The sequence below is a fragment of the Brevinema andersonii genome (assembly GCF_900112165.1).
Taxonomy (GTDB): domain Bacteria; phylum Spirochaetota; class Brevinematia; order Brevinematales; family Brevinemataceae; genus Brevinema; species Brevinema andersonii.
In genome coordinates this window covers 57672-165449 of the sequence record NZ_FOKY01000002.1, presented here as the reverse complement: position 1 = coordinate 165449, position 107778 = coordinate 57672, and the positions used below count along the sequence as shown (strand labels likewise).

119 protein-coding genes, 2 tRNA genes and 1 pseudogene (1 of these 122 cut by a window edge) are annotated in these 107778 nt (G+C 34.6%); 43 read left to right on the top strand and 79 right to left on the bottom strand.

What is annotated here, in order from left to right; all coding sequences use genetic code 11:
- Positions 1–297: 297 nt before the first annotated feature.
- From BM018_RS03310 to BM018_RS03285, 6 genes are all read right to left on the bottom strand, one after another.
- Positions 298–627 carry a rod-binding protein gene (locus tag BM018_RS03310; protein ID WP_092318595.1) on the bottom strand — a complete coding sequence of 110 codons (330 nt, stop codon included), beginning with the start codon at positions 625–627 and terminating at the stop codon, positions 298–300.
- 61 nt (positions 628–688) lie between these two features.
- Positions 689–1030 (bottom strand): hypothetical protein, encoded by a 342-nt coding sequence (locus tag BM018_RS03305; protein ID WP_092318593.1) that lies wholly within the window; start codon positions 1028–1030, stop codon positions 689–691.
- A gap of 5 nt (positions 1031–1035) precedes the next feature.
- Entirely contained in the window at positions 1036–1389 is a 354-nt protein-coding gene (locus BM018_RS03300) for a hypothetical protein (RefSeq protein ID WP_092318591.1), read from the bottom strand.
- A gap of 8 nt (positions 1390–1397) precedes the next feature.
- Positions 1398–1763 carry a hypothetical protein gene (locus BM018_RS03295; RefSeq protein ID WP_092318589.1) on the bottom strand — a complete coding sequence of 122 codons (366 nt, stop codon included), beginning with the start codon at positions 1761–1763 and terminating at the stop codon, positions 1398–1400.
- A 47-nt stretch (positions 1764–1810) separates the two neighbouring features.
- Positions 1811–2203 carry a hypothetical protein gene (locus tag BM018_RS03290; RefSeq protein WP_092318587.1) on the bottom strand — a complete coding sequence of 131 codons (393 nt, stop codon included), beginning with the start codon at positions 2201–2203 and terminating at the stop codon, positions 1811–1813.
- A 38-nt stretch (positions 2204–2241) separates the two neighbouring features.
- Complete coding sequence (locus tag BM018_RS03285; RefSeq protein WP_092318585.1) at positions 2242–2637, bottom strand: hypothetical protein; 396 nt, start codon at positions 2635–2637, stop codon at positions 2242–2244.
- Positions 2638–2871: 234 nt separating this feature from the next.
- Between BM018_RS03285 and BM018_RS03280 the strand changes: the two genes are divergently transcribed.
- The 4 genes from BM018_RS03280 (at position 2872) to BM018_RS03265 (ending at position 7031) form a co-directional block, all read left to right on the top strand.
- Positions 2872–3603: a HisA/HisF-related TIM barrel protein gene (locus BM018_RS03280; protein ID WP_092318583.1), complete on the top strand. Its 732-nt coding sequence runs from the start codon at positions 2872–2874 to the stop codon at positions 3601–3603.
- Between the two features lie 50 nt (positions 3604–3653).
- Positions 3654–4721 carry a flavodoxin-dependent (E)-4-hydroxy-3-methylbut-2-enyl-diphosphate synthase gene (gene ispG / locus BM018_RS03275; RefSeq protein ID WP_092318581.1) on the top strand — a complete coding sequence of 356 codons (1068 nt, stop codon included), beginning with the start codon at positions 3654–3656 and terminating at the stop codon, positions 4719–4721.
- A gap of 529 nt (positions 4722–5250) precedes the next feature.
- Positions 5251–5562, top strand: coding sequence for a restriction endonuclease (locus BM018_RS08270; RefSeq protein WP_092318579.1), 312 nt, complete (start codon positions 5251–5253; stop codon positions 5560–5562).
- Between the two features lie 119 nt (positions 5563–5681).
- Complete coding sequence (locus tag BM018_RS03265; protein WP_092318577.1) at positions 5682–7031, top strand: phosphoglucosamine mutase; 1350 nt, start codon at positions 5682–5684, stop codon at positions 7029–7031.
- Here BM018_RS03265 and recO read toward each other — a convergent pair.
- Both recO and BM018_RS03255 read right to left on the bottom strand, forming a co-directional pair.
- Entirely contained in the window at positions 7024–7659 is a 636-nt protein-coding gene (gene recO / locus BM018_RS03260) for a DNA repair protein RecO (protein WP_092318575.1), read from the bottom strand. The two genes, BM018_RS03265 and recO, sit on opposite strands and share 8 nt — an antisense overlap.
- Positions 7660–8283: a hypothetical protein gene (locus BM018_RS03255; protein ID WP_092318573.1), complete on the bottom strand. Its 624-nt coding sequence runs from the start codon at positions 8281–8283 to the stop codon at positions 7660–7662.
- A gap of 122 nt (positions 8284–8405) precedes the next feature.
- Between BM018_RS03255 and BM018_RS03250 the strand changes: the two genes are divergently transcribed.
- From BM018_RS03250 to BM018_RS03230, 5 genes are read left to right on the top strand one after another with little or no spacing between them, the layout of a single operon-like run.
- Complete coding sequence (locus BM018_RS03250; protein WP_092318571.1) at positions 8406–9653, top strand: 4Fe-4S dicluster domain-containing protein; 1248 nt, start codon at positions 8406–8408, stop codon at positions 9651–9653.
- On the top strand, positions 9640–10755 hold the full coding sequence (locus BM018_RS03245; protein WP_092318569.1) for an RnfABCDGE type electron transport complex subunit D: 1116 nt from the start codon (positions 9640–9642) through the stop codon (positions 10753–10755). Before BM018_RS03250 ends, BM018_RS03245 begins: the two co-directional genes overlap by 14 nt.
- A 17-nt stretch (positions 10756–10772) precedes the next feature.
- On the top strand, positions 10773–11348 hold the full coding sequence (locus tag BM018_RS03240) for a hypothetical protein (protein WP_143280392.1): 576 nt from the start codon (positions 10773–10775) through the stop codon (positions 11346–11348).
- Positions 11345–11881: a hypothetical protein gene (locus tag BM018_RS03235; RefSeq protein ID WP_092318565.1), complete on the top strand. Its 537-nt coding sequence runs from the start codon at positions 11345–11347 to the stop codon at positions 11879–11881. The genes BM018_RS03240 and BM018_RS03235 overlap by 4 nt, the downstream gene beginning before the upstream one ends.
- Before the next feature lie 55 nt (positions 11882–11936).
- Positions 11937–12920, top strand: coding sequence for an AAA family ATPase (locus BM018_RS03230; protein WP_092318563.1), 984 nt, complete (start codon positions 11937–11939; stop codon positions 12918–12920).
- Position 12921: 1 nt separating this feature from the next.
- Here BM018_RS03230 and BM018_RS03225 read toward each other — a convergent pair whose 3' ends face one another.
- Complete coding sequence (locus BM018_RS03225) at positions 12922–14580, bottom strand: aryl-sulfate sulfotransferase (protein ID WP_092318561.1); 1659 nt, start codon at positions 14578–14580, stop codon at positions 12922–12924.
- 118 nt (positions 14581–14698) lie between these two features.
- Positions 14699–15175 (bottom strand): ferritin-like domain-containing protein, encoded by a 477-nt coding sequence (locus BM018_RS03220; RefSeq protein WP_092318559.1) that lies wholly within the window; start codon positions 15173–15175, stop codon positions 14699–14701.
- A 113-nt stretch (positions 15176–15288) separates the two neighbouring features.
- On the opposite strand from BM018_RS03220, the gene glgB reads away from it, so the two are divergent.
- Positions 15289–17433 (top strand): 1,4-alpha-glucan branching protein GlgB, encoded by a 2145-nt coding sequence (gene glgB, locus BM018_RS03215; RefSeq protein WP_092318557.1) that lies wholly within the window; start codon positions 15289–15291, stop codon positions 17431–17433.
- Positions 17434–17466: 33 nt separating this feature from the next.
- Here glgB and BM018_RS03210 read toward each other — a convergent pair whose 3' ends face one another.
- The 26 genes and pseudogenes from BM018_RS03210 to BM018_RS03085 all read right to left on the bottom strand — a co-directional run bounded on the left by BM018_RS03210 (position 17467) and on the right by BM018_RS03085 (position 31753).
- Complete coding sequence (locus BM018_RS03210; RefSeq protein ID WP_092318555.1) at positions 17467–18276, bottom strand: hypothetical protein; 810 nt, start codon at positions 18274–18276, stop codon at positions 17467–17469.
- Positions 18277–18502: 226 nt separating this feature from the next.
- Positions 18503–18961: a peptidoglycan recognition protein family protein gene (locus BM018_RS03205; RefSeq protein WP_092318553.1), complete on the bottom strand. Its 459-nt coding sequence runs from the start codon at positions 18959–18961 to the stop codon at positions 18503–18505.
- The gene (locus BM018_RS03200; protein ID WP_092318551.1) at positions 18961–19152 is read right to left on the bottom strand and encodes a hypothetical protein; all 192 of its coding nucleotides are present in this window, start codon (positions 19150–19152) and stop codon (positions 18961–18963) included. Before BM018_RS03200 ends, BM018_RS03205 begins: the two co-directional genes overlap by 1 nt.
- Positions 19153–19180: 28 nt before the next feature.
- Positions 19181–19726: a hypothetical protein gene (locus BM018_RS03195; protein ID WP_092318549.1), complete on the bottom strand. Its 546-nt coding sequence runs from the start codon at positions 19724–19726 to the stop codon at positions 19181–19183.
- Complete coding sequence (locus BM018_RS03190) at positions 19710–20777, bottom strand: baseplate J/gp47 family protein (protein WP_092318547.1); 1068 nt, start codon at positions 20775–20777, stop codon at positions 19710–19712. Before BM018_RS03190 ends, BM018_RS03195 begins: the two co-directional genes overlap by 17 nt.
- Positions 20774–21133, bottom strand: a complete 360-nt coding sequence (locus BM018_RS03185; RefSeq protein ID WP_092318545.1) for a GPW/gp25 family protein — start codon at positions 21131–21133, stop codon at positions 20774–20776. Before BM018_RS03185 ends, BM018_RS03190 begins: the two co-directional genes overlap by 4 nt.
- Before the next feature lie 13 nt (positions 21134–21146).
- Positions 21147–21395 (bottom strand): hypothetical protein, encoded by a 249-nt coding sequence (locus BM018_RS03180; RefSeq protein WP_092318543.1) that lies wholly within the window; start codon positions 21393–21395, stop codon positions 21147–21149.
- A 288-nt stretch (positions 21396–21683) separates the two neighbouring features.
- Positions 21684–22130 carry a hypothetical protein gene (locus tag BM018_RS03175; protein ID WP_092318542.1) on the bottom strand — a complete coding sequence of 149 codons (447 nt, stop codon included), beginning with the start codon at positions 22128–22130 and terminating at the stop codon, positions 21684–21686.
- The gene (locus tag BM018_RS07580; protein WP_143280391.1) at positions 22045–22380 is read right to left on the bottom strand and encodes a hypothetical protein; all 336 of its coding nucleotides are present in this window, start codon (positions 22378–22380) and stop codon (positions 22045–22047) included. The genes BM018_RS03175 and BM018_RS07580 overlap by 86 nt, the downstream gene beginning before the upstream one ends.
- A complete protein-coding gene (locus BM018_RS03170) occupies positions 22373–22780 on the bottom strand; it encodes a hypothetical protein (RefSeq protein ID WP_092318540.1) in 408 nt (135 codons plus the stop codon). Before BM018_RS03170 ends, BM018_RS07580 begins: the two co-directional genes overlap by 8 nt.
- A gap of 108 nt (positions 22781–22888) precedes the next feature.
- Positions 22889–23386, bottom strand: coding sequence for a hypothetical protein (locus tag BM018_RS03165; RefSeq protein WP_092318538.1), 498 nt, complete (start codon positions 23384–23386; stop codon positions 22889–22891).
- A 186-nt stretch (positions 23387–23572) separates the two neighbouring features.
- Positions 23573–23872: a hypothetical protein gene (locus tag BM018_RS03160; RefSeq protein WP_092318536.1), complete on the bottom strand. Its 300-nt coding sequence runs from the start codon at positions 23870–23872 to the stop codon at positions 23573–23575.
- Between the two features lie 9 nt (positions 23873–23881).
- Entirely contained in the window at positions 23882–24319 is a 438-nt protein-coding gene (locus tag BM018_RS03155; RefSeq protein ID WP_092318534.1) for a hypothetical protein, read from the bottom strand.
- 12 nt (positions 24320–24331) lie between these two features.
- On the bottom strand, positions 24332–25645 hold the full coding sequence (locus BM018_RS03150; RefSeq protein WP_092318532.1) for a DUF2586 family protein: 1314 nt from the start codon (positions 25643–25645) through the stop codon (positions 24332–24334).
- Entirely contained in the window at positions 25645–26106 is a 462-nt protein-coding gene (locus tag BM018_RS03145) for a hypothetical protein (RefSeq protein ID WP_092318530.1), read from the bottom strand. The genes BM018_RS03150 and BM018_RS03145 overlap by 1 nt, the downstream gene beginning before the upstream one ends.
- Complete coding sequence (locus BM018_RS03140) at positions 26100–26525, bottom strand: DUF1320 domain-containing protein (RefSeq protein WP_092318528.1); 426 nt, start codon at positions 26523–26525, stop codon at positions 26100–26102. The genes BM018_RS03145 and BM018_RS03140 overlap by 7 nt, the downstream gene beginning before the upstream one ends.
- 5 nt (positions 26526–26530) lie before the next feature.
- Positions 26531–27463 carry a hypothetical protein gene (locus BM018_RS03135; RefSeq protein ID WP_092318526.1) on the bottom strand — a complete coding sequence of 311 codons (933 nt, stop codon included), beginning with the start codon at positions 27461–27463 and terminating at the stop codon, positions 26531–26533.
- 26 nt (positions 27464–27489) lie between these two features.
- Positions 27490–27672 carry a hypothetical protein gene (locus tag BM018_RS03130; protein ID WP_143280390.1) on the bottom strand — a complete coding sequence of 61 codons (183 nt, stop codon included), beginning with the start codon at positions 27670–27672 and terminating at the stop codon, positions 27490–27492.
- Positions 27662–28051 (bottom strand): phage portal protein family protein, encoded by a 390-nt coding sequence (locus BM018_RS03125; protein ID WP_092318522.1) that lies wholly within the window; start codon positions 28049–28051, stop codon positions 27662–27664. Before BM018_RS03125 ends, BM018_RS03130 begins: the two co-directional genes overlap by 11 nt.
- Positions 28048–28751, bottom strand: a pseudogene (locus tag BM018_RS08365) (phage portal protein family protein). Before BM018_RS08365 ends, BM018_RS03125 begins: the two are co-directional and overlap by 4 nt.
- Positions 28752–28924: 173 nt before the next feature.
- On the bottom strand, positions 28925–29248 hold the full coding sequence (locus BM018_RS03110; RefSeq protein WP_092318516.1) for a hypothetical protein: 324 nt from the start codon (positions 29246–29248) through the stop codon (positions 28925–28927).
- A gap of 15 nt (positions 29249–29263) precedes the next feature.
- Complete coding sequence (locus BM018_RS03105; RefSeq protein ID WP_092318514.1) at positions 29264–29818, bottom strand: hypothetical protein; 555 nt, start codon at positions 29816–29818, stop codon at positions 29264–29266.
- Complete coding sequence (locus BM018_RS03100) at positions 29782–30414, bottom strand: hypothetical protein (RefSeq protein ID WP_092318512.1); 633 nt, start codon at positions 30412–30414, stop codon at positions 29782–29784. Before BM018_RS03100 ends, BM018_RS03105 begins: the two co-directional genes overlap by 37 nt.
- Before the next feature lie 2 nt (positions 30415–30416).
- On the bottom strand, positions 30417–30638 hold the full coding sequence (locus BM018_RS03095) for a hypothetical protein (protein ID WP_234945094.1): 222 nt from the start codon (positions 30636–30638) through the stop codon (positions 30417–30419).
- 61 nt (positions 30639–30699) lie between these two features.
- A complete protein-coding gene (locus BM018_RS03090; protein WP_092318508.1) occupies positions 30700–30972 on the bottom strand; it encodes a hypothetical protein in 273 nt (90 codons plus the stop codon).
- Positions 30973–31114: 142 nt separating this feature from the next.
- Complete coding sequence (locus BM018_RS03085; protein WP_092318506.1) at positions 31115–31753, bottom strand: XRE family transcriptional regulator; 639 nt, start codon at positions 31751–31753, stop codon at positions 31115–31117.
- 137 nt (positions 31754–31890) lie between these two features.
- Here BM018_RS03085 and BM018_RS03080 point away from each other — a divergent pair, with 137 nt between their 5' ends.
- A complete protein-coding gene (locus BM018_RS03080) occupies positions 31891–32448 on the top strand; it encodes a hypothetical protein (RefSeq protein WP_092318504.1) in 558 nt (185 codons plus the stop codon).
- The gene (locus BM018_RS03075; RefSeq protein ID WP_092318502.1) at positions 32439–32696 is read left to right on the top strand and encodes a hypothetical protein; all 258 of its coding nucleotides are present in this window, start codon (positions 32439–32441) and stop codon (positions 32694–32696) included. The genes BM018_RS03080 and BM018_RS03075 overlap by 10 nt, the downstream gene beginning before the upstream one ends.
- Before the next feature lie 2 nt (positions 32697–32698).
- On the opposite strand, the gene BM018_RS03070 is transcribed toward BM018_RS03075, so the two are convergent.
- Entirely contained in the window at positions 32699–33193 is a 495-nt protein-coding gene (locus BM018_RS03070; RefSeq protein ID WP_092318500.1) for a hypothetical protein, read from the bottom strand.
- A 179-nt stretch (positions 33194–33372) separates the two neighbouring features.
- Between BM018_RS03070 and BM018_RS03065 the strand changes: the two genes are divergently transcribed.
- Positions 33373–33804, top strand: a complete 432-nt coding sequence (locus tag BM018_RS03065) for a hypothetical protein (RefSeq protein ID WP_092318498.1) — start codon at positions 33373–33375, stop codon at positions 33802–33804.
- A 56-nt stretch (positions 33805–33860) separates the two neighbouring features.
- Positions 33861–35933 (top strand): tetratricopeptide repeat protein, encoded by a 2073-nt coding sequence (locus BM018_RS03060; RefSeq protein ID WP_092318496.1) that lies wholly within the window; start codon positions 33861–33863, stop codon positions 35931–35933.
- A 4-nt stretch (positions 35934–35937) separates the two neighbouring features.
- Here the strand turns inward: BM018_RS03060 and BM018_RS03055 are convergent, their stop codons facing one another.
- Positions 35938–37059 carry a SpoIID/LytB domain-containing protein gene (locus BM018_RS03055; RefSeq protein WP_092318495.1) on the bottom strand — a complete coding sequence of 374 codons (1122 nt, stop codon included), beginning with the start codon at positions 37057–37059 and terminating at the stop codon, positions 35938–35940.
- Between the two features lie 123 nt (positions 37060–37182).
- Between BM018_RS03055 and BM018_RS03050 the strand changes: the two genes are divergently transcribed.
- Positions 37183–37719, top strand: coding sequence for a transcription antitermination factor NusB (locus BM018_RS03050; protein WP_092318494.1), 537 nt, complete (start codon positions 37183–37185; stop codon positions 37717–37719).
- 7 nt (positions 37720–37726) lie between these two features.
- Complete coding sequence (locus BM018_RS03045) at positions 37727–38335, top strand: MazG nucleotide pyrophosphohydrolase domain-containing protein (protein WP_092318492.1); 609 nt, start codon at positions 37727–37729, stop codon at positions 38333–38335.
- 3 nt (positions 38336–38338) lie between these two features.
- On the opposite strand, the gene coaE is transcribed toward BM018_RS03045, so the two are convergent.
- From coaE to ileS, 3 genes are read right to left on the bottom strand one after another with little or no spacing between them, the layout of a single operon-like run.
- Positions 38339–38926 carry a dephospho-CoA kinase gene (gene coaE / locus BM018_RS03040; protein WP_092318490.1) on the bottom strand — a complete coding sequence of 196 codons (588 nt, stop codon included), beginning with the start codon at positions 38924–38926 and terminating at the stop codon, positions 38339–38341.
- 21 nt (positions 38927–38947) lie between these two features.
- Positions 38948–39469, bottom strand: coding sequence for a signal peptidase II (gene lspA / locus BM018_RS03035; protein WP_092318488.1), 522 nt, complete (start codon positions 39467–39469; stop codon positions 38948–38950).
- Between the two features lie 13 nt (positions 39470–39482).
- On the bottom strand, positions 39483–42248 hold the full coding sequence (gene ileS, locus BM018_RS03030; RefSeq protein WP_092318486.1) for an isoleucine--tRNA ligase: 2766 nt from the start codon (positions 42246–42248) through the stop codon (positions 39483–39485).
- A 268-nt stretch (positions 42249–42516) separates the two neighbouring features.
- Between ileS and BM018_RS03025 the strand changes: the two genes are divergently transcribed.
- Both BM018_RS03025 and BM018_RS03020 read left to right on the top strand, forming a co-directional pair.
- Positions 42517–43377 carry a flagellin N-terminal helical domain-containing protein gene (locus tag BM018_RS03025; RefSeq protein WP_092318484.1) on the top strand — a complete coding sequence of 287 codons (861 nt, stop codon included), beginning with the start codon at positions 42517–42519 and terminating at the stop codon, positions 43375–43377.
- A gap of 152 nt (positions 43378–43529) precedes the next feature.
- Entirely contained in the window at positions 43530–44414 is an 885-nt protein-coding gene (locus BM018_RS03020) for a flagellin N-terminal helical domain-containing protein (protein WP_092318482.1), read from the top strand.
- A 50-nt stretch (positions 44415–44464) separates the two neighbouring features.
- Here BM018_RS03020 and recG read toward each other — a convergent pair whose 3' ends face one another.
- Both recG and BM018_RS03010 read right to left on the bottom strand, forming a co-directional pair.
- Positions 44465–46486: an ATP-dependent DNA helicase RecG gene (recG, locus tag BM018_RS03015; RefSeq protein WP_159428149.1), complete on the bottom strand. Its 2022-nt coding sequence runs from the start codon at positions 46484–46486 to the stop codon at positions 44465–44467.
- A 25-nt stretch (positions 46487–46511) separates the two neighbouring features.
- Positions 46512–46985, bottom strand: a complete 474-nt coding sequence (locus BM018_RS03010) for a PTS sugar transporter subunit IIA (RefSeq protein ID WP_159428148.1) — start codon at positions 46983–46985, stop codon at positions 46512–46514.
- Positions 46986–47133: 148 nt separating this feature from the next.
- Here BM018_RS03010 and nagB point away from each other — a divergent pair, with 148 nt between their 5' ends.
- From nagB to BM018_RS02985, 5 genes are read left to right on the top strand one after another with little or no spacing between them, the layout of a single operon-like run.
- Entirely contained in the window at positions 47134–47904 is a 771-nt protein-coding gene (nagB, locus tag BM018_RS03005; RefSeq protein ID WP_092318476.1) for a glucosamine-6-phosphate deaminase, read from the top strand.
- Positions 47905–47959: 55 nt separating this feature from the next.
- On the top strand, positions 47960–49921 hold the full coding sequence (gene nagA, locus BM018_RS03000) for an N-acetylglucosamine-6-phosphate deacetylase (protein WP_092318474.1): 1962 nt from the start codon (positions 47960–47962) through the stop codon (positions 49919–49921).
- Positions 49922–49951: 30 nt separating this feature from the next.
- Entirely contained in the window at positions 49952–51679 is a 1728-nt protein-coding gene (ptsP, locus tag BM018_RS02995) for a phosphoenolpyruvate--protein phosphotransferase (protein ID WP_092318472.1), read from the top strand.
- 18 nt (positions 51680–51697) lie between these two features.
- Entirely contained in the window at positions 51698–51970 is a 273-nt protein-coding gene (locus BM018_RS02990) for an HPr family phosphocarrier protein (protein ID WP_092318470.1), read from the top strand.
- 37 nt (positions 51971–52007) lie between these two features.
- On the top strand, positions 52008–52322 hold the full coding sequence (locus tag BM018_RS02985) for a PTS lactose/cellobiose transporter subunit IIA (RefSeq protein WP_092318469.1): 315 nt from the start codon (positions 52008–52010) through the stop codon (positions 52320–52322).
- Positions 52323–52324: 2 nt separating this feature from the next.
- Here BM018_RS02985 and BM018_RS02980 read toward each other — a convergent pair whose 3' ends face one another.
- Together BM018_RS02980 and murI are read right to left on the bottom strand one after the other, a co-directional pair.
- Entirely contained in the window at positions 52325–53368 is a 1044-nt protein-coding gene (locus BM018_RS02980; protein ID WP_092318467.1) for a hypothetical protein, read from the bottom strand.
- Positions 53369–53384: 16 nt separating this feature from the next.
- The gene (gene murI / locus BM018_RS02975; protein WP_092318465.1) at positions 53385–54152 is read right to left on the bottom strand and encodes a glutamate racemase; all 768 of its coding nucleotides are present in this window, start codon (positions 54150–54152) and stop codon (positions 53385–53387) included.
- 128 nt (positions 54153–54280) lie between these two features.
- Between murI and BM018_RS02970 the strand changes: the two genes are divergently transcribed.
- Positions 54281–55747: a hypothetical protein gene (locus BM018_RS02970; RefSeq protein ID WP_092318463.1), complete on the top strand. Its 1467-nt coding sequence runs from the start codon at positions 54281–54283 to the stop codon at positions 55745–55747.
- Positions 55748–55750: 3 nt separating this feature from the next.
- On the opposite strand, the gene BM018_RS02965 is transcribed toward BM018_RS02970, so the two are convergent.
- Both BM018_RS02965 and BM018_RS02960 read right to left on the bottom strand, forming a co-directional pair.
- Positions 55751–57106, bottom strand: a complete 1356-nt coding sequence (locus tag BM018_RS02965) for an MATE family efflux transporter (RefSeq protein ID WP_092318461.1) — start codon at positions 57104–57106, stop codon at positions 55751–55753.
- A 113-nt stretch (positions 57107–57219) separates the two neighbouring features.
- Positions 57220–58560 (bottom strand): FAD-dependent oxidoreductase, encoded by a 1341-nt coding sequence (locus BM018_RS02960; protein WP_092318459.1) that lies wholly within the window; start codon positions 58558–58560, stop codon positions 57220–57222.
- A gap of 202 nt (positions 58561–58762) precedes the next feature.
- Here BM018_RS02960 and BM018_RS02955 point away from each other — a divergent pair, with 202 nt between their 5' ends.
- The 6 genes from BM018_RS02955 (at position 58763) to BM018_RS02930 (ending at position 63441) form a co-directional block, all read left to right on the top strand.
- The gene (locus BM018_RS02955; RefSeq protein ID WP_092318457.1) at positions 58763–59203 is read left to right on the top strand and encodes a DUF302 domain-containing protein; all 441 of its coding nucleotides are present in this window, start codon (positions 58763–58765) and stop codon (positions 59201–59203) included.
- 69 nt (positions 59204–59272) lie between these two features.
- Positions 59273–60226 carry an NAD-dependent epimerase/dehydratase family protein gene (locus BM018_RS02950; protein WP_092318455.1) on the top strand — a complete coding sequence of 318 codons (954 nt, stop codon included), beginning with the start codon at positions 59273–59275 and terminating at the stop codon, positions 60224–60226.
- 2 nt (positions 60227–60228) lie between these two features.
- The gene (locus tag BM018_RS02945; RefSeq protein WP_092318453.1) at positions 60229–61398 is read left to right on the top strand and encodes a glycine C-acetyltransferase; all 1170 of its coding nucleotides are present in this window, start codon (positions 60229–60231) and stop codon (positions 61396–61398) included.
- Positions 61399–61413: 15 nt separating this feature from the next.
- Positions 61414–62535: a glycoside hydrolase family 3 protein gene (locus BM018_RS02940; protein WP_092318451.1), complete on the top strand. Its 1122-nt coding sequence runs from the start codon at positions 61414–61416 to the stop codon at positions 62533–62535.
- Positions 62536–62605: 70 nt separating this feature from the next.
- Positions 62606–63286, top strand: coding sequence for a deoxyribose-phosphate aldolase (deoC, locus tag BM018_RS02935; RefSeq protein ID WP_234945093.1), 681 nt, complete (start codon positions 62606–62608; stop codon positions 63284–63286).
- Positions 63287–63367: 81 nt separating this feature from the next.
- A tRNA-Arg gene (locus BM018_RS02930) sits at positions 63368–63441 on the top strand.
- A gap of 29 nt (positions 63442–63470) precedes the next feature.
- Here BM018_RS02930 and BM018_RS02925 read toward each other — a convergent pair.
- From BM018_RS02925 to BM018_RS02910, 4 genes are read right to left on the bottom strand one after another with little or no spacing between them, the layout of a single operon-like run.
- Entirely contained in the window at positions 63471–64466 is a 996-nt protein-coding gene (locus BM018_RS02925) for an NAD(P)-dependent oxidoreductase (protein WP_092318449.1), read from the bottom strand.
- Between the two features lies 1 nt (position 64467).
- Positions 64468–64767: a PTS sugar transporter subunit IIB gene (locus tag BM018_RS02920; RefSeq protein WP_092318447.1), complete on the bottom strand. Its 300-nt coding sequence runs from the start codon at positions 64765–64767 to the stop codon at positions 64468–64470.
- Between the two features lie 3 nt (positions 64768–64770).
- Positions 64771–66063, bottom strand: a complete 1293-nt coding sequence (locus tag BM018_RS02915; RefSeq protein ID WP_092318445.1) for a PTS sugar transporter subunit IIC — start codon at positions 66061–66063, stop codon at positions 64771–64773.
- A gap of 14 nt (positions 66064–66077) precedes the next feature.
- A complete protein-coding gene (locus BM018_RS02910) occupies positions 66078–67028 on the bottom strand; it encodes a glycosylasparaginase (RefSeq protein ID WP_092318443.1) in 951 nt (316 codons plus the stop codon).
- Between the two features lie 194 nt (positions 67029–67222).
- Here BM018_RS02910 and BM018_RS02905 point away from each other — a divergent pair, with 194 nt between their 5' ends.
- The gene (locus tag BM018_RS02905) at positions 67223–68209 is read left to right on the top strand and encodes a hypothetical protein (RefSeq protein WP_092318441.1); all 987 of its coding nucleotides are present in this window, start codon (positions 67223–67225) and stop codon (positions 68207–68209) included.
- A gap of 46 nt (positions 68210–68255) precedes the next feature.
- Here the strand turns inward: BM018_RS02905 and BM018_RS02900 are convergent, their stop codons facing one another.
- From BM018_RS02900 to BM018_RS08135, 7 genes are all read right to left on the bottom strand, one after another.
- Positions 68256–68768, bottom strand: coding sequence for a superoxide dismutase family protein (locus BM018_RS02900; protein ID WP_092318439.1), 513 nt, complete (start codon positions 68766–68768; stop codon positions 68256–68258).
- A gap of 1563 nt (positions 68769–70331) precedes the next feature.
- Positions 70332–70415, bottom strand: a tRNA-Leu gene (locus tag BM018_RS02895).
- 374 nt (positions 70416–70789) lie between these two features.
- On the bottom strand, positions 70790–71806 hold the full coding sequence (locus tag BM018_RS02890) for an ABC transporter substrate-binding protein (RefSeq protein WP_092318437.1): 1017 nt from the start codon (positions 71804–71806) through the stop codon (positions 70790–70792).
- A gap of 10 nt (positions 71807–71816) precedes the next feature.
- A complete protein-coding gene (locus BM018_RS02885; protein ID WP_092318435.1) occupies positions 71817–72590 on the bottom strand; it encodes an ABC transporter permease in 774 nt (257 codons plus the stop codon).
- Positions 72580–73497 carry an ABC transporter permease gene (locus BM018_RS02880; protein WP_092318433.1) on the bottom strand — a complete coding sequence of 306 codons (918 nt, stop codon included), beginning with the start codon at positions 73495–73497 and terminating at the stop codon, positions 72580–72582. Before BM018_RS02880 ends, BM018_RS02885 begins: the two co-directional genes overlap by 11 nt.
- Positions 73497–74609: an ABC transporter ATP-binding protein gene (locus BM018_RS02875; protein ID WP_092318431.1), complete on the bottom strand. Its 1113-nt coding sequence runs from the start codon at positions 74607–74609 to the stop codon at positions 73497–73499. The genes BM018_RS02880 and BM018_RS02875 overlap by 1 nt, the downstream gene beginning before the upstream one ends.
- 67 nt (positions 74610–74676) lie before the next feature.
- Positions 74677–74799 carry a hypothetical protein gene (locus tag BM018_RS08135; protein ID WP_268751004.1) on the bottom strand — a complete coding sequence of 41 codons (123 nt, stop codon included), beginning with the start codon at positions 74797–74799 and terminating at the stop codon, positions 74677–74679.
- Positions 74800–75017: 218 nt separating this feature from the next.
- On the opposite strand from BM018_RS08135, the gene BM018_RS02870 reads away from it, so the two are divergent.
- The 5 genes from BM018_RS02870 to BM018_RS02850 all read left to right on the top strand — a co-directional run bounded on the left by BM018_RS02870 (position 75018) and on the right by BM018_RS02850 (position 79411).
- Complete coding sequence (locus BM018_RS02870; protein ID WP_092318429.1) at positions 75018–76511, top strand: carbon starvation CstA family protein; 1494 nt, start codon at positions 75018–75020, stop codon at positions 76509–76511.
- Between the two features lie 126 nt (positions 76512–76637).
- A complete protein-coding gene (locus BM018_RS02865; RefSeq protein ID WP_143280388.1) occupies positions 76638–77285 on the top strand; it encodes a hypothetical protein in 648 nt (215 codons plus the stop codon).
- A gap of 9 nt (positions 77286–77294) precedes the next feature.
- Positions 77295–78221: a hypothetical protein gene (locus tag BM018_RS02860; protein ID WP_092318425.1), complete on the top strand. Its 927-nt coding sequence runs from the start codon at positions 77295–77297 to the stop codon at positions 78219–78221.
- Positions 78222–78262: 41 nt separating this feature from the next.
- Positions 78263–78919, top strand: a complete 657-nt coding sequence (locus tag BM018_RS02855; RefSeq protein WP_092318423.1) for an acylneuraminate cytidylyltransferase family protein — start codon at positions 78263–78265, stop codon at positions 78917–78919.
- A 63-nt stretch (positions 78920–78982) separates the two neighbouring features.
- Positions 78983–79411: a hypothetical protein gene (locus tag BM018_RS02850; RefSeq protein ID WP_092318421.1), complete on the top strand. Its 429-nt coding sequence runs from the start codon at positions 78983–78985 to the stop codon at positions 79409–79411.
- Positions 79412–79417: 6 nt separating this feature from the next.
- Here BM018_RS02850 and BM018_RS02845 read toward each other — a convergent pair whose 3' ends face one another.
- Positions 79418–80176 carry a PTS sugar transporter subunit IIB gene (locus BM018_RS02845; protein WP_092318419.1) on the bottom strand — a complete coding sequence of 253 codons (759 nt, stop codon included), beginning with the start codon at positions 80174–80176 and terminating at the stop codon, positions 79418–79420.
- A gap of 260 nt (positions 80177–80436) precedes the next feature.
- Between BM018_RS02845 and BM018_RS02840 the strand changes: the two genes are divergently transcribed.
- The 4 genes from BM018_RS02840 (at position 80437) to BM018_RS07780 (ending at position 85949) form a co-directional block, all read left to right on the top strand.
- A complete protein-coding gene (locus BM018_RS02840; RefSeq protein ID WP_143280387.1) occupies positions 80437–82554 on the top strand; it encodes a fibronectin type III domain-containing protein in 2118 nt (705 codons plus the stop codon).
- An 8-nt stretch (positions 82555–82562) separates the two neighbouring features.
- Entirely contained in the window at positions 82563–84878 is a 2316-nt protein-coding gene (locus tag BM018_RS02835; protein ID WP_092318415.1) for a fibronectin type III domain-containing protein, read from the top strand.
- Between the two features lie 22 nt (positions 84879–84900).
- Positions 84901–85443, top strand: a complete 543-nt coding sequence (locus tag BM018_RS02830; RefSeq protein WP_092318413.1) for an isochorismatase family protein — start codon at positions 84901–84903, stop codon at positions 85441–85443.
- A gap of 290 nt (positions 85444–85733) precedes the next feature.
- Entirely contained in the window at positions 85734–85949 is a 216-nt protein-coding gene (locus tag BM018_RS07780) for a hypothetical protein (protein ID WP_092318411.1), read from the top strand.
- Between the two features lie 278 nt (positions 85950–86227).
- Here the strand turns inward: BM018_RS07780 and BM018_RS08130 are convergent, their stop codons facing one another.
- The 15 genes from BM018_RS08130 to BM018_RS02760 form a co-directional block, all read right to left on the bottom strand.
- Positions 86228–86359, bottom strand: a complete 132-nt coding sequence (locus BM018_RS08130) for a hypothetical protein (RefSeq protein WP_268751003.1) — start codon at positions 86357–86359, stop codon at positions 86228–86230.
- An 11-nt stretch (positions 86360–86370) separates the two neighbouring features.
- The gene (locus BM018_RS07575; RefSeq protein WP_159428147.1) at positions 86371–86682 is read right to left on the bottom strand and encodes a hypothetical protein; all 312 of its coding nucleotides are present in this window, start codon (positions 86680–86682) and stop codon (positions 86371–86373) included.
- 9 nt (positions 86683–86691) lie between these two features.
- Positions 86692–86985 carry a hypothetical protein gene (locus BM018_RS02815; protein ID WP_092318407.1) on the bottom strand — a complete coding sequence of 98 codons (294 nt, stop codon included), beginning with the start codon at positions 86983–86985 and terminating at the stop codon, positions 86692–86694.
- A gap of 114 nt (positions 86986–87099) precedes the next feature.
- The gene (locus BM018_RS02810) at positions 87100–87591 is read right to left on the bottom strand and encodes a hypothetical protein (RefSeq protein WP_092318405.1); all 492 of its coding nucleotides are present in this window, start codon (positions 87589–87591) and stop codon (positions 87100–87102) included.
- A gap of 128 nt (positions 87592–87719) precedes the next feature.
- Complete coding sequence (locus BM018_RS02805) at positions 87720–88193, bottom strand: hypothetical protein (protein ID WP_092318403.1); 474 nt, start codon at positions 88191–88193, stop codon at positions 87720–87722.
- A gap of 168 nt (positions 88194–88361) precedes the next feature.
- Positions 88362–88640 (bottom strand): hypothetical protein, encoded by a 279-nt coding sequence (locus tag BM018_RS02800; RefSeq protein ID WP_092318401.1) that lies wholly within the window; start codon positions 88638–88640, stop codon positions 88362–88364.
- Between the two features lie 100 nt (positions 88641–88740).
- Positions 88741–89001, bottom strand: coding sequence for a hypothetical protein (locus BM018_RS02795; RefSeq protein ID WP_159428146.1), 261 nt, complete (start codon positions 88999–89001; stop codon positions 88741–88743).
- Between the two features lie 34 nt (positions 89002–89035).
- Positions 89036–89281 carry a hypothetical protein gene (locus tag BM018_RS02790; RefSeq protein WP_143280384.1) on the bottom strand — a complete coding sequence of 82 codons (246 nt, stop codon included), beginning with the start codon at positions 89279–89281 and terminating at the stop codon, positions 89036–89038.
- A gap of 30 nt (positions 89282–89311) precedes the next feature.
- Entirely contained in the window at positions 89312–90304 is a 993-nt protein-coding gene (locus BM018_RS02785; RefSeq protein ID WP_092318395.1) for a hypothetical protein, read from the bottom strand.
- Between the two features lie 355 nt (positions 90305–90659).
- On the bottom strand, positions 90660–90794 hold the full coding sequence (locus BM018_RS08125; RefSeq protein ID WP_268751001.1) for a hypothetical protein: 135 nt from the start codon (positions 90792–90794) through the stop codon (positions 90660–90662).
- Positions 90795–90806: 12 nt separating this feature from the next.
- On the bottom strand, positions 90807–91166 hold the full coding sequence (locus BM018_RS02780; protein WP_092318393.1) for a hypothetical protein: 360 nt from the start codon (positions 91164–91166) through the stop codon (positions 90807–90809).
- Between the two features lie 498 nt (positions 91167–91664).
- Positions 91665–92141, bottom strand: a complete 477-nt coding sequence (locus tag BM018_RS02775; RefSeq protein WP_143280383.1) for a hypothetical protein — start codon at positions 92139–92141, stop codon at positions 91665–91667.
- Positions 92142–92297: 156 nt separating this feature from the next.
- A complete protein-coding gene (locus tag BM018_RS02770; RefSeq protein ID WP_092318390.1) occupies positions 92298–92786 on the bottom strand; it encodes a hypothetical protein in 489 nt (162 codons plus the stop codon).
- A 182-nt stretch (positions 92787–92968) separates the two neighbouring features.
- A complete protein-coding gene (locus BM018_RS02765; protein ID WP_092318389.1) occupies positions 92969–93802 on the bottom strand; it encodes a hypothetical protein in 834 nt (277 codons plus the stop codon).
- Between the two features lie 49 nt (positions 93803–93851).
- The gene (locus BM018_RS02760; protein ID WP_092318387.1) at positions 93852–94040 is read right to left on the bottom strand and encodes a hypothetical protein; all 189 of its coding nucleotides are present in this window, start codon (positions 94038–94040) and stop codon (positions 93852–93854) included.
- A 204-nt stretch (positions 94041–94244) separates the two neighbouring features.
- Here BM018_RS02760 and BM018_RS02755 point away from each other — a divergent pair, with 204 nt between their 5' ends.
- Positions 94245–94862 (top strand): tetratricopeptide repeat protein, encoded by a 618-nt coding sequence (locus BM018_RS02755; protein ID WP_092318385.1) that lies wholly within the window; start codon positions 94245–94247, stop codon positions 94860–94862.
- Here the strand turns inward: BM018_RS02755 and murB are convergent.
- Positions 94859–95806, bottom strand: coding sequence for a UDP-N-acetylmuramate dehydrogenase (gene murB, locus BM018_RS02750; RefSeq protein WP_159428145.1), 948 nt, complete (start codon positions 95804–95806; stop codon positions 94859–94861). The genes BM018_RS02755 and murB overlap by 4 nt on opposite strands.
- Positions 95807–95964: 158 nt before the next feature.
- Here murB and BM018_RS02745 point away from each other — a divergent pair, with 158 nt between their 5' ends.
- Positions 95965–99462 (top strand): hypothetical protein, encoded by a 3498-nt coding sequence (locus BM018_RS02745; protein ID WP_092318381.1) that lies wholly within the window; start codon positions 95965–95967, stop codon positions 99460–99462.
- An 18-nt stretch (positions 99463–99480) separates the two neighbouring features.
- Here BM018_RS02745 and ligA read toward each other — a convergent pair whose 3' ends face one another.
- Positions 99481–101721 (bottom strand): NAD-dependent DNA ligase LigA, encoded by a 2241-nt coding sequence (ligA, locus tag BM018_RS02740; RefSeq protein WP_159428144.1) that lies wholly within the window; start codon positions 101719–101721, stop codon positions 99481–99483.
- A gap of 105 nt (positions 101722–101826) precedes the next feature.
- Between ligA and BM018_RS02735 the strand changes: the two genes are divergently transcribed.
- The gene (locus BM018_RS02735) at positions 101827–104601 is read left to right on the top strand and encodes a tetratricopeptide repeat protein (protein WP_092318376.1); all 2775 of its coding nucleotides are present in this window, start codon (positions 101827–101829) and stop codon (positions 104599–104601) included.
- Here the strand turns inward: BM018_RS02735 and BM018_RS02730 are convergent.
- The 3 genes in view from BM018_RS02730 to ychF are tightly spaced (at most 9 nt apart) and all read right to left on the bottom strand, a layout consistent with a single transcriptional unit that may run on beyond the window.
- Positions 104570–105664 (bottom strand): UDP-N-acetylglucosamine--N-acetylmuramyl-(pentapeptide) pyrophosphoryl-undecaprenol N-acetylglucosamine transferase, encoded by a 1095-nt coding sequence (locus BM018_RS02730; protein WP_092318373.1) that lies wholly within the window; start codon positions 105662–105664, stop codon positions 104570–104572. The two genes, BM018_RS02735 and BM018_RS02730, sit on opposite strands and share 32 nt — an antisense overlap.
- A gap of 9 nt (positions 105665–105673) precedes the next feature.
- On the bottom strand, positions 105674–106996 hold the full coding sequence (locus tag BM018_RS02725; protein WP_092318370.1) for a CDC27 family protein: 1323 nt from the start codon (positions 106994–106996) through the stop codon (positions 105674–105676).
- Between the two features lie 8 nt (positions 106997–107004).
- A protein-coding gene (ychF, locus tag BM018_RS02720; protein ID WP_092318367.1) for a redox-regulated ATPase YchF crosses the window boundary here: on the bottom strand, positions 107005–107778 show its 3' portion. 327 nt of this gene lie beyond the right edge of the window; 774 of the gene's 1101 nt are visible here — the last part of the coding sequence; the start codon falls outside the window, past its right edge; it ends in the stop codon at positions 107005–107007.

Below are 107778 nucleotides of genomic sequence, written 5' to 3'. Positions count from 1 at the left end.
ATCATGAAAGATGCTTTCAACCGTGACTAAAACAGTTTCGGAACTCTCCACAATGAAACTCATTGATATTTATTGTTTATATAAATATGAGAAGAATACCAATAAGAACAAACAGACTTTCCATTCCAACAAAGTCTTCCAGATACTTTAATACAAAAAACTTGATTGCGGAGAAATTTTTTCTAAAACGGATAATATATTCATACCCCCCCCCCCCCCTTCTCTCTTATATAGATATATCATCCGACTTTTTCAACAAAACGTGAGCTTATTTTTCCAGTTTGTGAGAGGAATTTGTTAATAAAAACGCACAGGAATTTTAGGAGTTAAGGAATCTTCTATCATTTTTGCAAGTCCGAAACTACCTGTTTTTGAAGCATTTTTAGCGTATTCTGTGATAAGCATATCATCGAAAATTTCATTTTTAGAACTGTTATCATTAAATAGATCAGTTTTTTTGATTGTTTTTTTCATTTCCTTAAACATCTGCTCTACAAATAAGGATTCAAATTCTTGGGCTACTTCTTTTATTTTCTGCGAATTTTGAGCTTTGTTTTTCAATTGTGAAAATTCATGGTTTTGTAAATGGCTTACTGCAATTTGAGATTGTAAATTATTAATTTGCATGAAATCCCTCCAAATTTTTTACTCTTTTATTATCGGAAGAATTCTGAAAATAATAAGTTTTTTATCCAATTCTGATAGCATAAGCATTTAGCTGTATTTGGTGGGTTTGATTAATGTCCGTGAAAATATCACTCACATAAAGGATATTGTTTTGAAAGCTCACCATTACGTATCCACTACCTAAACTTGTATCAGAAACCATATATAAAGCCGATATGCTTGTAAAAGTCAAATATAAACTATAAAGAACAGTTTTGTTTTCGCTGATAGTTCCTGCGCTGGATATATTAAGTTGCCCTGCAGAATTTAGTAAATTGTAAGTGCCATACACATTTCTGATAAATTCTTCTTTTGGAGTGACAGAACATGCAGCAAAAATAAATAGCAGTAATACTTTTTTCATCGCTGTTACCTTATCCTTACGGCGTATAATTTTAATGTTTTGAAGTCAATATTTTGTGGTTTGGATGCTAAGTCTCCTTTATATAGTTGATCTCCGTCAATTCGGACTGGAAGATAATAGCTTTTAAAATCAATCCTTTGAACGTAAATAGCGTCATGGTCCGATAACGCTTGATAAAAAATAAGCATGACATTAGGTGAGCCGGCAATATCTCCGGAATCGTCGATCGAAAAAGTTGTTTCTTCGCCGACAATTTTATAAGTTCCTACAGAATTTTTCCTGAATATAATGGCATTTGATGCGCATGAATTAAGTCCGTTGATCATAATGATCATTGTTAAATATATCAGTATATGCATAGTGTCTCCTATCGGTGCAGAAATGTTGCAAATAATGTAACATTTTCAAAATTCACGTTTTGCAGTGTATCGACGCACTTATGTGAGTATAAATTGTTGTTTTTAATAGCTATAGGCAAATATAAATTACCAGAATCTGATGATTTGTAATAGATAGCGCATTGTGAATTCTTTACTACATAAATATTTAAAAAGGGTTGGAAATCACTGTAGATAATTTGACCGTCTGGTGTAGCAACAATTGTTTGATTGTTGCTGACAAGTTTATAGGTACCATTGACCGCCGCTAAAAATTCGTTTTGGTTCATATTGGAGCAGTAGCTAACAGAAAAAAGAAACCCTAACGTCAATAATAACGAATGAAATGTTTTCATATTTCCCCCTGTGTTTGTGGAAAATATAAGCATATAAAAAACAAACGTCAAGAATTTTTTGAAGCTATAGGAACAAATAATTCAAACCGGACATCACCGACTGATCGAACGTTATTTGTATTAGCGATGAGCCGTGTGGTAGGCTTTAAGCCCATGGCAAGATAAGTATTATTGTGAAGATAACGGAAAATTGCGGTACTTTCGCTTTTGATTTCAACAAGGCTAAATAAAACAGTTCCGCTGCTGATGATATCACCTGAAGCAGTAATTTCTATAGCGGAGTTGAGTTTGATAGTGCATGCACTGTTTTCACGCGTCAAGAATTCTACTCCTGCTCGTGTGATTATGTACGAACCTTGAGCATCACGAAGAAATTTTGTTTTGTCGAAGCTGGTAGAACACGTGCTGAGCAAAAGAAGGGATAATAATTTTTTTATCATTTTTTCCTTTGTTTTATTATAATATAATTCTTGCAGAATTAAAAATTTCTGACAGCGATAATTTGATAATCAGAGTCGCTGAAGCTTTTTCCTGATAGAGAGTAGGAAGGATTTACTTTGATATAGTAAGAAGTACCGTTAGTGATGCGATATAAGGCTTCCGTAGATGATAAAATCTGCTCTAAAACAGCAAACTCTTGTTCACAGTATAGGATGTCACCCTGCCCGCTGACCGTAAAAAATTTATTTTTAGGGCTTTTGACGGCAATAAATTGGTTGATAAAAGGTCGAATTTGTATGTAGCGTCCATGGATGTTATTTAAGAATCGCTCATTATAGTTTTCAGGAGCTGAATTTTTAGGGATATAGCTGCAGGTTGCTAATGTTAAAAGGAGTAAAATAGTTCCTGATAATGTAAAAATTTTTTTGTTCATAAGGACCTCCTATTGTTCAAAATAGTTAATAAGGCTGGGAAAGTCAATGTTATGAACGGCAATTTTTTCTCAGATTTTTTAAAAAATATCTTGACCAGAATCGAATAACATATTATAATTGTGCATAGTTTGTGCGTTTCTTGTGCGGAATGAGGATTTTTTAAGAAATGTTATAAACTATGCAGATAAAATTTATATAAAATCTTATATCATGATAAGTGAGGGAGGCGGAACATGAAATTTGTTCCGATTATAGACATTCAAAATGGTATTACATCATTCGGGTTACCTGAAAAAGACGGAATGTCCGCACGGATAAAAAATCCAGTTTTGCATTTTCGATATTGGGTTGATAAAGGCGCTGATAGGGTATTTTTCAAAGATAAAGATGGTGCTATTATCGGTAAACCGCAACACACTAACTTTCTCGAATATTTAGATAGTACGACTAATGCTCATTTGTATTACTGTGGAGGTATTCGAGATCTCAGAAGTGTCCGCATCTTTGAACATAGAAAGTATACGAAAATAGTGTCTGCAACATCGCTAGTAGAAAATAAAAAGTTTTTACGTAATATTTTAATGAATAATATAGGACCGATTGCGTTGTGGATTGATTCGTTAGATGGGTTTGTTCATACGCGAGGAGCTCGTTATTCTGTTGGCAAAAGGACTGTTGATTTTTTAAGATCTCTGCCTGAATCTGGAATTGATGAAATTTTTTATTGTGGTTGGTCACAGCAAGGGCCTCTAGAACATCCTGATTTTGATACTTTAGAGAATTTTCTTGATATGGAAATTCCGGCACTTTATGTTGCTGGAAATGTAACTACAAAAGATGATATAGAGCAGTTATTACAGTATCAAGAATTAACAGGAATTGCATTATCTAAGCCTTTATACGATGGGACATTATCGATATCAGAAGTTTCGGAAATGTTTCGAGTTCAAAATGTAAAATTATGATCAGCACCAAGGGATTTGCTTTGCAAGTCCCTTTTATATAAGGAGTTGGCATGCGTCGTTTAACGCGTAGTTTTTATATAGGTTCGACAGGGATAGGCAAAAATCACCCTATTTCTATTCAATCAATGATTTCCATACCTACTATAAATATTGAAGCAGTAATCGAACAATTATTTCGTTTATCATCGGCAGGATGTGATCTTGTACGTTTAGGAGTACCCGATGAAGCTTCAGCTAAGGCATTGAAAATAATTAGAGATCGTAGCCCGTTGCCTTTAATTGCTGATATTCATTTTGCTTATAAATTAGCCTTGATTGCTTTGGAGTCTGGTGTAGATGCTTTGCGCCTGAATCCAGGTAATATCCGTAATCCTGAACATGTAAAGGCTATTGTGCGGGCAGCTAAAGAACGTTCCATACCTATTCGTATAGGAGTTAATGCTGGTTCGCTGGATCCTAATAAATATCCTCATCCTACGCCTGAAGCTATGGTTTCGTCAGCATGGGAACATATAAAATTATTAGAAGATCTTGATTTTCAAGATATTAAAGTGTCCTTTAAGTCGCATCATGTGCCTACAATGATAGAAGCCAATCGTTTATTTGCAGCGCAGTGTGATTATCCGATTCACTTGGGGGTGACCGAGGCGGGTGATGGCATGCAGGCTGTTGTTAAAAATGCAATTGGCATGGGTACGTTGCTACAAGAAGGGATCGGTGATACATTAAGAGTTTCTATCACAGGTGATGTTGTACCGGAAGTCGAAGCTGGACGTTTTATTTTGCGTTCACTGGGATTGCGTCAGGAGGGGGTTGAAATAGTTTCCTGTCCCACTTGCGCACGTGTAGAATATGACGTACTAGAAGCTGTTAATCTTTTCAAAGAAAAAACCTCGCATATAAAATCATACATTCGCGTTGCTATTATGGGATGCGTTGTGAACGGCCCTGGCGAAGCAAAAGAAGCTGATCTTGGTATTGCTGTGGGCAAGAATGGAGCTGTCCTCTTTCGAAAAGGTAAAGTATTGGGGCAGTTTTCTAAAGACGAAATGCTTGAAGCTTTATTGCAAGAAACCTTAAAAATCAATGCAGAACGAATATTAGAAGAATCAAATTAATAGATTGAGCCAAAATATTAAGTAAAACAAAAGTTAAGTTAAAAATAGCTTCATCGTGAGGAATAGTTTTGGCAATGCTGAGTATTATAAATTTTTTTTGCTTATCTTGCAGAAACTAAATGAAGCTTTAGAGCCTATTTCCTATCGAGGATTCTTTAGGCGAAAATGTGTGATTTTAAATCGTCTGAGGAAGATCTTCAGCAAACTCTGTGAAGAGAGGTAGTAACTCCAAGTTTTATAATAACCTAAGGTGAGGATTAGCAGATTTGAAAATAGTAGGCTTAATTGAGAGATCTAGCATAGGATTGTTGGAAATGACTGATTTGGACAGAGATTTCTCTGGGAAATACAAGAATGAAAAAATAATTACATGTAAACTCTTGAAAGAAAATACACCCTGCTCAAACCATTTTTCATCAAAACATGAATCTTTATATGATTCCAAATATTAAGACGCTCAGCAAGTTATGTTGGAAATTGACGAGTATTATCGATTAATTGAAAGTACTGCTCTGAATGCTTAAAAAATATGAACAGCAACAATGTACAGCAAAAGGACAAGGTTTTTGAATTGCTGTGTTTGGAATTGCTCAGAAAAATGGGATATGGAGAGCCTTTCCATAACGGAAAAGGCAGCGATAAAGGAATCTGCAGTAGTCTTACCAGTAATAATCTTGGTTTGAAACAAATAGGATTTCAATGCAAATGTTATAAAACTAGAAATATAAATGTCTCTGAAGTTACGCATTTTGCTTTTGGTCTGAAAAGTCAAAGGTTAAAAGGTGGAGTATTTATTACAACTACAGATTTCACAAGTGATGTTGAAAGAAGCAGTCCATAAAAATATTTCCATTGTACTCATTCGGGTTGTAAATTAGCTCGTTATATGCGTGAGTGCAAAGTTGGGGGTACAAGTAGTAGAAACACGTTATATTTATGATATTACAATAGGAGAATAAAATGAGTCTTAAAGTCAGTGTTTCAGGGGTGCGAGGAATTTGGGCTGACAGCTTGGATATAGAAACAATATTTCGTTACAGTTTAGCGTTTGCATGTTATGTGCGGGATCGAGGAGGCAAAAAAGTTCTTCTAGCACGTGACGGAAGGCCTACAGGTGATGTTATGGGAAGATTTGTAGCTAGTGTGCTGAATATGATGGGACTGGATGTTGTTGATGCTGGTATCGTGCCAACGCCGACTGTTTTGTTTGGTGTCCGCGAATGCGGATTTGATGCCGGATTAATGTTGTCTGCTTCTCATAATCCGCTTGAATGGAATGCTTTCAAGTTTGTAAAAAAAGGGGGCATTTTTACGGATGATTCTGATTTAATAGTTATTAAAAAGTTTCTTTCCGATCCGATGGAAATGCCCAAGTGGCAAAATATCGGCCAATATACAGAAGATGATGCGGTAATGTATCATCATATCCAAGGAGTACTTAGTGCGGTTGATGTTGAATTAATAAAAAATTCTCATTTAAAAGTATTATTGGATCCTGTTAATAGTTCAGGATGCGTTATTACAAAGATGCTCTTTGAAGAATTAAATATATCAGCTGTATATGTGAATGATGAACCTCATGGTCATTTTGCGCGACCTGCTGAGCCAACACGTGATCATTTGAAGCATTTTCATGATTTGATTATTGCTCATCAAGCAGATGTTGGATTTGCACAAGATCCGGATGCAGATCGTTTAGTAGTGGCAGATGAGCGAGGTCGAGTGTTAAGTGAAGAAATGACACCTGTATTAGCTTTGAAGACGCTTTTGGATCGGGGTGAATATGGAGATATTGTTTTGAATATGAGCACATCCAGCATTTCTGAAAAAATGATCAAGCCTTATGCCCAGTCATTTCGATCGAAAGTCGGTGAAGCCAATGTCGTACGGAAAATCAAAGAAATTCATGCATTTTATGGCCTTGAAGGTAATGGTGGTGTTATTTATCCAAAAGTCAATGCAGGACGTGATTCTCTAGTGGGTATAGCCTTAATTTTAGAATTGCTTGCACGGGAGCAAAAACCGTTGTCTAAGATTATTGCTCTTTTACCTCAAACGGTTATGAAAAAAGAAAAGTATGATTTTGGTGGAGATTTTGATGTTTTGCTCCAGAAAATAAAACAAAGGTTTCCTGATGTTAAAGTGAATGAAGAAGATGGATTACGTCTGGAAATGGAAGATTTATGGATTCATATACGCACTTCAAATACTGAACCTGTAATTCGTGTCATAGCTGAAGGGACTTCTGAACCTATTTTGAGTGAAATATTAAAAACAGTTCAAAATTTTATTAAAGAGAGTATTAATTGAATTTTAATAATTCCAATGAACGTGGCATGTGTCCCCGTGCATATTTAATAGCATGAGCAAAAAAATAAGATAATTCGTGTTTACGTTGGCTGGAGATATTTTTTCCTTGCAAAAAGGAAGAAGAATAATTATTGCTGTCGTTGATAAATCGTTTTGTTTGAGGTGAAAGTTTTTGTTTTTGTGGGATTTCCAACCATGAACCAGAACTGAGAAATTTTGATAGGAAGAAAAGGATATATTTTTCGTCTTGATTCTCATCAAACAATCGGAATGTTTCAAATAATTCATCAAAATATTCGAACAGTTCTTCTTCCATCAACATTTTATCTAGAATTTCTAAAGTGAATAATAAAAATCCCATTAATCTAAGGTCTGACCTTAGATTTTCAGCAGAAAAAAGTAATTGTGTTTCATTTAATACCTCAAATTGAGGTGTTTTTGAGGGAGAAATTAATCCTCGAATGAAAGAGCCTGATAATAAAGCTGCTCTGCGTAAACCAGTTTCTAATGCAGCTCCAAAAGCACTATATTTTGTTTTACCGCGGTCAGCATCTAAGACTGTTAATAGTAAATGCCCTTCTCCAAAACCTCTTTTTGAAAGAATTAATGCTGTACACTGTCTGGTCATTTATATTTCTTCATCTCCGTGAACCTCTGCACCTCCATGAAGTAATTCTTCTACCGGTGCTCCCGGATAAATTTTCTCTATGAGAATAGATTTAGAATGTTTGTTATTTTTCGGTTCCATAATTCCAAAAGAACCACTGCCCAAATATGCTAAATAACGTCCATTTATTAGTTTATCTTTAATAGAAATACTGACTTTCTTGAATACACAGTCAAAATGAGCTAGTTGATTATGATCATAGTCATGTAATGCATACATGATTTCACGGATTGTTTTATTGCAAATAGGGCAAGTTTGACTAATATCTATAATAATTTTATTAACTGCTTGATCATTGGAATTGTTAGGGTATATTTTGGATATATTTTTATGCTTTTGGACTAGGGGATCCATGAGTAATTCTTGAGGATCAATTTCTGCCAAAATAGAAAGTAAATCTGCTTTTGTTTCTGGGAGATCCGGGCCTTTTAAAGAAGCTTCAAATTCCCATTTGGGTATGTTTCGTTCTGGCTTATTGGATTTTTTATACTGTTTTTTTATTTGTATAGGCTGTTTGTTTTCAATTTTTTCTTCTGTGACTGTTTTCTTTTTTTTCGGATATTTTTTATTTTTTTCTTGAGCCACGATACGCCCCATTTCTGACAATTTAATTAATTATAACTATTTTTTTTTAAACCTGCAAGTATTTCTTGATTTTTTATATGGATTATCTTAAAATATGTAAATTAGAGTTTTAGGGGACCTATGTGTTTAAAGGTCTTTCATTTCCGGTAATATCTCGATGTAGAGATATGACTATTAAAGATTTTTCTTTTGAAAATAAGTATATTTTACCCTTACCTCCTCACAGTGATATCTCATCTGGTATGGTTTTTCAAGAAGCTCAACCTATAAATGCAGATACAGGTTATAATTTAATTTATCATGCTCCTGTTTCCGGAGTAGTGGTTGATATTTTTTGTCGTGACAACATGAAGTATATGAATTTTCACCGCTCTGAAAATGCTCCGGGGCATGCCTATGAAAGGCTGGAACCTCTTATTAAAACTTCCGATGCACTTATTAATGAAATTCGCATTTCTGGTATTACAGGAATTAGTGAAGAAAATTCTTTAACATATCAGAAACTTCAACAGGCAAAAAATAAAGTTCATACTGTAGTAATAAATGCTGTTGAAACTGTTCCGTTTTTAACAGGTGAATACTGTTTAATGATGGAAAAAACAAAAGAAATTTTACTGGGTGCTGAATATATTCGCTATATTACAAGTGCTGAAAAAGTGATTATAGTCATTCCTAAAAACAAGGTTTTGCGAGCTCATTTAGAGGAAATGAGCAGTCGTGCAACTCGTTTTACTATTGAAGAACTATCTGTTGGATATCCTGTAGCATATGAACGTTTTTTGATTGCTCAGTTGACAGGGATAGAACTTCCTTTTAGCCGAGATAGTATTGAGTCGAAAATAATAGTGCATCGGCCTTCGACACTTCTAGCCGTAAGTGAAGCATTACTTTTTGGTAAACCGTTGATTGATCGTGTGATTACAGTGGATGGGGCGTTTGCTGCAATATCTGGAAATTTCCGTATTAAGTTGGGTACACCAATTTCTTCATTTATGCGTCCTTATTCTGATGCTGATTCTTATGTTATAATTAACGGTTCACCTTTATCAGGTACTCTGGTTAATCCATATCTAGGTATTGACAAAAATATGCAATCTGTATTGATTTTTACTCCACTAGAGTCTCCTGAGGAACAAGATTGTATTCGTTGTGGATTATGCAGTCATTATTGTCCGATGAGGCTTCAGCCTTTTCGTCTTATTGATCTAGTCCGAAACAATGAAATAAACGCTGCAAAAAATAATGGCTTATTAGAATGTATTGATTGTAATGCTTGCAGTTATGTATGTCCTTCGTTTATCCCTTTAGGTCCGGCTATTTTTAATCAAAAACAATCTATAATTCAGGAATCATGGAATGTCCCTTATTAAATCTTATGAAAATGTTTTCATTCAAGCTCCTTATCTTCATGCTTCTGTTTCTTCTAAAAGAATGATGTTTGATGTCTTTTTAATGCTTATTTTAACATGCATTTCAGCTGTCATATTGTTTGGTCTTAAGGTGTTTTTTATTCTAGCAATAGGAATAATGATGGCTTTTATTTGTGCGTATTTTATTAAATTGCAGGATCGTTCGTTTTTTATGTCCAGTTTTGCATGGATAAACGGTGTTCTTATTTTGATTTTAATGTTACCGGTAACAGTATCTTGGTTTATTCCTATTTTAGGAGTGTTGTTGTATTTTTTTAACTATTTGGTTTTTAAGATAAAAAGTCATCAAATATTTCATCCAGCATTATTAGCCAAATTGATTCTTTATCTTTTATTCCCTTCTGTTATATCAGAGAAGCCACCTACATTATTTCAAATTATGAATCAATATTCTGTTAATTGGCTCCAAGCTAATTCTATTCTATTCAATCAAGATTTTGCTCGAGCGGCTGATTCTACACCTTCATTATGGGGGATCTTTTGGGGCAATCTTGCTGGTAATATGGGGGAAACTTCTCTTATTTTATTACTTATTTCCTTATTTTATTTGGGCATATGCAATGTTTTTTTTATTTTAATACTTCTTATATATCTAGGAACTCTTTTTCTTTTAACAGTAGTTTTTTCTGGATTTCTAAATAAAAATTTGTTTTCTTTAGATATGTTTAATTTTCTATTTCAAAATGGCACATTATTTTTTTCTGTATTTATTCTTTCTTATTTTGGGACACAGCCGATCCTTATTTCCCGTAAGATTTGGGCAGCATTTTTATCCGCAGTAGGCATATTTATTCTGAAAATTCAAGGAATTTGGTTAGCTCAAATTGTCATATTTCTTCTAATGGGTGCCATCACTCCTATTTTCGATATATGGCCAAATCACCCTTATTTTGGATATCAGAAAAACATGATTGAAGAAAAATACTATTTTTCTTGGAATATCTTTATTGATAAAATAAAAAGCCATTCATTTCATCTTGTTATTGCGTTATGTATAATGATAACAATATACCTCTTAAATATATTATCTACAGCAATATGAAATTTATCCGAGGAAAAATGAATAAAATTTTTATAGATTCTTCTACTTTATTTGTTGTTGTCATGTTTCCTTTAATTTATACAATCGATTACACAAAAATCGCCTTAATTGCAGCTATTGGTGTTTTATTGCTTTACCCTTTAATAGGCACTATAAATGTGCTTTTTTTCAAGTATGTTTCTTGTTCTATTCGTTTTTATATTGCGTCTTTTTTAGCAACTTTATTATCAGGGTTATATCTTTTGCTTATTAAACATTTTGATTTTCAAATTTACAGCCAACTTAAATTTATATTTCCAGCATCTATGGCGTCATGTAGTGTTATGATTTTCTGGCTTAATGAAAATATTGCTTTATCAGAAAAAAGTTTTGGTAAGGATGCTATTTTACTTTCTTTTTTATTGATAATAGCGGCAATGGTGCGTGAAATTTCTATCGATCGTTCAATTAATATGCAACTGGGAGATTGGGAGATTGTGTGGTATTTTTCTGATTTTGTTATTAATGGGATTTTTGTTTATAGACGTGCAATTACGCTTTTTTTTATAGGCTTTATGCTTATGATTATTGCTGTATGGGAAAAATCTCAATGAATCAGGTAGTAAATGTATTTTTTGATGCTATTTTTTCTCAAAATATTGTTGTTAGTCAGATGTTAGGTTTAGTGATGGTAGTTTTATGTGTTTACTCATTTTCTGAAATATTATGGGTTAGTATTCGATTTTTTTTATTATTCTTTATTTGCAGTTTTAGTATTTTGATATTTCAGGATTTTTTTTCTCCTATTTTTTTATTACCTTTTTTTGTTGGATTTATGATGCTTCTGAGTATATTTTTGGATATTATTTTACCCCAATCATATACAGATCATTCCATTGTTGGCATTATTAAAAAAGGTGATCCATTAGTGCTCTTAAGTTCTGTTAATTTACTTGGATTGGATATGTCTATTCCATTAAGTTTTATATATGCGTTAGGAATAAGTATCGGTTTAATATTTTTCTTAATTTTGATGACTTCTATTACAATTAGTTTTTCACTAGACCGGTATTCGTGGAAATTTGCTACTGCCTGGAAATTATTAATTTTGTCTGTATTTTCGTTAGTATTTTTGTTAATTCCTTGACAAAAGGTAGTTGTTTGAGTAGAATAATGATATTAATGATTAAAACGAGGTTCTGATGGATCAAGATATTCGACGTGTTACGGAAATTGCCGTAGAAAAAAAAGAATTATTGTTGAAAATTGAATCGGAATTTGAAAAAGTAATTGTCGGTCAAAAAAATCTGTTCAAGTATCTCATGATGGGATTATTAACAGGAAGTCACATTTTAGTGGAAGGTCTTCCAGGGCTTGCTAAAACTTTAGCTGTGCAAACTTTAGCTAAAATTCTGGATCTTGATTTCAAACGGATCCAGTTTACTCCAGATATGTTGCCTGCAGATATTCGAGGTACGCTTGTTTATAATCAAGGTTCAGGCAAGTTTGATGTTAAAAAGGGCCCTGTGTTTAGTAATTTTGTGCTTGCTGACGAAATTAATAGAGCTCCAGCAAAAGTTCAAGCAGCTTTGTTAGAAGCAATGCAGGAAAAAACTGTTACTTTAGGTGATCATACTTATAAGTTAGAGGAACCATTTTTGGTTATGGCTACTCAAAATCCGATAGAGCAAGAAGGTACTTATCCTCTTCCTGAAGCTCAAATGGATCGTTTTCTCCTTAAAGCCATCACTTCTTATCCTTCGCGCGCAGAAGAGAAGCGTATTTTAGCTCGCATGGGAGGGGATTTATTCCCTGAGGCACGTACTGTTATTAATAAAAAAGAAGTATTGAGTTTGCAAAGTGTTGTTAAACAGATTTATGCGGATGAAAAAATTTTTGAATATATTGTTAACTTAGTATATGCTACACGTGAGCCAGAATCAGTAAATATCAGATCTGAATACATTCGTTGTGGAGCATCTCCCCGTGCATCCCTTTCATTTTTGAAAGCTGCTAAAGCAGAAGCATTTCTCGATGGGCGGGCTTATGTTATTCCAGAAGATGTTAAAAGCATTGCCCATCAAGTATTACGTCATCGTATCATCTTATCTTTTGAAGCTGAAGCAGAAGGTTTTACGTCAGATATTATTATTGATAAAATACTTCAAGCGGTAGAGATTCCATAAATTAGTCTATCGAATAGAATAATGCCGGATAAATAGGTTGGTAATCTCCTCTGTATAGAAATATTCCGTTTTGTGCTAAACGTGATATGGGACATGCTATTGGTAATGCAATATCGCTTTCTCCAGGAGCTTTAGCTGTTATGTTTAATTGCATTTCAAAAATTATTTGCTTATTATCATTTATTTCCAGAAAATAAAATGGTAAACGTGTTCCATAAATACCAATATAACTATCAAAAGGTGTTCTATCAATATCAGAAACAATTTGTGAATATAAAAATTGTTTATTACTTACAATATGTTTATATTCCCAATCAATTTTTCCTTGTTTTGTTTTTTCATCAACATCAAATACAAGCAAACGTGAACCATCTTCTGGGTTTTGGCCGTCGTTTCCGGAATTATCAAATACCATGATCTTATTATTGTCCAAACTTGTCACCGCATGCGGATGATCAGGCCCAAATCCGTTGTTGAATTTTACTATATAAGGCTGTAATTTTGGTATTTCATGTACGTATTGCATATCTTCAGGAATATTGTAAAAATTTCTATTAGCAGCTGGCATCGTATAATTATCTCTAATAGCGATCCATTTTAATTCTCCTGTATCGTAATTGAAGGCAAAAATCCCATGCTGCCGAAATGATAAATATAATATGCGTGATTGCTCATCCAATGATAATGCGTTGATATGAGCCCAATCAATAGCATTTTTCTCTTTAGGCATACCTGGATAAACCCCATCAGAAGCATATTCATTAATAGTATTATTGCTTGAATCAAATGTAAACAATTCCAATCCGGTATAGTCTTTAGGGTTGCCGTTAACACTTTGGCGGATCCAATCTCCAATAAGAATTTCCCGCACTAAATTGCCTTTATTATCTATTTCTATAATTAAATCTTCAACACCATATTGAGATTTATCCAAAATAATAATATTGCTGTTGCTTAAGAATACCATATCGTGGTGAAAACGTTTATCAGCTTGGGGAACATTATTTTTGATTTGATCGTTTAATTTGATAGTTTTAATATTTTTCCCAATTAAATTTATGGTTTTCACTTCGGTTTTTGTAGTCGAAAGATAATTCATTAATATTTGATTATTTGATTCTTTGAATTTTATTCCATGAATTTCTTCTCCAGGCATAAAATACCATCGAATTTTTCCCCAATCATCAATAGCAAGGATGTCTGTTAATTTACCTACGGGATTAATAAAATTTAAAAAGTTTTTTCGATTAGGATCTTTAGGTCTGTTATTTTCAGTAACTGTAATATTATTGATATATTCTGAAGGTTTGTTTGTGACAGCAAGATAGAGTGTTTTTGTTATTGTAGGGGTACTTATAATAACAGTATTAGTTGCTTCAAAATATAATCCTAAAACAGGAAATGATTTTCCATAACCTGTAGGCCATGTATAACTTAGATCAGAATCAGATCCATCTTGACCTTTTACCGTAATAGTAATTGGTTCGTCATTAGTTTTCGATAAGCGAAATTCTGCTGATAGAGGAGCATTTTTATATGGATTTTGAATTAAGTAAGAACTTTTATCATTCACATTGATAAGAGTACCATCTTTAATAGAATCAAGAGTTATATTTTGAGAACATCCAACTAATATTAGAAATAATGCTATTTTTTTCATAATTTCCCCCTAATTTTATATAGTATAGGGAGTTTTTTTTTAAATAGCAAGTTTCTTAAAATAAATAAGGAAAAACTTTATGTTTTTCCTTATTTGATTAAAATAAAAATAACTATTTTTATTGATCTGCTTCTGCGTAATCAGGTAGATTGCCCATCAATTCTTCATATAAATCTTCAATACTTTTCATATCTTCAGTATTATGCAGAATTTCAACTTGTTGAAGCAATTTTTTAGCTCTATATGCTTCTTCAGAATGATCCCTTGAGAGTGAAGTTAAAAAAGGACAAATACCATGTACATTTTCTGATTTTGCTTCTTCTCTGATAGCTGCAATACGATCAATTGCTGTAAATTCCATTTCGAAATATTTTTTTGTGATGTCTACAATATTCATATCTTCTTCAAGCTCATCATATTTATCTAATTCGCGTGCATAGAGAAATGAATGTTCGCAATCTTCGCGTGCTTGTGCGAGGTAATATTGAGCTGCTTTCAAATATCCGGCTTTTTGGCATGCTATGGCCAATTTAATAAAATTATGCACAGCATTCATTTCCTGTAAAACTTCATCTTTCATTAATTTTAATTTCATAACAGACTCCCTTTATGTCTTTTTTTAAGTATAGTAATATTTTCGTTTAAAGACAATTTTTTGTTGTAAATGTTGGTGAATTATGGTATATTTAACACAAGAAGGAGGCTTTTATGTGCTGGGAAAAAATAAAATCAGATCCGTTTGATATATTGGGTATGCATTATATTAATCAGCAGCTTCATTTGAGAGTTTTGGACTTGAATGCTGATTCTGTATCTATTATCAATGCCGAAACGCAGCAATTATACCCCCTGAAAAATAATGGAGAAGGTTTGTGGACAGCTGTACTTGATCAACAACCTTTTCCTTATCGCATATTGTCCACTTATCCCTATAGTGCTAATACTATGTTGGATCCTTATAGCTTTGAGCCTGTAATTAGTGATTTTGATCTTTATCTTTTTAATGAAGGCACCCATAGAAAAGTATGGAATATTATGGGTGCAAACTTTATCACTCATCAAGGTGTTTCGGGAATCTGTTTTGCAGTTTGGGCACCTGCTGCTCTTAGTGTGCGGTTGACTGGTGATTTTAACGGCTGGGATGCTACCCGTTACTTTATGCGACCACGAGGTTCGTCAGGTATTTGGGAAATTTTTATTCCCGAACTTGATGCCGGGCATGCTTATAAGTTTGCTTTAGAACATAAAGATGGTTCTATTCACTTTAAAGCGGATCCTTATGCTGTTTTTGCCGAGCGTCGTCCTAATACAGCATCTATCACCTATGATATTTGCCAGTATGAATGGCACGATAATAATTGGATGCAGACTCGTACTCAATGTATTGATAAACCTTTATCTATTTATGAATGCCACTTAGATTCCTGGATCAAAGACAGTAACGGTAATTCCTTACGTTACAGTAATATTGCTTTGCCACTTGCGGAATATTTGTTGGAACATGGATTTACGCATCTTGAGCTTATGCCTATTACGGAATATCCTTATGATGGATCATGGGGTTATCAGGTAACTGGCTATTTTGCACCTACTTCTCGGTATGGAACTCCTGATGAATTTATGGAATTTGTTGATGTTCTCCATCAAAAAAATATCGGTGTGATTATTGACTGGGTACCTGCGCATTTTCCTCAAGATGATCATGGATTAGAACGTTTTGATGGTACTGCTCTTTATGAGCATGAAGATCCCAGATTAGGATGGCATCAGGATTGGAATACCTATATTTTTAATTACGGTCGCCATGAGGTACGTCAATTTTTAATTGGTAGTGCTTTATATTGGTTGGATATGTTTCATATTGACGGGCTTCGGGTTGACGCGGTTGCCTCGATGTTGTATTTGGATTATTCGCGAAAAGAAGGAGAATGGATACCTAATCGTTTCGGAGGTCGCGAAAATTTAGAAGCGATAGAATTTTTGCAGAGTCTCCATGCTGAAATACAGCGTTATTTTCCTACTGCAATGACTATTGCAGAAGAATCTACTTCTTTTCAAAGTGTTACAGCTCCGACAGACCAAGGAGGACTAGGTTTTACTTATAAGTGGAATATGGGATGGATGAATGATACATTAAAATATTTTTCTCTTGAACCTATTTTTAGGAAATGGCATCATCATGACTTAACATTTTCAATGGTTTATACTTTTCATGAGCGATTTATTTTACCTTTTTCTCATGATGAGGTTGTTCATGGGAAGGGTACACTGCTTAGCAGAATGCCTGGTTCGGAGTGGGAAAAATTTGCTAATCTTCGTTTGATGTTGAGTTACATGTGGTTTCATCCCGGGAAAAAATTGTTGTTTGCAGGACAAGAGTTTGCACCTTGGAATGAATGGGCTGAAACACATTCTATTGATTGGCATTTAAATGCCGATCCTGATCATGCTGGTATTAGATTTTTAATTCGAGATCTTAATAAACTTTATCAAAATCACCCTGCATTATACCAATTTGATTTTGATCCTAAAGCATTCTCTTGGATTGATTGTGATAATATACAAAGCAGACTTTTACAGTGGATAAGGAAAGATATCAATAATGAAGAATTAGTAATAATTCTAAACTTAAATGTTTTAGTTCATGAATCATTTCAAGTAGGCATGCCTAGTAGTGGCTTATGGATTGAAATATTTAATTCTGATCAAGTATTATATGGTGGAACGCATACTATTAATGAAAAGTGTTTTGCAGAAAATGAGCCATGCCAACAGCAACCAGCTAGTATAAAAATAAAAATTCCCCCTTTAGCTGCGTTATGTTTTTACAAAAATATAGCAGCTTCTCGTTAGAAGCTGCTAATTAAGTTATTGGATACAGGAATTTTAAAGTCTGGAAAAATCAAAACTATAAGATATGCCAGCATTCATTTTAAAATGATATGTGGTTGTAGTAGCAACAGCAATATTTCTAGCTTCAAAACGTAATTGACCCCAAATTTCAAAACCATTAATACTGTAAGAAATAGTATTGTTCCATCTAATATATAGATTCTCTAAAAGGATATCACTATAATCCCCAGCAGTACGTAACCCTAAATAAGTTGAAAAATTCCAGTTAGGAGTAAAACCGACACCATATGAAAAACCAAGGTGTACAAAGTCAATAATTCCTCTTCCTTCAAAAGAATCTTGTCCGCCAGTACTATCCCAATATCGACCATACCAATGATTTCCCGTAACAAAAAATTCGAGGTCTCCAATTAGTTTGAAAGTTTGATTTGATGGTAAATTAAAAGTATAGCCAACTGAAGTTCCTAATAATCCTTGTGTATCAAGAAACATACCAACATAACGACCAAATTTAACAAAAACTTTAGCTTTTGCAGTAGTAAAATTAGGTCCACTTTTAGAATAAAGAGCATTTCCTTTAGTGTCATGGGCCCATGTTTGATTTCCAAGTATAACAGCATTAAGACCTGAAGTTAACCATTGAGCATTTGCAAAATTTTGACTATAAGTAATACCAAATTCAGTTTCATTACCAGAAAAACGTTTGACGTTTTTATCAGCATTAAGATTCCCTGAATAGCCATCAAGATTGATAGTCAAATCCTTTTTGACTGCAGGGCTATCTTGAGCAAATACAGGTAATGCAACTGCTAATGCAGCTATTAACATAAAGACTTTACGCATAGATGTCTCCTTATATAATATATTTAGTAGTTTGAAAGAGTTTTTTATTAAAAATTATATATTTAGAAATAATTAACCGAAGAATATAATTGTTGCTAATTATAACATCTTTCATTTTTACTGTCAAGTATAATTTTATTTCAGAGAGTTTTTTTAGTAATTATATACATATTAAATATTTAAATTTAATATGTAGTGTTTAGATTTTTTCTTATTTTTATAAAAATTAGTATCTCATTACAGGAATTTGAGGGTAATTTTCTAATGCTGCAATAATATAACTACCAGGACAACTTTTATTTTTATTGAAATCACAATGATAGATTACTTGAGATATTTCATATGCTTCCAATAAACATTGTAATACAGTAATCTGCAGATCAGTAGGGGATTGTTTCGTGACATCTCCTGATAAGCAAATTCCTAGTGATAATCGGTTTTGTCCTCCATGTTTGCAATGATATTGCTGACCATATAATGCTTCACTTTCATAAAGGGTACCATCTCTTTCAATGATATAGCTATAGCCACAATTTTTCCAACCTAGTCCTTTATGATAACGTTCAATTGAAAGGGCTTGATGACGGTGGTCATATGAAGCAACAGCAGAAGTATGAACCATCATAGGTTTTTTACGCCATATTTCTTGTATTTTAATATTTTTTAAATCTTCTATAATTTTCATTATGATTCCTTATTTTTTAATATTAGTTGAAGAATTTCTTTAACTGTTTCACGGCCTCCGAATCCCATAAGTACCGTTAAAACGCCAATCGCTAGTCCTAAAGAATTTTCCGGGCTTTTTGACGTAAGTGGTAGCCATGCTGTAAAGCCTAAAGATCCTGTTAATACATTAACCCATTCATTAATATTCATAATGTTTTCCTTACAATTATTTTTATATTTATTGATCTACATTTCTATTTATTATTCTAAATCCTACATGAGCAGGCTTGTAAATTTTAATAATACCATAGACATATCCTAATTCGTCTTCCTGTATTTGATTTTCAAATTCTACAATAAAAAAAGATCGGTCTTGTGGAGATCCTAAAATCATTGTTTCTCCTAACTTTTCATCCTCATGGCCTAAGATCCAAGTTTCTTTATAAATTTCTCTAATCTTGAAATTTGTTGTAATAAGATTTCTAAGAATATTTTCAATACCTTCTAAAGTTGAGGAATTCCGTAAAAATGAAAATGCATCTTTTATTCTCTGTCGGAATTGCTTATCATTTTCTAATCTTAGTTGAAATAAGCTTTTTTCTTTGGCACATTCAGAAAGCGAATCGGAGTATTCAGCGAAACATTGTTTGGCTATTAAAAGAGTAGTTTCTAAAATAGATCCGCAATGCTTTACTAATACTTCACAAAATGTACGAAATACTTTAGATGTTTCTAATATGTAGATATGTAAGGATTCTAAAAAGTCACTAAATTTTTGATGCATAATTTACCTCTAATTCTATGGTACCACAACGTACTATTTCAAAATTGCTTATTTGTTGTGCAGGAGTAGAAATCACTACTGATTTTATATTATCTAGTTCAAAAATTTTAGCAATTAAAGCAGAAGGTTCAAAATCTTCCCCTATACCCATGTTTTGGAAATAACTTTCTATTTTTTGATAAATTTCATGGTTTTCTGTTTTTTTGTCACTTAAAAGAACAATTGTTATATTTGGATTAATTAATGTTTCACGAGGATTTTTTACTTGAAGATCCGTACCTATGGGCTTGTTTTTATTAAGGGTATCCTGTACTTTGGCAATTAATGCTGACGAAGCTTGACTGTTACCTTCTGCAGTGATGATAATATCTACAGTTCCTAAGCCGCGTGCTGTTTCAATAATTTTAACATCTTGAACCCCATCAATTTGTTTTGCCCAACTAATATAGGCTGATACATTTGCTCCACTTAAACCTTGCCACAGACTAATACAACGTTCGCGAAGCAATTCATCAGTCTCTTTATCCATTCCTGCTTCTGTTAGTTCATAAAAATTTTCATCTATTCTTTCAATGCCTCTGATTGGGGTTTTAAAAACACTAATAACCGTATTGTTGTATTGGGATCCTGGATTTTCTGCAACTAATAATACTTTAATTTCAGATTCTCCATCTTCAGAACGTACATCATTTTTTACGAGAAAATTATGTGTTAATCCTTTATTACAGAAAATTTTTCCTTTAGGAATTATAATAACACCCGCAGTATTTGTTCTAATAAGCTTAATAGTCCGTTCTGCTTTTTTAGCTTGTTGCCTCTGTAACCCCAATTCTGCGGCTTTCTGATCAAGCCATGTACCTTCAGCAGTTTGTGTAAAGAGATTAGGAAGTATAGTTTTAATTTCTTCATACAGTTTCCATAAAAAATGAATTAATATTTCTAGAATTAAACGGAATACCGATCCTCCACGATAATTATTAACTTGAGGAATATTTTTTTGGGTATATTCAAAAATTTCTGATCGTAATTGTTCTTTTGTTTTTATTTTCATAATTGTATCCTATTTTTAAGGTGTTGACCTGTTAATGTGCTAGTACCATAAATGGTTATATGAAGTTGATTATTTTCAGTTTTAACTTCAACTTGTACAGTAGAAGGATCAAGTCTGTCATCATCTTTTACTGCTTGACTAAGTATTTGCTGCATTTGAAGCATTTGAAAAGGATCATTATTTTCATGAAAGAAATGAATTAAATCAGTTCCGAATTCTTCATCACAAAACAAACTACCAATAGTTGTTTGTAATTTTGTGAAGATATCTTGTATAGTACTATCATCGTTTTCTACTAATATAATGTCTTCTTCTCCTAATTCAATTTCACCATTTTTTAATTTTATATCATTCATAATTTCCTCTGTACTATTCAAACAACATATTTATTTTTTTCTTAATTGATTCCCAAGTAATTATTTGATCAGGACTTATAGATAACATGCCGTCCATAGGGTGCAGTATTTGAATTTTTAAGATTTGCTGAATTATTGCTTCTAATAAATCTTTCAAATTTTGTGATTGATTTTTTAATATAATTTTTTCGCCTAAGCTTAATACAGTTTGTTTTGATTTAATTGTTAAAGCATTATTTTGTGGTTTTCCTTCGCCAATCACATTGACTATAATAGGTTTATTTTTGTCACCATATAAAAAATCAATAATAACTAATGTACCAATTTTAGGTTCTAAAGTAATACTTCCTTGACTACCTACGAAACATGGAATAGCAAGATTGACATATGTAGTTTGAGTTTCTATGCCATGTGCATCTAAAACAATACAATCAGCTCTATAGTCGTTATGAATTTTGTCTATTTTGGCTATTATAGGGAATGCTTTTTCATTTATATGCGACGTATTAAAATTGAGAGTTCATTAATAGTTTCCTGCATAAAAATCCTCCTATGAGTCTAAAAAAAGAGTGATACGTTCTTTATAATAGATAAAGCTTTTTATAATGTAAGTAGAAAGTTCATTGGGAAAACTGACTTGATGACCAATTTCAATTCCTAATAGAGCAGCACAAGTAACTTCATCGAAATAACGTGTACTTATTCCATATCCAATATGAAGAAAAGAATTTTTTACAGTATCAAGAGAATTGCCAATCCATAATGTTTTGTTTTTATCAATGAAATAAATTATTTTTTTCTCTGAATCTTTTTCATAACTTATTATCAAATCATTAAAGACTTCCTCTTTGAAACCATTAAGAATTAATTGGTCAGGTGTAAAATCTTCTAAAAAAAATCGAACTTCTCTTTTAGTAATGTATCTTATTGCTTCTTGATGTGATGTATTTTGAAAAGTTTCTTGGATTTTTTTTATCAAAAAATTCAAAAGAAGCATGAATTTCACCAATACTTTTATCTATAAAAATAATAGTTCCATCAAATATTTGTTCATGAATATTGTTAATAACGAGATCTAATGTTAACATATCTCCTATTGATATAATTTGTGAACTAAGCGTTTCAGGAATAATTTTTATGATGCAATAAGTTTTAGTGTTGTTTTGATGATATCCACATTCTATTTCAAAATGTTGTGTTAATCTTAATGTTCCTATTTTTAAAATATAAGACACATGACTAAGCATTTTTTTTGTCCTTTAGCCATGATACAGTTCTAAAACCTAAAGATACAGAAATAAGATTATTGTTGCTACTATCCCGTGATGTAAATTCTTCCCATAGAACAAAAATTATTCCTCGTGCATTAATATGTATATTACTGATGATAGAAGGTTTAAGAATAGATTTTTTTATTTGAAATAGCCCTTCTAAAATTTCAAGGCTGGCATAAGGATTTTCTCCTATATGGTTTGTAGTAGGTGCATCAATATTAATATATGTTGATTGTGATCCTTTGCTGCTCACTTGATTGTCAATAATATCAAATAAATTTCTGCCATTAATATTGATAGATTGTATAATACAAGGTAAAATAGTGAAATCTAAAGCTATTAATCCTTCTGTATTATCATTTCTTAATTTCATATGAGGTCCTTTATTATTTATCCTTTATAGTATTGATCCTTGTTAAAAATCTTCTCAATTCATTAACACTAGAGTGTTCTAAAACAGTAGTTTTTTCCGCTAACTGTTTCATAAAAGTTTTATGAATGTCAAAAGTTTCGCGGATAAAATAATTTTGTTTTTCAATTTCTGAAAATATTTTTTCTTTAGTAAAAAGTTCCAGATTTTTTTTATGACATTTCCTAATGAATTAAGTATGTTTTGAGGGTAGAGATTTTTTTGTATTTGCTTCAAATGAAAAGAATTATTTATTGGAAATGAGATATTTTTTTGCTGACTAAATCGGAAAAACCAGCCCTTCTTAGTCATACTAGAAGGGCTGTAATGCTTTACGGTATTTTGTAATAATATTTTTTTTCGACTTACTGTTGGAATAATACTAGAAATGTTGTTAGTTAATATTTTATCAATGTAAAATTGGTTTGCGGTTATATTTTTATGATATTGATAATACTGTTTTTGCAGTATTTGCGGAGAAATTATTGAAAATTTTGGGAGTTTTGGGTAGAAACGCTGGATTTTAGGAATTTTGTATTTTTTTACGCGAATAATAGTTTTAGTTTTCACCAATAACCTCCTTTATTACACGTATAATAGCTCGATAAATAATTTCTTCCCATTCTATCATTGCAAGCTGTGCTTGAGTATGCTGTTCATACCAATTCTCTGTTTGTGGATTAAGATCAAGTTCTTCTCTAAGAAAGGCTTTTGTCCTTGTTTTTAGAACTCGTAGATCATTTGCCCAAAGAGTTTCTATATCTCCGCTACCATAAAATTTTCATCTATTCCAGAATCTTTTAATAAAACGTCGAAAATAGGCTTAAAGGCAAGTGGCTTTTCAGCTAAGAGTTTATTAAGTGTGTCATCTAGTGGATATATTAACATTCGACGAACAAACCTTTCCATTCCAAGCATGCTAGTTTCTTCTTGTGTATCAAAATACAAAAGTAGTTCAGTTTTATTGGGTTTTCTAAAATATAGGTCTCCATCATTATGACTGAATTTTAAAATGACAGCTCCTAATTCTTTAGCATCTTTTATTTCTTGATTCATAGTGTTTCCTTAATTTCTTTCAATACTGCCAAAAATACTAAAACTTAAATCTACACTTAATTGAGAATCTCCTTGCTTTGCATCTTCTTTGATATCTGTAAAACGAACACCTGTCAAGCTGATTGTATAAGGTTTATTATCATCTCCGTTTGGATCTGCATAAATAATATTAATAACAGTACTACGTGGATCTAAGTTCAGAATACCACTAGGAGAAGCACTTATCAGTTGATTAAACTCTGTTTTTAGCATTCGCATACTGCCGTTTGCTGACCAATTCCCACTGCCATAAGCAATAGGTTTGTTCCCTTTTCCGTATACAGCATCTGCCCTTTGGCTTTCGCTAAAACTGATACTTGACACACTATATAAATCTTGACTAAGAGGTGCTAGCGATATGCTAATGCTTCCACAATTATAGGTTTTACCGTTGATTATTACTGACATATTCTTCTCCTCCTATTCTTCATACTTATAACCGAAATTTAATACTATTTTTCTGATTATAGGTACACCATATAAACTGATTTCTGTAAGAACTCCATTATTGACGAAATTCTGTCCTGCAGGCACATTAACACTAAAACTAGTAAGTTCTTTAGGATGAGCGCTAGACATTTGAGAAAGACTATGTCGTATGGCAGACACTAAATTTTGAATTCCTATAATACTTGCAGGTGCATGAATATAAGGTAGGCTGGCTGTACGAGCAAGTTTTATAGCTTTGAATACGGTTCTTACTGTTTCTAAGAAACGGTAATCACTAGTTCTATCAGCCATTGTTATGCCGTTTGACCAAAATAATCCTTTTAGACCAGAATAGCTTCTGAGGGTGATAAATCTTGCTTCATCAAGAGTTTTACTTTGTAAATTAGTCCAATTTCGAGGAAATGATATACCTTGAACAACATAATCACGTGTTGCTCCGATACTTTTACTAACACTGCTGTTAATTAATGTACCTAAACAAGCTGGTAGTACTGATCCCCATATTTTCCCTTGATTTGTTGAAATATAGGCAGCTTGGGCAACGACACTCACAAACCGAGAAGATATATCTTTAAAATCTATAATTTTTTGATTGATTGCAGAAGTAAAATCTTCTTCTTGATCAAACGTCGTTTCAAGTAGAAAAATTGCTGGTTTATGTTCCTCAAAAAGATTATCGGACTTTCGTCCCCAGAAAGATACCTCCTCTACAGAGCTATCTTGAGCAATAACAATAAAGTTGATATCATAGATTTCTAATGCTTTGTCAATTGCTTGTTCTAAAGCTTTTAATGATGATTTTGGTCTTGTTGTTTTTAATTTCCACCAATCTCCAATTTCTGAATCTTCTCCTACTGTGACATTAATACCAAAAAAATCTTCTTCTAAATTTTCAGAAATAAATGTATATTCTTGTTTATGTTTAATCTGTACTGAAAATCCCTCTTCTTTTTTTGTGATAGTTATCAGCATATCGTATAAGGGATCGCCATCATATGTTATTTCTGCTGATCCTGATGAGCTTATTAAAGTAGTTTTTCCTTTAATATCTCCTTCAGTGCGCATAGCGAGTACAGAATTTTCTTTCATATATTCTTGTAAAATAGTTAAATGATCGCTTAAAGGTCCGTTACCGAATAATTTTTTGACATCTGATTGACGAGAAAATGGTTGAATCTCTGAACTGCTGGTATTACTATATCCAACAACTAATGCTTGTGGAGAATCTCCAGAGCTTAAGTCTAAAATTCCATCTTTAATTTCTTCTGTAATATTTGCCCACATTATGTGCCTCTTGTTTGTATTTTTTGTGAAATATGCGGTATCAAGCCATATATTGCTTTATTTTTATAAATGTGACTTTCAGCTTCGAAAACGACGATTGCTTTTTGAGGATCAGTAGGAGATGTTTTCAATTTCCATTCTACTTTTATAGGTGAGAGACTAATATATTTATCTCCTGCAAGTAATCCTGTTTTTAAATCTTTGAGTAGGTTTTCTATTCCTGTTTCTAGTTGCTCTAGTTCATGTAGAACAACTATTAGTGAAAACTTTTGCTTGATACGGTATTTTGTTGTTTCTTGAAGACTAGTACGAAATTCATCATTTGATAAATTTGTATCACCAATAATTAATTCTGTGTAAGGAGCAATATCGTAGCCTGGTTCTAAGCGAATTTCTTCTACTCCAAAATGTTTGATACTCAATTCAGTAATTTCTTGTCTTACTGCACGTAACATTACCACTTTTTTCTCCTAAAAGAATAGCAAATTTGATGTTCTTCTTTAGGCATTTTTATTCCTAAGTCCAATTTTCCATTAGCAATCATTTCTAGTGATTTTAAAGCAGAATCTCTATTGTGTTTGATAGTAGTATCGCTAGAATTCTCTGTTAATCCTTTACGAGAAAGTAAACTGTATAGTGTGAGTCTAACACAAATATCTGTTAGCGAAGAAGGAATCTGTTTTAGAGGTAGCATATAAACTTTACCAATATATAAATTAATTTCCTCTTCTGCACGATTAATTGCTAGGTTGATCCGGGAAAGTGCAGTTTCATTACTTTCCCGGCTGTCATCCTTTGCCCAAGATAAAACAGCAGTTCCTTGACATGCATTAAAAATGTCTTCTATACTGCAATATCGTGTTTCTGAATTCTTTTTCATAATTTTTATCCAATTACGTTTTTGAAGAAAAATCCTGCTTCATAGTTACAAACCCCCCAAGCAATATATTCATCAATAGCAGTAATTTGAGTACTAGAACTTTCATCAGTCCATTGTCTAAAGTTTTCATTTGTTAGAGGGCATCGAATAGTAACTCCAAAACTAGGTTTATCCAGACTAATAATCTGTGTAGGAACATAAGCAAGAATGACATCTTGAGACCAAATAAATTCCATATTTCCTTCTGTTTGAATCATAGAATCAGCAATAATAACGCGTTCTACTTCAATAATATGTCCAAAGTCTTCCGGTGTTAGTCCAGCACGTACTTGAGTAAAAGGCACAGCATCAAGAAGATTCTTTTTATAGCGTAATTTTTGCCAAACCGGATCACTAATAATTACAGTATTGGGATAAAAACCAATTTTGCTTTTAATAGTCTGTTTAGCATAAGCAATATGTTCAATAGGATTACTATCTTTATGATCCCATTTTTGAGCAGCTTCCGGTTCTCTAAAATGTCCTATTGTTTCAAAGGTTTCCTTATTACATACTAGCTTCATTTGTTCGTATTCTAAAGAATTCATTAGGTCTTCATATCCAAGTTCTAAACGTTCTTCTTTCAAGATAAGTGCTTTATGTATATCTACTGCACCCATAAGTTCGTCTTTGTCTACTATTGCTTCAATAGTATAACGTTCGGTCTTCATTAATTTTGAAGGTTTTTTATTTTTGTTATAGGAACGTTCTCTATAATTGCGTTTATATTTGTCTAAGCTGAGATGCTTGTTGCCAAGAATAGCGACTTCAAAAACATCACGTATTACTTCTGCTTCGTAGAGAGGAAATAGAGCATAGCTTAAACGTGCTTTTTTAGGGAATTCTTTTACAGACTCTTCTAAAATGGGATGGATTTTTGAAATTTCATTATTAATCATTTTATACCTCTATATATTATTTGAGCTTAGTGCTCATCTGGATTAAATGCATGTGTGTATGCTTCACTGGAACTGTAGCCTTTTGCTTTTAGAGAGAGCATACGTTTAGCGAATTGACGATCTTCGTTGCCATAAACAGAAAATTTTCCGAGTTTTCTTTCTTCATTGAGCAGGCTACTAATAGGTTCGGGAGATGTTTCAACTGGCAAGTCTTCGAATTTCTGTATCAAAAAGAGAATTTGCTATATTATCTTCAAATTCTCCTAGCTTGTTTTCCAATGGAAGTTCAATTTCAGGTTCTTCTTCAATGAATTCTGGAATGATGGATTTGGGTTCATCTGCTAAATCTGAGGAATCAAGGTTGTATGCTTTCATAATGTATTCTTTACTAAATTTAAACCCCATTGCTTGAATTTTGGAATCACGTTCGATACGGAATTTTTCATCAACAGTCTCAGAGATCCATAAGAATTCTACATAGTCTTTTATTCCATTGATTTGACATAAATGACGAATAAGTCTATTAATTACTTCTCCTATAAATGCTTTATCACTGAGAATAATATCCCGACGTACCAATTCAATCATCGAATCGCTTCCCAGCTTGCCTGGAATAGCATCCATTGCCATAGCATGCCAAGAATCATCTTACTTATTTGTTGAGCACAAGCTTCATGGAAGCTCTTGAAGAGAGTATTAGTGCCATTTTTTTCTGTTTTAAGCACTTCAAAACTATCTCCTCCTCCCACTACCATTCCTCCTGAGGAACGAAATTCTTTGATAGCATTGAGCATTTCCTGACGTTTTTGAGGACTGCTAAGTTCTGTTCTTGCTAAAATAGAGTCATCACCAAATCGGTCAACATATGATGCCCAGAGTTCCATACCTCCTTTTAGCCAGGTAGATGTCCAGAAAACACGTGCTAATAGACCTTCCCATAAGGATTTTGAAAACTAGATCTATATTGAACTAATTCTGCTTCTTTTTGTCTGTTACCTATTGTTGTATTAACAGGGGTTCCATCTTTTGCAATTACAAGTTTACGATGTTTATCAAATGCAAACCAAAAACTAGGTAAAGAATATATTTCTTTAAAAAATATTCTATCTCCTACTTGTTCCATGGGGTGGTATAGCACACTAAATCCGTACCATACGGATTCAAAAATCTGCCTCATTAATGTGCTAATGCTAAGATTTTCAAAGTTTTGTTTTACTAATTGTAAAGCTTCTCCTTCACCGTTTAAATACCAATAATCATTTACTATTGCTGATTCTCGAGCTGTCATTGCTGAATGCAATTCTGGGATTATTGCTATTTCATTTAAAGTTTGGGTAGAATTCATTCCCATACCTCTTAGATATGGGAAACTTGGGCTTGGTAAAGCATCCCATAGTGCTAGCATTTTCCTACTAACAAATTGTTCTTCCATAATGCCTCCTTAATGATTTATGTGATAAGTTATGTGATTCTGAATTTTGGAACTCTCGGTAAATAAATAAATTCTTCATTGTTTTTTCTCGAAATTCTAGAAAAAAGATCAAGACAAGCTTCAAGAGCATCAATCCCATCGTCATGTACATTTGGAGAAGGATAAAATAACAACTGTTCAATAATTATTGCTCCTGCTCTTGATGTTTTAAATTCAGGAGAAAAAACCAGTTTCTCTGTTTCTAAATATCCTAATAATCTTGCTATGCGGTATGTTTTGGGTAAATAATGTTTGACTCCTATAAGTGGCAAATTTAATCCTTGTTTTGTTGCATAACGATCCAATTCTTTCATAAAATATGCTTGAAATCAGTTAGTTTCTACTCCAATGTTGAGTATTCTATCTCTATATTTTATGAATAATTGAGTAGCTCTAAGAAAAAATTCATCATCATGTCCTTGTTCTAAGATAGCATCATGTATGCAATATCTACCTTCTATACTGCGAGAAATTAGTACACATGCTTTAAAATCTTGCAATTTATTTCCATCTGTACTTGGATCTATAAACATAAGCATAGGGGAGTCATTTGGATTGCATCCTTCAATAATATGTGTTTCTTTAAACAATGCATTATCATTTATTGGTAAATTTTGATACTCAGCATTAAATGCTCCTATTCCTAAGCTTTGTTTTCTTTTTTCAAGAAAATCAACGGGAAATCTTTCTGGCCATAAACTTTTTAATTTACCGCTTTTTGTGTATAATGCTTGATAAATTTTTCTTTTCCAATTTTTCCAAATTTCTTCTTGACTAGTAAGAATTTTTCCTACAACACTATTTTTCCTTAATATTGTACCTATTAGAACAATTTGGCCATTAGGTGTTAAGGAAGGAATAAGCCCTCTTTGAATAGTATCCAATGATTTTTGAAAATAATAGGGCTAAGTGCCTCTATATCCTTCTCTATGTCGTCGAGAATAATTAAATCGGGTCGATGTTCTCTATAACGAAATCCACGTAATGATTGTTGTCGTCCTCGTGCTAATATTCTTGTATTTCCTATAATAATATCGTTTTGAGAAACTTTTTTTATTTCTATACAAAAATCTTGTTTTAACGGTTTATTATCTTGGAATTCATATAAAATACTTTGTACTAAATCAGTAGCTAAGTCTTCTGTTGAAGAAATAATTAGAATAAAATGTTTTTTGGAAAATATAGCATTCCATAGTACATAGGCAAAACTTACTAGTGTAGATTTTGAAAAACCACGTGGAGCCGCTATTGCAATGTAGGGATGTTTTTCTTCTAATAGATTAATAATTTCCTTATGAAATTGTGGACTTTTTTGATGTGCATAGTGAGTTAAATAATTACGAAAAAAATACCAAAAATTTTTTTCTGTATTTTTTATATGTGTTTTTTGAGAAGTTTTTGGGTTTAATTGAATATGCATATTTCGCAATAATTCAGGGAGTTTTTTCCGGAATTCTCCTAGTGTTGTTTTTTTTGTCATATTTAACTCACTTGCTTATATAAAAATTGCTCAATAAGAAATATTGTTTGAGAAAAATCCTTGTTAGAATATTTTTTCTTAATGAAGGAAATGAATTCTTCCATAACCCGAATTTTTTCACCTAAAGGATCATTTCCATCATGATATTTTTTACGAATCGAAACTAATAAATCTAATGTTGAAAGATTCTCTTTTGTATTTCCTTCTTGATCAATAAGTTTCATATTTTGATGAATTTTTTCTTCAAGCCATGTCATGATATTTGGAATTTTTTTTGATTTTTCATCAAATTAATCCTTTAATGACATTAAGTAATACAATGATAGTGGATATTATTGCTGCTCCTTGGTATACTGCTTTAGTATTGCTTCTAATTCTGCTTTCATGATCATTAATAATTTCATCAATTTGAAGAAATTTTTGAGAAATTTGTTCTTTACTTGGTTCCATAAATGAACGTAGAATGGCATTCATTTCCCGTATGGATGATGAGTTTTCGTGAGTTGCTTTCGTTAGATTTTTAATATCTTCTTCGATCTCTTGCTGACAATTTTCCATCATATGCTCCTACAAAAATATCGAGTAATAAATACTCGATATTAATTATAAGACAAAATTTCAGCTGATTCTTAGAAACATTTAATTTTTAATAACTTTTTTATTATAATTTTTAAACCATTTGTGATATAAAGGAATAAATTTATAAAGAACGCATTATACCTACAACTTCTCCCAATACTTGAAAATTTTTACTCTCGCAATCATCTGGATAAATAGTCATATTTTCAAATTCCGGATTTCTAGGCATAATTAGAACTTTGTCAGGTAAGATTTGAATATCCTTAACAGAACAGGCACCATCAAACATGATCACACAAAGTCCATCATATCCTAATCTAGGACTATCTATTCTATGTACAATTAAGAGGTCTCCATCTTGAATAGTAGGGAGCATACTGTTACCTCTAGCTCTTACAAGAAATAATTCTTTAGGCTGATATCCCTGTAGGAATTTTCTGTCTAAAAAAAAGTTTTCCACATTTGCATCAAAATTAATAATGCCAGTACCAGCGCTTGCAGAAATATCCACTAATGGAATAGCTGTCATTTTTGATTCTAATTCGTCGTTCGATAGAAACATAGATCCTTCTCCTGTTAATATCCATTGAGCATTTATTCCGATATTTTGAATTCTCGATAAACATTCAATGCCTATTTCGGTTTCGTTTGTTTCAATACGTGATAATGATTGTTGAGATATTTTTATGTCATTTGCAAACTCCTTTTGGTTTTTTTTTAAGGCTTTTCGTGCTTCTTTTATTCTTATACCGTATTCCATAATGAACTCCAATATTTTTTACCTAAAAAACAGTTGATTTTTAACTCTAATTCGAGTAAAATAGCGTGTATATTGTATGAGAATTTTTTAATTATTGCAAATTTTAGAACAGTAATTTTTATTTATAGGAGTTTTTTATGCAAAAAACAATTACTAGTCCATGTTTTATTATGGATTATTATTTTAATAATCTTCCGGAGACAGCTGAAATAAAAGAGTGGACTGCAATAGGTCGTCTACAGAATGTAAAAACATTTAAAGTAGGATGTAGCATGTTGACTTTTGCTCATATTGAGCTTGAAAAAGAAAATATTATTGTTCTTATTCCCAATTTTTCACCGTTTCGTGATAGTTTGGTGAGTTATTTAGGTGAAGTTATAGAATTTACTTTATTGTCTTGTAAGGAATTCGGAGAAATAAGGTATATTTTAAGATCACTTAAGCTGACCAAAAAAATAAAAAATAAACCACTTGTTAAACGCCATAAAAGACGCTCTCCTATTCTTAATGCTCTTTTTCGTATTACAGATGATGAGGATGATGAGGATTTTATTCGTACCATTGTTAAAGAAATTGGTCCTGGATCTACAGTGTATTTTCCAAAAATCAAAACAAAAAATTTTCAGGAAAAGATAGTACTTCAAGAAGCAAAAATTTCAGTACAGAATTTTTATGGAGAAAACATATGCCAGTAAACTATAGTACATTAAAAACACTATTTAAGCAGAAATTTGGAGATGAAGGCTTGAAAAATTATTTTATTTTTATGAGTTATTTAGAACAAAAAATAGCATTTGTGCCTTCATTGCGTACTGTTGATATTTTTCTCCGAAATGTTCAAATCAGAAAAATGAAAACCCAGGGAATAAAATCTAAAGATTTAGCTAAACAATTTAAATTAACAGAAGCTCGTGTTACTCAAATTGTCCGTTCTAATCAATAATTCTAATATACTAGCTGCATAATATACCCATTATTAAAATAATGTTCTAAAGTAATTTTTTCTAAAGGTTCAGGATTTTCATACCCTGCTGAAACTCCCATAAAATAAGGTGTAATCAATTGAAAAGAATAATACAGCAAACGATTTTTAGAAGCAACAATAAAAATCGCTGAACGTTGAGCTGGATTTTGTTTGAATAATCTGATAGGGTATGCTTCTTTTGGATACTCAACTAGCTCCCCCATTTTAGCTAGTTGTATTGCTTGTGTGTTGTTGTGAAAAAATATATATAAATCCTCACTACGTTTATAGTCCGAAGCTACCCATACGGTATCGTTAATAATTTTAGAGAAATCGTTTAGATTATTAAAATTGGGTATTTGTTGAGAAGTTGTTGCTTTGAAATTTTGATTAGTAACCGCAGAATTAGTGTTGATTTGTGAAAATATATTGTTATTCAGCAATGTCAAAACTATGAAAACTATAAGCTGTATCATAAGAACCTTCCATGAAATATTGATGTTTTGTTATAGCTATTAGTTATATCGGTTTTTATTCTATACTTTCTTTAGTACTGTATAGTATTTTTTGAGATATTAATATTATGCTATAATTTTTATAGTTGTTTTTTTTACATGATGTTTTAAAATATACTATTTGTTAAGGAAAATAAGTTATGACTGAAGTTTTGGGTTTACAACAAAAAGAGCTCCCTTATTATAAGCGTTGGTTTCGTCACTCTGAAGTTCAACTTTTTGTATGGGAATTAGATATGCAAATCGTACGATTTGCATTTTCATTTAATTATCAAAATTTAGAGTATGTATTTTTATGGGATGCCGATAAAATACAAGATAAACAACGATTCTTATTATGCTTGTCAGATAATATTAAATTACATGAGATTGATGATTTTTCATATGTATCAGTGCGGCATGTCTTGAATGATATTCCTTTCCAACCATCTATTAAAGCTTCTCAGATAGTGGGCAGTGAAAAAAAAATTCTTATGTCTATTGTAAAAAATAATCTTTTATCTTATGGAGAAAAATTACCCTGCAATATAAAGCATTATGTTTTTTGTGCTTTATGGTATTCAGCTTGTTGATTTGTGTTTTTTTTTTCTTTATGCTATGATGAACTATTCTATTTTAGGGATGCTTTATGAAAGCCGCAAAAAAAGTGTTTTTTTTCTTAATGTTTTTTATGGTACCGTCTTTTTCTCAAAATAAAATAGTTTCTCAAAGCCTTTCACTGCAGGAATTAAAAAATGGCATCTCCTTATTCAATGAGAGACGTTATCCTACAGCTATTCAAGCTTTTGAACGTGCATTAGCTTATGAACCGCAAAATTTTGCCGCAAAATATAGGCTTGGGTTATCTTATTTGCATGCAGGATATGCTCAAAATGCGATTCGTGTTTGGGAAGATCTCGTTCATCAAGGAGTTGCTGATCATCATGTACTTCAGAGACTCAATAATCTTTATTTTCTTGTTTCTATGGATAAAGGTTATCAATATGATTATCCTTATGTGTTCCGAGAATTTTTTGACGGGTTTACGGAAGCAGGTCATGCATTAATTCGACCTTCATTTATTACATATGATAAATATAAAGATTTAAAATTTGTGTCTTCGGCATCTACTGGTCTGGTTTTGGAAATTGATTCTGCCAATACCATAAAACAAAAATACGGCTCGCGATTTTTTCGCTCTTCTCTTTTAAAAATGCCTATGGGTTTAGTTTTATTAGATCACTTGCTTTTTGTAGCTGATTTTAAACAAGATAAAATTTTTGTTTTTAATAGGAATCTAACAGGCACACAGGCATGGAATTTCGGAAAGACAGGAACGGAGCCGGGACAACTCTCAGGTCCTATGGGTATGATGTTAGGGCTTGATGGATATCTTTATATTGTTGAGAATGGTAATGGACGTATTCAAAAAATGTCTACTAATGGAACTTCTATTAGTATATTTGGTAAAGATATTTTGTTTCGGCCTACAGATATTGAGCTTATTGGGGATAAAATTTTTGTTTCTGATATCAGTCATAGTGGTGAAGGACGTATTATAGTTTTTGATATAGATGGAAACTTTGAAAGCACATTTGGGGAATCTTTTTTGTCGGAGCCTAGAGGGCTTTTTCGAGATGGACAAACTTTATATATTTCTGATGCAAAAAATGGTCTTTTTCTTTATAATATCGAGCTTCAGACTGCAACATCTTTTTCTGTTCAAGATGATAAATTAAGTTATCCATTTGATCTACTGAAGGATAAAGACAGTATTATTGTACGTACGGATTTTAATTCTCAGATGTTAGGCATTTACAGTCCGTTGCAAGGTATATATGGTAATTTGTCTATTGACATTCCTCAGATTATTACAGAAAATTACCCATATATTTATGCCTTGTTGCGTGTGAGAAATAAAGATGGTACTCCTCTTACAGGAATTACATCTGAAGAATTAACAGTAAAAGAATTTGATACAACTCTTGCAAGACCTATTCTTCAGGGTACCACAAAATTTCGTTCAAATATGTTGGTTTCTTTTGTTATTGATCGTAGTAAATCGATGGATCCTTATATGCCGCAACTAGAATATTATATTAAAACATTTTTATCGAATATGTCCGGAGATGATTTATTGGATATAAAAATAGTAGATGATAGAATATATTCTTTTCCTCGTCAGCAGGCTTCTATAGGAGCTCCTTGGTATACAATAACTAATCATAAAACACAAGACAAACTTTCTCAAGATTTCGATATAGCTATTTATGATTCAATTACTGCTTTGTTAAATAATTTGAGAAATAGGGCAATTGTTGTGTTCACATCAGGAGAAGGTGGTAATCAAACATTCGAAACATATGGATCAGATATTTTGAAGACTTATGCTGATCAAAATAGTATTCCTATTTATGTGGTTAATTTTTCTTCCGGGAATAGGTCATTTTGGGAAAATTTGACGAAAGGATCGCATGGCAAATATTTTAATGCACGCACTCAGGCAAATCAAATTCTTAATTTATATTCTCAAATAAAAGATTCACCACCCTTAGAATATTTAGTAGAATTTTCTTCATTAGATTACCGTAAAAATCCGGGAATTTGGGTGGATTTATCACTAGCATTGAATAGATCTGGAGTAAGTGGCATTGCTTTGAGCGGATATTTTGTTCCTATGCAAACAAAGACAAGTTTGTCAACTAATGATCTATTTCGATAAGTTTTTAGTAGATAGTATTTATTTGAACATCTTGATAAAAGAATCCTAATATTGCTTCATAGTTGCAACCCTGTAAAGCCATTGCTTCGGCATCCCATTGACCCATACCTACACCATGTCCATATCCTGTTCCAACAATAGTTACAGTTCCGTCTTTTATGGGAGAAATCTTTGCTAAAGTGCTTTTCATTTTTGTTTGGCCTAAAAATTGTCTTAATTTGTATCCGTCTATTAGGGCTATGTGACCAGTTGAATCTTGTATTTTTATTTTATCGATACGTCCAGAGCTAAACTTTGTAGCAACTTCAAATAAAACAATATCTCCCATGAGTCCATATTCGTTTTTAATGGTTTCTAACTCTAATTCAATGGACCATTGCTTTGAAGGATCTTTCTCTTGGATATAAGATGGTTTCCCTGCTAAGTATGGCGATGGATCTAATATCTCACTCCCTGATGATAAACTACCTCCTGATGATGAATGAAAGTATGATTTAATCAGTGAACCGTTATATGTAATTACTTGACCTGCGGTTTCTGAAACAATTTTTGATACCCGATGATTTTCTACTTTGGTCCCTAAATATACCTGAGAACGTGTATCTGAATATAAATCGAAATCCGTTTTGCTTCGATCTTTATTTCGTACTTGGTAAAGGGCATAAGTACGTGATGCAATTGTTTGTGCTTTTAGTGTTTCATATGACCATGAAGGATAAATTTCTTTTGGAACCACACTGAAAAGATATTCTTCAATATTGATATAATTAATCATGCTCAATCGGCCGTCTTCACGTAAAATAACAAAACTGCCACGATAATGATCTCCATTAACTTCGAACGATCTTAACCCTTTTACTGTTATTTTATCTGTTTCCAAGAGGCGTCCGTTAACAGTTATTCCATCGTTGTGGTAGGCTAGAAGCATATTTCCTGAGGTAATAATGCTTTTATCTTGAGTTTCGAAAATATACCGAGAATCTGGTTTAACTGCGAATTCTTGATCATGTTTGATCAGAACACGAACATCAATATTTAATGCAGATATACCGCGTACTTCTTTGATACAAGCGGTTAAATTTGTGAGTAATAATAAATTTAAAAGGAAAAAGAAAATTTTCTGCATAATGTTCTCGCGAATATTTGAATTTTTATCGGTAAAATTATCTATTGAACTTGAGATTATTTTGATTTTGCTTGATTTTTTGTTAGTAAATAAGTATAATGTTAAAAATTAAGGATATTGTTAATGCAATGTGTATATGAATGTAATCCTCGCCGTTTTGAGCGTTTATTAACTATTTTAGCTATGAATAATAATCTGAATCCGAATTCTACTGAAGAGTTAGAATCTTTATATCAATTTTTACATGATTATGATCATAGTTCTATTTTGAGAAAAATTCCTTCTAATGTCAGAAACCGGATTTTAATAAGAGCTTTTGAAAATATTTATGGAATTCAAAAAGAAGCTGATGTACTAGTTCAAATACTATCAAAATCTATTAAAAATCGACCTTTTGAACAAATGTATAAAATGGATCGTAATCTTCTTATGCTAGGAGCATTTGAGTTGCGTCATAATGATACGGAACCTAATATTATTATCAAAGAAATACTGATTATTAGTGATTTATTAGGAAATCAAAAAGCAGGAAGTTATTTATCCGGTATTTTAAAAACGTTGGCGTTTGGAGAACGTATATCAATTCCTTTTAAGGTACCTATAAAGCCAAGACCTAAGATTAAACTTAAAAAATCATCATCTACACTTCCGTTATTATGAGAATTTTATGCAGGCATTTAATAAATTGTTAGATATTATAATAACTTTACGCAGTGAGAAGGGTTGTCCGTGGGATAGAAAACAAACACTTAAATCGTTAATGATTCCTTTATTAGAAGAATATTTTGAATTAGGTGATGCTGTTCAGAATGAAGATTCTCAAGAAATCCGCGAAGAAATAGGTGATGTATTTTTTATGATCTTATTAATTGGATATATTGCAGAACAGCAAGGTATAGCATCGCTTACGGAAATTATGGATGATGCAAGTAATAAATTGATATACCGTCATCCTCATGTATTTGCAGATATGACCCTACAGACTGAAGAACAGGTTATAAAAAATTGGGAAATGCTTAAACAACAAGAAAAGTCGCATAGAACCAGTATTTTTGATGGAATTCCTAAAAGTCTTCCTGCTTCGCTTAGGTTTGAAAAAATAAAACGCAAAATATCTCAACAATCTCATGATTTGAAGCAATTTAAAACTGATGAAAATAATGTCCAATCTCAATTGAAAAATTTGCTTATTGATTTAAGTATGGAAGGATATAATATTAATGAATTGATACATCAAGTAGTTGAAGACATAATCCAGCAATATAATAATCGGTAGTTTTCATATTTTATCAATCATGCGTTCTACTTGCATTTCAAGATCCCTTATCGTACTATTGTTAAATAGTGTATAATCAGCAGGCTCATTAATAATTTCCATTTGGTTGTCTAAAACACTATGGATCCATTCAGGTGTATGCCCGCGCATAAGCAGTCGCGTAACAAGCTTAGTATGGTCAATGCATACTTTAATTAAACTGGTATGTGGGATACTGTTTTTAACACGAAAGAAAAATGCCCCTTCAATAACACTATTTTGGGTTGTTGTATCCAGTAAAGCTAAAGTTTTGTTAATAATATGCGGGTAACTAAAAGCATTTAATTTGAGAAGTGCTGTTTTATCATTAAAAACTTTGTTTCCCAGCTTTTTTCTATCGACAATTCCATAATCATCTACCATGTCTTTGCCAAATTCCTGTATGATTATTTCTGAAAATTCTTCTAAAACTTGATAACCTAAAATATCTTGATTAATAACGAAATATCCATATTTTTCATGAAGAATACGAGCAACCGTACTTTTGCCGCTACCGGCTTGTCCAAATAAACCGAGAATTTTCCTTTGATTTGGTAAGTCACTTGTCTGCATAGTATAGGGAACCTCCTCATTTTATTTATTTTTTTGAGAAGGTTGAGGAAAAATTGTCATCATTAATCCTAAAAGGATACACCCACTGACAATAAATGTATCAGCTAGGTTGAAAGTATACCAGCGATAGGACTTAATACCAAAATCTAAAAAATCAACTACATAACCATGGATAATACGGTCAATGATATTCCCCATAGCTCCACCAAAAATCATCATTAGAGCTACTTTTGAAGCCTTATATGCTTTTTCTTGTACGAGTATGTTGAGATTACGGTAAAAATAAAATAAAATCCATAAAGCAGCTAGTGATGTAATGCTTAATATCACTACAGTATATGGTATAGGCAGGTTATTCAGCAATCCAAAAGTAATCCCGTAATTTCTTACATAAGTAATCCGGAAAAAATCTCCTAATACTTCTATAGAATTGCTAATAGGGTAAGGCTGATTTTTTGTGTAGCTAAGCACCCAATTTTTTGCTGTTAAATCAAGTATAGTAACTATTGGTGCTATCAATAAAAATAAAATATTTTTTTTCATATTGTCCTCATGATTAATTGATGATATTTTCTTGACATCTTAGGCATAAGCCTTGTATATTAACATCATCTTTATGATGCCAACAGCGTTCACAACGGGTTTTATTACTTTTGAATGTAGAAATGAAAATTTTAGGGTGAGAAATTTCTTGATATTGATTTTTAATATGAATCAATTCTTGACTGTTATTTTGTTTTAATTCTAATTCAGAGACCATCAGCATCTCAGAGATAGTATCTTGATATTCTTTTAACATTTCAATATTAGAAGTTTTAAGGATGATACCTGCCTCTAATGATGATCCAATTATTCCTTGGTCCCGTAATTTTTGTAATTCTAATTGTGCTTCTTCGCGTATATACTCCAGAATGGTAAAAACATCTGCCAATTTCTTATTTTCCCACTCTTTAGGCAGATAATTACGCGAAAGTAAATGAACTGATTCTAATTTGTTGTTCAATTCAGCATGATCGTAAACTTCTTCCATAGTAAAGACAAGTACTGGTGACAACATAGTCATTAATTCTTTGAGGATGTAGAATAAGACTGTTTGAGCAGATAATCTTTTAGAAGAATGTGGCGCTAAAATATAAAGCCTATCTTTTAAGATATCAAAATATTGGCTGCTTAATTCTATGATACAGAAGTTGAAAATCTCACGATAAGCACGATGAAATTGATATTTTTCCATAAATTTATCTGTGGTTTCTTTTAATAGGTATAGTTTATGAAGCATGTATTGATCTAGTGGTTCGAGATGAGAATAATCTAGAATATCATTTTCTGTAAAATTATAAAGATTTCCCAGCATATAACGAAATGTATTTCTCAATTTTCGGTATAAATCAATTGTTTTTTGGATTATATTTTTTCCGATACGTAAATCTTTTGTAAAATCTTCTGTTACTACCCATAGTCTGAGAATATCTGCTCCAAATTTTTTCGTAATCTCTTCCGGTGCAACAGTATTACCTAAACTTTTATGCATTTGTCTACCTTCTTCATCTAAAACCCAACCATGAGTTAAAATACTTTTAAAAGAAGCGTAATTGTGAAGAGCGATAGAATTCCATAAAGATGCTTGAAACCATCCCCGATATTGATCAGATCCTTCTAAATAAAGATCTGCTGGGCAGTTTAATTCAGAATTTGAATCTAGTACAGCAAAGTGAGAAGTCCCCGAATCAAACCATACATCAAGAATATCTTCTTCTTTTTTGAATATATCATTTCCGCATTCGCATGATGGTACAGTGCCTAAGATTTCTTGCAAAATAGTGTTAGCGCTATTACCTAACCAATATTCCAGTCCATGTGTCTGTACTTTCTTAGCAATTTGATTAATAAGTTCTTCATTAATAAGAATGTTGCTACAATGGTTGCAGTAAAATGCTGGGATAGGTACACCCCACTTGCGTTGCCGAGAAATACACCAATCAGGCCTATTGATGAGCATATTTTTAAGTCGTTCTTCTCCCCATTGTGGGGTCCATTGAACTGCTGGTAAAGCACTTAAAGCTTGCTGGGTAAGCATAAGGTCTGACACTCGGAAAAACCATTGTGGTTTTGTGCGAAAAATTAATGGTGTTTTTGCTCGCCAGTCGTGAGGATAGGAATGTTTAATAATACTTGCATGCCAAATTAATCCTTTTCCAGCAAGAAATTCAACAATTTTCGGATTTGCATCGAATATATATTCACCTTCCCACTCAGGCACTTCTTTTGTAAAGCGGCCACTATCATCTACAGGTGACAGCGTAGGCAGATTGTATTTTTGCCCTGTAATAAAATCGTCAGGGCCGTGGCCGGGAGCTGTATGGACAATACCAGTACCTGTATCCATAGTAACATAATCGGCAAAAACCACAACAGATTCCCGATCAATCCATGGATGTTTAACTTTAAGAGCTTCAATATCTTTCTTGTCAAGTTTTGATGATGAAACACCTTGCATATTGTTGGCATTCAAAACTGCCTCTTTGAGGGGGTCTGCAATGATAATTTTACGGCCATTCTGCAATGTTAATTCTACATAATCTGCTTCTGGATGGAATGCAACAGCCGTATTAGCAGGCAGAGTCCAAGGAGTGGTAGTCCAAATAACAACATAAGTATTGGCTTTATTTTCAACAGGAAATAAAACGTAAATTGCAGGAGAAGTATGTTCTTGATACTCGACTTCGGCATCAGCAAGCGCCGTACGCGATACAGGAGACCAATAGATCGGGCGTTCTCCTCGATAGATGTATCCCTTGCCTACAAGAATGCCAAATGCTTTCATAATTGATGCTTCGTATTGGTTGCTCATGGTAAGGTAAGGATGCTGCCAATCTCCGTCTACACCAAGCCTGATAAAACTGGTTTTCTGTTTTTCGACAAAATTCCAAGCATAAGCACGGCATTTTTCTCTGAGTTCAATATCACTCAATTTTTGAGCTTCAATGCCAAGGGATTTTAATGTATTCAACTCTATAGGTAGGCCATGACAATCCCAACCGGGTATATATGGTGTCTGATAACCTTGACTGTATCGGTAACGACATATTATATCCTTGAGAATTTTGTTAAGAGCTGTACCTACATGAATATTCCCGTTTGCATAAGGTGGTCCGTCGTGGAGAATGAATTTGGGAGCATTGTTTCTGGCTTGAAGTTTTTTATTATAAAGATCGATTGACTCCCATTTTGCAAGGATTTTCGGTTCTTTTTCCACTAAACCAGCTCTCATATCAAAGTCAGTCTTAGGAAGATTAACGGGAAATTTTTCTTTTTTACTCATTTTTGCCCCAGCAAATACTCATTTGTAACAATTATAACACATATGTTTCTAAATTTCAAGCATCTATTTATTGTAAATTAATGTAAAAAATTATAGTAAAACATAAAATTACGCTCAAGTTTTCAATAAATGTTCTCCGAAAAATAGAGCAAATATGTGTACTATTGGTTAAAATATGAAATTGGGGAGGAAAAAGAAAAATAGCGTTTGCTTTACCGCTGAACGTAAAGTAAAAAATCTCTACAAAACATGATTCAAGGAGGATATCATGATCATTAACAACAACATTAGCGCTATCTTCGGCAACAGACAGTTGGCCTTAGACAATGCCATGTTGAACAAAAATATGGAGAAACTTTCTTCAGGTTTTCGTATCAACAGAGCTGGCGACGATGCTTCTGGTTTGGCAGTGTCCGAGAAGATGCGTACTCAGATTCGCGGTTTGAATCAGGCTTTACGAAACACTCAGGATGGTGTTTCGTTTATCCAGACTACCGAAGGATATCTGCAGGAAGTTACCAATGCTTTGCAACGGATCCGTGAATTGGCTATCCAAGGTGCTAACGGGATTTATTCTGATGAAGACCGAGGATATATCCAAGTAGAAGTCGAGCAGATGGTGGACGAAATCAATCGTGTTGGTTCTCAAGCTCAGTTCAATGGTTTGAAAATGTTGACAGGCTTGTTTGCAAAGCCCACGGCAGATTCAACTCCTCCTTCGGAAATGTATCTGCATTTGGGTGCAAATATGGATGAGCGTGTTCAAGTGTACATTGCGACAATGAATAGCTTTTCATTAGGCTTGCAAAACGAGGCAACTAATGAAATTGTATCCGTATCAACACAGGATCAAGCAAACTTGACGATTGGCATGATTGATCAGGCTCTCCGCCGAGTAAATTCTCAACGTGCTGATCTAGGAGGCTACCAAAATCGCCTTGAATCTGCATCACGCAGTATTATGGTTGGTGCGGAAAATCTCCAAGCTGCTGAATCTCGTATCCGTGATACAGATATGGCGCGTGAATCCAGTATGCTTGCTAAAAACCAAGTTTTGACTCAAGCGGCTATCGCAATGCTTGCTCAGGCCAACCAGCAGCCGCAAGCAGTCCTGCAGCTTCTTAGGTAACGCTGAATCAGATGCCGTTTTCTCATGAAAACGGCTTATCATGTAGTATTGTGATTTTTGGTTTCGTTTCCTCTTAACCGTACTTTTTTTATCTTGAGAAGGGACGTTTTTCTTCATCATGGACGAGTTAAGGTTCAAGGAGGAAACGAGCCATGATTATTAATAATAATATTAGTTCAATTTTTGCCAATAGGCAGCTTACAATTGTTGATGGCAAACTGTCGAAAGATATGGAACAACTTTCTTCAGGTTTGCGGATCAACAAAGCCGGTGATGATGCTTCGGGTCTTGCTGTTTCCGAAAAAATGCGCACACAGATCCGTGGTTTGAACCAGGCTATGCGTAATATACAGGATGCGACGTCCTTTATCCAGACCACCGAAGGCTACCTTCAAGAAATTACTAACTCGCTGCAACGGGTGCGTGAACTCTCTGTACAAGGTGCCAACGGTATCTATACGGATGAAGACCGAGGATATTTGAATGTAGAGATTGGGTTGGTAGTTGATGAAATCGACCGCGTAGCCCAGACAGCTCAATTTAATACGCTTCATATGCTTGATGGCAGATTTGCACAAGCCACCGTCCCTCAAGAAGGAGAAGGTGCTAATCCTGCGATAACCGGTGCAGGAATTTTGTTCCAAATAGGCCCAAACCAAGACAATAACGTGCGAACGTATATTAGTCAGCTCAGTGCGAAAGGGTTGGGTCTCCGTGACAATGACGGTAATGTCACTATCGGAACCACAACGGCTGATCAGGCCAATTCTTCGATAGGTCTTATTGACAAGGCTCTTCGGGAAACCACCAGCCAGCGAACCGAACTCGGTGCTTACCAGAACAGGTTTGAAAGCTTGTATCAGGGTTTGTATATTGCCTTTGAAAATACGACAGCAGCTGAATCCCGTATCCGCGACACCAATATGGCTAAAGCAGTGAGCGAATTGGTGAAAAACCAAATTCTCACGCAAAGTACGGTATCGATGCTGGCGCAGGCTAATCTCAAACCTCAAATGCTTCTAACCTTGCTTCAATAAAACTAGAAAAAAACGCTCTCTTCTCAATGCCCCCGTTTGGGGGCTATTTTTTATAAAATTGTTTTTTTCATATAAGCATGATGAGGATGTTCTAATGCAGGATCTTTTTCCAGTATAAGGGCTGCATCCTGAACGGCAGCACTAAGAATTTTACTATCTCTGCTTAGATCGGCAAGTTTGAAGATCGGATCTCCGGTTTGGCGGGTACCTAAAATTTCGCCAGCTCCCCGCAGTTGAAGGTCGGCTTCTGCAATAGCAAAACCGTCCAGCGTATTTTCGAAAATTTCAAGCCTCTCATTCGACTCTTCGTTGCTGCGGTTAATGGCAATACAGTATGATTGGTGTTGACTGCGCCCAACTCTGCCACGCAGCTGATGTAACTGAGCCAATCCAAAACGTTCTGCGTTTTCGATGATCATTATTGTTGCATTAGGAATGTCTATTCCTACTTCAATAACGGTTGTTGCCGTTAGGATATCGATTTTTTTTTCGGCGAAATCTTTCATTACAGCGTCTTTTTCTTCCTGGCTCATTCGACCATGTACTAGTCCTATTTTGTATTGTTTGAGTGTTTCGGAGAAATAAGCAGCTGTTTCTTCGGCAGATTGGACTTTATTAAGTGACTCGCTTTCCTCGATTAGCGGACAAACAACAAATGCTTGACGTCCTGCGTAGATTTCCTGTTTTAGTAACTCGAAAACTTTCTTATAATCCGAAGCATTCACAATGATAGTTTTAATTTGCTGCCGGTCTTTGGGCAGTTCGTCAATGACGGAAATACCCAAATCCCCATGTAAAGCCAAACTCATTGTACGTGGAATGGGAGTTGCAGACATCAGTAGGACATCAACTCCACTACCTTTATCGATTAAAGCGCGCCGTTGTTCCACACCGAATTTATGTTGTTCGTCGATAACAGCCAACCCAAGACCTGCATAATATACGTCTTCTTGAAATAGTGCATGCGTACCTACAATTAATTTTAATTCCCCATTTTTCAGTTTTTCTAAAACAGAAACACGTTCCTTAGCAGACGTGCTTCCCGTAAGCAACATGCATTCAAAGCCGAGTTGCTGCGTAATTTGTTGAATTTTTTTATAATGTTGAAAAGCAAGAACTTCTGTCGGTACCAGAAATGCGCTTTGGTGGTTATTTTCAGCTGCTATAAGCATGCTAGCTAAGGCAACAGTAGTTTTTCCCGAGCCTACGTCCCCTTGGAGCAAGCGGTTCATGGGTGCTGGGGAATTAAGATCGTCTGCTATTTCTTTAATGACTCTATTCTGAGCATCGGTGAGTCGGAATGGCAGATTAGAAAAAAGTTGATTTAAAATGCTTTGAGAGTTATATTGTCGAGGTTTAGGAGAATTTTGATTAGCTGATTTTTGTAATCCCAGTGCTGTCCGCAGAAATAAAAATTCTTCATAAGCTCCATATTGGCGTGCTTTTTCGATAGCGGGGAAATCTTCAGGGAAATGTAGTTGATGAAGCGCTTCGAATTTAGTATAAAGTTTTCTTTTTTTTATGAAAAAATGTGGGATTGGTTCGGCAATGTTATCACGGAGTATTGAGAATGCTTTGCGTATCAGTTTATGAAGCTCTTTTTGGCGAAGACCTTCTGTAAGCTTGTAGATTGGCAAAATTTTGCCTGTTAACCGTTGTTCCTCGGCTGTGTCTACAGATTCAAACTCAAAATTACTTGTCTGAATCGTATTATAGCGAAATTCAAAGCGCCCAAAAATATAAAATTCATTGCCAACAGGCATACTCTTGGCTAAACCGTAGTGATTAAAGCCTACTAATACGGCTTGGGACGATTGATCTTTAATAATAACTTTTGTTTGAGATTTGTTATTCCAAAAAAAAGTTTCATGGCGTTCAACAGTTGCTTTGATAGTACCCGGTATTTGTTTCAGAAGCAGATCGGCAATCGTAGATATAGTGGAACGATCCTCATAACGGACAGGATAGTATTCAAGTAGGTCTTCCAAATACTGGATTCCTATCCGGCTAAGCAAATAGGACTGGCGTGCTGTAAAATATTCTGATATATGAGTTTGAGTCTGTGTTTTCAAATGTATATGCATTGAATTGAAATTATTAAAGTGTTACCTTCATCAGCAATTCTCCTGTATGGACATTGCCTGAGTCTCTGATAATTTCTAGTTTTGATTTATTAGGCTTTTCAACAATAATCAATGGTGTCATAAGGGTGGAAGTTTTGCTTTTAAGAAAGTTGATATCAAGTTCTAATAAAGGCGTACCGGCTTTGTATTCTCCTTGGAGCGAAACCAATGCCTTAAAACCTTGCCCTTTAAGTTCTACAGTATTCATGCCGACATGAATAAGAGCTTCGACACCTTGAGACATCAGCATAATAGCATGTAAAGTATGAAAAATATCAATAGTACCGTCAAAGGGCATGCAAATAATATTATTTTGCGGCAGAATGCAGATCCCATCGCCCATTATACCCTGAGCAAATGCAATATCTGGAGTTTCTGCCAATGGAAAAACTTCTCCATCGATTGGGGAGAGAAATTCCAATTGTTTTTTTTTGAAAATATCGAACATGATGCCCTCCATGATTGATTATTTATTTTATAATATTTACACGTTTAACGCAAATATTTTTAAGATTATTGTTGTTTTTCCTGTAAACTTGATTAAATTTTTAAATGACGTATAATTTTATAATAGTTTTGAGAATTTAGAGGTTTGAGTGAATATAGTGATTATGCCAAATAGGCAAAGAATTATTATTCAGGCAGCGAAATTTTTGGTTTCTGCAATTAATGAATTCAAGCCTTCACGTAAAAATCCTTTTGTTCTGGGCTTGTCGACTGGGGCTACGGTATTAAGTATTTGTGGAGAATTGGTTTGCCAGTTTGAAATGGGGAAAATTTCTTTTGAGCATGTTGTTATTTTTACTGCTGGTGAATATTTAGGTGTTTCCGAAGTTGATAAGGATTCTTATTCTTATCGTATTTATCATGAATTTTTTTCAAAGGTTAATCTTCCTTCTTCCCAAATATTTACCTTAAACGGCCAATCTGCCGATATTAATCAGGAATGTATACACTACGAACAGCTAATTCAGCAATATGGAGGATTGGAATTGTTTTTGGGGTCGTTGGGCGAAAATGGGAATCTTGCTTTTAATGAGCCAGGTTCTGCATTATTATCTTCTACGCGGTTAAAAACACTCAATAGCGAAACAATACGTGCTGATGCTCGTTTTTTTCATAATAATACTTCCAAAGTACCTATGCAAGCTCTAACTATAGGAATTAAAACCATTTATGATGCGCGAAAAATCCTTATTGTTGTGTATGGTACTCATAAAGCGTTTGCGGTTCGTCAGTGTTTGGAGCAGGAAATTTCTGCAATGCATCCGGCATCATTTTTGCAGCTTCACCCGCAAACCACTTTTATGATCGATAAAGTTGCAGGACGGAAATTATCGCTGGATCAAACATTTTCTGAAATTTGACTATAAAAACAACTGCTATTATTTTTTTGTGAGAGAGTTTTTCAAAGAGGTGTTTATGCGTCTAATTATTACAAAAGAGCAAACTGGTGATTGGTCTGCATATTATATTGCAAAAACAATACTTGAATTCAAGCCTTCTGCAGAAAATCCTTTTACATTAGGTATTCCTGGGGGGTTGACTCCTCTGCCTATGTACCAGCGTTTGATTTCCTTCTACAAGGATGGCGTTATTGATTTTGAGCATGTACACTTTTTCAGTACGGGGGATTATATTGGGCTTCCTGAAGACAGTGCCTATAGTTTTTCAAGGTTTATCCACGAGCATTTTTTTCAATATCTCGATATACCGCCATCTCGCTTGCATTTTCTTAATGGTTCTGCAAAGGATCTTAAACAAGAAGCTCTTAATTATGAGAAATTGATACAATCTTTTGGCGGAATTCGATTGTGGGTATGTGGTTTAGGGGATGATGCGCATGTTGCGTTTAATGAACCCGGTTCTTCTCTGCAGTCCCGTACCCGTGATAAAGAATTGACATTCGAAACCCGAGTAGCTAATGCAAAATTTTTTAACGGCGATATTGATCAAGTTCCATTTTCAGCAATGACGATAGGATTAGGTACACTTTTGGATGCTCAAGAAATTATTGTATTAGCACAGGGGCATGCAAAAGCTCAAGCATTGGCATTGGGCATTGAAGGTGGTGTTAATCATATGTATCCTGTATCGGCGTTGCAGTTGCATCCTAAAATGACGTTTGTAGCCGATGAAGAAGCTGTGTCAGAACTGCGCGTACGTACCTATCGTTATCACAAAGAAGTTGAAAAACGCAGTTTGCATCCTAAGATTTTAATTAAAGGGCTTTATAAAGCGTATTATGCATTGACAAATGCGCGTATTTTCAATGGAGAAAAATTTATTGAAAATGCCTGTATTATTATCGAAAACGATACAATTAAAAGTGTAGAAAAAAATTTGCCCCTTGATACTGTGATTACAAAAATTGATATGCAAGGCCGGATTTTGACACCGGGATATATCGATTTGCAACTGAATGGTTGTGGGGGTGCTGATGTTAATGATGATATTTCACTGGACACACTTAAAGTGATGTATCAAACCTGTCTCAAGCATGGAGTTACGAATATGGCTCCGACATTGATTACTACTTCCGATGAGCGTATGCTTGAAGCAATAGATCTCATTAATTATCTCAAAAAACCTGAACTTTTGGGGATTATTGCCTGGCATTTTGAGGGGCCATATCTGTCGCCGATAAAAAAAGGCGTGCATGAACAAAAATATATACGAAAACCATCTCAGGAAATGTTAGATCGCATTATTCAGGCAGGAACTGCCCGTAAAATTGTTACGTTGGCCCCTGAAGAAAATACCGGAGAAGATATTAAAAAACTAGCCGATGCCGGAATTATTGTGTCTATGGGTCACACAAACGGTACTTATGAAGAAATTAATCAAAAAATTCCGTTCGGTATTACGATGGTTACTCACTTGTATAATGCGATGCGGCCTTTTGATTCGCGTGAACCAGGGGCATTAGGCGCTGTCCTCGACAGTAAGACAATGTATGCGGGCATCATAGCTGATGGGGTGCATTGTAATTATGCATCGGTTGATATTGCTTACAAAACATTGGGAGAACGGCTTTTTTTAGTCAGCGATGCTGTGTTGCCAGCTGGAACAGATATGGAATTTTTTACTTTTGCGGGACGCACGATTGCTCATAGGGATGGGAAATGCTTTGCCGAAGATGGTACACTTTCGGGAGCGGCAACGATGTTGGATCAATGTGTACGGAATGTGGTGAATCGGGTAGGGATACCTATGGAGCATGCACTGAAAATGGCATCTGCCATTCCTGCGAAGGCGATTAATTTGGATCATCAATATGGTTACATCAAACCCAGCTATAAGGCAAATATCACGGTTCTTGATGATGATTTATTTGTAAAAGGGGTAATAGAGAATGGTAGATATCTCAGTATGGAAGAATAACTTTAGATAAAATAAAAGTGAGGAGCTCTCATGAGTATAGAAATTAAAGGTACACCGGCATGTCCTGGCATTGTAGAAGGGGAAGTTTTTATTTTTTCAGAACCTGAAATTGTCTTGAATCAAAAGCCTATTGCAGAATCTCAAGTAGAAAATGAAATTAATTTGTTTTTGGAAGGTCGCAAAAAGGCAAAAAATCAGCTTGAAACAATTAAAACAATTACTTTAAAAAATATTGGCCCGGAAGAAGCAGAAATTTTTGATGGGCATATAGAAATCCTCATGGATGAAGGCATGGAAGAAGAGGTAAAACTTTTAATAAAAAGTGATCTGATGGCTGCCGATTTTGCAGCACAAAAAGTTGCTGATCAGTATATAGCAATGTTCCAAAATATGGATGACGAATATATGAGCGCCAGAGCTGCCGATATGAAAGATATTTTCCGGAGACTTATTGCTAATATTTTGGATATTCATATTCCCTCACTAATTGAAATTGATGCTCCTGTTATTGTTGTGGCGTTTGATTTAACACCTTCGGATACAGCCCAAATGGATAAGACAAAAGTTTTAGGGTTTATTACGGCTGAGGGAGGACCGACATCGCATGTGGCTATTATGTCACGAACATTGATGATTCCAGCGGTTGTAGGTGCAAAAGGTATTTTAGAAAAAACTAATAACGGTGATTCTATGATTCTAGATGCTCAATCGGGAATAGCAATTATTGATCCCACACAGGGTGAAGTTGAAAAATATCAGGCAAAAGCCGGAGAATTTGCGGAAGAAATTCGAAGACTCCGTGCATTAAAGGAACTTCCTGCAGTTACAAAGGATGGATTTGAAATGATATTAGCTGCTAATGTCGGTACAGATATTGATGCATTGCCAGCGCTTGAACAAGGAGCTCAGGGGGTTGGGCTCTATCGTACAGAATTTTTATACATGGACCGTTCTAATTGGCCTACTGAAGAAGAACAGACCATTGCATATTCCAATGTTGTGAGAGCTTTTGATGGGCAGTTGGTTGTGATCCGCACGCTGGATATCGGAGGCGATAAAAGTCTTGATTATTTCAAGTTTCCTCATGAATTGAATCCTTTTTTAGGGTGGAGAGCATTACGTATTTGTTTGGATAAGAAGGATATTTTTAAGACTCAGTTGCGTGCCATATTGCAAGCATCAGCACTGGGGCCTATTGGCATTATGTATCCTATGGTGATTTCGGTGAGCGAAGTCGAACAAGCTAATGCTCTGCTTCAGGAGTGTAAAAATGAACTGGCAATGGAAGGCATACCTTTTGGCGACGATATTCAACAAGGGGTTATGATAGAAACGCCAGCTGCTGCTATGATAGCAGGTGAGTTAGCGGAAATTGTTGATTTTTTCAGTTTTGGAACTAATGATTTAACACAATATACCTTAGCAGTAGACCGAGGAAATCCTCATATCACTGAATTATACGATTCATTTCATCCGGCAGTGCTTCGTTTGATGGCTGAAGCAACTCAGGATGCGCTTGCTAAAAATGCTTGGGTAGGTGTATGTGGAGAGTTAGGTGGAGATCCTTTAGCGTCATTGTTTTTCCTGGGGATTGGAGTTAAAGAACTTAGTATGAGTGCCATCAATATTCCCAAAGTTAAAGAAATTATTCGCAATACTACAATGGTAGAAGCACGTGAAATTGCGCAAAAAGTGTTGTCTTTAGGAAATGGCAGCGAAATACGTGAATATTTGAAAAAAGTAATAAACCAAAAATAATTTATAAGGAGAATAGTTATGATTTCTGAGAAAATCACTATTGTTAATAATACAGGATTACATACCCGACCGGGAAATGAATTGATAAAACTGATTAAAAGTTTTCCTGGAATATCGGTTCAAATTGAAAAAGGCGAGAAAAAAATTAATGCTTCCTCTTTGCTACAGGTGATGTCTCTCGGAATCAAAAAAGATGATGTCATTACAATAACAGTCACAGGAGTTGATGAGTCGAATGAAAACCAAGTGATGAATTCGTTAAAAGAATTTTTTGCAACTCTTAAAGATTAAAGTTGACAAGATAAAGATATCTTTTTTAGGTGGAATTATGACGGAAGAAAAATATGAAGAAATGGTGATGGGACTAGTTGGTTTTGCAGGGGAAGGACGCAGCTTAGCATTGGAAGCTCTGAAATGTTTAAGAACAAATGACTTTAAACAAGCGGATGAATTGTTAAATCAAGCAAGGCAAGCGTTGTTAGAAGCACACCATATCCAAACGGATTTGATTCAAGCAGAAATAAATGGTGAAGCAATGCCTACAACGTTGCTGATGATTCACGCGCAAGATCATTTAATGATAGCAATGCTGGCTTGCGATCTAATTGAAGAAATGATCGCTATAAGAAAGACAAATCCATAAAATTATTTGAATTTTTGAAATACGGATTTATATTCATTTCCTGTAGATGTTAAAGTAATTTGTCCTGCTTGAATTTGTTTGCGAATGTAGTTTTCTATGGCGACTTCTGCGCGTTGCATTCGGATTGCTTCTTCTATTTTGGATACAGCTTCTTCGTAAGTAAGAGTTCTAGGTGCAATTATTTCCAGTATCTTAAATGTTAGATAAGTAGCTTGCCCTGTCGACTGTAAAGGAATAGGTTGAGGAATGTAAATTCCTTTATTCGGCTGAATTTTGATAACTTCTCCTCCTAAAGGAATACTTTTTTGTAGAGCGATGCCAAGGATTTCTTCAGGAATTTGTTTTTGTTGTACTAAGATATCCGGAGTGAATAATCCTGTCCGTCCGGAATACTTTGTGAATTTTAGGGAACTGTATTTTCGTCTCATTGCATTGAAATCACTACTAGTGTTAAGGTCTGTTGCTAAATTAGCCATTTGAGTTTCAATATCGGAAAGCTGTGATAATGATAATTTTGAAGAAGCCTCTACCGCAAAAATAATAAGATCCATCTTAGGAAACGGTGAATCTTTGAGTTCAGCTTTATATTGCTTATAAAAGTTCATCTTTTCCTTATCAGGAATCGGTGTATTGATAGCTGCTTTGATATATGCATCGCCAAAAATCATGCCGCGTTTTACCTTATCTGTTTTGACATTCATGCCATAAATATCAGGAAATTTGTTATATAAGTCTGCTCTTTGTTTAGCACCTGGCTGGGAAGGGTTATTCGTAAGATTGTTAATAGTTTTTCTAAATTCTATTTCATCCATATAATATTCAGGAGAATTCTCCGCTAAAACCAGTAATGATGACATCGTGATCAGCTGTTCTAATGCTGAGTTAACGGAAGGACGTTTGCCTGTTGTGACCTGTTGAAAATCACGCATTTGTTGAATATCATAACTAGTAATAGCAATATCTCCAACAGTTGCTATTGTTTGTATGGATGTCTGTGCAAATCCACTGCTTACATAAAAAATTGATAACAATAATAGTTTTTTCATTAGAACTCCTTGTGGGCTAAATTTTTGTGACATTCCATGAACAAGAAATACCTAGGATATTATCTGATAATGTCTGCCATAAAGTGTTATGCTCTGTACAAAAAAAAGTAGTTCTAGGGAAGCTGTTAGACGATATAGCAATATTATGATTAAATTCTTTTATTACCGCTTTCGGTGAATCGATGAGTGTGATTCTCGGATATAGTTGTTGAATGAGAGATTTTATTAAACTGTAATGCGTGCAGCCCAAAATTACAACTTCTATGTTGTCTCTAAACATCGAAAAATATTGTACTAAACATGATTGTAGTTGTTTTTCATCACCTGCTTCGATCAGCGGAACCAAATGAGGTGAAGCAATTTGATGAACTTTGGTTCCTGGACTTCGCTTTTGTATTTTTTGTTTGTAAGCTTCTGAAGAAGTGGTAAAGGAAGTGGCTAGAATTCCTACTTTAGTGGGCATACCTGTCTCCTCAAATAACTCCTTAATTGTCGGATCTACCATTTCTATTATAGGTATTTTATGTAATTTTGTCAACAGGCTGTGGGCTGAGATGCTAGCGGTGTTACATGCGATAATCAAACCTTTACATTCGCCGAGGCTGGTAAGGAAGCGGGCGTTTTTTAAGGCAAAATCTTGAATTTGACTGCATGATTTATTTCCGTAAGGGAGATTTTTATTATCTGCCAAATAGACAAATTCTTCGTTTGGAAACTGTTCTTGCAAGGCTTTGAGGATAGTCAGACCACCAAGACCTGAATCAAAAATACCTGTAAATGCCATTATTCAACCTTTTTCGAAAATTAAGCTCTTATATTTTAAGCGAATTATATTATTTCGTCAATATTTGACACTTGAATTATTTTAGTTTAGAATTTTAATAATAGAACAATCAAAACAAGAGGTGGATTGTGGGCATATTTGAAGCACTTCCAGAATCGAGTTATCTAAAAAAACTCCTCCTTGGTGAAGATCCTACATTTGTGGAGCGTTTCCTGAACGTAAAACAAAAATTTGAAACTGCTGTTGATAAAGAAGATAAAAGGATCTTAAAAGATCAATTTACAGATTTGTTTTGGGACTTATATGGTCGCATTGCACTGAAAGTAGGACCTAGTTTGAGCAATGCCAAGCGTTTATTTTTACGTTATGGTTTGGTGGACCTCCGGTACCTTACTCCTGAGGATCAAAAATTTATTTTAGAACAGCCGTTAACACCAGTGGATTATGCTAATGAGACGATATTTTTTGTGGATGAGTGGCTGCAAGGCATTGCTGAAGGTCATATTAAAGCTTCCGCAACAGATGAAACCGAAAGTAAACCTAAATCCGCATCTGTGTTGCTGGGGCAGATATCTGCAAAACGTGAAAAAGCAGAATCATTAATGCATGTTGAAAGGGAACGTTATAATCGTTTTTTCCTTGAACGCCGAGAATGTATTAAGCGTTTAGCGAACATAGCGGAACATTTGCAAGAGCTGTCAAAAGATGAAGAATTAGGTATTGAAGGCATGTTTTCACCGGAACAAATAAAGATGGTAGATGATTTGTCTGCGATACAAAAAGATATCCGAAGATTGCATAAGGATATGATAGCTTCTGTGCGTGTTATTGCAAAGGCTCATGAGCAAATTAAAGATGCGCTTGCCGAGGAAGAACCTGTATTAGCAGCAGGGTCATTTTCTGTGGGGGCTGAAGTTATCAGTCGTGAAGTACAAGCGGTTCGCCAAATGGCAAAAATGACCGTAGGCAAACAAGGAAATCAATTTCCTTTTTTAAGTTCCAGTGTGATGCCCAAGGAATCGAGAGATTACCTATTTCGCAATGTTGTGAAGAAAAAACTCCAATATTGGTTAGAATTGGATCCAGAAGCATTTAATCGTACTTATAAAGGAGAAACATTAAATATTCCTCCATATATTATTTTGGTTCCTGGATATGGTACAATCGGAGCATGTTGGGAACCGCTTGATAGTAATAATAAACAGTTTGGACGAGGCAGGATTGCATTGCCAATTTTTACACGTATGCCTGATGTTTCTATATTGTCTGCGGTTGGAGATCTTAGGTGGCAGGCAGCAAAAGAAATTGCTTCTTATTATTGGATGGAAGAAGGTCTGACGGGCCGTTATTATGAATATTATTTGTCTGCAAAGCTTAAAGGAGATCTACGGCATCATTTTATTAATGATTATCTTCTCTGGATGACTAAAGAAACTCAAGGTATGCAGAAACTTGAAAAAGATGCGCGTTTTGTTTTTTGGCGGTATGTGCCTCTGCCTGATGAGAAAAAAATCTGGCTCAGCAAAAAAGGATATTATTATAATCAGCTCTGGGAAAACGAACTTACTTGGCGTCAAGGTCAGGCAAATAAATAAAATTTAATGCTGCCATTTTTTCCAATATTTCTTGAGGATACGGTTATAAGCAATATATGTTAAAATAAAACGTAATATCTCCTCAATGAGGATTGCAATCCATACTCCTTTAATGCCTGATTTGATATAAAAAATCATCCAGTAAACAATAAAAACTCTTAAACTTGATACAAAAAAACTGATAAAAAGATTGTATTTTCCATAACCTATAGCATTTAGAGTACTCATATTGATGCCAACAGGAATAGCAACAATTATTATTGCTATGATCCAGAGCATGTTATCAACAGTTGAGTTAATGAGATAAGAGTCGTTTGTGAACAAACCTATAATAGGTGTGCGGAATAAATAAAAAGTAGCAATAATTACGGTTCCTAAAAGCCATTTGACCTGCCACATTGAACGTAGCGTTGCTAAGATGCGGTCTTTTCGTTTTGCCCCGAAGGAGCGTCCCATTAATGATAAATTGGCGACATCGAAGCCGTAAAGTACACGATAACTCATATCACTCAGTAATAGTCCGATATTGAGAACAGCTCCTCCAAAAAGTACTGTTTTGTTGAGCATCGAAACTACAACAGATGTAGATATTGTCCAGATCATTTGAGTGATTGCCCAGGGAATCCCAAGTTTTAAGCGTGGCATAAGAAAAAAATGGAGCTTATTCCAAGAAGAAGTTTTAATTTTAAGGAAATTATGGTGCCAAAAATATAAACTCAGAATAGAAGCACCGATAAATTCAGCAATAACAGTAGCAAGAGCAGCGCCTTTGATGCCTAATTCGGGAATGCTACCAAATCCCCAAATAAATATGGGATCAAGAATAATATTGATAGTGGTTTGTACAAGGGTGACTAACATAATGATCCGGGTATTGCCAAGGGCTTCCAGAATACAAGCAGGAGCCCCTAAAAGCAAAAATCGAAACAAATATAGCCATGATACAGTATATACATAATCAGAAGCATCATTTAGTGCTTTTCCTTGAAGGCTCATGATGATGCCAATGCGTTCACCTGAACTCTGCCAGAAAAAAAAATATAGAATTGCCATTACAAAAGCAATAAAGAATGTAGTTTGAGCGGTTTGAGTGGCTTGATGATGACGCTTAGCGCCTATGCCTTGAGCAATTAAAATGGTAGTTGCTGCAGACAGCCCCACCCATAGTGATTCTATCGTCCAAAATGGAAAGATAATGGACGATAATGCCGTTAAGCTTTCACTGTTGTATTGGCCGATGTACATTGTATCTACGATCTGCTGGATATATTGAGAAAGCGTCCGTAAACTAGCAGGCAGTCCAATACCCCATACGAGTGGATTAATTCGTTTTGCTAATGCTTTGACATGCCTGGGCATGATGCACCTCTGAAGAATTTCATTTATTATAATAGTCTTTTTTACAAAAAATCAAGCAATTAAGAAAATTAATTTTTTTGAAAACAAATTTTAATTTCTAATAATTTAAATAGTTAAACTTTTAACCTGGATTTTTTTCTAAAAAAATTAACTAAAAGTTTGTGCAATTTTATTTTTTTTCTTGCTGTCCGAGTCAACGTATATAGTGTTTCTCCTATTAATGGAAATTCTTGAAGTGTATGCCTTATTTTTTTAAGGGGAATTTTCATAGTGTGCATAAAATATAATAAATCAATAATACTATTTGCATGATTTCCCAAGCACCAAGCTCCTACAATATATCCTTTGTAGCAAAAAATTTTCATAAGGGATTCATGTTCTGTATCTGGAAGGAAATTCGTTAATTCGTATATTTTAAGATTCTTCCCGAATTTATGCAGTGCTTGTATTTCATCTAAACCACAGAAAGCATATTCCCAATCTTCAACAATTGCTTGAGGAAGGCAATGGGAATCTGATTTTCTTTTCAGCCAGGGGAATTTAATATTCCATATTGCCAAGTACCCTTCTATAATGGATGCATATGCTGAATTTATTGAGTTTTTTGTACAGCCTACCGCAAAAATATTTTTTTGAGAAGTTTGCAAATATTCGTTGATAGTAATTTCTTGTTTTGTATATTCTATGTTTGCTTTTTTCAAATTCAATTGTTCAATATCAGGTATGTAATTGTCGGCAATCATGATTTTTTTTGCTTTTACTGTGTATTGAGAATCCTGTTTTTTGTAAGTAATACATTCTGGTTCTACATGAGTAATCGTTGCTCCTGTGATGAGCTTAATACCGGCATCTTTAAGCTTAGTTTGTATATTTTTTTGAATTCTCGGATCTGTAAAAATGTTTTCTTTTTGTTCTAATATGATAACTTGACATCCTAACCGAGCTAAAACTTCTGAAAGCTCCAATGTAATAGCTCCACATCCAATAAAAATAATTGATTGAGGGATGGATTTCTGAAGAAAAAAATTCTGAAAAGTCAAATAAGAGATAGTATCTAATCCATTAATAGCAGGAATTTCTAAGATACTTTCTAGAGCAATAATAAATTTTTTAGCAGTGAAAATATCACAGCCTATGGAAATTTGTGTTGGCGAAATAAATTGCACTGAATCTTTTATAATATAAAGATTTTTTTCTTCTTCCAAGCGTTTGGATTCTTGGATATAATCTTGTTGTATCTGTAATTGTACTTTTGTGAAAGTATCTTTGGGAGGGTCTTTTTCTTTTGACAAATTAGATAATATTTGTATGGATTTTTTTGCTGCATGGAGAGTTATAGTACTACTATTAGCATAATCTACAATTAATGTCTTTTTTCCTGCTTGAGCATTTTCAACAGCCGCTGCTATTCCTGCAGGGGTTTTTCCGATAATAATAATGTCAAATTGTTGCATGTTGATCCTCTTTGCCTATAGGCATTAAATTTTAAAAAATTTATAAAAAGTTTGTGATTTAAGATAATCTATCTATGATTGTGATATCAAGATTTTTTTTGTTTTTTATAAGAGGTAGCTTTTTATTGAATAGTTAGAAAAAAAGAAATTTGTGTTATTTTCTTATTTAGAGTAAAATTAAGTTTATTTTTAGGAGGATAAAATGAAAAAACTAATATTACATATTTTTTTTATGATGTGGGTGGTTCCTATGTTTAGTCAAGAAGTATTAACAAAAGAATCCCCAGTTTCTTTGGAAGAGACTTTGAAAGTTGTCGAATCTACACTGAAGAGCAATAATTTTACTATATTTGCGAAAATTGATCAGGCTGACGCTGCTAAAAAAGCTGGCCTATCTATGAATCCTGGAGTGGTATTCATTTTTGGCAATCCTAAAGTCGGCGCTTCTTTGATGCAGGAAAATCCTGTTTGGGTATTGGATTTGCCTCTTAAAGTAGCTGTATACCAGGATTCGAATAATATCACTTATATTTCGACATTTGATATGAAAAAAATTGCTAAAAGAAATAAATTATCAAAAACTCAAATGCCAAAAATTCAAGCAATGGTTGATTTTTTGGAAAAATTATTAACAATTCGGTAATTTTGTTAAGAAGTCTACATTGACATATTTTCTAAATGCTTTATAATGTAATTTTATAAGGTGGAATTTATGAAGAAGTTTCTAATTACCGGTGCATTGGGTCAAATTGGAACAGAATTAGCATTATTTTTGTCTGAGCGCTATGGAGCGGATCAGGTTATTATTTCTGATAGAGAATCTAATCTAAAACATCAAGCTATTAAGGATTTATCCTTTGAACAGCTTGATGTTTTAGATTTTGATCATTTTTGTAACATAGTACAGAAACGTAAAATTAATTATATTATTCATTTAGCAGCTATTTTGTCTGCAACAGGTGAAACAAATCCTCAAAAACTCTGGCAAATTAATATGACTGGTTTGTATCATGCTTTAGAAGCAGCGCGACAGTTTCAATGTGGTATTTTTACACCTAGCTCTATTGCGGTTTTTGGAGCAGGTACTCCTTCAAAATGTACGCCTCAAGATACTATTATGCGGCCTTCAACAATCTATGGAATCAGTAAGTTATCCGGTGAACTTTTATGTGACTACTATTTTGAACGGTTTAATGTGGATACTCGTGGTGTGCGTTTTCCTGGCTTGGTTTCTTATAAAGCTCCTCCAGGGGGTGGAACAACCGATTATGCGGTAGATATTTTTTACCAGGCACTTCAATCAGGTGTTTATCGATGCCCGTTACGTCAAGATACTTGTATGGATATGATGTATATGGATGATGCATTGGAAGCCATAGTACAATTAATAGAAGCAGATCCTACTAAGCTTAAGCATCGGAATGCATTTAATGTATCAGCAATGAGTTTTTCACCTAAGGAAATAGCGGAGGAAATAAAAAAATATATTCCTAACTTTAGAATTAATTATGAAATCAATCCGGTACTGCAGAAAATTGCTGACAGTTGGCCGAAGTCGTTGGATACTTCTGCAGCGCAGGAAGAATGGGGATTTTCTCCGCGTTATAATCTTGAAGCAACAACCCGAGTAATGATTTCTCATTTAAAAGAAAAAATAGGGGTCTGATAATGTCTGATTTTCTGAAATCAAAAGTAGACGGTTTGAAAAAAGACAGTGTTTTTCGTGCACTTAATGTTTTGGAAGGACCTAATGAAGCTTTAGAGATTGTCAATGGGAAAGAAGTTATCAATCTTTGTTCTAATAATTATTTGGGATTTGCGAATCATCCCCGGCTTAAGCGTGCCAATATCGAAGCAATAGAAAAATATGGAGTTGGTGCAGGGGCTGTTCGAACTATTAATGGCAATTCAGATCTGCATGAAGAATTAGATCGACGTTTGGCTCAATTCAAAAACGAAGAATATGTGCATCATTTTCAATCAGGACTTAACTGTAATATGGGTGCTATTGCGGCAATCACAGATGAGAATGATTTGATTCTTAGTGACGAGTTGAATCATGCTAGTATTATTGACGGTATGCGCTTAAGTAAGGCTGCTCGTCGTGTTTTTCGTCATGCAGATATGAATCACTTAGAAGAAATTCTCAAATCGGAACGTCATAAATATCAAAAAGTATTGATCATTAGTGATGGTGTATTTTCTATGGATGGAGATATTGTTCCCCTTAAAGATCTGGTTAATATTGCTAAGAATTACGATGCTCTTACTTATATTGATGATGCTCATGGTTCTGGAGTTCTTGGAAAACATGGACGTGGAACTATTGATTATTTTGGTATGCACAAGCAAGTGGATCTTATTGTTGGCACTTTGTCGAAGGCGATTGGCGTAATCGGTGGGTATATTGCTGGTTCAAAAAGTCTTTATGAATGGATGAATCACCGTGCGCGTCCGGTTTTATTTAGTACGGCGTTACCTCCTGGATGTGTTGCAGCGGTAATCGAAGCGCTTACTATGTTGGAAGAGAGTGATCAATATACACAAAAATTATGGGATAATACGCTGTTTTTTCAGAAAGAAATCCAAAATGCCGGTTTTTCGATTGGCAAAACCCAAACTCCTATTACACCGATTCATATCGGGGAAGAGGCAAAAGCTTTGGAAGTCAGCAAGAAATTATTTGATAAAGGAATTTATGCATCTGCTATTGTCTTTCCTACAGTGCCGCGTGGCACAGCCCGCATTAGAGCAATGATCAGTGCAGGGCATACAAGAGAGCAACTCAAATATGTTGTTAGAGCTTTTAGTGAAATCCGTAATGAATTGAATTTTTAGAATTGGGGGGAGATTATGAAAAAATATTTATTTTTTTTATTATTGACTACATGCAGCTTCCCAAAGCAGCATGTTTTTGATAATCGCTGGATTGATGACTATGAAAATATCCCTCTTGATTTCAAAATAGGCCAAATGTTGATGCTTGGTTTTTATGGTAGTGATGTCAATGAGGAAATCCGGCACTATATTGAGGATTTACATATTGGTGGTGTGGTTTTGTTTAATCGCAGCAATCCTCAGGAACGTGCTAATATTATTTCTCCTGATCAGGTTAAAAAACTTAATCAAGAACTACAAGATTTGGCTTATGTTAAATTATTTATTTCTGTAGATGAAGAAGGTGGTAAGGTAGCTCGGCTTAACAGTAATAATGGTTTTTATACGCCTCCATCCCCAAAGGAATTAGGAGAAAAAAATGATACAAATATTACTTACCATGAGTCGCGAAAAATTGCTGAAATGCTTAAAAAATATGGTTTTAACTGGAATTATGTGCCTACTGTTGATGTTGATATCAATGCTGAAAATCCTATTATCGGTAAATTAGGGAGAGCTTTTTCAGCTGATCCTGTAGTTGTGGCAGATCAAGCTTATGCTTTTGTATTGGGGCATCAGGATGAGGGAATTATTACGTCGTTGAAACATTTTCCCGGGCACGGCAGCTCTGTTGAGGATTCACATGAAGACTTGGTCGATATTACCAAAACTTACGATAAGATAGAATTATACCCGTATGAAGAGCTGATTAAAAAAGGATACAATGAAACAGTTTTAGTAGGTCATTTGATCGATCGCCGGATTGATCAAAAATATCCTGCTTCTTTATCGCAAAATTTTATTCAAAAGATGCTCCGTCAAGACTTGGGTTTTCAAGGTGTTGTCATTACTGATGATCTTAATATGGGTGCGATTAATGGACAAAAACTTTCTTTGGAAGAAATTTTAGTATCCGTTATTAATGCTGGAGTGGATATTGTCATGTATGCTAACAATTTAGGTCCTTATTATAAGGATTTTGCTGATGATGCGGTTTCTTTAGTGCGTAAAAATGTAGAAAATGGAAAAATTTCTCAAGATGCTATTGATCAAGCATATCTTCGTGTAATGAGGCTGAAAAAGGAAAAGCTATATTAAATATCGATTTACTTGAATTTTAATGAAAAAAGAATTATAATGTTAATCAATCAAAGAAAGGAAATGCTATATGACTCAAATGCAGTTAGCTTCTATGATAGATCATACTTTATTAAAAGCTGATGTATTGCCACAAGATATTAAAAGAATTTGCCATGAAGCGCAACAGTATCAATTTGCTAGTGTATGTGTGAATCCTATGTATGTGCCTTTAGCGTCACGTATTCTAAAGCAATCAGATGTAAAAGTATGTACAGTTGTAGGCTTTCCTTTGGGTGCTACAACAACCGCTATCAAAGTCAGCGAGGCTATTGATGCTATCGGTAAAGGTGCTGATGAAATCGATATGGTTATGCCTATCGGACTTTTACGGGCTAATATGCTAGAAGAATGTCGTTATGATATAGAACAAGCAGTTTTAGCAAGCCATTCACAAGGAGCTTTAGTTAAAGTAATTTTGGAAGTATGTTATTTAACGGATAATGAAATTAAAATTATCAGTGAGATATGTTTAGATGCAGGAGCAGACTTTATTAAAACATCCACGGGTTTTGGTACGAGTGGAGCTACTATGGAACGTGTTAAATTGATGAAATCCTTATGTGGTAATGTTATGAAAGTTAAGGCTTCTGGAGGTATTCGTACTTATGATGATGCGTTAAATATGATTGAAGCAGGTGCGGATCGCTTGGGTACTAGCAATTCTATAGCAATAATAGAAAAAATAAGTTCTGTTGACTCAATATATTAAAAAAAGAGATAATTTTTAAAATCAAAATTTAAAAATTATCTTGACAATAAAGTCTTTTTGATGGTATAATATTATCAATAAGTGCCTATAGCTCAGCTGGATAGAGCATTGGATTGCGGTTCCAAAGGTCTTAGGTTCGACTCCTAATAGGCACGAAAAATCCCTTATAAAAATAAGGGATTTTTTACAATTCATTAGAACAAGGACTATTGTTTAATAATTCTTGTAAATTTTGATAAGAAATCTGGATCATATTAGTCAAAGCTTCTTGTGTGTAGGAACCTATATGTGGTGTGATTAGCACTTGCGGATATAAATCCATCAATATACTAATATCTTTGTTAGGTATTATTTGATCCTTCCAGTTTTGAAAAAAAATCTGAGATTCATCTTCAATAGTATCTGTTCCAAAATATCCTAAATGGTTACTTTTCAAACTCTTAATAATGGCATTAATGTCTTGAAGTTCTCCGCGGGCTGTATTAATCAGAATCGATCCCTTTTTCATTTTTTTAAGAAAATCTTCGTTAATGAAATGATAATTCTTGTCAGGAATGTAAGGACAGTGTAATGTAATAATATCAGATTGTAATAAAATGTCATCCAGAGGTAACAAAGAATATTGTTGTGCTTCTATGCTGGGTGAAGGATCGTGACCTATTACTGAAGCCCCTAAACTTTGAAATAAACGTGCAACAGTCAAGCCTATTTTTCCCATGCCAATAATGCCTACAGTACATGATCGGATCTCTTTTGAAAACATAATTTCATCAATGGTAAAATTTCCAGCTTGAGTCCTATGAGTTGTATAACTGAGATGGCGAAGAAAATTCATACTCATACTAATGACTAATTCTGCAATAGCATTTGGTGAATAATAGGGTACATATGCCATTTTGATGCCTAAATTTCGTGCATATTCTATGTCAATATGATTATACCCTACAGTTCGTGTTAACAAATATTTGATATTATAAGAAGCAAATTTGTTAAGAATAGTTTCATCTGCAAAACAGTTTGCTCTAAGCAATACAGCATCATGTTTTTGTGCTAAGCTAGTGTTTTTCGGGGAAAGCAGCTCTGAGACAAGTGTCAATTCGTAATTAAAATTTTTATTTAACTCTTCAAAATAGTTCACTTCTACAGGTCGTACGCCAAAACATATTAATTTTACAGCCATATTATTTTTGAATGATGGACAGTGCTAAATCAAGAATTTTATCACCGTTCATACTGCCATAAACATCCATTGGAATAGATGCAATGGGAATATTAGGAAGATTATTTTGTAATTCTTCTGTCATATAACGAGCTTGTGGTCCAAGAAGGACTATATCTGCATTTTCAAAATCTGATGGATTCGAAGAAACCGGTAAAGCATGAATAGTCAGATCAAGGGATCGTTTTTTTGCTGCATCTTCGACTTTCTTCACTAGTAAGCTCGTCGACATACCTGCAAAACATGCTAAGATAATATGCATAAACTACTCTCCTTTTTCTTCTTTTACTTTTTTGTTGTCTAATATATTGATAAACGGCATCCAAATCAAACCTACGACGATCATATCTAATAATTGCATTAAACCACCGCTAATGTCTCCTGTGATGAGAAATCCTTGTAAAATAGGAGGTGTTGGCCACGGAACAATGATACCAGTAGGTTTTGCTACAATTCCGGTATACATTAGTAAATAGTTAATAATACAAATAGCCACAGGACCAAGTACTAAAGGTATAAATGTAAAGGGGTTCAGTACAATAGGAATGCCAAATAAAATAGGCTCATTAATATTGAATAATCCGGGTAATACAGATAATTTTCCTATTTCTTTGTATTGATTAGATTTAGCTCGTATTGCCAGGATAGCGGCAACAATAAGTGTTGCGCCGGCTCCTCCAATATGAATCATATCAAAAAATTGTTCTGTAATAATATTGGGAGGGAGCTGGCCATTTTGAATAGCTTGGAGGTTGGCATCTTGGAGTGGCAGCCAAAATGGACGCATAACACCATTGACAATAGCACCTCCGTTAAGCCCTAGCATCCACAGCACTGAAATTGCAGAAACTGTACCGATAGCTCCCCATAAATTATTAGCGACCATACGTGATAAAGGAGCTGCAACAAAAGTAAAAATCATTTCATGGATATTGCCAAATGGAGTCAGCATAAATAGACCACGAACAGCTAGCACCAAGCTCATAATAACAAAACCAGGAATGAGGGCAGAAAAAGCCCGGCTTACTGCAGGAGGAACACCTTCTGGCATACGGATGATAATATTTTTGCGGATAAACCATGCATAAAGTTCTGTGATTCCGAGCGCTGTAAGGATAGCGACAAATAAGCCATTGCTACCATACCAGCCTCCAATTGTAATGACACGATCTACTTCAATTATTTGTCCATCTAGAGTAATAGTGGTTGTTATGGGAGTAAGCAGCATAAATGATATCAAACTAATAATACCAGCATATAATCCGTCTACTTTTAGGGATTGTCCTAATCTATTGGCAATAAAAATTACTACGAAAAGAGACATAATATCATAAGTGAAACGTTTAGGCAAGATAATAAATTGATAAAATCCGTCACCGAAAACTTTGTGTGTCCATTCGTAATATCCAGGCAGTGGAAAATCCTGTAGAATAATGAATATAGATCCTATAATGAGAAAAGGAATAAATGAAATAAATCCGTCTCTAATGGCTGCAAGATGCCGTTGAGCTGCGATCTTAGTTGCGAAAGCCATAAATTTGTCTAATATTTTGTTCATGTGAAGAGTTCTCCTTAATCTATAGGTTTATGTATGCGTTCTAAGTAAGCATTCAGCCAATCTGGTGTGGCAGCTTCGTAAACAGTATGAAGGTCTTTTTTGTTGGCCAGAAAAACTGTTGCAGGTAGATCTTGAGTAGCTGCAGCAAAAGAAAATTCGCAATTAGTGGCGATGTTCCAGTTTCCATGAGCATCTATGCCAATAAGCGACATAGCACCAGCTTTTGAGTATTTTTGTTTGAGGCGTACTTCGAAATTAAACAGAATTTTATCCATTATTTCCTGTAAGGAGTAGCCCAATTCAAGCGAACGAACAATTTCATAGCAGAGAGGTTTTTTCATAAGATCCTCGCCCAAACCGGTTGCTGCTGCTGCCCCGAAATCGGAATCGGCATAAAATCCGCAACCTGGAAGTGCCGAATCGCCTATACGTCCACTTTTTTTCATGAAGAGTCCGCTTGTAGAAACTCCTGCTACCATCGAGTCATAATTGTCGCGCGCAATGATGCCTACAGTATCATGACCGTCATAAGGTGAAATATTTTTGTCAGAAATTTCTTTTACTCTCTTTTCCCAAGTACGTTTTGCTCTGTCCGTGAGCATATTTTTTCTTTCAATATTTTCTTTTTGAGCGAAACTTTCTGCTCCTCTTGCTACCAGAAAACTGTTAAATCTTTCCTGCGACAACCTCCGGGCAAGCATAATAGGATTAGCAATATCTTGTACGCCAACTAATGCTCCAATAGATAAAGTATCCCCATCCATAAAAGCGGCATCCAATTCCACTTCGCCATGTTCATTAGGCAGGCCACCAAAACCTACTGATTTGTAGTATGGTTCGTCTTCTGTTATTTTAATAGCAAGCTCAACAGCATCGGCTGCTGTCCCACCCTGTGACAGTAGTTGAGCTCCTGCTTGTATTCCTTCTAAAGACATACGCCATGTGCCGATAATTGTATAATTCATCGGATATGTCTCCATGCTATTATTGTTTTATATTTCTTAATTATAGCATAGCTTTTCATTTTCTACAAACAAAAAGTTCTATTAAAATTAAAACTCCTTATGTTAATACAGACTCAAAAGTTGTATAAAATTCAAAAATCGATATGGTATTACGCATTTTTTTATTTTTCAAAGGATAGTATTGAGGTATCTTTATGAAATTTCGAATATTTTTTAGTTCTTTTTTTGTGGTGTGTAATATATCACTGATGTATTCTCAAACGAATACAAAACTGTCTGAAGTCCCTGTGATAGAGACAAAGTTTTTAATTCCTACCAAGCCTTCAGCTACAGCAAAACATTTGCCTATGTTGCAGAAGCAGTTGAAAATCCCGGTAGGAAGTCTGCCTAATCCTATAGGTGTATCCTTAATTTATAATTATGTCGAGGAAACATATCGAATTAAAGGTTTCAAAGGGGAGTTTGGTGATAAGATCTCAGGTCTCTCTTCTATTTTAGGCAGGGGCCAGAGGGAATGGCTGCTATCAGCTGGTACTGTGCATACTAAAACTCATACAGTAGGAGCGAAAGTCGATATATTTTTGCTGCCGTTTTTGCAGCTTTTTGCTTTAGGGGCATATCTTAAGGTTGAGCAGACAACAGATGTTGGGGATGCTACAGTGCCTTTTGTGAAGCCGATTAATATTCCGACAATTCCAGGCATAATTCAAGGCGGTACTTGGAATTCTATGACGATCCCTGTCGGCAAACTTAGCAACTCTTTAGATGGCTTTGTTACATTAGCCGGATTGAATTTGTTGTTAGGATATAAAGGCTTCTTTTTTTCGTTTATGATGTCAGGTGGATACGTGCGTTTGGATGATAGGCATAATAATGTTATCGGTTTTGTAGAGAAGCCGATCATGTATTTTGCACCTAGAATAGGCTATAGTTATAATGGTGTATTTACTGCTCATGCTGGTGTCCAACGTGTGGAAATGTTTGATGCCACGAAAGGAACTGATTTAACTAAAATTACAGGTGGGCTTGTTAAAACCTATTTAGTGGATCTGGTGAAATTTCCTGTTAACTTTGTAGTAGGCATGCAATTTATGTTTATGCGGGAGTTAGGATTATCAATTGAATATGTTGGAAGTCCTGATGGTCATGGTGTCAATTTGGAAACCGTATTTAGATTTTAAAAAAATAATTCACCGGTTAAGGCCGGTGAATTTAATTAGGTATGTGTTAAAAAGGTGCTGCATACAAACGAGCGCCACTTCCTCCTAATGGTTCCGGATGATCCGAAAAATTATCAGGATGTGCATGAATCATAAGAGAGCGCCCTTTAATGTCATTAAGGGTGATTTTTTTATTTTTTATTGTTTGGCTCACAGACCCATCAGGGTTAACTTCTAATTGCGGAAGATCTCCACGATGTCCGTTACCATCAGGCCCTCCATGAAATCCCGTATTATCAGGATCCCAATGTCCACCTGCATTGCCTCCAACAACAATTTTTCCGTCTTTTTCGGAAGGTGTTAATGTATTGGTTTCATGTAAGTGGAATCCATGATACCCAGGAGGCAGGTTCGAAGCAACTATTTTAATGGCAATTTCTTTTCCTGCTTGTGAAACTGTGATAGAACCAACTTTTTGTCCTGTACCTGTTTTTGTCAATTGATATATGGGTGCAGTTAATGACTGTTGAGTTCCGCATTGAACTGTTACGAATAAAATGATAAAAAATATTTTTTTCATAGTATGTCTCCTTTTATGTTATTTGATTTAAAAAATAAGTCCTAGTGAAAGTCCATGACGGAATATAGGATTTATTTTATTATTTAATCTAGACATATATTTATATGTGAGCAAGAGATAACACCAAATATGCACCTAATACAAAACCAAAGTGACGGTAGAAATTATATTTTAAGAAACTGTTTATTTCGAGGCCTGTTTGAGGGTTACTATAAGATTCTTCTAACAGCGATAATCCTGATGAAGACTCTCGAGTGAAATCAGTATTTTTGGTAATGTTATATTTAGCACCGAGGCATGCATTAAGGGCAAGTGCTTATTGAATATCCTATGCAGAATATACAAGTATCTTTTCTGCTATTAAAAAATATCTCGTATATCCCTGTGGATCGATTAAATCCTTTATTACCATAGTAATATGAGGAAAATTAACTTGTCAGTAAAAGTATATTTTAGGAAAACCTAAAGTTAATTCTATAGCAGTAATTGAAACAGGAACATTTTTTTTAATACGACAGGGATAGATGAATCTCCAAGATCCTTGAGGTATGAAACTCCTTCAATCCCGGTAATAATAGTAAGGAATGTAGGGAGTTCTTTTGGTTGTGCGTAGCAAAGCTGGTGTAAAAATAACTCCTATTAGTAATTTTTTCATATGATTTCTCCTAAATATTTTTAACTTATAACCTCCTTAATTTTTATTGTATCATAATGTGATTTTTTTATCAATTGGATATTCTGTTATTTTTGCAAGTGTAAAATTATTAGATATAGCTTGCTATTTGATAAAAACTTATAACAAATTTATTGTTGTGAGTTTGTAAAGTAAAAATATTTTTCGTTCTAACTTACTTCATGGTACTTTTCATAGCAAAATAGAAAAATTCTTAGTGATTCATTGTCTTTCGTATTGGATTGTAGTATTCTTGGTTGGACATGGGAAATATTAAGGTTTCTTTTTGATACAAATAGGAAGAAAATTGTGATGGGCAGGAAGTTTTCTATTCCGGTGGATTTTTTTTAATTAATAGTTTTATAATTTCTAAATATTTTTTCTTTTGCTAAACATTAAAACCAACCCTTAGGAATTTATCATATATTTTTGGGGGAAGGGGGTGTTAATATTATTTTGTAGCTAGGGATTTTTATGTGATGTTATCGAAATTTTATGGTCCAAATGACAATTATGATCTAGAAATTCGCATTGTCTCATTGCATATGGATCTGTCGGTTCCGTGAGGCGAAATTAACAATCTTTCCGAAATGGTTTTGTGAAGAATGAGCAGCCTCTTATGAATGCACGTATTCTGATAATTTTACTAATGCTGAGTATGTTAGTGAGCCTGAATATAGGGGGCAAATTGTGAACTTTATATTTCAGAATTAGCTTAAAAAATAGCAGATATCATAGGATACAACGGTGAAATCTTCTTTAATATGAGTACGCCAAACAGAACTTTTCGAAAAGTTCTTGATATTTCAGTAGTAAAAGTATAAGCTGGAAATAGTATATAAGAATAAAAAAGATTAAATCTCGGTTTGAAAGATTTAATCTTTAATAATTACTCGAGATGGGGGTCGAACCCATACACCCGTAAGGGCGGCAGATTTTGAGTCTGCTGCGTCTACCAATTCCGCCACTCGAGCCTGTATTTATTCTAGCAGAAAGATATTTTTTTGTCAAGAACCTATTTAAAATTAAATTTAAATAGTATATCATCATAAAATAAGATCTAAATTTAAGAATATAATAAGTATTTCTAACGATCAAATGGCATTATTTTTAATACCTATAGGATCCCATGCACTTATATCATTTTCAGTTAAAAATCATCAATATTATGAGAATAGGGGAGTTTTTTATTTATTATACAGATGCAAATATTATGTTTTATTTCTTGATGAAATCGTAGTTTGTATAAAAATATCTGCACTGGTATTTAGGAGTTAAAGAACTTAAAATACCAGTGCAGAATGATAATTTTTCAATGAGTTCGTATTTAAGCAAATTCAAACTAAAATTATTTGGCTTGAATGTTTTCCCATACTCGCGACTGTACGCCTAAGGCTTCATTACCGATATCTTTCAGAAGAGTCGTTCTTTTCATCTCTTTATAAGATATCAGAGGTTGAGTTTCCATAAGAGAACGTGCTGGTATATTAATGGAATTAATTCCCCAATAATCAGCTAGTTTTGCATAAATATCAGGCCGGTGGATAAAATTAATAAATTTCATAGCAGCATCTTTATTAGGAGCATTTTTTAGGACTAAAAATGTATCAATCCATGCCATTGCGCCTTTGTCGGGAATGACAAATTTTGTTACTTTGCGCCGTTCTTCACCAAGCGATGGCCAAATGGTATCAATATATCCTTGTACGACGTCAACTTCTCCGTTGGCATAGGCCACTTGAAAGGAATCTGAATCGAAACGTAAAATATTTTGCTTCCACTTTTTTATTAAATTTTCTGCATCGTTCATGGCTTGAGGATAGTAATCACCAGGCTGATGTCCTGTAATTAGCAGAGCTGAAGACATAACTTCGCGCATTTCACCAAGCATCATCATGCGCCCTTTATAATTAGGATTTTCATAAATTTCAAATCCTTTGACTGGTTCTTGAATAACTGAGGTATCGTATGCTATAACCGTTGGGCCAAAAACAAAAGGCATAATATAATCCTGTCCGGGATCAACTGTTTTTAGTTCTTCTAAAATAAAGGGTTCAACATTAGTTATGTTTGGTATAGCTGCTTTATCAACTGAAGCTATCAAGTCTTCTTCTATCATAATCGTTGCATAATTAAGCGACGGCACGATCAGATCGAAATTCGAAGCTCCTGCTTTGACTTTGGCATAAATTTCCTCGCTTGAGGTGACGGCATCTTCGAGAACACGGATACCGGTTTCCTGTTCGAACTGCTTGTAGATTTCGGGAGAAATATAGTCAATCCAGTTATATATTCTCAATATTTGCTGCTTTGAGCCGCACGAGGATAAAATGAAAAAACATATTCCCAACCATTTTTTTGACATAGATGCCTCCTTATTTTATGAGCATACGCCCGATTTTTTTGTTAAATGAAAAAACAATCAGCGAAACACCGACGATCAGTACTGACAGCGCGTTAAGTGCTGGTGATACTCCAAAGCGTATAGAAGAATAAACAAACATCGGCAGTGTTGTCGATCCAGAACCTGAAACAAAGAATGTAATCGCAAAATCATCTAATGACAGCATCAAGGTCAGAAAAAATGATGCTGTCAATCCCGGTGCAATCACTGGCAATAAGATTTTTGTCCATGTTTGGAATTCATTGGCTCCAAGATCTTTTGCCGCTTCAAGGATCGATAAATCGCTTTCTTCCAGCACCGATAGAATCAGCAACAGCGAAAACGGAATATTCATTGTTGTGTGAGCAATAAATATGGTACCTAAACCTAATGGAAAACTAAGCATCACAAATAAAGTCAGTAAAGAAATTCCAATAATGAGGTCCGGCAGCATAAGTGGCATATAGGATAATGACAAAAGAAATTTACGCCATTTCAGCGACCTGTGCCAGATAGCCCATGCTCCTAACGTGCCAATTAAAGTAGATGCAGAGGATGATAAAACACCGATCAATATACTATTTCCTAATGCATTCCAGATTTTGGGAGAGCCACTAAATAATAATAAATACCATTTTAAAGAAAATCCTTCCCATACAGCTGATTTGCCGCTGTTAATTGAAAATACTATCATAGTAAGGATGGGAATATAAAAAGTAAGCATAGTAAAAATGAAGATTATAAGATTAAGTGCTTTAGATTTCATATTTAGCTCCTTTTTGTGCTGAATTGACAAACATCAAGAACAAAGCTAAAATACTGATAACTGATGATATGGCAGCTGCTAATGGCATATTGCGACCTACTGTAGCATTATGAGCAACTAATGTGCCCAGTACATATGAGCTTTGTCCGCCGACTAGTTTGGCAACTGCATAGTTACCGAATGTATTGATAAATACAAACACAGATGCAGACAATATACCGTTTCTGATATTGGGTAGAAAGACGTTCCAGAAACTCTGCCATGGTGTTGCTCCAAGATCTTCTGCAGCCTCAAGCAAAGAAAAATCAAATTTTTCAATAGCAGAAAAAATCGGAATGATCGCAAACGGCAGTGCAACATAAATAGAAATAATAATCACAGAAAAATTATTATATAAAAGCTGGATAGGCTTGTGGACAACTCCTGCCTTGATAAATACAGAATTGATAATACCATTGTTGCCAAGTACGGTAATCCAAGCATAGATTCTCAAAAGAAAATTTGTCCAAAACGGTATGGCAATTAGCATCAACCAGAAGCTTTTTAGAGGTGACTGGTTGATAAAATAAGCCGAAGGTAGTGATAAAATAACGCATACACAGGCAGCGATAATGGAAATAAAAAATGTTCTTACAACTGTAATAACAACACGTGGTTCTATTAATTCTTTGTAGGCATTAAAATTGAATCGCATTTCACTCCAAACCTGCGATGAAAACAAATCGCGAGCTGCTTCCTGCCAACCTAAGTTTTTAACATTAGGATGAAAATCCCGAATAACAGCGGTAATTGCAGTCCACGACTGGTTTTCCATGAAAGATACCAAAAAAATAAGTATCGTAGGAATAATAAAAAATAAAATCATCCAACCTAAGTAAAGTGATGCATATACTTTTAATTTTTGCATTAATCTAACACCTCTACAATATAAGAATCGTCAGCATCCCATAAAAACCAAGCTTCTTCGTCCCAGTGGACAACTTCCGTGCCGTCTTGGAAGAAGATATCATGTTGTTCGAAGGCTTTGATGAGTGCATGATGACCAGGCATTTTAAGGAAGTATTTGCTTTGAAAGCCTGAATAAATAACATCGTCGATCTTTCCACGGATTAGGTTGTGCCATTCGTTAGGGAGTTCGGGTTTATTTTTGAGAACTTCGATTTTTTCAGGCCTTATCGACAAAATAACTGTCTGACCAGGATTGGCTTTTTTATCGAGTTCGATGATGATTTCTCCGATATCAGATATAATTTTTGCATGATTTTTATCGAGAATATCAGTAACGCAACCTTGAATGAAGTTATTTTCCCCGATAAAATCGGCCACAAAGCGTGTCGCAGGTGTCTCGTACAGCTCGATCGGAGTGCCTACTTGAAGCACTTGACCTTCGTTCATAACAGCAATGCGATCAGAAACGCTTAATGCTTCTTCCTGGTCGTGTGTCACCAAGATGAATGTAATTCCTACTTCGTCATGAATACGGTCGAGCTCGAGGAGCATATGCTGGCGGAGTTTAGCGTCGAGTGCTGAAAGTGGTTCATCCAATAAAAGTACCCGCGGTTCGTTGGCAAGTGCCCGTGCAATCGCAACCCGTTGCTGTTGCCCTCCCGACAATTGTGCAGGATATTTATTTAGATGGGTTTCCAGTCGGGCAAGTTTGGCATATTCCAGTATTTTATCGTGGAATGACGATGCTTTTTTTCCTTTTACATTGAAAGAAAATGCAATATTATCGTATACAGTCATGTGAGGAAAAAGAGCATATTTTTGAAATATGGTGTTTACGGGCCGATTGTTAGGTGGAGTGAGTGTCATCTCTTTGTTTCCAAGGTATACCAGACCTTTATCTGCTTGGATGAAGCCTCCGATAATACGTAGTAATGTAGTTTTCCCACAGCCTGAGGGGCCTAGTAGAGAAAAAAATTCGCCTGAATTAATGTCAAGCGAGATATCATCTAAAACCAGATGTTCGTTATAGGATTTAGTGATATTTTTTATTCTAATAGTGTTATCTAACATAATAAAATCCTTGAAATGAAATAGACAATCAGGAAGCTTATTACTCTTATTAAGAAAAATAATGAAATCAAATTTGAACCGAGATACGGCACATAAGAAAAATGTTAAAGTGCAGCAATCGAGAAAGATAGAGAAATGCCGGAAGAACAGGAAGATAATAAAAGCAGGCAGAACGCCATAGAGTGGCCATAAAACCCTCCGACGCTAAAACCTCGTTTTTATTAAAACGGTAATATTACATTAACATATTTTATTTTTTTTGTCAATATTTATTATCTAAAATAATTTATTATCCGATATAGAGTTAATTTGATTATCTGAATATTTTTTTTTATTTGTTGACATTTTCTTTAAGAATGAATAAAATAAAATATCACTAAAGAATTATCGATTTTATAGGAGGGTTCTATGACTCTTTTTTTCTTGGGCATTGCTGTGCTGCTGGTAGGTTTTTTAATTTACGGCTCGATTGTCGAAAAAGTACTCGCGCCAACCGACGCTCCCACTCCAGCAGTTGCACTAGCTGACGGTGTTGATTATGTCAAACTGCCTGTATGGCGTATTTTCATGATCCAATTCTTAAATATTGCCGGGTTAGGGCCGATTTATGGAGCTATTTCCGGTGCATTGTTTGGTCCTGCAGCGTTTTTATGGATTGCATTTGGCTGTATTTTTGCAGGAGCTGTTCACGACTATATTGTTGGTATGACCTCCATACGCAACAACGGTATGTCTGTCGGTGAACTTGTCGGCCGCTATCTCGGACCAGTACCACTTGTCGTAATGCGCGGATTTTCTTTGGTTCTGTTGATGTTATTAGCTGTCATTTTTGCTAAAGGTCCTGCTTCCATTCTGCAAAATCTCGTTTCCAGTTTCGTTGACCTTCCTTCTTGGATGAATACCACTACTTTCTTCTATGCTATTTTATGTTATTATTTTATTGCTGCTTTTCTTCCCATCGATAAAATTATTGCTCCTCTCTATCCGATTTTCGGAGCTATCTTGATTTTTACAGCTATTGCCTTGATTGTCCAGGTGATTGCTAAAGGATATTCTATTCCATTTGAAGGTTTTGCCAACATGCATCCTGAAGGTACAGCAATTTTTCCATTTCTTTTTCTAACGATTTCGTGTGGTGCGTGTAGTGGGTTTCATGCTACCCAAACACCAATGATGGCGCGTTGTGTTGCTAACGAAAAACAAGCTCGTTTTGCATTTTATGGGGCGATGATTTTGGAAGGAATTTTAGCAATGATTTGGGCTACGGTTCCGATGGCGTTTTTCTCGGGATGGTTGGCGGCTCAAGGTTTGGATTCAGGGGCGGTAGCTACAGCAAGCGCTATGCTTCAAGCCGGCTCGCTTAACAATCCTGGCGCGATCGTCAATACCGTTTCTTTAAGCCTTTTAGGAGTTTTTGGAGGGTTTCTGGCTGTTTTAGGGGTTGTTGTCTGCCCAATTACTAGTGGTGATACCTGTTTCCGTTCTATGCGTCTCACTATTGCAGATAGCCTTCATTTACCTCAATCTTCCTTCAAAAATAGACTAGTTGTTCTGCTTCCTCTGATGGGATTAGGAATACTTTTAAATTATGTCGACTTTGGCGTATTGTGGCGCTATTTTGCCTGGTCCAATCAAACTCTAGCAGCTTTTGCGTTATGGATGGGTACAGGATACTTTGCGCATACTGGGCAGGTTTCCAAGCACTACATGACTACAATTCCAGCAGCGTTTATGACAGCGGTTTGTGTGGCTTACATTTTGGTGGCACCGATCGGGTTCAATTTGCCGCAGCCTTTATCCAGAAATATCGGTATTTTTGTCGGTTTTGCTAGCTTGGCTGTAGCGCATATCATGGTTGATTGGAAATCCAAAAAAGAAAGCAGAACACCTTTGTCTGCTTAGATTTTCTAAAAAAAATTCAATAACATTATAGTATAATTTGAAAAAATATGTTATACTATGATGTTATTTTTATGAGGGAGAGGTGTTATAAAACATATATTATTAACAGTAGTATTAAGTTTTTTTATGGTCATTCCTATATATACCCAACAAACCCCCGCAACTCCCAGACCCCAAGCTCAAAGGCGTGTTCAGCATAGACTGTCAATACTAACCGCGATGCTTGTTCAAAATGCACCTATTGCTGAATTGGCGACTTTTCAGGTGAATCGCACATGGTATGCCCGACAATTTGATGTTTGGAAAACTGGTTCAGCAGGTATGGGATTGTCCATTGGATTAGGATATGATCTACAAGGCAGACGGGGTGCTATGTTTCGTATGCAAGCTATGCTTGAATCTACAGGTTGGGTTATGGGTGTATTTGATATTGGGACAGGTATACGAACACCTATTGGTAAAAAAGGGGTTCGTTTTAGTACAGAAGTTTATTTTTCGATGGCTGTCACTGGTGGAAATTTGGGAATTGTAGGAACGGCTCCTATTAGTCAATTGAGTTCACTGTCTACGTCAGTTGGTCTTTTCGGTTTCAAAGGGCGGCTTGCTTTGGAAGTTCCTATTAATAAAAAATTATTCTTAACTTCTTATATTTCTTATGCCTCCTATCCTTGGCGGCATGCTTCTACCCGCGCAGAATATCTTATTAACGGGAGTGCTTCAGGAGTCAGTATCGATGGACTGCAAATAGGATTTGAATTCGGTTCAAAATTTTAAGGTGTGGAAATGAAAAAACAGTTTATTATTTTTGTCATTGTAGTGTCTGGCACTGCATGTTCGGCAGTACCTAAAACACCTTCGGATTTGATGGTAGGGGAACAATTTTCCTATTCTTTAGACCAAAAAGCAAAAACATATCCTTTTTGGAATGTTCATTTTCGGGGATTTGATGTCCGTACGGCTGGAAAGACATTAGATGTCCATGAAAAAAGAAGAATGTTAAGGCATTTAGATTTGCTTCGCTTTACGATCAACACTCCAGAATTTGCGACAAATGTACTTAAAGGAACATACCGTTCGGCTCGTGCTGTCACTTCAAGAGACGGTCAACGCACTTTAGCTGTAGGTGATTATTTGGATCCGCAGCGTCTTTTGGATATTGTGCGTTATAGAGTGTTTCCTTTTACGATTGCCAAGCAGAATATTAGCGCTGGCGCTGCTGCTGTTGGGGTTGTTGGTCAGTCAATATATCTTGAAGATTTTTTCAATCCAGCATTTCGTGTATGGTCTTGGATTGCATTTCCTGACAGGGAGTATTGGAATGAAGGCGGATATCTCCAAGAAGGCTATTTAAGCGGTGTTATTTTTCACGAGCTGCTCCATAATACTGGTTTTACTCATGGGGGTCCTAGTCATGATACAGTATATGGACTTCAAGGTGCTTATACCAGTACATTGACTAAAGAATTTTATGCAAAATATCACAAACAAATTGAAGCATTTCGACCTTTTTATGAAGAATTGCATGCTGATGAATTGACATTTACAACCACTATAGATACCCCTGTTCCACCGACTACTCCTTTATCATTATCGCATACGAAACATTATGTTGCTGCACATTCTGATGATGAAGTAGTTATTTGCATTGTAAAAGAAAATGGCACTCATGAATTACGTGTTGTCAAAGTTTCTGAGATGGATACTTTATAAAAGGGTAATTGTTTATCCTAATATACAAAATAGGTTTGCTTATGAAAAATATAGCTTTTCTTCCTTTGAGAGGTGGGAGTAAATCGATTATACTCAAAAATATCAAGCTGCTTAATGGCATACCCTTAGCGTACTATGCGCTGGATGCTGCTGTGGCTTGCCCGTATATTGAAGTTGTTGTTGTGGCTACTGACAGTGATGAAATTAAAACGGTTATTCAAGAATATGCTTCTGATAAGTTGTTAATTATTGGACGTTCTGAACTGGTATCGACTGATACTTCTCCTACAATTGATGTTTTATTGGAATTTGCTGAGCAGTATTCTTTTGAAACTGTTACTTTAATTCAAGCAACATCCCCTTTGGTATCTCCAGAAGATTTGATGGGAGGGTGGGCGTTATTTCAACAAGGTTATGACAGTGTATTATCAGTTACGCGGCAGCATCGGTTTATATGGGATGAACAAACACGCGTGCCTAATTATGATTTGTATAATAAGCCACGCCGTCAAGATTGGAAGGGTATTTTGGTAGAGAACGGTGCTTTTTATATTTCTTCTTATAATCAGATAATCGGCTCAAAGGCGGTTATATCAGGAAATATCGGCTTATATGAGATGGCTCCTGAAACTTATGTGGAACTTGATGAGCCTTATGATTGGATTGTAATGGAGCAACTGATAAAAAATAAGAATTAAAATCTTGCGATTTTTTTTAATATGTGTTAATATAATAAGGAATTTGACATTTGGGGAAATTTAATGAAAAAAACAGCATATTTTATGTTTTTTATACTTTTTACGTCGGCATGTGCTAAAAAAAATTATGTGAAAATAAATGATAATATGTTGACTATTCGTGTTCGTGTATCTAGAAGAGGCTTGGATTTGCCGGATGTAGTTTTAGAAAAAGCTTTAAAAGATCTCAAAAAAACTTCTGGTGTGTTTGTGCCAAATACTGCTAATTCTACTATTGCTTCAAATATGCTGACAATAGATATGCGTATTTCCAATATTTCTAATAATATGGAACCAGTAGGCATTTTCCGTTATTTTATTAATGATCAAGATTCTGGGACTTCAGCGACTAGTTCTGCCTTTACAATTAAAATTCCTGATAATATTCAAGGTAGTTTATTTGAAACTCCTGTATATCAGGTGCGTTGGTACACTCGGTTCGAAGGTAAGTAGTTTTTCTTAAATTTTTAAAGTATACATTGTTTTTATTAGTATTTCTTTGAGATTGGCAGTACGTGTGTATATAATCGAAATAATATTTTCCTCTGGGTATATTTTTACTGTCAGTCCTATATTTTTTAAATGATCTAAAGATATTAGTTCCGAATTTTGTATTTCTATCAAGACTTCAGAAGAATTATTTTGTATGCTTAAGATTTTTTCTTCAGACAGTATAGTATAAATTTTTTGTGCAATAATAAAATCCCAAAAATTAATGGCAGATTGAAGACGGTCAACAATATTTTGAGCAGATATATGCTGATCATTCCATGTGATAATATTATTATTTTCTAGAGTTTTCAATGTAAAGAAGTTATTATAATATGGAATCATAGTATTTTCATTATTATATAATTGAAATACTAACATGTTATTAATAATTTCTATATTTTTGATATTATCTGGTCCTTGCAGTGCTTGCAGTAATAAAATAGTTTCATGATCCTCCAAAGTTTCTTTAAAAATTTCTAAATTTTGTTTGATTAGTGCGCTTTGAGGACCAAATATAAGATGGATTTCCTTGCCGGTACGTACTATGCCGCTCGCATTGAGATTAAGAAAAAGTTGATCATTTGCGCATATATTAATATTACTTAGCGTTACTCTGATCCGTGATAAGCAGTTATCTATTTTGAGAATGTTTTTTTCTCCCCCTAAAAATAACATCAAATCTTGAATTGTTGATAAAAATTGAACATTTAATTTTTTTTTATCCATCCCATTCCCCCTTATGAAATTTTTGTAATAGTCTTTCGGTATTTTATTAAAATTATATAGGTCTGATTAAAAAATTATTGACATCTATCGAAGATTATATTATAATTATTTTGTTATATACTATAACAAAATAGGAGGAGAATCAAATTCCGCATTAAAAATGTTTTTTTATTTTATATATTTTATAGGGTCTTTATATGCGGAAATTTTTATATTTTTTTATTTTAAATATTTTATTATTATCTTGCGAAAAGGTTTTCATGACGGAAACAAAAGCCGTTGTATTATTATCATTAACTGTTTCGCAAGAAACATCAACACAAGGTATTGTTCTTGACTGGTCATCCCAGTGGGATTTTGTTACGTTTAATATTCATAGAGGAGAAAACGATAGCGATTTAGTGCTTTTCAGGAGCAATATTGTACAAACTTCATGGCTCGATGAGGATACTATTCCCGGAAAACTATATTTTTATCAAGTTGTTGCTTATAACGGGTCAGGCCGGATAATTGGTCAATCACCGGTTTTATCTGGTAAGCGTGCATATATTTCATTTGATAAAGTTATTGCTCCAGAAAATCTTAAAGCTTCTATTGACAAGTACAGCGACAGAATCGAGCTTTATTGGTTCGGCGGGGCACAGGATCGTTTTCGTATTTACCGATCTGATAAGTCGCAGGGTACTTATCGGCAAATTTCTGAGACAGGCGGTATTTTTTATACTGATAGATCAACTCAGCCAGGTGCTACGTATTATTATAAAATTACGGCGGTAGGCGTTGATATTGATGGCAAGGTTAAAGAACGTGAAATGATCGGCCAACCTCAACAAGGACGTACTTTAAATGCCCCACAAGGGCTTTCCGCTTCTAAAAATAGTCGTAATTTTGTTGGAGCTATAGAGCTTTCTTGGGATGAAGATAAAACTGTTGAATATTATAAAGTATATCGTTCTTCTTTTCAGGATGGGAGCTACTCGCTAGTGGCACCTTTTGTGATTGGAAATAAGTATGTTGATTGGGCGTTACCTGATCTTAAAGGATCATATGAGGGATCGTATTTTAAATATCCTTCTTATTTCTATAAGATAGTGGCTGTTAAAAATTCTCAGGATTCGGGTGCTAGTACGGCCGTTGAAGGATCAGCTATTAATCCAGATGATTTATTTCGAGCACCACAGGTCAAGGTGGAAATTGATAAATCTTCTTATCCATACACTGTTAAAATTTCATGGTCTGCTGTCGAATCAGGAAATCTTACGTATATTTTGTCTAAAAAGGAAAGTACAGGAAGTACACGGATGGTTCCTGTGTCTACCACCTCAACAATGTGTATTGTGTCTAATGAACCTTTAGGGACGCGTGTAGAATATGTTGTTCAGGCTATTAATCCTAATGCAGGTAATTTAGCAGGAGAAGAAGGAACAGCGGTGTATCAAAGCTTGACTCCAGCACCTCCTGTCATTAAAACAATCACTACCAATGCTCGAAAATATATGACTAATAAGGTTGAATCAACAAATATTAAAACTTATATATATTGGAAAAGTTGGGGGAGCCTGAAAGAATCTATGGTGGGGACTGTAGAAAAATGGTGGAAAATCACATCGACAGTTGGGAATATTTCTTTAACTTGGGAAAAGAAAGATAATTCTGAAACTATTGATTCTTACAATATCTATCGTAAAGGTCCAAATGAAGGGGAGTATGTAAAAATAAACAAAAATCCAGTAACTGATTTACAATATAATGATACTGAGTTTAATGAAAGCCAGTATAAAGGTAGTTTTGTTAACGGCAGTTTTAAATATCCAATGTATTCTTATAAAATTGCGGCGGTTGCCAATGGAAATGAAAGTATACTGAGTGAAATTCCTGAAGAGGGTTCGGCAATTAATCCTAAAGATATTCTTCCAGCTCCTGAACATTTAGGAATTCCACACAACTGGGCTAGCGGAACAGGGTGGGGGAATACCACTATTGTTAAAGGAAGCAACACTACAACAGGTGATCTGAATGTTGATAAATATGCATATGGTATTGATCAAGTTCCAAGTAAAGGTGGGTCAAGTAATTTCCTATGGCTGGTTTGGAAGGCTGTATCTGGAGCTTCTCATTATCAAGTGCGGCATTCTCGAGGAGAACTTTTAGAAGATTGGTATACCCACAGTACTGTTCAGGATACAAAACTATGGCTTAATAATGAAATGATGACTTCCAGTATGACAGGATTGTATGTATTGAGTGATTTTTTTGGATATTCGCGTGAAAATGCTGCTTTTGAGGTGATTCCTATGAATCAAAATGCAGGCGGTTTATTAGGTGATACTATAGGAATTTGGTTCAATGAGCCTGTCAATAAACCTAACGGATATTAGAGGTTGCTATGAAAAAAGAATGGATAATTATATTTTTTGTTTTGTTTTTCAGTTCGTGTGCAAAAACAAAGTTGATTGATAAAACGCTTAATGAGTTTCAAGCAAAAGCCAGTAAAAATTTTGATGATCATATTGAAGTTACATGGACAAAAAATGATTTCTACAAGCACTATCAAGTACTCCGTAGCGAAACAGATTTAGGAACGTTTAAATCCATTTCTGGCCTAATTAATAACGATCAGTTTAAAGATTATGATGTTACATCAGGGAAAACATATTACTATAAAGTGCGTGCCTATAATAATATTAATACTCCGCTTTATACGACTGAGGCCACTGATGGTTTTTCGGGCACTATGGTGAGCCAGCCTCCACCAAGTAATGTCCGCACAGTAGAAGGTAAGTCACCAATTATGATCCGATTGGAATGGGATAGGGTTAATGATGCAGATGCTTATAAAGTTTATCGTTCGATGAATCCTGATGTTATGACGGATCCAGATATGTTAGGAGCGGGTTGGAAAGAAGTAGCAATTGTACGTTATCCCTTTTATGAAGATGATGATGTTGTTGCAGGATCCTATTATTATTATCGTGTTGGTTCTGTTGCTCGGCGCAGTGACGGTAGTTATGGACCTGTGAGTTCGGGATTTTCATCTCCTATACAAGGATATACATTTGGTGGGGATGCAGGGTTGTCTTCTACTGCAGGGGCGTTTTATGATAAAATTGTATTGACATGGATTACTCTGCCTACGGTTAAGCAGTATATAGTATACCGTTCGGAAGATAAAAATGTTATCGGTATACCGGTTGCAACCTTGGCTGCATCCGAATCTCCTACTTATTCCGATTATACAGCGGAATCGGAAAAAATATATTACTATACACTGCTTTATAATAATGACTATACATTGCGTCAGAGCCGGACGGTAAAAAGCTATAAAAAAACAGATACTGCACCTCCAATGCCTGAAAATTTTCAGGTTTCGCAGGGAACGGATTCTATTAATGTTGTGCTCACTTGGAGTAAAGTTGATTCTGCTAAGGGGTATACTATTTTTAGATCCTCCAGCCAAAATGGCCCTTATGAAGAAATAGCGACTATTAATGATAAAGATGTTGTTACTTATAGGGATACTCCGCCTACAGGTTCATATATTTATTATTATAAAATATCGGCATTTAATCCTGCTCCGGGATCCGAAACTACACCACTTCAGGGTTGGGTGAATCGTCCGCCTTCTAATGTTACGGCTTCAACCGGTTTTGGTAATAAAGTAGTTTTGTCTTGGGATCCTGTTCCCGGTGCAACGCAATATAATATTGATTTTTCTGAGTCACGTGATGGTTCGTATACACGTGCTGGGTATGTTGCTGGCGGATCCGGTCGGGATAGGGTTTCTTTTAGTCATGATATTAATATTGGGGATCTTTCCTCTAAAGAATACTATTATAAAGTTCAAGTTAATGCCGGTTCTGTGAGTGATTGGTCGGAGCCTATTTTGGGGAAAATCCAAAAAATAGGGCAACCTCAAAATTTCCGTATTCTTAATAATAAAACATCAACGGAACGTACGTTAACAATGGAATGGGATGCTGTTCCTAATGCTGAACAATATAATATCTATCGTGCCACATTGAAACATGCAGGTGCTAGTGTAGAGCATTTGACACTAAATGATTATAAAAAAGTAGCAACTGTTAATGATACTGGTTATCAAGCTCCTTTGAATACTGTGCCTTTGCGGCGTTATGTATACCGTGTTGTAGCTGTAGATGGCGGTGGTGCAGAAGGTGTCGGATCATTATCAGGTATTGCCTATCGCTTGCCTGTTGATATTGATGAATTTTTATTGGATGTTGATTTTACTATTATTCATGCCCAAACACAAATTAGAGGTTTTGGAGATAACGGCAGTAGTGGTAGTATTCCAGGGCGTTATAAGGGGATGTACTATTATAATGCCAGTATGTCAGGTGCCAGAAGCCGATGGGATAATTATATTAGTTTTGAAGTACAGCTTACTGGTAATCCGTCAATTAGTATCAGTATATCGCCTATGGGTGCTTATATGACAGGACCTGTAAGTATTTCTGGTTTGTATACTGGTACGGTTACTTATAATAATTTTCTTGGAGCTCCCGGAGGATATGCTATTGGCGGAAGTTTGACTGCTGTTTATAACCATCCGGTACATGGCACATTGCAAAAAATATATAGTTATACTGATGCGGGATTTTTGCGTTCGGTGGTGCTGAAAACGGAAAATAAACCCACTCATAGTGGTATTTTGGCGTTGTTTGAGGAAGGCGGGGGTTAAAATTTTTGATGAAGAGATTACTATGCGTCTATTGGCATCTAATACAACAGCACTAGGAGTTGATATTCAAGAGAAGTTTGTGCCTCATATTAGTAAATATGATCAAATGCTTGATCGCATTAGAATGTTAATTCAAGGCTTGCAAATTTTAGATATAAAAATTGCGGTTACTGAACAAAATCCTCAAAAATTAGGACCTACTGTTTCTTCTGTTGAGGAGTTGTTGAAAAATTTTAACCCTATAGAAAAAATAGAATTTAGTTGTTATGATTCTGTGGACTATAAAAGCTGGCTAGACCAAAATCCTTGTCAAAATATATTATTATTTGGAATAGAAACACATGTATGTGTCTTACAGACAGCTGTCGATTTAAAGCAAGCTGGTTACAATCCGGTGGTTGTTGAAGATGCTGTATCATCACGCTCAGATGAAAACAAAGCTATAGCATTTAAGCGTTTTGATTTGGAGCATGTTATGGTAACTTCTGTAGAGAGTGTATTATTTGAATTACTGAGATCATTTTCTAATCCTATTGCTAAAAGAATTTTGCAACTTGTTAAATAATGGAAAAATTAATTGTACATTTATGTGTAAAATTGAAAAAAGTAAGAAATCTTAATTCTAATTTCAAATCTTCTGATAGAAATTTAAAGTTGACAAATTTATTATAATTTATAATTATTTTTTTTGGAACTCTTGTAGGAACAAGAAAAATGAATCAAAAATGTGGATTAAGTATTGTTTTTGTATTAGCTGCATGTTCTCTTCTAAAAGAAGACGCTTTAAATTAAATTATAATCAAAGAAAAGTTATTGATACAATTGGAAAGGTTGAATTAAAGTCACTTCAGAGTGATGGTTCTTGGACTCCTGAAAATTATTCTTCATTTTTGTTTGATGGAGATTTTGGTTGCTAATGTTTCTAAAATTATAGGATCATCTAAAACAACAGAAAAATATGCTGTAGAAGTGATTGAAGATGTTTCCGGTCTCCAAGGGGTTTATCGATTGCATGGCAATGGACAGTATGGAGGTATGTATCTTGTAGTAGTAGGACTTTTGCAAAAATAGCAATACAAGATACATCAGATAATATTTTAGATAAAATACATAATATACTGCGTTATAAGAATCTGTCGAACTGATAACACGGACAAAAAATCTTGATAATGCATTATCTGGGATCTGAGTTATATTTTGACTGCCTATTAAAACAGCAGAATTAGGTGCATTCTCCTATACTCCTAAATTAAAGTTTACAGCATATACAGGACCTGGATTGACACTATTATTCTCTCCAGGATTGGGATCATATACTAATTGGCCTTTTGCTGTTTTATTATCTTGGTTTATAGGATACCAGCAATCATATCTTCCCAATCACGGTTCAAATTAGAAATAGCATCAGAGGAATTTGTGGCATATGGCAACGGAATCATTGTAGGATCACCATTATCACATTGAGTTTTTGCTTCGTTCAATGTACTAAATCCTATTCCCTGATGAATAGAATCTTCTGCTGTTGGAATCTTGATCCCCATTTACCGTTATAAGCATTATATGCTCCTGAAATATGATACAACAAGAATGAAATCTTTTGTGCATCATTGTCTGTTGATCCTTGTATATTCGTAATCCAAACAGTATATTCTCCTATGTTAGTATCTGCTGCTCTTAAGTTGCTAGCTTGAGCAACAATATTAGTTACAGTAAGTGTTTTATTATTATAATTGAATTTCATTTCTTGAGTGTTTCTACGATCATATAAGTATTTATTCTGACCCGTATTCCCCAATGTCGTCAAATAATGTACCTAACTTACGAGAAGCTGTATAATCAATATTGAGAGGTGTTTTTCTATGCCAACGCGATGCTGCTGTATCTCTCTGACTTTCTGCAGTAGCTTTGAAACATCATTCGTTATCCTAAAGGTGTTAATTGGCAGAGTATTTTGATAACTGTTTCCAGTTGTATTTTCATGATGCCTTTGCATTGCTAGGAAATTTTTATCCAACGGTGCACCTGTTGATGAAGATTTCAGTAATAAAGTGCCTTTAAATTGATCAGCTCCGGTAGCTAATGTATTATAATCTTCTACAACTATCACTTTGTATACAAATGAACTAGTAATTGCATTATTAATTTTTTTGATTATTTGAAGTGATTTTGTAGATGCATCAAATGAATATTCATCAGTTGTTTGGTCTTGATAAGCTCTGTTTTAATCTAGGAGGACAATAGATCTGTCGCTTCTCAAATCACTCAATATTTGTGAGTTGTTGCCGGGAACACTGCTTTTTCGTCGGAAGTGTGCTGCATTGTCATCCGTAGCTTGAATATTCTGCATTGCTGTTTTTGCTGCATCTTTCGTGGCATTTGAGGTAATAACAATATTATTATTGTGTACTTTCATTCCATAGAACCATCGGTCAAACCCTGATGCACTCGGTGGTCCGTTAGCTAATTGGAAAATATCTTCGTTAGTGCTGATATTTTCTATCATAACAAGATCAAAAGTATAAGTACTGTTAATATCTCCGGAAAATTTATAGATGGTTGCCCTATGTTGATCTGTATGGAAGTAATATTCTGTTGTTTCTTCGGGATCATATACTCGTCTAGGAGTGGTGGTTTGAAAATCATAAAGACTTACAACAGAATCACTATTTCCTATGGTATTGATTACACCTAAATCAATACGTTTAGAATCCAATGTATATAAATTAGCTTCACTGTCTGAAAAGTTCCCCGTTGGTAACTGATTAGAGAGTAGTAAAATTATTTCCTATAGCAAATATAGCTTTATTATCTGTTTTCGCTTTTCTGTGAACTAATAATATTTTATTTTTGTAAGGTCCTATGCCATCCAGGGCATACCCATCCTTTGAGCACAGAATTTTTCCATAAGTATATTTTGTAATACTCATAAATATAACTTCTCGGAGAAGAACTCACAATATTAACAGTTAATGTATGGTTAGCTGCATCAATAGTCCAATTTGTGTGATTATTGGGATCGTAAATATATCCTGCAGGATCAGATTCTGCACTAAGATCTAGCCAAGTCTGAATTTCTTTTGGGGAAGCATCAGGATTTTTAAATGCTAAGTTAGTCATAAATGCTAACGCACTATTAATAAATGCATCTGCTTGATAATTGTAATCTTTTTGAGTTTCAAGCAAGTTTTGAGTACCCTCTATTGTATCATGTTCTACGATCTTTGCTTTAAAATGGTTAACACCTTTACCGATTTCTATTCCAAAGAGATTTATTTGATATCTGACTGAGTAGTTGTTTACCTGCTTGGTAATCAACGCCGCTTCCTAGCGCAAAACTGTCTGAAGCCGAAGGATTTTGTCCATATATTTTGATGAGATAGAACTTGTTGGTGAAATATCTTTTAAGGTCTGTACAAAGAACGGTTTTCCACTTACTGAGTTAACAACAGTCTGGAGTCCTTTAGTTGCGCGCGTGTAAAGATTCTAAACATAATGTGGACCGGGAGTATCTGCATCTCCTCCTTTATTGAGATCGAAATTCAGAGCAACTTCTGCCGGTAACACATCACCTGTGTTGTCTGTTTTAAACCATAGTGAATTATTAACTGTTCCCCATAAATTCAATACACGTGTTGAATTATCTGCTACTTCTTCAGCAATAAGAAAGAGATCGGAATTATTTCTATTCATTATAGCAGCATTTGAATCCTGATAAAAAGCATAAAATAGTACATCCCGATCAGGTGGGATTCCTAATGCCATAAATTTATTGATATCTGAATCACCAGAAGGTATAATTTTGCCGTTTAACGTACTGGAAATTATCTGGAATAATATATTGGTACTTTCTGTATCATCTTCATTAATAAATTTTAATTCTATAGTAAATATCTGCTTCTGGAGTACCCGAACTTATAACTTTTTTGGTTAATACGCGTTCTTTGATGTCAAATGTATATTGTATCGTATTATTTTTGTCAAAAACATATAGTCTGTCTAGAAACGTTTTCCATACTTTTGAAATACTTCCTATGTCTTGCAGCATACTATCTGAAATATTCACACTGTTTAACGTTGATGCATTAACAAAAGTCTGTGTATTTAAATCCCGAGATAGTGCCAACAGGAGTATCATAGGCAACAAGTTTAATTTGTTTCTAATCTGACAATATGGTGGCACCTATATATTTTTTGTGATAAGAGCCGCCAGAATTATCAGAATTCAAGAAAAACATTCCTTTTTTATGTTCACCGCTTGAAACATTAATATTTGTAATGGGGATGGCTTTATAAGTAGTAGTGGTAGTAGAGCCGCTAACTGTTACTATAGTCAAGTCATCATTTTGAGCGTTATAATTCCGATGTTTGGTTTGATGAGACAAATAAATTCCATCCTGATCCAAGCGAACAATACTACCTGTACTTAATGCATTTTATATTTCCCTCCAATCTGATTTTTTTATATTATTTTCATATCTGTGGTCTGCTTCGGGCATATCCGATGTGAAGTAACCTGTAACAACATCGAGATCATTATCTGAGAACAAGTGAGTATTGTCATTATCAATTTTTATACCAAAGTATTTGCTATGATCAGGAGATCCAGAATTTATAAGCTGGAATGTTCCTTCTGTAGAGGATCTGTCTTGAGTCATTTCCACCGTGTGAGTATGTGAAGCCACCACACCTGTAACAATTGTTTCAACCGTTACAGTTGGGTCAGTTTGTGAAGTATCAAAAGTATATTTTTTTGTATTTTTTTCACCATATACATCAAAAATTCCCGTACCTCCAGTAACCTTTACAACGCTATCTTTTGTTTTGTGTTGAGCAACAAGAGTTGTTAATACTTGATGTCCTATTAATAATGATTTATGTTCAAACAAATTCCATTTTCCAGAGCTTTTTAATTGTTCTAATGCTTGTTTTGATTTTTCAGTATCAGTACCGAATGCTATTTGTGCTCTGTTTTGTTTAACACCGCTTCCCAGTTCTCCAGCCATGAACATATCAGCAAATTCTCCATATCCTGAAAGTCTTAAAACTCCTTTTGTTGTGGATTCATCTTCGATCATCGTATAATCATAAATAAATTCTAAAGTTTCTGTGATCCCATTCTGTGTTGCGACATACTGCATTTTTATTGTTTTGTTGCCTCTGATGAATAAAGCATTGGTAGTGTTTGCCGAAGAGTAACTTGGATTTGGGTCACTGTCATCTATCATGTTGTCTCTGTAAGAAATCCAAATATTAGATCTCCTTTTGATCGCTTCTTCTATCACTCTATCATTAGCTATAGCCATTTCTTTATCCATGTAATTCCATATCACATGAAGATTTAATGCATTTTGTGCAGCTTCAGGAGAATCTCCAATTCCTACTTTCATTAAGCGGTCGTTGATAGCAGTTCCTAGTTCGATTGCCATGTATTTGTTAGTATATTTGCTTAATCCTGTATTATCCGGAGCATGACCTCCTACTAATTAAGTAATGGCCCGTTGGTCACTGATATCATTATACATTTTATAATTCATAATAACTGCAGCATGGACATCTGTTGTACTGGTATGTTGGATAATAATGTTAGTTAATTTTGTTTCTGTCTCCGAATTATTGGTATACACTTGAAATTTTAGCGAATTAAATTTACTTTGGTCGTAACTTTAAAGAAGCCGGAACCGTGTCATTTTCCAAACTATACCATTCTTTAACTTCAATGGCTTCTGCGATGGCTCTATTTAGACTGGTTGCCAAATGATTCTCTCTAAAATTCCACTCATTTTAGCTTTTCAATTGATTATACTTATTAACAGAATCTGTTTCGCTGAGATCGGCTGTTGTTCCACTTTCTCCAACAACAATACGAGCATTTTGGTCTTTATCTAAATTACCAGAGGTATCTGTGCCTAGTTCCAAGCGTACTACTTTTTAATCATATTTTTTACCTGCACCCGACAGAACAAAAATACCATTATTATCATCAATGCTGCTGCGCATTCCGATATCATAAATTTTTTCAGTCTTAGAGCTTCCTGAAATGAACTGAATAGTAACTTGTTTGTTTTCTGCATTAAAGGTCCAATTCTCCGTATCTTGAGAGTCATAATAATAAAAATTGTTATTTTCTAACTTTAAGCGTGTCCACACTTTTGCAAATGCTGTAATAATCGATTTTATATCAGTATCTGTGCTGGTTTTATCTCTGAAATTCCAAGCATTTTGTGGTACAGGGCTGGTCTGATTGAGCTTATTAAATTCTGCTTCTGCGTAAGTTGCCCCGCGTCCCAATCTGATTTTTTAGGATTGCTTCTATCCTCTACTTGAATTCGCCTGTATTTTTTATGTAAAGGAGCTGTTGCGTCATTATCAGCTGATTTCAAATAAAATTTAGCTTTTCTATTGCTGGTTATGCTGTTTGCAATATTCTCTGTAGAGCTTAGCATAATAATATTATAAGTATAAGAACGACCTACTGCCCCTTTTGGTTTCAACGGATTGAAGAGTCATATTGTCATAATTAAAGAATAATTCTTCAGTATCCGAACTACTCCAAATGCCGTTTTCCTGCACTTTAATAAAGGAATCATCGGCATCAGATGTCAATTTATGTCTTTAACTACATTACTTGAAAAAGTTAACGTGCTTTCTTTTCTATAATCATATAAGCTGTTGCTAGAGATTTTTTACATTACCTACTGTGTCTGAAATCGTTATTCGAGCATGTCCTGATGTCCCGGCATCGGTTTTAAATCCTAAATATTTACCCTCCATGCAAGCCGTTACCATTCAGCAACAGCATAATTTGCTTCTCTGAGCAAGAGCTTCCATGACTTCATATCCATATGATTCCCGATTGTTAATACTACGAGTACTTGATTTAACTGTTACAGTCCGGGCAGAAGCATCAAAAATGAAGTTTGAAGTATTTTTTCTATAGTAGAGCATTTCTGTATAATTCGGAGAACTAGGGGTAGGATCATAAAGCATACCCCATATATCTGTCTTAGGAGTCAATAAACTATCCGATAGCGAAGATTCTTGTTTTATGTCGTGAGTAAACTGATGAGCATCTTTTAATTTTTTTAGTTCCTGTAATGCTTTTTCTACTGTATCAGTATCTGCAGTTCTAGGATTCATATATAATCTAAACCAACGTCCTGTAGGTGTTGAGGAAGAATTAGAAAATACTTGATCTACACCAATAGCAACAATTCGCCCTGACAAAGGACCCGAACCTGAAAGCTTAAAAACCCCTTCTGTCACACTATTATTTTTCATCATTTGAATAGAGTATGTATGGCTTATGCGTGTATTGTCTTCACGAATTTCTGTAATTTGTACTTGTAAGAGGTCCAGCAGAAAACCATATTCTGTTGTCTTGTATAGAAGATATTTACCATTGCTTGCTGTTGCTGGAGCTTAGTATTGAATATAAGTATGACTTTTATCTTTTGCATTTTTGTAAATATTTCCAATGACTGCATAACTTAAAGGTGAGTTTTCCAAAGTATGAAAGTTAAGGTGTAAAGGAAGTTTTTGTTTGGGATCAGCAACACTGTTTGGACTGTTTGTAATACGCGCCTCATCAGACTTTGGACCGGTTCCGGTAACTGCATAAAAATAGCAGTTTTCGTATTTCGGAGTTGTTAACTCAGGAAAATCTAATCCTGTGCCATTGTAAACTTTCATAGGAGTTCCTAATTTAAAACCACCTTCCGAACTGTATACATCATTTTCCATCGTAATTGGAAACCTATTAGCATTTGTCGTCGTTGTGTTCCCTGAAGTAGACATGCGCATTATAGTAGCTTCCATCACATCAGAATCCACATTCCATATTTCTGTATTGTCTTCAATGTAATATCCATTAGGAGTATTTAATTGAACCCATGGTGTTTGTGCTCCCATATATTTTATGATTTTATTACCACTGGGTAAGGCACTTTGTTCGCTTAAGTTGAATAGTAATGCTTCTCGTTTAGATCGATTATTGTCTGCTGGATTAGGATCTGTTATATCTAATCTCGTCCTTGTACTATCGGCACCTGAACCTAGTTTTACGGATACAAATTTTTCATCAAATGGATATTCTAAATCATTATCAGCAGTTGCTCCCGGGGGTAAAGGATACTAGTTTTTTCCAGTTTGAATACACCAAAATCTTCTGATTTATTACTAGTTATCGTTAGTTTATATGATGATATCATAGGGGTAGAATTGGTGATAATCTTAATCCGAACTGTCCTATTTTGAGAATTGAAAGAATAATTTGTTATTTTCAAATTGTGGTAGTAACCATCTTCTTGTATGTCTAACCATGAAATCCCTCGTTTTTCTAAGTTAATAACAACACGATGTGGTTGTTGAGCTTTCAATCTATCTTGGTAAGGGACAGGTATACTTTTGCTTGAATCTTTTACATCTGTTTGACTAAGGTTCATTGATAAAAGGCCTGCTATATTAGCGGTATTTGTGATTTGCAAATAGAAATACATCCCATTAAGTAATCCTGTACCGGATAATTGAAAAATGCCTGCTATTTCGCTTTCGTCTTCGATCATCTTAATTTTGTAAGATGCGGTGTTACTTATTTTGTTATTGACTTCTATTATTTTTGCTGTTAAATTTTGTACGTCAAAATCCATTTGAATAGTTTCTTTCCAGTTATAAGCATTCGGAATGGTAATAGAAGATACGGAGCTGCTCGTATCAGAAAATAATGTAGTTTTTACTATGGATCTGCCTGCTGGTCCTTGAGCTACAGTGTTCAAAACTCGTGATGGGATTTCAGATGTAGATTCGCTTTCCCAGTTGAACAGTTTTTTCTGCTTAAGCTCATTGAGTACTTCAGCTTCGGAAGCAGCATGAGCCACTTTTAATCTTAATTTTTCAAAAACAGGATCATCATAATACTCAATGCCCATATAATTTCCTGATTCCAAATGATATATTTCAATATTAGGAGGGTAAAGTTTAACTGATAAAACAGTAGCTTCTCCTAAGGGAGTTTCTAACTATACGTGCAGAAGCTCCTGTAGAACGTTTACCTCGGGTCATTGGCAGAATTTGTGTCAATGCAATTTGTAAATCTTGTCCTGAAAATACTAAATTTGTTGTTTGTTTTACGTAATATTTCAAATCGTCATCCTTTAGAGGTACCACTTTTTCTCCATTTCCGTAAAGCTTAAAGCTGCGTTTAATAAGCGGATCACTAGCATATCCCCAATAATGGATAGTATGTATAGCTGCATTAAAATAGCCAGTAGCAAAGAAAATATTAGGTATAAGGACTATATTTTATGATAACTCTAAAAATTTCATTAAACTTTTTTATATTTTTCCGATAAGAATAAGTAGAGGTATCTTATGGGTAAAGTTATCAAAAATCCAAATCCTCGCGCAGTTGATCCATCTAATCAAGCTCCTGTAATTCCGCCGCGAGAATCAACTCCTATTCCTATAAAGACTGAATCAGTTGAAAATACGGCAAATATTCTGCAAGCTCGGGTTGTTGCTGTAGAAAAATTTGATTCTTTTCTCGCACAGGCAGAACAGGCTATTAAAGAAAATAAGCTTAATACTGCACTGCAGCATCTTCTTAATTTGGAAATCACCGATTTCGAAAATTTCCGTGTTCATGAGCTACTTGCTGATGTTTATTTATTGTTAGGTAATTTGGATTTAGCTAAAGAACAATGTATTATTTGTGCTAATTTGATGAAGATAGATAAAAATGATAATTTATTCAGTCTTAAAAATTTTGATGAACTGCTAAGTCAAGCCGGGAATAAAAAAGATGCAGAAAAAAAATTTAATGAAATGATGCAGAAAAAGCTTTCGCAAGATGATCTTTTTGAAAGTACAAAAACAGCTTTTGATTTAGCTGCACATTATATGGCAGTGCACGAATATAAAAAAGCAGAAACATTATTAATTGCTTTTCGAGATCGATATATTGAATGTTTGGAGGAAAATAAAGACTAAAAAGAAAATGTTCTAAATGTCAGGTCAGGTTCTAAAAATTTGATTTCAGGTTCGAGTTTGACATTAAATTTTTCATATACTTTTTGTTGAATATGACAAACTAAGTTAATAACATCCTGTGCAGTAGCGTTTCCGGTGTTGATGATGAACCCTGCATGTTTTTTTGATACTTTAGCGCCTCCTATACGGAACCCTTGAAGACCTGCATCAGCGATCAGCTTGCCGGCGAAAAATCCTTCAGGACGCTTAAAAACACTTCCAGAACTTGGCAACGATAAAGGTTGCTTGTCTTCCCGTTTTTGAGTAAGAATTTTCATTTTTTTGATTATTTCTTCCGAAGCAAGCGGCATAAGCTTGAACTGCGCTTCTAGAATCATACAGGGTTCATGTGCAAAAATACTATGACGATAGCCAAATTGATGATCTTTATTACTATACATAGAAATACCATGTTTCGGGTGCAGGACTAGTGAAGATATTAAAACATTTTTTATTTCCTCTTCATATGCGCCGGCATTCATAAATATGGCTCCCCCTACCGAACCCGGTATCCCGCAGGTAAATTCCAAGCCGCTCAATCCTAATTGTTGAGCTTTAACACTTAGATCTTTAAGTTCTAGCCCTGTACCTGCTGTGATACAGTAAGGATCAGCTGTGTCGACTGCAAACCAATCAAGATATTGTGTATTGATGATTACTGCATTTACTCCATGATCGTTGACAATGATATTAGAACCCCTGCCTAAAATAAAATAAGGAATATTTTCTTGTATCAAGTATGAGAATAACAAACAACATTGTTTTTTGTTACACGGAAATACCATTAATTTAGCACTTCCTCCTACTTGCATGGTAGTATATTGAGATAAAAAAGCTTCCTTTTTGACATCCAAATCTGGCAAAAAGCGATGCAGAATTTGGCAAAATTTATCTGAATCTAACATTAATTCCTTCATAAACATGTTAACTATTATAGCAAAGACTTAATAAAAATTCAATCTATTATAGTTAAAATTACTCAAATAAATAATAGATAATGGTTGCTTTAATAGTATAAAATGTTTTATACTATTTTATGTCAAAAGTAACTATGGGGTGAAATGTGTTCTCTTGGAAAGGCATCTATTTTTATTTGATTATACTTTTTTTATCATCCTGCCGAACTTTTCCTGTTCTTATTGATGGTCAACCTAACCGTTTGGTAGTCAATAAAGATACTGGGTGGAGTATTTTGTCTCAGCATAAATTTTATACTAAGAAGGATCGATACTCATTACAAGGTATGAAAGATTCTTTTGATGTTTTTTATTTTGAAGGCACTAGTTATACAGTAAATAATGCGAATTTATCATCAGTGCCGACTTCTTCTGTTTCTTGGCGATTTCCTTATCTTAAATTTGCTCATATGGAAAATGAATGGCTTCTCAATTGGGATTTTGCATTTTCTTCCAAAAAATTTATTGCGACAGTTTCTACAAATACAGTTCTTGATGACATAGTGTTTCGTGTTTTAGAACGATCAGCATTGGATCAATGGGATTTATTAGTAGAATTCAAACCCCGTCTTCTGCCTGATGACATTGATATTTCGTTAGGAGTTTCAGCTGATAATCAAAAGGGTGTTTTAGCATATATAGATGGAGATGAACTATGGGCAGCAATTTTTCAAGCAACTCAGCAAACTTCTATTTTAACTTTCAGAGTACTATCAACAATTCCCGAAAAATTCCTTGCTTTACAAAACAATGCTAATGAATCTATTTTTGTTTATCTTGATACGACTGAATCTCTCTATGTCAAGAAAATGAAAAATAAATCTGTCATCACAGAACGTTTGATATCTTACTTTCCATCACAAAATGTATCACTATTTCAAGATAGAGATCTGGATTATATTATTTGGATTGTTAGTGATGAGAATAATAAATTAAATATTCAAACTCTCAATTTAAATACATATGAACTTGTTACTAAAAATAAAAATCCTATTAATGGATCAAATGGAATTCTCAGAAAAGATAAAAATGGACTCTATTACTTGGCATTCATTACACCAGAGGATAAACCACGTGTTATTACGACACAAGATTTTAATTCATGGACTCAATTAGGTTCTTATACGATATCATCCTCGGAAATCAAAGATTTAAATTTTGCTCTTTTTGATACAAGTCCGGTTATAGGATATATAGATAATTCTTATTTGCACTTGATGATTTATGACAATCAAAATTTTATTGATAAACCTATTGTTTCAGTACAACAACCAGTTGCAGTTATTGAAGCGCCGTCAAGGGTAGTTCCCGATCGTCCTTTTACTGTCAGCGGCACAAATTCAATAAATTATAATCAAAATCCTCTGACATACTATTGGAAAATAGTCCATAGAGGAATTTTTAATAATCCTTATTCACCAACACCTTCTATCACTATCCCTGCGATTGGTACTTATGATCTTATATTAGAAGTCAGCGATGGTATTCAACTAAGTGCTCCTGTAACTAATAAGGTTACTACAGATAGCAGTGTTCGACCTACTAAAGTCAACTTTACTGTTATTGCGCAAACCAGCCTCCTTGAAGCGACCAGGGTATGGGCTAATATTGATACTACATTTCCTCTTAAATTTTATATAAAAGATAGTACAAATACTTTGTTTGTGACTAATTTTCTTTATGATCCTCAAGTTAAACAATTCTCTGGTAATTTTACGGTTCCCTATACAAATACGGCACTTACTTGTATGACATTCTTAACAATTGAAGACATTCACGGAAATACAATATTAAGTTCGCCTTTTGAAAATACAGTAGCGGCAAATCAGCCTTCTGCTCTGGATTCCCAAGATACTGTAAAAATCACTAATACATTCCAATACTCGCATTTGGTGCCCCCACCTTCTGGTTCGATTAATTGGGTCATAGGAACTAGTTCTACGTTACCAAAAACTATTGAATTGGTTGTTCCCGCAAGACAACTGTATACGGAAAATTTTCTTTATGATCTCATGCCATTGAATATTGTGCTTAAAGATGAAGAAAATAATCAGGTTTTAGCTACAGAAGTAATATCTACAACAGTCAACAGACCTCTAGAAACTGGATATTTTACGGCAAATTGGCGGCGTATTATCGATCCCAGTGTAGGATTAGCTTACAGAGATGTGAAAATGTATATTAGTAATGCACGTGGGGATTCATTAGAGGTATCTCTTGCATTTAATATTCCTACAGCAGCTGCCTCTTATAATATCACGATCACAAATAATGGCACGTGGAGACTAAAACAAAGTCCGACTTATCCTTATGCTTATCTTGTGGCAAAAGATATAGGGGGATTCAACGGAAGTTCTGGAGAATTATTCCATGCATTAAAAGCGGAAAGGGATAAAATTGGTCTTGCTGGGTACAGTACTCGTTGTGGTTTATTTTTCAATATGTTAGAGTTTCCTAAATCGACTTTTGGGTCTCCTTCCGTAAATATTGCAACCAATAATAATCTTGATCCATCAATAACTCCTGGGACAGGAGTAAGAGATCTCTATGGCTATTTTAATCCCATGCTTAATGGAGGGAATAATCTGCAATATTCTCTGATGTATTTTAACCCAATAAGTGCTACGGAATCAGAGTTAAACTTCCGCTGGGGATCAAGTCCGAAATCACTGCAACCGTATGCTTTTACTTTTACCAATTCAGCAGATTCTATTGTTCAAGGATCTTCTAGAATATTATATGCTAATTTTAGAGGAACAACACCTCATTTGGTATTTACTTACAATACAGAATCTACTGCTACTCCTAATAGTTTTGTTGTGAAAAGAGCATATATACCATTTGATGCCGGTTCTCCTACAGTTCCATCAACTCCTATCGAGCCAACAATAAATTCTGTTATAACAGCCGAGACCTCTCTTCGTGGTGCAAAAATGCGTTTTTTTGTTGTTGGATCTTCTACAAATACTGTAGGAGCTAATGCTTTTCAAGATATGTGGGTGACTTTAGGAAATACAGAGCTTTTGCGTTATAGTTATCGTGACTGTGGAGGTGTTACAGATTTTGTTTCTTCTACAGATGAACAGAAGACTTTTCCTACGGCTTCTTATATACCTATTATTCACACTCTTGATAATTCTCGTGAGCTTTATATTGCTGCATATGTCGATTCGGTTAAAGAAAATTTTTCTTTAACTCGGATTAATGATGATCCCAGTATTGGGCCGATAGATTCGGATGACATTGGAACAGCAGATTTATATATAGGCATTCCTAATGAAGCAACAAAAATGACATTAGATGTCCCTACAACTAATAAAACTATAGCTATGGTTTCTGATATAGTATTTCATGATGCTAACTCAACACCGCAGCAATATCTTTATGTATTTTGGATTAATAAAAATAATGAAGTTTATGGAGCACGTGCTTTGCAGAATGAGATTTCAATGGGTACTTCTCCAAATCCCACTTGGGAACATATGGGACGTATTGCGACACATGCTATAAGTATTGAGGCATTCCCAAATGAACAAAATAGACCTGTCCTTTTCATTAAAAATAATTCAGGTAAAATTTCTATTTATGAAGTTAATCTAAAATGAGAGAGGGCAGACACTCTCTCATTGATTTTCACGGTATTTTTGTATAATATTTGAATCGAGTTGATTAAAAAAATCATCTTCTTCAAGGATAGGGATATCATATTCCAAAGCTTTGCGTATTTTGTCTGGTCCTGGTTTTGCACAGGCGATAATAAAATCTGTATTTCGAGTGACTCCTGCCATAGGTTCTGCGCCTAAGCTGCTCAAAAAATTAATCATATCTTCACGACTTAATAAACGGTTTGATTTACCAGTAATAAGAATTTTTTTGCCAATGAAAGGATTATCTCCTAAGGAGGCATTATGATAATTTTCTTCTTCACGTACGGAAAAACCAGTATCAAATAGGAGTTGTAGTTCTTTTTGATTATGGGAATCACTAAAAAATTTAATTATTTCTTCAGTAGCGCTGGGACCAAGAAGAGTACTTTTTGCAGTTGTTGCTTTTATTGCTCTTAGTTCGCTTAACTTTTGTTTATCATTGATGCTTGGTTTTGCTAAAATTTCCTGAATATTTTTTTCTGCTTCTTTCATGTGTTGAATCAATTCAGATTCACGGCCGCCTTGACTGTAAGCTCGTTCGACACTCGGTAGGGATAAAAACGATTTTGCTAATTTGTTAGCACTAACGGTTCCGATGCTTCGTATTCCTAGAGCTTGTAGAAAACGTGATAATGATACTGTTTTAGCCTTATTGATTTCTGATAATAGCATATCGATACTTTTTTCGCCAAATCCTTCAAGACTAATTAATTTTTCTTTATGCTGATGAAGAGTAAAAATGGAAGCTAAGGAATCGGTATATTGAAATATCGGTGATCCTAATAATCCTTTATTGAACAATTCTTCAACAACACGGTCTCCAAAACCTTCGATATCTAATCCTTGCTTTGAAACAAAGTACCGAATACGTGCTTTTACCTTGCCCGGACAAGCTGTATTAGAGCACCTTATAACGCGGGTATGCTGACGGTCATCATCATTTGTTTTTACAGTATCTCTCACTGTCAAGCTGCCGCATACAGGGCATGCTTTAGGTTCTTCTATAGTGCAGGCAGAAGAAGTCCTATCTTCCATGATAGAGCGGACAATATGAGGAATGACATCTCCAGCACGCTTTACAACTACAGTATCACCGATGCGGAAATTATGTTCGGTAATATAATCGAAATTGTGAAGGGATGCACGGGATATCATAGCTCCGGATAAATCCACAGGCTCAAGAATAGCTACTGGTGTTATAGCTCCGGTGCGTCCAACTTCGTATTCTACGTTCAGCAATTTGGTTTGTGCTTCTTCGGGTTCGAATTTCCATGCGATAGCCCATTTAGGAAAACGCTCCGCAAAACCTAAAATTTCCCGGACTTCGTCCATAACAGCTTTTGCGACTATTCCGTCTATTTCATAAGGAAGGTCTTTTCGATTGCTTTCTGTTTCTCGATAGAATTCATAAGCTTCATGAAGATTGCCGGGATGAATTATTTTAAGCACAGGCGACACAGTGAACCCGAGTTTTTTCAGAGCGTTGATACGTTCTGTATGAGTGTTAATTATTCCTATTATAGATGATTTATCTTCAGTTTTCGCATCATAGGCATAAAAAAATAATTTTCGTTCCGCTGATTGGCGAGAATCTAGTAAACGAATACTTCCAGCAGCTGCATTTCTGGGATTAGCAAATTCTTTTTCATTATTGGTTTTGCGTTGATTATTAAGCTCAGTAAAATCCTTTTTCAACATTACTGCTTCGCCGTAAACAACAAGATCCCCGGGCGCTGAACCTTCTAATTTCAAAGGAACATTCCGTATGGTGCGCACGTTTTCGGTGACAAGTTCGCCTATTTCGCCATCGCCGCGCGTTGATGCTTCGGTTAGAATACCGTTTTTATACACAAGTTCCAGTGCCAATCCGTCAAATTTATATTCTAAAACAATACTAGGGGTTGCTAAAGAAGGTAAGTGAACACTCATAACTGTGTTAAAGAAATTTTCGAATTCGGCATTAGTCATTGCATTGCTTAAGCTGAGCATTCGATACCGATGGTGGTATGGAACAAACTGAGTTAGTGGGGCTGTACCTACACGTAATGCCGGTGAATCCGGACTATAAGCTTCCGGATGAGCGGCTTCTAAGTCTAAAAGTTCTCGGAACAGTTTATCATATTCTGCATCCGAAATTTCTGGATTATCGTCCTGATAATAACGTTTATTATGGTATTCTACCAACCTACGTAATTCATGAAGGCGTTCTAAACTCATGAAAAACTCCTTAATTTTCACTGCGAAACTTGATTGAATTGGCATTGTTCCTTATAATACTATTAAACTTTATCGGAAATTCCGGGAGTACCCTAAAGTAAACCTATGAAATTTTATAAAAATATTTTGTTCTTTTTACCGTTTTGTATGTACGCTCAAGATAATGAATATTTGTTTATGTTAACTCCAGATATCAGCATCAAAAATATATTTCATCAAGAAACCGGTTCCCGTTCTTTCCAGCAACTGTTGACTTATTTCGAACATGGGCGATATTTATTTTTTCTTAATGAGCTGCAGCTTTGGAAAACGAGAAATCCATATCGCTATACTAATGAAATTGCTTGGCTGGAAGGGTATGCCTTGCTACAGGTGGATCGAACACAGGAAGCAAAAGATATATTATTATCCTTGACAAATAGCAGTAATATAGAAATTCAACAGCGTGCATTATATGATTTAGCTGGTATGCATTTTAGGGAAAATAAAATCCCAGAAGCATTGAAGTATTTACAGATTATTCAGAATACTCCCCCATCATCGATTCATGAAGCTGCTTTAGTCCAAATGATTATTATTTTGCTGCAGCAAAAAAATTATTCTAAAGCTCAAACAGAAATCAATCGTTTTAATAGTTTATACTCTTCTTCGGCTTATATTAATGAACTTTATTATTTATTGGCTTTTCGTCATTTGCTGGATGGTAACGTAAAAAAAGCTGAAGAATATAGCCTTGCGATTACGCAGACAAAAGAAAATATTTTAGTACAGCGGCTTCTTGCTGAAATTGCGCTTCAAAAAAAAGAGTACCTTAAAGCAATCCAATATTTTCAGTTGCTAACAACAAACAATAACCGTTTTCGGGATGAAGCCCACTATAAACTGGCACTCATCTACAAGTTGCAGAAAGATTATGATTCTGCCGAGCAGAATTTGAAAATTCTGATTGATTATTTTCCTTATTCTGGATATCAGGAACGTGCAAAAGCCGAATTAGCGTCCGTTTATACCTTGCTTAAGAAATATAATGAGGCTTTAAATTACTATCGTTATGAGAGTGCTTACAAAGGAGAAAGAAAAGCTAAAGCCTTGCTTAAAATTACAGAATTATATTTTCTTAAAGGGGATACACCTTCGACTTTGCGTGCGGCTCAGCGCGTTCAAAAGGAATTTCCTTACAGCAGTTATGCTAATGAGGCGCTTTATTGGATAGGTCGTGCTTATATGCAAGATAAGAAATTTCAAAAAAGTATTGATATATTCAATTCTTACCTAATTCGTGAACCTGTGAGTTCTCAAAAGGATGAGATTTCTATATTTTTAGGGCATGCTTATGCAAATATCAATAACCAAACAGAAGCTCGCCGTCACTTTCAAAGTATTGTACGTAATTCAACAAACAGCATCTTAAAGCAGAATGCTTTGTTAGGGTTAGGGCGTAGTTATAGTGTGGATAATCAGCCAAGGCGTGCTCTAGAATATTTTGATAGGATTTGGAAGACATGGCCTGATAGTGGTATTGGTGATCAAGCTTTATATCTTTCAGGAGTTGTGCGCTATAATTTGAGACAGAATAAAGAAGCTATTAATAATCTTTCCCGTTTGACTAATCAATATCCTGATTCGGCATTTAAAAATGAAGCTCTTTTAGTTCTTGCCAAGCTGCAGTTTAAAACAGAAAATTTTGATCAAGTCAAGGATATAGCAAGTTTAACATCCATTCAGGATAAAGAAATGCTTTCTGAACTAAAAGAATTATTGGCACGTAGTGAATTTCGATTAGGAAATTTTGAAAATGCGTTAACGAATTTTCGAGATGCTGCAAAATTAACTAAAAATTCTCAACGTTTAACAGCGTTGCTGCTTGCAGAGGCGTCTGCATTTCGAAATCTGGGCAGACATAAAGAAGCAGTGAAGCTTTATGAAAAATATCTGAACAGCCTTGACGAAAAAAAAGATATTGCTCAACTCCAAGATTTATTTTGGTCTGAAATTATTCTAAGTTATATAGAAGCAAAAGAATATAATAAAGCTCAGGAAACTTTGAATTATTTTTCTGCAAATTTTCCTGGAAGCCAATATCTTGGTGAAATTTATTTTAAATTAGCAGATGAGCGATTTACACAAAAAGATTATAAAAAGGCTGTACTTTTGTATCGATCTGTCCGCGAAACAGGAAACGATAAAAATCTGTATAGTGAAGCACTGCTTCGCGAGGCATGGAGTTTAAGCTTTTCGGATGAGCTTTCAGCAGAATCTTTATTTCAGGAATTTTTGGCTGCATATCCTAATCATCCTGCTGTTCCGGAAGTGTTGATTAAAATAGCAGAATTACAGGATATAAAAGGAAATAATCTGGCTGCTCAGCGATTCCGAGAAGAATTAGTTGATCGATTTGGTTCGTCTTTGGAGGCAGAAAAAGCCCGTATTTTTCTTGCAGCTCGCTTTGATAAAAATGATTCTGAAGAAACTTATAAGAAAGCAGCATCTCAATATTCGGATAAAAAACTTAAAGCAAAAATTCTTCAAAGGCTAGCTGATAAATTGGAATTAGAAAAACAAGATCTTAAAATGCTATCCATTTTAATGGAAATTCATGAGTTGAGAGATGCCGATTTAGGTGCGGATGCTGCATTAAAAGCTGGGAAATTGTATATGATTATGGGCGATGGAAAAAAGGCTTTACCTATTTTTGTCAGTATTGTTACGGATTATGATCAGAAGCATATTCCTGATGCATTGTTGGGTATTATAGAAAGTTATTTATTGATGAATGATTTTGTAAGTGCCCAAAAAATTGCTATCCGAATCTTTGAACAGTATCCAAACAGCAAACAAGCTCGTCGTGCTAGTGTTTTGTTGGCTCAAGCAGATGCTTAATTGTATTGATTATCGTATGTGTAGAATTTTCCGGAATAGTAGGAAATAATTCTTTAAATTTGTTAATATCATAAAAAAGTGTCAAAATTTGGTTAAGTAGTTCTTCAGCAGTCATTGTGGATTCGTTTAAGCAGAGTGCTGCTCCTGCATCCCTTAAGAAATAAGCATTAAGTGCTTGGTGGTTATCCGGCGACTGATGAATAGGGATAAAAAGCGCAGGTACACGGAAAAATAACGATTCACTGACAGTACCGGCACCGCTGCGTGCTACTATAGCGTCGCAGGCAGACCAAAACATATCCATACGATTGATAAAACGATATATTTTTACGTATTCTGAAAAATGTTGTTGTAGAAAATCTATTTTTCCTTCTTCAAGAAAACGATCAAATTCTTTGGCACCAAGGCTCCAAATAAGAGAAATATTATTTTTTATTATATGTGCTACTATGTCAAAAAGCGCATCATTAATGACTTTTGCTCCTTGAGAGCCTCCGGAAATACCAAGAATTTTATTCGTGCTTGCAAGGTCAAAAAAGTTGCAGGCTGTTAGCTTGTCAATTTTTTCAGAACAAAGCACAGGGTTACCGGAGAATATAATTTTGGATTGGGGAACTTTTTGGACATTGGGAAAAGCTGTAAAAACTTTCATTGCAAACTTTGCCCAAAATCGATTAGTAATTCCAGCAACACTATTTTGTTCCAGGATAAAAAGCGGGATTCTTAATAGAACAGCAGCAAGTGCAGGAATATTCGATACATATCCGCCTGTAATAATAACAGCATCAGGCTTAAAATTTTTTATTTGAGAAAAAGTTTGCAGCCATGCAGAAAAAATTTTTCCTATTTGCTGAGGAGTATTCCATGATAATCGGCGTGAGATACCCGAAATATCTACCATAATTCTATCGTTTGTATCAATTTTTTGTACCATATCATATATAAGATCCTGCTTGCGAAGAACATATATGGTTTGATTGCCTAAAGATTTTAATGTTTTGTAAACAGCAATCCCGGGTGCTAAATGGCCTCCTGTACCGCCGCCGCCTATGATAAAACGCATAAATTTTCCTTATTCTATTTCGTTAACGATTTGTTTGACATGAGTGAGAAATTCTTCTTTAGAATACAATAAAAATCGATATTCGGCTCCTGTGGTAGAATAAGGTTCCGAAATTCCTGTCAGAGACCAGAATTCAAGAAGATTAATATTAGGGCATTTTTGGAGAATTAGTAAATCAATTTCTGAAACCAATCGAGCTTGTGCCGGTAATATATGCCTATACATCAGATAGGCTTTTGATTCATACAAACAAAAATAATATTGTCGGGAACGTCGAAGAATAATAGTTCCAGGAGGTAGCATACGCATGATAAGTTTTTCGAATATGTCAACTTGTGAAGTAAAATAGTATTTCAAGTATTTATGCGCAAGAATGTATCCCCATTTGTCGTTGATAGGTGATAAATCTTTGAAATCAGGATTTTCATGGTATAAATGCTGATATTCTATCAAAGCTTGAAATTCATCTCCCCGTTTCGAAAAAAGTGAAGCTTGCATATAACGCAGTTCTAAAATAGTTTGAGGATCGGAGGCATGTTGAAGAGCATTTTCAATAAAATGCGCACCCTCTTCATAATTTTTTAAAATAATACAGAGTTCGGCATACTCTTGGATAATTTGGTTTTTATATTCGATATTGTCTGAATCTAAAAGGGCTCGGTAAACTTCAGCAGCGCGTTCGAAATTTTTTAGCGCTTTAAGTGTTCGTCCATAGTTAAAAGAGAGAATTGGTTCGCCTGCGCGATTTAAAATGCCGTAATGACGGATTGCTTTGGTATATAATCCTAAAACAGCAAGGGTTTCGGCGTAAAGGTAACGTGCTTCAGCTAATAGCGGATTTTTTTTGAGAAGTGAACGTAGAATCTGACGTGCTGGTTCAGGCTTGCCGGTGTTCAACAATAACGAAGCTAATTTATAATTAGCAAACGGATCTTCCTCAGCAAGTGATAATGCTGTTCTATAATGCATTTCTGCTCTAGTGTAGTCTTTTAATGCACAGTGGATATCTGCAATTTCTGTTTCCACTGTTATACGAATTTTGTTTTTAATATCCAGATGACGGAGAAGGCTTTCAAACCATTCCAAAGCTTCATAATATTGAAGAAGACGCATGCGAGCACGTGCTGCATGCAGATAAACATCAATAGGAAGTAATTTATTGGTTTTTCCTTGAGTAAGCTGAATAACGGTATGATAATCTGCTTGATCAAAAGCTCGGGAGACATCGAGTTCTAAGTTGTAGTGGGGCCAGAACTTATAGATACAAAAAATTCCTCCTGCCATGCTTACCATCACCGTCAGTAAGCCGGCGCTAAACATCATTAAATCCATGACTTGTCCTATATATTAAAAAGAAAATGGACAACATCTCCGTCTTTCATGGTGTATTCTTTCCCTTCTTGGCGGAGTAAACCTTTTTCTTTTGCTTTTGTCCAAGATCCTATTTCTGATAAATTGCTAAACGATATCGTTTCTGCGCGTATAAATCCTCGTTGTATATCCGTGTGAATAACACCAGCAGCTTCTGGTGCAGATGTTCCGTTGGGTATTGTCCAAGCTCTTGTTTCCTGAACACCCGTAGTGAAATAGGTCATTAAGCCAAGCAATTGATATCCTGCTTTGATCAACCGATTAAGACCGCTATTTTCCCATCCTAGTTCTTTTAGATATTCCATCATTTCATGATCTTCAAGCTCGGAAAGTTCTTGTTCTATCTGTGCTGATAGAGGTAATACTTGTGCGTTTAAGAGCTGAGATTTTTCGAGTAGAGCATGCCAATGAGGATTGTTTTCTGGCATATTAACTTCTTCTTCTGACAAATTTGCCGCAATAAGCAAAGGCTTCTCTGTTAAAAAACGGTAATTTTTTGTTAGAATCTTCTGTACGGGAGTAAGTGTTGCTTGACTGATCATCTTGCTTTGAGTAAGGAATTCTTCCAAATATGACATAAGATCAAACAATTCTTTTGCGCTTTTATTACCTGATTTTGCCATACGTTCCTGTTTTGATTTGACATTAAGAACAGTTTCGAGGTCTTTCAATGCCAGTTCATCCAAAATAATATTAATATCCCGTACCGGATCGACTGTACCAGAAACATGAATGATATCCGG

Excerpts from the sequence above, each read along its gene's own strand:
- BM018_RS03210 (WP_092318555.1), bottom strand. The coding sequence starts at position 18,276 with ATGCGTAAAGTCTTTATGTTAATAGCTGCATTAGCAGTTGCATTACCT.
- BM018_RS03225 (WP_092318561.1), bottom strand. The coding sequence starts at position 14,580 with ATGAAAAAAATAGCATTATTTCTAATATTAGTTGGATGTTCTCAAAAT.
- BM018_RS02910 (WP_092318443.1), bottom strand. The coding sequence starts at position 67,028 with ATGAATTATACAATTATCGGCACATGGCGTATGTCTTTAGAAGGAATA.
- BM018_RS02865 (WP_143280388.1), top strand. The coding sequence starts at position 76,638 with ATGGTCATTCCTATATATACCCAACAAACCCCCGCAACTCCCAGACCC.
- BM018_RS02890 (WP_092318437.1), bottom strand. The coding sequence starts at position 71,806 with ATGTCAAAAAAATGGTTGGGAATATGTTTTTTCATTTTATCCTCGTGC.
- BM018_RS03195 (WP_092318549.1), bottom strand. The coding sequence starts at position 19,726 with ATGCATCAAAAATTTAGTGACTTTTTAGAATCCTTACATATCTACATA.
- BM018_RS02920 (WP_092318447.1), bottom strand. The coding sequence starts at position 64,767 with ATGCATATTATCTTAGCATGTTTTGCAGGTATGTCGACGAGCTTACTA.
- BM018_RS03310 (WP_092318595.1), bottom strand. The coding sequence starts at position 627 with ATGCAAATTAATAATTTACAATCTCAAATTGCAGTAAGCCATTTACAA.
- BM018_RS02835 (WP_092318415.1), top strand. The coding sequence starts at position 82,563 with ATGAAAAAAGAATGGATAATTATATTTTTTGTTTTGTTTTTCAGTTCG.
- nagA (WP_092318474.1), top strand. The coding sequence starts at position 47,960 with ATGCGTCTAATTATTACAAAAGAGCAAACTGGTGATTGGTCTGCATAT.
- ispG (WP_092318581.1), top strand. The coding sequence starts at position 3,654 with ATGCGTCGTTTAACGCGTAGTTTTTATATAGGTTCGACAGGGATAGGC.
- BM018_RS02770 (WP_092318390.1), bottom strand. The coding sequence starts at position 92,786 with ATGGGAGCACAAACACCATGGGTTCAATTAAATACTCCTAATGGATAT.
- BM018_RS03285 (WP_092318585.1), bottom strand. The coding sequence starts at position 2,637 with ATGAACAAAAAAATTTTTACATTATCAGGAACTATTTTACTCCTTTTA.
- BM018_RS02875 (WP_092318431.1), bottom strand. The coding sequence starts at position 74,609 with ATGTTAGATAACACTATTAGAATAAAAAATATCACTAAATCCTATAAC.
- BM018_RS03090 (WP_092318508.1), bottom strand. The coding sequence starts at position 30,972 with ATGGAAAATTGTCAGCAAGAGATCGAAGAAGATATTAAAAATCTAACG.
- BM018_RS03110 (WP_092318516.1), bottom strand. The coding sequence starts at position 29,248 with ATGAAAGAATTGGATCGTTATGCAACAAAACAAGGATTAAATTTGCCA.
- BM018_RS03100 (WP_092318512.1), bottom strand. The coding sequence starts at position 30,414 with ATGACAAAAAAAACAACACTAGGAGAATTCCGGAAAAAACTCCCTGAA.
- BM018_RS02785 (WP_092318395.1), bottom strand. The coding sequence starts at position 90,304 with ATGGCAATCGAACTAGGAACTGCTATCAACGACCGCTTAATGAAAGTA.
- BM018_RS02905 (WP_092318441.1), top strand. The coding sequence starts at position 67,223 with ATGAAATTTCGAATATTTTTTAGTTCTTTTTTTGTGGTGTGTAATATA.
- deoC (WP_234945093.1), top strand. The coding sequence starts at position 62,606 with ATGACTCAAATGCAGTTAGCTTCTATGATAGATCATACTTTATTAAAA.
- BM018_RS03205 (WP_092318553.1), bottom strand. The coding sequence starts at position 18,961 with ATGAAAATTATAGAAGATTTAAAAAATATTAAAATACAAGAAATATGG.
- BM018_RS03300 (WP_092318591.1), bottom strand. The coding sequence starts at position 1,389 with ATGCATATACTGATATATTTAACAATGATCATTATGATCAACGGACTT.
- BM018_RS02840 (WP_143280387.1), top strand. The coding sequence starts at position 80,437 with ATGACGGAAACAAAAGCCGTTGTATTATTATCATTAACTGTTTCGCAA.
- BM018_RS02850 (WP_092318421.1), top strand. The coding sequence starts at position 78,983 with ATGAAAAAAACAGCATATTTTATGTTTTTTATACTTTTTACGTCGGCA.
- BM018_RS03185 (WP_092318545.1), bottom strand. The coding sequence starts at position 21,133 with ATGAATGATATAAAATTAAAAAATGGTGAAATTGAATTAGGAGAAGAA.
- BM018_RS03280 (WP_092318583.1), top strand. The coding sequence starts at position 2,872 with ATGAAATTTGTTCCGATTATAGACATTCAAAATGGTATTACATCATTC.
- BM018_RS03155 (WP_092318534.1), bottom strand. The coding sequence starts at position 24,319 with ATGTCAGTAATAATCAACGGTAAAACCTATAATTGTGGAAGCATTAGC.
- murI (WP_092318465.1), bottom strand. The coding sequence starts at position 54,152 with ATGGCATTTACAGGTATTTTTGATTCAGGTCTTGGTGGTCTGACTATC.
- BM018_RS03200 (WP_092318551.1), bottom strand. The coding sequence starts at position 19,152 with ATGAATATTAATGAATGGGTTAATGTATTAACAGGATCTTTAGGCTTT.
- BM018_RS02950 (WP_092318455.1), top strand. The coding sequence starts at position 59,273 with ATGAAGAAGTTTCTAATTACCGGTGCATTGGGTCAAATTGGAACAGAA.
- BM018_RS02945 (WP_092318453.1), top strand. The coding sequence starts at position 60,229 with ATGTCTGATTTTCTGAAATCAAAAGTAGACGGTTTGAAAAAAGACAGT.
- BM018_RS03295 (WP_092318589.1), bottom strand. The coding sequence starts at position 1,763 with ATGAAAACATTTCATTCGTTATTATTGACGTTAGGGTTTCTTTTTTCT.
- BM018_RS03055 (WP_092318495.1), bottom strand. The coding sequence starts at position 37,059 with ATGCAGAAAATTTTCTTTTTCCTTTTAAATTTATTATTACTCACAAAT.
- BM018_RS03140 (WP_092318528.1), bottom strand. The coding sequence starts at position 26,525 with ATGAAAAAGAATTCAGAAACACGATATTGCAGTATAGAAGACATTTTT.
- BM018_RS02730 (WP_092318373.1), bottom strand. The coding sequence starts at position 105,664 with ATGCGTTTTATCATAGGCGGCGGCGGTACAGGAGGCCATTTAGCACCC.
- BM018_RS03230 (WP_092318563.1), top strand. The coding sequence starts at position 11,937 with ATGGATCAAGATATTCGACGTGTTACGGAAATTGCCGTAGAAAAAAAA.
- BM018_RS03135 (WP_092318526.1), bottom strand. The coding sequence starts at position 27,463 with ATGATTAATAATGAAATTTCAAAAATCCATCCCATTTTAGAAGAGTCT.
- BM018_RS03050 (WP_092318494.1), top strand. The coding sequence starts at position 37,183 with ATGCAATGTGTATATGAATGTAATCCTCGCCGTTTTGAGCGTTTATTA.
- BM018_RS03160 (WP_092318536.1), bottom strand. The coding sequence starts at position 23,872 with ATGAATCAAGAAATAAAAGATGCTAAAGAATTAGGAGCTGTCATTTTA.
- BM018_RS03175 (WP_092318542.1), bottom strand. The coding sequence starts at position 22,130 with ATGCTTCTTTTGAATTTTTTGATAAAAAAAATCCAAGAAACTTTTCAA.
- BM018_RS03075 (WP_092318502.1), top strand. The coding sequence starts at position 32,439 with ATGCCAGTAAACTATAGTACATTAAAAACACTATTTAAGCAGAAATTT.
- BM018_RS02725 (WP_092318370.1), bottom strand. The coding sequence starts at position 106,996 with ATGGATTTAATGATGTTTAGCGCCGGCTTACTGACGGTGATGGTAAGC.
- BM018_RS03065 (WP_092318498.1), top strand. The coding sequence starts at position 33,373 with ATGACTGAAGTTTTGGGTTTACAACAAAAAGAGCTCCCTTATTATAAG.
- BM018_RS03010 (WP_159428148.1), bottom strand. The coding sequence starts at position 46,985 with ATGTTCGATATTTTCAAAAAAAAACAATTGGAATTTCTCTCCCCAATC.
- BM018_RS03170 (WP_092318540.1), bottom strand. The coding sequence starts at position 22,780 with ATGAAATTAAGAAATGATAATACAGAAGGATTAATAGCTTTAGATTTC.
- BM018_RS02830 (WP_092318413.1), top strand. The coding sequence starts at position 84,901 with ATGCGTCTATTGGCATCTAATACAACAGCACTAGGAGTTGATATTCAA.
- BM018_RS02980 (WP_092318467.1), bottom strand. The coding sequence starts at position 53,368 with ATGAAAAAACTATTATTGTTATCAATTTTTTATGTAAGCAGTGGATTT.
- BM018_RS02985 (WP_092318469.1), top strand. The coding sequence starts at position 52,008 with ATGACGGAAGAAAAATATGAAGAAATGGTGATGGGACTAGTTGGTTTT.
- BM018_RS03125 (WP_092318522.1), bottom strand. The coding sequence starts at position 28,051 with ATGATTGAATTGGTACGTCGGGATATTATTCTCAGTGATAAAGCATTT.
- BM018_RS03020 (WP_092318482.1), top strand. The coding sequence starts at position 43,530 with ATGATTATTAATAATAATATTAGTTCAATTTTTGCCAATAGGCAGCTT.
- BM018_RS02925 (WP_092318449.1), bottom strand. The coding sequence starts at position 64,466 with ATGGCTGTAAAATTAATATGTTTTGGCGTACGACCTGTAGAAGTGAAC.
- BM018_RS02855 (WP_092318423.1), top strand. The coding sequence starts at position 78,263 with ATGAAAAATATAGCTTTTCTTCCTTTGAGAGGTGGGAGTAAATCGATT.
- BM018_RS02800 (WP_092318401.1), bottom strand. The coding sequence starts at position 88,640 with ATGGCATTAGGAATCCCACCTGATCGGGATGTACTATTTTATGCTTTT.
- BM018_RS02955 (WP_092318457.1), top strand. The coding sequence starts at position 58,763 with ATGAAAAAACTAATATTACATATTTTTTTTATGATGTGGGTGGTTCCT.
- BM018_RS03095 (WP_234945094.1), bottom strand. The coding sequence starts at position 30,638 with ATGAAACTTATTGATCAAGAAGGAAATACAAAAGAGAATCTTTCAACA.
- BM018_RS03080 (WP_092318504.1), top strand. The coding sequence starts at position 31,891 with ATGCAAAAAACAATTACTAGTCCATGTTTTATTATGGATTATTATTTT.
- BM018_RS02755 (WP_092318385.1), top strand. The coding sequence starts at position 94,245 with ATGGGTAAAGTTATCAAAAATCCAAATCCTCGCGCAGTTGATCCATCT.
- BM018_RS02845 (WP_092318419.1), bottom strand. The coding sequence starts at position 80,176 with ATGGATAAAAAAAAATTAAATGTTCAATTTTTATCAACAATTCAAGAT.
- BM018_RS02990 (WP_092318470.1), top strand. The coding sequence starts at position 51,698 with ATGATTTCTGAGAAAATCACTATTGTTAATAATACAGGATTACATACC.
- recO (WP_092318575.1), bottom strand. The coding sequence starts at position 7,659 with ATGACCAGACAGTGTACAGCATTAATTCTTTCAAAAAGAGGTTTTGGA.
- BM018_RS03150 (WP_092318532.1), bottom strand. The coding sequence starts at position 25,645 with ATGTGGGCAAATATTACAGAAGAAATTAAAGATGGAATTTTAGACTTA.
- BM018_RS02735 (WP_092318376.1), top strand. The coding sequence starts at position 101,827 with ATGAAATTTTATAAAAATATTTTGTTCTTTTTACCGTTTTGTATGTAC.
- BM018_RS03290 (WP_092318587.1), bottom strand. The coding sequence starts at position 2,203 with ATGATAAAAAAATTATTATCCCTTCTTTTGCTCAGCACGTGTTCTACC.
- ligA (WP_159428144.1), bottom strand. The coding sequence starts at position 101,721 with ATGAGTTTAGAACGCCTTCATGAATTACGTAGGTTGGTAGAATACCAT.
- BM018_RS03240 (WP_143280392.1), top strand. The coding sequence starts at position 10,773 with ATGAATAAAATTTTTATAGATTCTTCTACTTTATTTGTTGTTGTCATG.
- BM018_RS02765 (WP_092318389.1), bottom strand. The coding sequence starts at position 93,802 with ATGGGCATTGAGTATTATGATGATCCTGTTTTTGAAAAATTAAGATTA.
- BM018_RS02900 (WP_092318439.1), bottom strand. The coding sequence starts at position 68,768 with ATGAAAAAAATATTTTTTATCATTTTATTCGTAACAGTTCAATGCGGA.
- coaE (WP_092318490.1), bottom strand. The coding sequence starts at position 38,926 with ATGCAGACAAGTGACTTACCAAATCAAAGGAAAATTCTCGGTTTATTT.
- BM018_RS03085 (WP_092318506.1), bottom strand. The coding sequence starts at position 31,753 with ATGGAATACGGTATAAGAATAAAAGAAGCACGAAAAGCCTTAAAAAAA.
- BM018_RS08270 (WP_092318579.1), top strand. The coding sequence starts at position 5,251 with ATGAACAGCAACAATGTACAGCAAAAGGACAAGGTTTTTGAATTGCTG.
- ptsP (WP_092318472.1), top strand. The coding sequence starts at position 49,952 with ATGAGTATAGAAATTAAAGGTACACCGGCATGTCCTGGCATTGTAGAA.
- murB (WP_159428145.1), bottom strand. The coding sequence starts at position 95,806 with ATGTTAGATTCAGATAAATTTTGCCAAATTCTGCATCGCTTTTTGCCA.
- BM018_RS03070 (WP_092318500.1), bottom strand. The coding sequence starts at position 33,193 with ATGATACAGCTTATAGTTTTCATAGTTTTGACATTGCTGAATAACAAT.
- ileS (WP_092318486.1), bottom strand. The coding sequence starts at position 42,248 with ATGAGTAAAAAAGAAAAATTTCCCGTTAATCTTCCTAAGACTGACTTT.
- lspA (WP_092318488.1), bottom strand. The coding sequence starts at position 39,469 with ATGAAAAAAAATATTTTATTTTTATTGATAGCACCAATAGTTACTATA.
- BM018_RS02960 (WP_092318459.1), bottom strand. The coding sequence starts at position 58,560 with ATGCAACAATTTGACATTATTATTATCGGAAAAACCCCTGCAGGAATA.
- BM018_RS03190 (WP_092318547.1), bottom strand. The coding sequence starts at position 20,777 with ATGAAAATAAAAACAAAAGAACAATTACGATCAGAAATTTTTGAATAT.
- BM018_RS02915 (WP_092318445.1), bottom strand. The coding sequence starts at position 66,063 with ATGAACAAAATATTAGACAAATTTATGGCTTTCGCAACTAAGATCGCA.
- BM018_RS02860 (WP_092318425.1), top strand. The coding sequence starts at position 77,295 with ATGAAAAAACAGTTTATTATTTTTGTCATTGTAGTGTCTGGCACTGCA.
- BM018_RS03235 (WP_092318565.1), top strand. The coding sequence starts at position 11,345 with ATGAATCAGGTAGTAAATGTATTTTTTGATGCTATTTTTTCTCAAAAT.
- BM018_RS07580 (WP_143280391.1), bottom strand. The coding sequence starts at position 22,380 with ATGCTTAGTCATGTGTCTTATATTTTAAAAATAGGAACATTAAGATTA.
- BM018_RS08135 (WP_268751004.1), bottom strand. The coding sequence starts at position 74,799 with ATGGCCACTCTATGGCGTTCTGCCTGCTTTTATTATCTTCCTGTTCTT.
- BM018_RS02965 (WP_092318461.1), bottom strand. The coding sequence starts at position 57,106 with ATGCCCAGGCATGTCAAAGCATTAGCAAAACGAATTAATCCACTCGTA.
- BM018_RS02870 (WP_092318429.1), top strand. The coding sequence starts at position 75,018 with ATGACTCTTTTTTTCTTGGGCATTGCTGTGCTGCTGGTAGGTTTTTTA.
- BM018_RS03045 (WP_092318492.1), top strand. The coding sequence starts at position 37,727 with ATGCAGGCATTTAATAAATTGTTAGATATTATAATAACTTTACGCAGT.
- BM018_RS02880 (WP_092318433.1), bottom strand. The coding sequence starts at position 73,497 with ATGCAAAAATTAAAAGTATATGCATCACTTTACTTAGGTTGGATGATT.
- BM018_RS03245 (WP_092318569.1), top strand. The coding sequence starts at position 9,640 with ATGTCCCTTATTAAATCTTATGAAAATGTTTTCATTCAAGCTCCTTAT.
- BM018_RS03220 (WP_092318559.1), bottom strand. The coding sequence starts at position 15,175 with ATGAAATTAAAATTAATGAAAGATGAAGTTTTACAGGAAATGAATGCT.
- BM018_RS03305 (WP_092318593.1), bottom strand. The coding sequence starts at position 1,030 with ATGAAAAAAGTATTACTGCTATTTATTTTTGCTGCATGTTCTGTCACT.
- glgB (WP_092318557.1), top strand. The coding sequence starts at position 15,289 with ATGTGCTGGGAAAAAATAAAATCAGATCCGTTTGATATATTGGGTATG.
- BM018_RS07780 (WP_092318411.1), top strand. The coding sequence starts at position 85,734 with ATGGTTCTTGGACTCCTGAAAATTATTCTTCATTTTTGTTTGATGGAG.
- BM018_RS03025 (WP_092318484.1), top strand. The coding sequence starts at position 42,517 with ATGATCATTAACAACAACATTAGCGCTATCTTCGGCAACAGACAGTTG.
- BM018_RS02940 (WP_092318451.1), top strand. The coding sequence starts at position 61,414 with ATGAAAAAATATTTATTTTTTTTATTATTGACTACATGCAGCTTCCCA.
- BM018_RS02885 (WP_092318435.1), bottom strand. The coding sequence starts at position 72,590 with ATGAAATCTAAAGCACTTAATCTTATAATCTTCATTTTTACTATGCTT.
- BM018_RS03265 (WP_092318577.1), top strand. The coding sequence starts at position 5,682 with ATGAGTCTTAAAGTCAGTGTTTCAGGGGTGCGAGGAATTTGGGCTGAC.
- BM018_RS03060 (WP_092318496.1), top strand. The coding sequence starts at position 33,861 with ATGAAAGCCGCAAAAAAAGTGTTTTTTTTCTTAATGTTTTTTATGGTA.